The sequence below is a fragment of the Streptomyces graminilatus genome (genome assembly GCF_001418565.1).
GTDB lineage: Bacteria > Actinomycetota > Actinomycetes > Streptomycetales > Streptomycetaceae > Streptomyces > Streptomyces graminilatus.
The window spans coordinates 1-89,542 of the sequence record NZ_LIQQ01000027.1; the positions used below are offsets into that span (position 1 = coordinate 1).

Here is an 89,542-nt window from a genome sequence, read left to right on the forward strand (position 1 = left end):
CCCAGGACCTGGTCGTCCACGCGTCCGACGCCCAACTCAGCTATCTGCGGGGCCCGTTCACCCGTAAGGGCACCCCGAGCCAGGCCGGTGCGCCGATCGCCGCCCCCGGCAACGTCCCGACGGGCCCGGCGGCCGACGTCAACCATGACGGATACGACGACCTGGTGGTCCGTACGGCGGAGGGCACCGCGAAGTCGGCGGTCGTCCTGGGCGGCCCGGACGGCCCGACCCGCACGGGGGCGGTGCTGCCCGAGGGCATCGATGTCGCCCTGGGCCGCTTCGGCAGGGGGCGCGGCCTGGACGCGGCGGTGGGCGGGACAGGGGAAACGTCTCTGCGCTACGACCTTCCCGATGCCACCCCGGGTACCCTCGCCTCCGCCGGCTCGATGCTCGACACGGGCGACTTCGACGGCGACGGCNNCGGTACGTACGTACCGGGGCGAGACCTGGGACGAGGTGGCCGTCTACCCCGGGGTGAAGGGCGGCGGCCTCGTGGCGGCAAAGCCGTCCGTGAGATTCTCCAGCTCGGAGTTCCTGTGAGCCGTAGACGTACACATCACGCATGGCGCCCGACCTGACATCGGTGCCGCAAGGCCTGGTGAACGGAATTTTTCCGTAGCGCACAGCGCAAAACGGGAGACTTCCCTGATTCCGCTCCGGGAAGATGTGAAGGACCCCTTAAGGGATGTCACAGGTCGGCAGCAAAGGGGGCCCGGACAGCCCGGGCCTCGCCCGTCACTCTCCGGGACCAGGTACGTTCGATGACGTGGCTGGATTCAGGATCGGACGCGGCGACCGCAACAACCGTGCACCGCAGGCTCGCCCGCAACAACAACCGCGGCAGCAGCCGTACGGCCAGCAGCCCCCACAGGGCGCCCCGTCGTACGGCTACCCGTCCGCGCCCCCGCAGCAGCAGCCGTACGGTGGCGGACAGCCGTCGTACGGCGGCCCGGGCGGCGGCGCCGGACGGCAGTGGCCCCCGCAGGGGAACGCGGGCGGCGGTTACGGCGCCCCGGGCGGCGGACACGGCGAGCCGGAGTACTTCGGCGACGACGGCCACGGACACAGGCCGGGCCAGGGGCAGGGCCGTGGACAGGGGCACCCGAACGCCGGCGCCGTCCCCGTGGACCCGTACGCGGCCAACAACCCGGGTCACACTCAGGCGTTCACGACGGGCGACGACCCGTACAACCAGGGCGACACCTACCGCGCCGGTACCGCCCCGGCCGCGCCGACCGGTCCGCGCCTGCGCTGGAAGGAACTGCTGCGGGGCATCGTCACCGCCCCCGACCGCACGTTTCTCCAGATGCGCGACTACCAGGTGTGGGCGCCGGCCATCGTCATCACGTTCGTGTACGGCCTGCTCGCCGTCTTCGGGTTCGACAACACGCGCGAGGACACCATAAAGGCCACCCTCAACAACGCGATCCCGATCGTGCTGACGACGGCCGTGGCGATGGTCCTGAGCGCCTTCGTCCTGGGCGTGGTCACCCACACCCTCGCCCGCCAGCTCGGCGGCGACGGCGCCTGGCAGCCGACGGTCGGCCTCTCCATGCTGATCATGTCCATCACGGACGCCCCCCGCCTCCTCGTGGCGATGTTCGCGGGCGGCGACGCACCGGTCGTACAGATCCTGGGCTGGGCAACCTGGGTAGCGGCGGGCGTACTCCTCACGATCATGATCCGCCGCTCCCACGACCTCCTGTGGCCGAAGGCGCTGGGTGCGTCGGCGATCCAACTGATCGCATTGCTGTCGATCGTGAAGCTGGGCACGTTCTAGAACCAGAAACAGTCCGGACTTGGACTGTTCGGACTGATTCGACTGATCGGACTGAGGGGAGAGCCCCTGGCCTCGGCCAGGGGCTCTCCCGTTTCGACGACACCCGGGGGACGCCGGCCACGACAGGCAAGGTCGAGCGGTTCCATCAAACGCTGCGGCGTGAACTCCTCGACAGGGGGCATCCATGGACGGGGTGACAGGCTGCCCCGCCCTACGCACCGGAGGAAGCACACTCCGGGGCGGAGGGGGCGCCGTACCGGGCTGCGGGTCTTGTAGTGGCGCGCGTTGGGAGCTTCCATCCCGACCGCCATCGCCCCAGGCAAAGCCGAGCGGACGAGGCCCAGGGCGTCAAGGTCGTTCGTACCGTGGTGGGTGAAGGTGGGTGGCGAAGCTGCGGCGGAGACGGGGAACCGTCATGGGAGCTTCCTCATCGCCCTCAGTCCGACCGAGTAAGCAAGGACCGCCACCGCGAAGCTGACGAGCACCGCGACCGTGTGTGCGTGGCGTGGGATCAGCTGCGTCGTCATTTCAAGAGCCGGCGGGTTGGCGAAGAAGAAGCCGGTGGTGGCGGCCAGGATGGCTCCAGCCGTGTCCTTGGTCCACCGCACGTTCGGCTTGGAAGCACTTGTCACCAGATGGTTGTATCGGGCGCCGGTAGGCTGTGCAAGACCGGCCCGACGCATGGGAGCCGCACTCCTGGTCGCGAGGAACGTCAAGCAGGCCGCTGATGTCTGACATCACCGGCTGACACCAACAGCCACGAACAGCGGCGGTCAGCGCCGATCCCCCGACGACCGACCACCAGGATCGTATCGACGGTTGGCGCAGGTGATCAGCCACGCATGATCGACCTGAGGAGGATGAGGTCGCAGCTTCAAGCCCTGGGAACCGCAAACGAAGATCCCCGGTCTACCAAGGCCGGGGATCTATGCATAGCAGCAGGTCAGAGAGCTTCCTTAGACGGAGTGATCGGCTCGCCTGACTTACGTACTACAGGCAACACACTCCACGGGAAGTTGATCCATTCGTCGGTCCGCTTCCACACGTACTCGCACTTCACGAGGGACTGCGTCTTCTCGTAGATCACCGCGGAACGCACCTCGGCGACCGCGTCCAGACAGAAGTCGTGCACCAGCTTGAGCGTCTTGCCGGTGTCGGCGACGTCGTCGGTGATGAGGACCTTCTTGTCGGAGAAGTCGATGGCGTTGGGGACGGGCGCGAGCATGACGGGCATGGGAAGCGTGGTGCCGACCCCGGTGTAGAACTCGACGTTAAAAACCAAAGGGCCTCTCACCTGCGAAGATGCAGGCAAGAGGCCCTTGAACTCAGCGAAAACTCAGCATTGGGGGTCAGCAACCCTCATCAGGCTGCGTCATCGTCGACCAGCGTCAGGCGGTTCCGGAAGGCGTTCGCAAGCGACGCTTCGAAGGCCCCTGTGATCCGTTCATCGGCCCCGTCTACGAGGTGCGCGTACACCTGTTCTGTGACCTTCGTGGAGCTGTGCCCCATCCACCGCGCCACCTCGTACAGGGGTACACCCGCCGCTATCGCCATGCTCGCGAAATAGTGACGGAGAGCCTTCGGCGTGTACCCCGAGTCCTCCAGCTCGGCGCGCTTGAGAGCGTCGTTCCAGCGGTGCGTGTACGTCGTCCGTGAGGGATGACGGTGCTGGTAGGTCTCGGACTCGTAGTACCAACCTTCTTCACCCCACGGCTCCCAGAAGGCCCTGTGCTTCTCCAGCTCGTCAGACACCGAGGGAGGCACCGGCACCCAACGCCCCTTCCGGCTCCACTTCGGCTCGTTCTTGACGTTGGTCCCCCGGTTCGCCCCGCCGTTCTCTCCGAAGTTGGTGAGCTGGTTCTGAACGAAGTACCAGCCCCCTCGGCGGGTGAGATGCGACTGCGAGAAAGCCAGTGCTTCACCTACCCTGAGCCCGCAGCCCGCCTGAATCCAGATCGATGACTTGTAGACCGGGCGCATGGCCTCGTAGATGGCCATGACCTCAGCCGTGGTGGGGATCTCGTGGTCTTCGACCGGGCGATAGGCCGACTCGTTCCGGCCGTTCACAGCGATGGTCTTCCCCGCGTACTTCGGAACGATCTCCGCCTCGTAGCAGTACTTGAGGAACGACTTCAGAACGACCTTGCGGCCCTCGATGCCGTACGGCTTGTAACCGCGCTCCTTCTGGCCGTTCTCCCACGTCGTGATGTCCGAGGGAGTGATGGAGCCGATTCGGCGGCTGCCGAACATCGCCTCGAAGTGGTTCTTGTAGATGCTCCGGTACTGCGCAAGAGAGGAGTCCTCGCGCTGACCGAAGCCCAACCACTCCTTCCAGCAGTCCTCAAAGGTCCGCTTAGAGTGCTTTCGATCGACGTACACACCGAGGCGCTTGTCGTTCTCGACCTTCGTCGCAAGGTCTTTCGCCTCGGTCTTCTTGTTGTGCGGAAAGCTCTCTTCCGTCTGGTGACCGCCGGCATCCCGGAACCGGACCACCCACGAGTGCTTGCAGCGCGGCCACGCGCCGACCTTGCACTCACAGCGCTTGATGATCGAAGCCATGAGGCTTCAACTCCCTTACTGGACTGGGATCGGAGCCCAATCTCCGACCTCAGCACGATGTTTTACAGGTCAACTTGGCCTAGTTACAAGCCTGTTGGGCGATCCAGTGATCAAGGTCACGTTCGCGAAATCTGAGATGCTTTCCGACTTTAAAAGCGGGTATCCCCCACTCACGCCATTTCGCATATAATGTACGCTTCGATACGGCCAACCTTTCGGCTGTGTCTTCAGGGGTTAGGAGCCGGTTCGACCCGCCAGCAACCAATGCGTTTCCGTCTTTCTGGTAATCTCGCGGCGCCCGCGAGGGCGGAAGCCCCTTCGGTGCCCAATCACCGAAGGGGCTTCTCAGGTAGCTAGTTCAGGGTCCGAGACACAGCGCCGGCCGCCGTGCGCCAGACGACTCGATGCACTCCAGCAGCCTCAAGACGAGGCATGCAGCGGTAGCAGGGAGCGCGGGTGACATAGACCGTCCCGCCCTCCAGATCCTCGCGCCGCGCATGAATCAGAAGGTTCTCTTCGGCATGCAGGGCAACGCAGTTGGAGTAGTCGCCCCCGGCCGGAAACTCGGCATACGAGAGCTGTCCGCGAGGGCAGGCATTGTCTTCAAGGCATCCGGGCTTGTCGGGCACGCTGCCGTTGTGGCCGCTCATCACAAGACGGCCTCTGCGGTCGTACAGGACCGCCCCCACCTGGGACCGGATACAGTCCCCGCCAAGGGAGACTGCATCGGCCACACGAAGACGCCTCTCCTCCTTGGGGAGGCGCTTACTCACTCCTCGTCCTCCACCGCATGGTGAACGACCTCGACGGCCGGCGCCATCTCGGACACCCAGTAGTCCTGTGCCATCTCCTTCGCCATCTCGTACGGGATGCCGCCGTTCAGCGCGGCTCGGAGCACGGTGCCGGCCACGTCGGCTACGGCGACCGCTATGAGGGCGCGCTTCTCCAGCTCGGCCACTGCGAAGTCACTTTCGATGGACTTCATGACGGACTCAAGATCCTCGGGGTTGTCGTTCACTCGCACCTCTCCACGGCGTTGTTCTCAGCGCATTCGGCACACAGGCCGGTTTCTACGTCGTCCAGGCTGAACAGCCCCACGGAATCCTGGAGCTGGCAGTATTCACAGTCCTCAGTTACTTCGATGTCGTCGTACAAGGACTCAGCGCACAACGTAGGCGAAAGGCACCTCGATGATTTCCTGCATCTCAACGTCCCACGCCTTCTGACCCTTCTCGACCTCGGTTTCGGCAGGATCGAAGACGTAGCCACGGCAGCAGCCGCATCCGGTATCGGGGACTACGACAGGGATGTCTCCGTGCTCCTTGAGCGCCTTCTCTGCATCTGCGATCAGTTCCGTGAGCTGCAATCTGTCTCCTAGTGCTTGCTGTCTTCGAGGTCGAGAATGGAGCCCCATGAGCGCTCTCCGATCTCTCCCTCGGCAGGGACCAGTACGCCCTTGACTGTGAACTCCATGATCTTGGCGGCCTGCTTTGTCAGTTCCTCCGCTCGCTCCTTCGGGAACGAGAAAACGATCTCGTCGTGAATCACGAGCCGCACCCAGGGAGTGAACCCAGCTCGGTCGAGATTCAGCACAGCTCGGGCAGTGATGTCCCGAGACCCGCTCTGGATGTAGTAGTTCAGAGCGGAGTAAGAACGACTGCGGTCTACCGGAAGCCGACGGCCGGTGACGGTATAGATGTAGCCGTATCGCCTGGCTTCGGCCATCAGCTTTTTCGAGAGCTTGTCCACCCAGGTGTAGGTGGAGTTGAACGCCGATATGGTCCGCCGGGCAACCTCTTCCGAGACCTTCGCCTGTTCCACGAGAGCTTTCCAGCCTCCGCCGAACACGATCAGGAAGTTACCCATCTTCCCGACCTTGCGAGGTACCCCGGCCGCATCTGCGGTGATCTGGTGCAGATCCTTTCCGTTCAGGAACGCATCCACCATGACCGGGTCTCTCGACTCGGCCGCGAGGAATCGAAGCTCCATGTTGCCGAAGTCGATAGAGACCGAGACATGGTCTTCCTCTGCCAGGAACGCAGAGCGCACATACCCGTCCCCAGCCGGGAACGTCTGTGCTGCGATGGCTCCCGAAATGGACATCCGAGCCGTCCTAGCCCCCATTGAATTCACCGAGGCATGTACACGCCCCAGAGAGTCCATTCCGTTGATGGCGGCCTCGAACCACGTCTTCCGCCACTTAGCGGCCTTCGTCGCCTTCTTGACTGCCTCGGCCAACGGGTGATCGATAGAGTCCAACACTTCGGCATCCATGCTGAAGTTCCCCTTGGGGGTCTTCTTCGTCAGCTTGAATCCGAAACCCTGGAAAGCCTCAATCAGTTGCTTGTCGGAGTTGACGTTCTCAACCCACTGGCTTGCAACCTCGACCCACTTCTCTTCCTCGGCCTTCAACTCGGCAATACGCATTTCTGCATACGCCTCGTCGACGAGGTAGCCCGTCCGTTCCGTCTTCGCCATGACGTGGGCGAGCCTGTGTTCCCAGCCGATCAGGCCCTTTACCTTCGAGCGGGCCGGCACCTTCGGCAGAAGGATGTGCAGCAGTCGGTAGGCCCATATCGGGTCGGCTCCGGCGTACAGCAAATAGTCGTGGTCGAACGTCCTGACCACCGGCCAGATGTCCGCCTTCTTGACCTTGTACCGCTTGGCTATCTGAGTCATCGAGCCCTTGACCTCTTCGGCCGCAACGGGATCGATGTAGAACTTGATCAACTCTTCGAGTTTGAGGCCGGGCCCCTGTTCTTTGACCTGTCTCGGGTCAACCAGGTGAGCGAGGATCTTCGTATCGAACATCTTCGGGGCCAGCTCTTCGAGCGGGACACCGAGGCAGTGTTCGCTGACGTGCTGGTCGAAGGTGCCGTTGTGGGCGATGAGACAGCGGGCCTTGCGCAAGGCCCAGATGGCAGCGGCCTTGAATTCGGGGTTGGTCTCGACCGGCAGGACCCAGCTCTCACGGGCGTTGCCGAACTGGGCGAGGCGGATGCGGAAGCCGCGGCCGACGTTCCACCAGTCAAGCCCTGTTGTCTCCGTGTCGTAGCCCAGGATCGGGTTGGCGACGACGAAGTCAATGAATTTATCGAGGTCCCACGTGGTCTCAGCTACGTTGATCCGTACCGGCTGGTGCTTGATCTTGTAGGTTATGACCTGCATTAAGACCTTTCAGTTGTCTCCTTGCACACGTGTTCTCGGGCTGCGTCCACGAGGTCGAGCAAAAGCACTTCGTTTTCGTCGCAGCAGTCACAGCCGCCCTGGCCGAATGACTCATCACAGAGGAAGCAGAAGAGTTCGACTCCGCCGTTGTCCCACCCGATGACTTGGACCAGGCGCAGGTTCATCACCGATGCATCACGCACCGCGCCGGCGCTTCCCCTGCCTTCGCGTATGTCCAGAGGCCACAGGGGGCCTGAAACCATGCGTACTGGACAAGAGCCAGGACTATGACAGTCACGGCTGCTGCGAGGATCTTCACTCGCCCTCCCCGAGCAGGAATCGGGGCGTGACGTCGCTCAGACCGTCGAGTGCGTAGACCTTGATTTCCGCGTCCGGGTACCAGCCGAGCAGCCCATTCAGGATGTTGCGCACGTTCCGCTCGTCCGTGGCGAATCGGAACCGACCGCCGTGGTTCCAGCCGTATTTCGTTGACTCGATGATGAACTGGGGTATCAGGGGGCAACCCTTCCGTGTGTGTCGAATGCGGCTGCCGTGAACGGCATCTGCGCCTCGAAGGCAGCTTCCATCTGGTCGGCAACCATCTGGATTTCGAGCTGAGGGAAGCTCGGCACCTTTGCGTTATCCCGTTTGGTACGCAGGCTCAGGAAGTGCATGAGACTCCTGGCGTTACACGTGGCGTAGAACGACGTGTAGATACCAACAGGGAGAACCATTCGGGCAACTTCACGGGCGATGTCAGCAGCAAGCATGGCCCGGTAGTGCTCGTACGCCTCCCCATACGCCGTCTTAAGAGACTCATTGACTCGCATGTACTGTCGGTAAGTGCCCGTCTGATACTCATACGCGCCAGGCTTACCGACCTGCACTAGCGGTCTTTCTGAGTGAGGCATATAGAAGACTGGTTGCAGTTCCTTATACCTGCCGCTTTCCTCGTTATAACTCCACCCAGCCCTGTGGCGGAAGAATTCCCGAGCCACGAAGATGGGTGCCTCAATGTAGAAGGTGAAGCGGGTGTGCTCGAACGGGCTGCCGTGCCGGTCCCGCATGAGGTAGTTGATCAGGGGTTCCACGGGGAGGTTGAGGTCCAGGCCGTCAGCGCCGATGGTGGAGACTCGGGCTGCTGCGGTCACATCGAAGTCGGTTGCATCGGACTTCATGAGGTCGACGTACATGTCAGAGCGGAACTGCATGAATCTCCAGGGGAAGGGGGGCCGGATTTTTCCGGCCCCCGTCGCGGCATCTGGTTAGCGGGCCTTGAAGGACCCGTCCTTCTGCCGCCACAGCGGCTCGCACTTGTCGCTGTCGTCCTGCGAGTTGCAGAAGAGGGCGGCCCAGTTCGCCTTCTCGACGAGGTTGCGGCCGTGCGGGCAGTCGTCATCCGCGACGGCCGGCTTCTTCGGCTGGACCTTGCCGCCCTGGAACTTCTTGGGTGCCGATCCACCGCCGGGGTTACCTGCGCCGCCTCTGAACTGACCTCGGGTGTACTCCGCAGCCTTGGCGTTGAGGTCGATCAGGCCCTCGGACTTCAGCGCGCCCAGCAGTTCGGCGCCCCGCTTCGCGGTCTCTTCGGCGGTGTGGCCCCACACGGAAGGCGTCAACCATTCCGCGTCGTAGCCACTCGCGGCCTTGAGGGTGAATCCAATCTTGAAAGGGGCAGGTCCGGGGGTGGCATCGGTCATAGGCGTGTTCTCCTTCGTCGAGGTCTGGTTTTCCGAGGGCTCATCCCAGGGGGACTTCTCCTCGAATGGGTCGGGGTAGCTCAAATGCTTTCCTCTCCTCAATTCTGATATTGACCGAGTTGCCTCACCGACTCAACTTTTTAGTCAGTGAGGAATCCCACTAGATAGGGCAAGCCCCGTTGGCACAGATTTCGTCGTACGACGTATCGGTGGACTCCTGGCCCAGCTCGGCCACCAGGCGCTCGTACTCCTCGCGTGTGATCCGCTCGTAGGGCGCCTGTGCACGGCTCAGCTCGGGGAAGATCGTGCTGCCCTTCAGCCGGGGCATGAACTCCCGCAGGATGGCGGCCACATCCTTGGCGGTGTACTTCGCCGGGTCCACGGAGGCCGTGTAACTCACCGCTTGGTCTGCCCAGTACCGCTGATACATGGCCTGCACCCTGAGCATCTGCTCAAGCGTGAGCTGGCCCACGTGCTCGATGACGGATGGGTCCTCCACCTGGTCGACAAGCGGGTCCTTCGTCGGGATGCTCACCACCGCCGTGTTGGCCGCGTAGATGCAGTCCTCGACCGTGTAGCCCAGGTGCCGGTACTCCTCCACCTTTCTCTTCTCCTCCGGCTCCACGAGAGAGAAGCGGATACGACGAACGAAGTGATCAGCGAAAGGAGCATGGATACCCTCACCCGATACGCCGGCCACCTTGGACGTTGAGCCGGTCGGCGCTACGACCTTGTTCTTGATCGGGACCGGTACGCGCAGCTCCCTGGCGTACTCCGCTGCGGCGTTGTCGACGACCCTCGCCCAGAGTGCGAGGTCGGTTTCCACCTCCCAGTCGTCGGGAGCCTCCGAGTAGCGGATGCCGCGCTTGGCGAGGTAGTCAGCGAAGCCCAGATGACCGACGCCGATTCTCCTGTAACGCGCGATGGCAGCAGCTGACTTGGGGTCGTGGACCGGCGCGAACGTCGCTCGCAACAGGTACCGAGTCATGAGCCGGTGGGCCTCGTCCAGCGCATCGAAGTCGGGCTGGCCGTCCTCAAGGACGAACGCCCCGAGGTTGACCGACCCGAGACAGCACGGCTCTCCTGGAAGCAACAGCGCTTCACCACACGGGTTGGTAGTGAACACGCCGTCGACCTCGCCAACGGCGCTCAGCGAGGAGTTCCAGAAACCCGGCTCACCGTTGCTCACCGCTCCCTGGGCAAGGGTGTCCAGTACTAGTTGTGCCCCCTGGTGCCCGGAGTCGAGCGCCTTGAGGAAGCCGTCGTCCACCTCGACAGAGATGTTCGTCGTCCAGTGCCGCGTCATGTCTGCCTTGCAGGCCATGAACTCGTCGATGTGCAGATCCGACCAGTGCATGATGCTCATCCGCGCCGAACGCCGGACGCCGCCGCTGACTATGCACCGGGCGATCTCGTGATCGATCGCCATGGCGTCCATGCCTGTGAGCGGGCTCCCGATCAGCCGGACCAGGCCGACGGGGTCAGCATCGTCGATCTCCACCCGACTGGCGAGGATCTTGCCGACCTCGATCAACATCTCGGCGAAGGGCGCCGGCCCGCTGGCCGAACCGCCGAACTTCCGCAGAGGAGCACCCTTCGGCCGGACTCGGGACACGTCGAAGACCCTGTCCACGTGTCGGGTCGTCGGGGTGTGCGCGGTACGGATCAGGTCAGCCAAGGCGTCGGCCCAGCCCTGCCGACTGTCCTCTACTGGGTAGGCGCCAGCCCAGCCAGCGGCGTACTGCTGGGAGAGCAGGCCCGCGGCCTTCATCTCCTCGTAGTCCTTGTGCCAGGTGTCGCACACGATGTGAACCTTCACCGGGATGGCCACGGCCGGAAACTCCGCCAGGTACCGGGCCGAGTAGTTCGAGCCCACTCCTCCGCCCTCGGCGAGCCTGAGCAGAGTGAAGGTGAAGTGTTCGGCCGGGTCGTCCGGATTCCATCCGGCTGCCCAGCAGTTGTTGAGGGCGAAGTCGGTGACTCCGCTGGCCTTGAGGTGTCGACCGGCCGGGAGGATCTTCCAGGATTCGATCAGCTCGACCAGGCGGTCACGTTCGCCCGGCTCGATGTAGCGGGGATCGACGAGGTTGAGGTTCCCGTCGACAACCCGGCGGACCGTCTCAGGCCAGGTCTCCAGTTCCCCGTTCGGCTTTTCACGGCGGTAGGTGCGCTCATAGACGGTCTGCGCGGTCTCGGTCTTCCAAGCGGTCATGCAGCTCCCTTTGCGGTGCGGATCTGTCGGTTCATGGCGAGGGCCAGGGCGTCAACGGCGCGGTAGGCGCGTCGTTTCTCGGCGTCGTCGGCCGGGGGCAGGCCGTAGACGAACTGGCGCATGAGCAGTTCCCGGTAGTCCGGGTTCAGCTTGTTCAGGGACTTCGAGGCGTCCAGGCGGGCGCTCATGATGTTGTCCGTGATGGTGCAGCGGGTGAGGTCGTCCTTCTTGCCGATCTGGGTACTGATCTCGTCATCGGTGTAGATGAACGACCGCAGGACTCCCCGGACTTCTTCGGGCGTGTAGTAGTACTGGTCGTCCATGAGATCCCGGTAGGCCCGTTCTTTGGCGGCGTAGCGCCTGCCTGCCGTCCAGAAAATCTTCCGGATCAGGTCTTCGTCGTGCTGGTACCGCGCGAGGATGTGTCGCTCTTCCAGGGCGTGAACCAAGATCTCCTGCTTCACATCGTCGGCCTCGACGACTGCCCACTTCCCTGCGATCTCCCGTGCGACCCTGCCCGCCAGTTCGCCGAGTCGTTCCCAGTCCAGCTCTTGTGTCACGCCGCCCCCTTCGCCGCGAACTTGCCGCGCGCCCCGCGCTTGATCTCTCCGAACCGCTGTCCCTCGACCACGAACGAGCCGTCGTCCTCGACCGGGATCGCGTGGGGGACTGCGTTGTACTTGCCGACGTAGAACAGGCCAAAGCCTCTCTGCCAGTTGGCCGGGCCGTTCTTGAGGTAGCCGGCCTTCTTCACGTCCATGAGGTGACCGACCTCGAAGCCGTAGATGGTCTTCAACTTGCCGTTGTGGCCCGTGGTGTGGGGCGAGACGGCCAGCCGGTGAGTGTGGCCCATGACCACGCTCGTGCCTGCCTTCACGGCCTTCAGTCGAGCCGTAGCGCCGGGTACCTGGTTCATGCCGGGGCTCTCGTGCCCGTGGATGGCGACCCATCCGGGCGCGAAGTTGTAGTAGGGCTCTACCAGGTCCCAGCCGTGTGCATCGAGCTGAAGCAGGGTCTCCATCCTGTAGGCCACGTCCTCATGCCCGAGGGCTGGCGCCTTGCTGATGAGGTACTTCTCGGGGCGCTCGTCGTGATTGCCCTTGAGGATCTTCTTCGGGCCGGCGAACACCTCGCTGACGGGCTGGACGAAGTTGTCCACGCTGTACTGCGAGTCCCGGATCACTCCGCCTGCGAACTCGGCCCTGGTCCCCGCGGACCAGCGTGAGGGGGCCGGGTAGTCGACACAGTCACCGATCTGGATCACTTCGTCGGGCTGGTACTCGCCGATGAACTGGATGAGGTTCTTCACAGCCCGCTTGTCCTCGAAAGGCATTTGCAGGTCACTGACGACGACTATTCGCTTCAGTTGGACTCCAGGCGGGTGAGTTCGAATTCGAGGTAGCGGGCGGCCTTCCGCAAGTCCTCTGCGGTGTCGCCCTTGCGGCCGGCGCGCATGATGTACTTCAGTGCGTTGCCGAGGTTGAAGTTGAAGTGCTGTGTGACGTCGATGACTTCGAGGCCGTTGGGGAGCCAGGTGTAGTGAGCCGGGCTGTTGACCGGGTCACTGGTGGTTCCTTCGGTAGGCACTGGAGACAGCTCCTCTTCAGCGAATCCGAGAGTTTGACCGTTGCTGAACGTGACCTCGTAAGGGAAAGCCTCCATTGCGGCGACGTTCGTGACGACAGCCCTCGCGTCTTGGAATTGCTGGGTGTAGAGAGTGGCGGGGTTGGAGACGGTGACGATTTGGCCGACCTCGAAAGTCACAGAGCCTCCAATTCGTTGTCGTAGAAGAAGGCGCCAGCGGCCTGGAAGTCTCCGTCCTCTGCGTCCAAAAGGACAGAGGTTGCTTCCTCTGCTCGGGCGTTGTTCACGGCTTGGATGGCTCCCGTCAGGCCAGCCGTCCCGTCCTTTACGGAGTCCTTCACCCGGACTCTCGTGCCAGGCTTCCACTTGCTCTTCAAAGGCCGACCCTTTCTCGCATGGCCTCCGGGCCGTAGACGTGCATGAATGAATTGGAGTCGTGGCCGTCACCGAGGATGATGACCTTCGAGTTGTGGGCCAGCTCCGTGGCGCGCTTCTCTGCGGCTTCACGGCCGGGCTCGTCGTCGTCGGCGACCTGGTAAACGGTCTTGAAGCCGAGGTAGGCGGGAGTGAAGTAAGGGCGCCAGGCGGAGGTTCCTTGGTATGCGGTGGCCGGGACGTCTGCTACGGCCCACGCCATGGCGTCGAATTCGCCCTCGGTGTTCACCACGTATGGGCTCGGCGTGATGAGTGCTGGGGTGTTGAACAGACGCGGGAAGTCGCCCGCGATCGTCAGGTACTTTCCGTGCTTGTGGTGGGTTTCCTTGCGGAGCGGGGCCAAGTAGTTTCCGGCCTCGTCCTTCACGCACTCGTCTCGGATACAGCGGAACCGCAGGGTGGCGACGCCATGAGGGCCACCCGCCGGCCTGAGGTAGGGGATGACCAGCGATCCTGTGTACTGCTCATGGCCAGTACGAGCCGAACCGACGAAGCCGATTCGGAACTTCTCCGCGACGCTGCCCAGGCCGCGGGCCTCCATGTACGCCTCTGCGGGACTCCCCTCGTACTGGCGGAAGTAGGTCTTCGCCGCCTCCACCGAACCGGGTATGTGCAAACTCTTGCGCTTCTCTGAAGCCAATGCCTTCCTCGCGCTGGATTACGTCGTAAGAGTCCTCGGAGACATCACACACGAAACAGGACCAGCGCTGCTTCTCTGTGCTGACCGAGGCGCTTGGATTCTCTTCGGCGTGGAGCGGGCAGAGCATCTTTTGCCACCCTGCCCGCTCCTTCGCCTCGATGCCGTAGAAGTGCTTCAGCACTTCGGCAATCGACGGCTTAGTTTTCACGTGCCTGAGCCGTGGCCGGTTCGCCGACCTTGCGGGTAGTCACCGGGAAGTCGTACTTCCGATAGGCGGCGACCGTGAGTTCCTTCTCACCACGCCACTTGCGGTAGTCGAACTTGGCGGAGTCAGCCATGGATCATCCGGCCTTTCGCATTCTGCGCTCCTCTTGAAGGAGGCGCTTCAGGTCATAGTTCTCGCGGACCAGCTTGAGAAGCTGGTCGAACGGCATTACCGAATACGCTTCCCCTACGCTCTTGAAGCGGGCCTTGATGATGACCGCCCCGTTCGATGCGTGGGGATTGTGCTCTAGCTCTCGCTTCAGCTCACGCATGAATTGGGCGAGGTCGAACTTCTGGACGTTCTTCATTTCGAAGAAGAACGCCATCGGGATGAGGGTGATGTCTCCGCGATCATTCACCCCGTACAAGGTCCCGTGCCTCTGGATCTCTTCCGGGTCGATGTCCGGGAATGTCTCCCGGAGGTGGTCAAGGCCCTGCTTCTCCCAGCGGTAGCCTTTGTCCTTATTGGCCCTGGCGGTCGAACTCATCGCCCCCCTTCCCTTACTTTCAACATAGATCAGCACCGTCACCGACTCAACTTTTTTGGTGGTGGAAATGTGTGACCTAGAACTCAGAGGAGATGTCCGTCAGGCGCATGTTCGCGTTGTTGAAGTCGTAGCTGCTGAACGTCTGGCCGCTGCTGTCCTCGAACCCTTCCCGGTTCTTCACGTCGGAGATGTGCAAGATGCGCCCGTCCATGCCGTCGATTTCCTTGTGGATGGTCAGGATGACGCTCGGCACACGGCCGATCTTGCCCTTCACCCCCGACAGGGGGATTGGCTGGAGACCGTCAGAGAACTCGCCGACGACGTGATGGAGCCCGAGCACATGGGCGTTGGTGTCCCGAGCCATCTCCGACAGGTACTCGCACATCTGCTCCAACCCGAAGGTGAACGCCTCCGCATCACCCACCGCACCGCCATCCACGTTCGTGATGTTGTCCACCACGATGAGGTGAGGGTTCATGCCGAACACCTCGAAGTAGCAAGCGAGGTTGCGTTCGATGTCCCCAGGCGTCGGCCTGGCCTCGAAGTTCCACCGAATCCACCAGCGCTTCCCGAGATCGGCGTAGTACTCCCCGAACTCGTCCTGCACCAGCTTCCGCTTGATGTCCCTCACGTTCTGCCCGGTGATGATCGCCGTGGCCCGAGTCAGCTGCGTAGCCGCGTTGGAGTCGGCACTGAAGTACAGCACCGGCATATTGCCGTACAGCGCCAGGTTCACGGCAAAGATGCTCTTGCCCGTCCCCGGCCCTGCCGCGACGAGTGACAGTTCGCCCCGCCGGAACTCCACTTCGAGCTTTCGGAGGCCCAAAAACGGTGACGGGATCGGCTCACCGGCCTCGCCTCTGGCCTGTTCACTCTGAATCAACGAGTACATGTGCACCCCTCCTCGTGGTCACCCACTCAACTTTTGGCAGAAAAAAACGAGCACGCGTGCGCCACATCGCAGAAACGGCAGTCGTAGCCAGGCCGGGCGGGGAAGGAGCCGGCCTTCACGCCCGCGTCCATCGCCGCGTACCGCTCGCCTAGCTCGTCAGCGCTCACCTGGTCCAGCTTCACCGGCCGGGAAAGTCGTCCGTCCTTGGCGAGGTACCAGTCAGCATCGTTCACCTCGACGCCGTACAACTCCCGCACGGCGATGCCGTACGTCTGCAACTGGAACTTCGACTTCATGGAGCCGGTCTTGAGGTCCCGAGGCCGCACGGCATCCTTCACCGTGACGAGCTGGTCTATGTACCCGCGGACCTGCACGCCGCCCAGCTCCACCATGAAGTACAGCTCAAGCGCTGGCACTCCATCAGGCGTCTTCCAGATGACCGGGCCCTTCTCCTTCGCCCACTCGACGTAGTAAGCCGTCTGCTTCTGCCCCAGGGCGTAACGGCGCTCGATGTCCTCGCCGCCGCTGTAGCGGCCAGCGGACAGCCAGCGGTCGGTGTTGCTCTCCTCGTCAAGAGCCTTGTTCGTCTCGGCCTCGTACTCGTCCGAGAAGATCACCACGGCTTCCTCTGCGCTCATAGTCCGATCGGACTTCTCGTACGCTTCGGCAGCCGAGTGGAAAGCCCTGCCATGGATGGACCAAGCCGCCGGGCTCGGCGTCACACGCTCTACGCGCTGAAGGTAGAACCTCCATCCACACTTCTCGTACTGCTCGGTCTGACTGACCGACCGGGGCTGAGTCTCAATACTCAAGCAGATACCACCTTCGCGTAGCGAACGATCTTGAATGAATTGCTGCCTTCGATCCAGGCGTGCGGATGACCGAAGCTCTCACGCTCCAGCTCCATGAACGACCTCGCTCTCAGGTCCGCCTCAAGGGCGAGCGCTCGGACGTGACCCTCGCTGTCCACCTGGTCGGAGGCGATCAGGTCTACGTACTCGACACCCTCCTGCGGCTGCTTGGGGGGGTGGGCACGGGTGCTGATGATCAAGAGCCCCCAGGTTTCGTCATCCTCCGTGCACTGCATCCGAGTGCTTCGATTGATCAAGTCATGCAGTTCGGCACGCAGTTGAAGCTCCCTCTCAACAGATGCAAGGAGTTCACTGAGAGTGCTGCCCCGCCTGAGTCCGTACAGGTCTGGAAGCCAGTGCTCGTGTGGCACATCTTCCTTGTCTCGCAGGTGATGAGCATGGCCTCCCAGGACCACCTTCGGAACCGCTCCCGAGTCCTCAATCCCCAGCTCAACAGCCATAGCACTCCCCCGAGTCCCCACCCCGAAGGGCCAATGCACGTTCACAAACGAGGAGCAGGTGTGTTGCTCCTGTGAATCAACGTAGCAAGGTTAGAGATCGGTTAACACCCCCATTTTCGCAGGTGAGGGGCCCTCAGGTTCGACCCACCGACCAGTAACGGGTTGTTGTGGTCACTATTTGAAACCAAAACGATATGGATGGGACCAATCGGACAGAGCGCCATCGAGCAGAATAGTTAAGCCGGTTGACGAATACTTAGAGTAATGATCACGGGTAAGTAAAGTCGCAGCCCTACCGGCAGGCAGCCCGACGCGTGAGACGCAAAAAACCTCCCCGCGCCACATTGGCGGGGAGGTGTATACCAATCTAGCCGCGTAGCGCGAAGCGCCTAGCTCTCCCCCCAGGGCTTCAGAGGGAGATCCAGTGCGGCGCGGTGCTTCTCGTCCGCTAGAGGCGGGCGTCCCTCGGGCCAGCGGATGACCATGCGCCCGTCCGAGTCGAGCCGGGGTTCCAGCACCCACGGACCCTCGGGCGCGTTCGGCATCAAGGCAAGGACCACGTCACCTTCACGGATCAGGGCCTCAAAGCGCTCAGACCCTCTCATCTCCAATTCCGTAAGCGCCTTATCGCCAAGCCGACGGCGCAGAAAATAGAAAAGGTCCCGCGCACGATTAAGGCGCATGAATTTGGTTCGCTGAGTCTCAGCTTTAGGCCACACATGTTCAAGTATGTCCTGCGCCTGAGCCTTGAACGGAGCCCGCCAAATACCCATTTCCCTGAGCCGCTTATTCACGGCCTGGAAAGAAACGTCAAACATTGCGGCAATTTCCTTATCGGACTTGCCGTTTCTGTAGAGCTTCAGCAGCGCGGGGTTATCCGGCAGCTTGGTCATGAAGGGCGGTCCTCATCACGCTGGAGGTCATCGCATGGCGCAGCGATCAAGTCTGAAGATACTTCCAACTCGTCACCGTTTCAAGTGTCTTGCTGGGCCTGACCAGGGGTGATCGGGTTGCAGAAGTTGAGTGTGTGACGTCCGTCTCAAGCCGGCCTCCGAGTGTCAGCAGTTCCACCCTTTGTCACCGACGTCTTTAGTGAGAGAGCGAGTGGAGCGAGCGAATGAACAGCTCAGAGATATTTTTCGAAAGACTGTTCGAATCCAGTCAAGGCGTCATGAGGGTTTGCCTCTTTGGGGGCAAACCGTAATCGCAACCCCTTTCAAAAGGTGGGTGGCTCGTACCCGTAACCGCTTCCTCTCAAACGTGAACATCCGATGACTGAACCGTCACCACGTCTCCTGTTGACCCCCTCGTTGAGATCCGTCTCCGCGGAGTGCGCCCAGGAGCGGCCCCGGCCGCCAGACCAGCAACCGGCCGGGGCCCAAAGCCATTGAAGGAGGGACATGCCCAGAGCAAAGAGCATCTGCCTTCGTACTGGGTGTCTCTCTACCACGGTCCGCGATGGCCGCTGCGCAGATCACCAGGTGCGGAGGAGCTGGGACCGGGTTTCAGCCCGCAACGCCAGCAGGCCGGCCGACTGGTCCAAGCGTAGGGCGCGGGTCCTGACGCGCGACCGCTTCCGCTGCCAGCTCTGTGGAGCCAGAGAGCAGCTCGAAGTCGACCACATAGTCCCGGTGGCCCGAGGGGGCTCATGGGAGCCAGACAACCTCTGGGTGCTGTGCAAGCCGTGCCACAAGCGCAAGACCTACAGCGAGAAGTAGTGACAGGTCCCTCCCTGGAACCTTCAAGATCATCCCTTCCTAGGAGGCCCTATGGCGCGAGGCGTAATCCCCGTAACCGGCGTGAACCGGTCCGGCGTTCTGCTTCCCAATCCCACGACCGGTGACGCCATCAACAAGCACACCGTCGAGAACAACGGCCGGGTAGTGCTACTGGTCGAGAACACCGGCTCGACGGTGGCCCGCACCGTGTCCTTCCACCTTGCTCGCACGGTCGACGGCTTCAGCGTCACCCCCCGGACCGTGAGTGTCTCGGCCGGAGACACCAAGGCATGCGGCCCCTTCAACCCCAACGACTACGGCGATGACCTCCTGGTCGACGTAGACAACGCCGAGCTGAAGATCACGGCTATCCGGGTCTGACACCGGACGCGATCGAGCCCGCCCCCACGACTCCGGGGGCGGGCTCGATTCATTCATTCATTCACGAACGGAGAACGCATGAGCGCCTGCAACGGCCACTGCGATGACTGCCCCTACACCTTCTGCACGCCGCCGGCGCCCAAGGCACCGAGGCCGAGCAAGGCACAGGAGCGACGCGGCTGGCGTCAGGACGCGCTCTTCGAGCTGGAAGACCTCGCGGACATCTGGGGTGTCGAACTGAGTCAGGTGAGGCTGTGACTCGCGGACCACGACCGAAGGACAACGCGGTCCGGCGCAACAAGCACGAACACGCTCAGCAGCTCAGCAGCACCGCCACCGAGGGCCGAGCACTTCCCGCCGGCCTCGGGATCAAGAGTGCGGGAGCCCGCCGTTTCTGGAAGACCTGGGCGACGTCACCGCAGGCCGGAAAGTGGGCAGAGACCGACTGGGCCGAGCTGGAGATCACGACCAAGCTCGTGGACGCCCTGTTCCAAGGCGATCTGAAGTTGGCCGGTGAGATCCGCCAACGCGTCGCCAAGTGGGGCGCCACCACCGAGGACAGAGCGCGTCTCCGCATGTCCTTCGACGACAACCAGGGCCAGGACGAGACCGCAGGCGAGGATGCCACAGCCGTCGCATCGACCACAGACATGGATGAGGAGCTGTACCGACTCCTAAGCGAATAGAGGTGACCGCCCTTGCAGACAGGAAATCTGCCCGCAGGGGTTCCGGCACCGAACGAAACGCTCGGGTACGAAATCATCCGCTGGGCACAGAAATACATCGTCCAGCCTGATGGCGAACGAGCAGGTGAATCTTGGCGATTCACCAGAGAACAGCTTCGCTTCGTTTTGTGGTTCTACGCCATCAACCCGGATGGCAGTTGGCGCTACAGCGCCGGCACTCTGCGGAGAGCCAAGGGCTGGGGCAAGACACCCTTGTTGGCTGCTCTCGCCATCGTCGAATTCATCGGCCCTTGCCGATTCTCACACTTCAACGCTTATGGCCTCCCCGTAGCCAAACGGGTCCCGCTGCCCACGGTGCAGATCGGCGCCACGGCACTGGACCAGACCGACCAGACGCTAGAGATGATCCGAGGAATGCTCTCGGAGTCTCCAGCCGAGAAGGAATTCGGTCTGGACATCGGCAAGTCCGTGATCCAGTTCAAAAGCGGTAAGCCCGGCACGATCAAGCCGAAGGCGACTGCGGGAAGAACGAACGAAGGCAACCGTCCGACCTTTGCCCTGATGGACGAGGTTCATCACTGGGTCGGTTCGAATGGTGGCCCTGACTTCTACCAGGTCATCAAGCGAAACATCGAGAAGACCGCCTCTGCCGGTTCTCGATGGGTCACTACGACCAACGCGTACAACCCGAATGAGGATTCGGTCGCTCAGCAAATCCACGAGTCGGACATGGTCCGCCGGGGATTCTGGCTGTACGACTGCCTTGAGGGCGACATCGAGCATGACGAGCTGCGGGTCGAAGCCAAGGTCCGAGCCGCGCTCAAGCAGGCGTACGGGGATGCGACCTGGGCCGACATCGACGGTCTGACACGCACGATCCTCCACGACCGCACCACGCCTGACAGCACCTACCTGCGGTTCTTCTGCAACAGGATCGCCGAGTCCTCCGACGGCTGGATGAGCCGTACCGAGTGGCTGGCCTGCCAGGACGACCAGGACCCCATCAAGCCCGGCGATCAGATAGCCATCGGATTCGACGGCTCGATCCGCGGTGACGCGACGGGCCTCGTCGGGTGCCGACTCAGGGACGGAAAGTTCTTCGTCCTCGGACTGTGGGAAAACCCGAGAGACCCGAAGCAACCTGATTGGGAAGTCGATGTCCTGGCGGTCGAGGCCGCCGTGCATACGGCTTTCAAGACGTACCGAGTCGAGTGGTTCTACGGCGACCCTCCCTATTGGCAGGAGAATCTAGGACGTTGGGCGCTGGAATACGGCGATGACTATGTATTCGAATTCTGGACCAACAAACCTACGCGCATGGTCCAAGCCGTTGAGAGGTTCCGCACCGCGTCTATGGTCCAAGACCTGAAGCACGACGGAAATGAAGGCCTCACCCGGCACATTCTCAATGCGGTGACGCGTGAAGTCCCTCAGGGAATCCTGATCACCAAAGACTCTCCCCGTTCGAAAAAGAAGATCGACTTGGCGGTTTGTGCGGTGCTGGCATTCGAGGCTCGTGCGGACGCGATTGCTGACGGACGACTCAAGCAGAGGAGGCGGCGCGTCGTCGGATTCTAAGTGAGGTAATGCATGATCGTACCGCCCAATGGCTATACCGCCATGTCTCCGCCTTCCACTCCGAAGGAGTGGTTGCAGTACCTGTACGGGAAGCTGCCAGCCCCCAACTCGCCCGCCCGGATCTATTCGCGGTACTACGAGGGAGAGCAACAGAAGCTAGCTTTCTCCCAGGCGCGATTCAAGTCCGCCTTTGCCGATGTCTTCGAGCAGTGGCGAGACAACTTTTGCGGGATGATCGTCGATTCGACGAATGAGCGTCTGCATGTCGACTGCTTCCGTCTCCCTGACTTCCCCGGCACGGACAAGGACTCTCGCGAGTTCTGGCAGCGCTCCAGCATGGATGCCTTCTCCAACAGCGTCCATCTGGACGCGCTGATCCAAGGCGTCTCGTACGTGCTCGTGTGGGCAGACCGCAACGGCGATCCGACCATCACTCCCGTCTCGGGCGAGCAGATGGCCGTGCAGTACAAGGCCGGCTCACTGACGGAGCTGGAAGCCGCGGCCCGCTTCTACCTGGACTCATGGGGCCGGCAGATAGCCACGCTGTGGACGGAGCGGTACGTCTACGAGATCCCTGTCGGTGAGACCGACTGGGAGAAGGGCACAGCAGCCCCCAACCCGCTCGGTGTGGTGCCGGTGGTCCCGTTCGCCAACAGGGTTCGGCTCGTTGGTGACCCGTACTCCGAACTCAAGAACGTCATCCCGATCCAGGACGCGATCAACAAGACGCTCATGGACGCGCTCACCGCGTCCGAGTTCGCGGCCTTCCCCCAGCGCTGGGTCACGGGCCTGGAAATCCAGGAGGACGAGCACGGCAACCCCATAGAGCCGTTCCAGGTCGCGGTGGACAAGTTGCTCCAGGCCGAGGACCCCGGAGCCAAGTTCGGGTCCTTCTCCCCCGCTGACCTCAGCAACTACGCCTCGCTGGTCTCCCTCCTCCTTCAGCACATGGGCGCGGTCAGCCGAACGCCCCATCACTACTTCCTCGTCAACAGCGGCTCCGCCCCCTCGGGCGAGTCCCTGATCTCTGCTGAGGCCGGTCTCGTGGCCAAGGTTAAAGAGAGAATGCTTCATTTCGGTGAAGCATGGGAGCGGGTTATCCGACTGTGTTTCGCGGTCAAGCGCGATAAGCGCCGACTCGCATACGGCATGGAGACCGTATGGAAGGACCCCGAGTACAGAACGGAAGCCCAGCACATTGACGCCCTGCTCAAGCTGAAGCTGCTCAACGTTCCGGAGGAGCAGCTTTGGTCTGACGCGGGTTACTCCGCTGCCCAGATCGAAACTTTCCGCGAAATGCGTAAGGAAGACGCGAAGGCAGCGGCAGAGGTTCAGAATCTCGGACCTCAACAGCCAGAAGCTACGCCGAGCGGCGCTAAGCCGCCTCAGGGCAATGCGGGCAACGTGAACCGCAAGCTCCACGAAACCAAGTAACGACCCGCCGAAATGGCGTGTCCATCCGAAATGGAATCACCATGACCGACGAGCAGAACCCCAAGGGCCCCGACGACCAGAAGCCGGACAACGCCCCGGCGCCCACCGTCGAGTCCCTTCAGGCAGAAGTGGACAAGTGGAAGGCCCTTTCCCGCACGAACGAGAAGCGGTGGAACGAGGCGTCCACAGAGCTGGACACGTTCCGACAGGCGCAGATGACCGAGCAGGAGAAGGCCATCGAGGCCGCAAAGGCCGAGGCCCGTACGGCTGCGCTCTCCGAGGTCGGTACCTCGCTGGTTGCGGCAGAGATCCGTGCTCAGGCCGCGACTGCCGGCGTCACCGTGTCCACCGAGTTCCTCGACCTGAACCGATTCCTTGGGGAGAACGGCCGTGCTGACGGAGACAAGGTCAAGTCGTTCATCTCGTCTCTCCCGAAGCCCACTGCCAATCCGGAGTTCCCTCAGCTCATGGGGGCCGGACATCACCAGGCAGGCGGCAACGACATTTCCACTATGGACCCGAACGAACTCGCGGACATCATCGCGAACGGGTCGTTTATCTAAGTCTCTCTTTCGCTTGGCCCTCTGCTAGAGGGGTTTTTTAGCACAGCCTCACAGTGCGCATAAAGACCCCCTCGCGGGGGGCTTCTTTATGCCCTCTGGAGGCCCCTTTGGCGCTTACCACGCACCACTTTAATCTCGACCCCAAGCAGGTCACGATCGCAGCTCTCGGTCTACTCGACCGACAGCTCACTCTCGGCGGCATTCCGGCCCGATACTCGGAACTCAACTTCACTGGCGGACTCGGTGACGTAATCAACGTCAATCGCCAGTCGCGTGGTATCCCTGTCGTTTCTCAGGGCATCTCTTCGCCGATCACCAACCCCATCACCGGCGACAAGAACGTCTTCGCCGCGGCCTCCGACCGGCCGCTTCCGAGCGCCGACCGTAAGGCGCCGAACGGCTTCATCAACGAGTCGCGGTTTCCGGTTCAGTTGACCACCCTGGCGCAGAACGCTTCGACCCTCAGCATGGAGCAGGTTGCGTTCGACCTCAGGCAGTTCGGCTCTCAGGTCCTCTCGAAGTTGACCCGAGGCTTCGCCGAGTACTTCGACGACACCACTGCGGCGTTCATCAAGGCGAACGTCACTCGGTCCGGTCTGACCACCGGCCAGAAGAACGCCATCGGTGGCGATGTTGCAGTAACGATTCCCCAGGCGGACGGCACCGCAGCGAACATGACTCAGCGCGCTCTCGGCATCCGTTCCGCGCTGGTCGACGCCCGCATGGCGCTGAACATCGCCGACGTCCCCCAGAGCGAGCGGTTCCTGATCGCCGGCCCCGAGGTCGAGGCGATCCTTCTCAAAGACCCCGAATTCTTGGCCGTCGACTATTCCGGCGACACGAACGCCCTGCGCCGGGCCGTCGTGGGCCGCATCTACGGCTTCGACATCGTGATCCACAACAGCTTCAGCCTGGAGATGTACCTCTTCCACCGGAGCGCTCTCCTGCTGGTCTCCGCGTGCCCCGCGATCCCGATGGGTGCCGTCAACGGTTCCACGCAGGACATCAGCGGCATCGCCACCCGCATGCTCATCGACTACGACTTCGGGAAGAAGGCCGACACCATCGGTCTGGACACCATGTACGGTCTCGCGACCGTCAAGGAGGACCCCGACTTCAGCGTCCGAGGCACGGCCATCGGCGAGAAGTTCGTCCGTGGTTTGAAGATCAGCATCACCGAGGTTGCGCCGACCCCGTGATCCTCGCTACCGCAGGTGACGTAACTGCCCGCCTGGGCCGTCCTCTTGCGGACGCGGCTGAGACTGCGAGGGTCGCGGCGTTCATCGAAGACGCCACCGCCCTGGTACTCGACTGGTGCCAGAACGACTTCGCGCAGCACCAGGACGAGACGTTCACGCTCCCCATCTCGGGCAGCGACATCGAGATCCCACGACGCTACCTCCCCGGCCTGATTATCTCGGCCGTCGAACTCGACGGCTACGAGCTGGCGGCCGAGGACTGGAAGCTCGTGGGACGCGTCCTCTTCCTGCGCTACGGCAGCACGGTCGGCACGGTCACCCTCACTGGTTCGTGGGGGTGGCCGGCGCCTCCGTCTGTGATCAAGCAAGTCATCTGCTCCGAAGTCATTCGGTGGCTCGCTGTCTCGCCCGGAACGGTTCTGGAGAAGACGGGCGAACTCGAAGTCCAGTACGCCCAGACGGCAAACCATCCAGGTCTCTCCCAGTCCGCTAAGGACAGCCTCAAGCGCTTCAGGAAGCAGGCTCGAAGCCTCGACCTGTGGCGCCCCGTGACCCCCTTCTAACCCCGGAGGTCACATGGCCCTGTTCAACGACCCCATCGAGATCCACCGGGCTCCGCTGGTGAAAGACCCCTACGGCCAACACCGCGACTGGGACCAGGCCATGAAGGTCTGGCAAGGCGTAGGGGCTGCTCTCCCTTACCGGCGCTCATACAAACCGGAGCCTGCTGTCCGGGAGACGAGCCGCACACGCATCACGGTCTACCTCCCCGGAGCCGTCGCCTTCGACTCAGCCGATCGGCTCTTGATCCGCGATGAGTGGTGGGAGTCGGACGGCGAGCCGTGGCCCTGGCGGCTCGGCTCACGACAGTACACGCAGCTCTACGCGAAGCGGGTGACGAAGTGACCAAGCGCCCCATCTCCGAGCCGAAGCGCGGTAGACGCTGGACGAAGTCAATCCGGGATGGCGTCCTTTTCGAAACGGACGTCGGCTTCATGCTGCAAGAGATCCAACACGGCGGTAAATACCGGGAGTTGGCCGCATATCACGCAGCGAAGATTGCCGCTGAAATCATCAAGGCAGCTCCCCGAGGCCCTCACAAGTTCACCGACGAATACTCGATCAAGAAAAATATCCACGCCAACGTGGAGAAGAACGTATCCGGCTGGATCGGTTACGTGACGATTGAGGAAAATCCCAAGGCTCGACACGCCATGCTGCAAGAGCGCGGATATCGCACTCGTGACGGCAAACGCCATGCAGGCCGCTTTTACATAAAGGGCGTACTGGAGAGGCAGCGTATTGAATGAAGGTTGACCCGATACCCGTGGTCGTCGACTACCTGAGGAATTGCCCAGGTATTCCGGCCGACGCACCTACAGGCACGATGGTCGGCCGAGAGCCCGGCGACACCACCCTCTACATCTTGCACAGCGGCGGATATCGCGTGGTCCGCGACGCGATGGACAAGGCCGAAATCTGGTACGACGCCTACCACAAGGACCGCGCCTCAGCCGCCGGCCTGGCATACCTGACCCGTGAATTTCTCCTTGAGGATCTACCCGGCAAGGTGATCAACGGTGTCCAGATTCTCGACGTAATGGAAGTCTCCTCACCTCGATACATCCCCGACGAAACCTCTCTTGAGGACGTGTACGGGGGCGAGGTCTGCATTTTCTACGTCGAATCCTGACAACCCCACCGAGCTTAATTGCTCGGCCTGACGGCCCCTACGGGGGCCGTTTTTGTTTTCCCCTCTTCAAGGAGCATGCATGGCCAATGACGCATCCAAAATTCGGTTCGCGCCAAATGGCGCCCTGTTCGTCGCGCCGGCCCCGACTGGTGGCGGCGGTACTACCCTCCCGACCACCGTCGGCGACGGGGGCACGACCGCCCCGTCCGGCTATAAGAGCTTCGGCTACGTCAACGAGAGCGGCGTCACCATCACGCCGCAGATCAACACGGACCCCGTGAACGTCTGGCAGGCCGCGGTACCGGTCCTCTACAACGTCAAGGACGCCTCGTTCAGCATCAAGGCAACCTTCTCCGAGGTCTCGAAGATCACCACAGAGGCGTTCTTCGGCGCCACCTGGGTCCAGCAGGGCACGGCCGAACTCTGGAAGCTGGACCTCTCCAGCTCCCCCGAGCTGACCGAACTGTCGGTCGTCGTCGACTGGCAGGACAAGGGCAGGAACTACCGCTGCGTGATCCCGCGCGCCATGGTCTCGGATCGAGGCGCGATCACCCTCCAGCGGACCGCGAACCAGGAGTTCGAGCTGACCTTTGAGGCGCTGGATCACCAGGGCGCCTTGGGCTACATGCTCACCGACGACTCCAACGTGGACGACGGTTCCTGATCCTCACCCCTGCCGGTGAGGGCCCAGCTCTAGCGACTGAGTCCTCACCGCGTGTCGAATTCAGAGCCCCACCTTTTAGCCTGATTGTTCATGGAACTTTGGTTTTCGTGTGTCGCGGAAGGGCCGTAGCGCATTCTCTGCGCTACCTCTTCGTCACTCGCCGCTTGCTCCCGAAGTCGCCTGATATCCCTTTCTTCCCACTCAGATGGCTTTTCCCCTCGCCGCCGTTTGGCATCTAGCGCTTCCTGCCGACGATCGGCCAATTCGCGATTCTTCTGGGCCATCTCCTCTATCGACCTTGGGTCGTTGTAGTTCGTCATGCCGTCTCCCTTCCGATTCGGGGCGGCACGCCTTAGTCGCTCAGGCGCTCTACATCCAGTATCTGCCTCCGTTGGCGTAGATGCAAATGATCACCCCTCTGCCGGAGAGGGCTAAATATCCGGCCTCTCTCACCCTCAACCCCCTTTATTTTCATTGGAGTTACCTATGTCTGCTGAGAACGTGGCCGCTGCCGAGTCCGAGGCCACCGAGGAGCCTCGCGTGATCGAGCACAAGGGCGCTGAGTACACCATTCCCGCTCCGCTCGACTTCCCCCTCGAAGTCGTCTACGCGGAGAACGAAGTGGAAATCGTGCGCCTGATCCTGGGCGAGGTCCAGTGGCCCAAGTACCTGGCCACCAAGCCGTCCATCCGTGACTTCCAGGAGTTCTCTGAGAAGGTCAACGGTACGCCGGGAAACTGATGTTGGCCGTCCGAACTGTGCGGGAGCATCCCGAAGAACTTGAAGCCGATCTACTTGAGTTCTTCGGGATCGATCTCCTCGACCTGTGGCGTGGACGGCTCTCTCTCCGGCGTATCGCGGTACTCGTGAAGTCACTCGGGCGCCGGCATGGCCGGTCCAGCCTTGCGGCCGTTCTAGACGAGTCCGCCGAATGGGCCGCCTCTGACTATCTGCTCGCGCGTATCTCTGACGCGCTGGAGATGAGCAACTTCCTGTTCTTGAAGGCAAATTCCGAGGACAGTAGCTCGCTCACTCCGCCTGACCCAATTCACCGGCCCGGTGTCGAGTACGAAGACACCGAAGAGCCGGAATTCGACTACTCCTCCGGTGAGGAGGTTGCGGGCTTCTTCGCCCAAATGAGCAAGCTCTAGGGGGCGAGATGACCACGACACCGCAGGGCATCAAGGTCGGCAACGCGTACATCGAGATCAACCCTCAGATGGACCAGGACCAACTTGCCCGGCAACTCGCCAAGTTCGAGGAAGCCGTAAGGGTCACCTACAAGCGGCAGTCGGACGTCACGAAGGCGTACGCCCGCCTTCAGGTCCAGCTCGAAGAGTGGGTCACGAAGAAGTACGGGGCCCAGGCAAAGGCGCGCCTGGCCATCATCGCCGACGGCATCAAGGCACGAAAGAAGCTCTCGCAGACCGAGTCCGCCGTTCTCCTCCAGGCCCTCGCCGAGGTCGAGAAGGCCGAGCTTGCGAGTGAGAAGCGCAAGACGGCCGCCAAGGAAGCTGCGGCACGGCGCAAGGAGCGGATAGCCCTGGCCGCCCGTGATCTTGAGATCAAGTACGGGCAGGACGTTGCCAACGCCTTCACGGCCCAGATCGCCACCATGCAGGCCGGAAAGAAGAAGCTCACCCTCACCCAGATCGCCGAGACGAAGCGCTGGGCTGAGCTGGAACAGGCCGAGATCCGCAAGGTTGCTGCTGCCCAGCGTCAGGCCCAGCAGGCGGCCATTCGAGGTGCTCAGGTCGAGGCGACCGAGAAGACGGCCGCGGCCAAGAAGGCTCAGCTCGCCTCCACTCGGACATTCGAGCAGGTGAAGAGTCAGCTCCTTCAGCAGATGCAGTTGGAGAAGATGCGGGAACGCGCCCGTCTCGAAGGCGAGTTGGCGATTCAGTCCGCCTCCGGTCGGACCGCCGCATTGCAACTGGCCAGTGCTCGTTCGGGCCTTGCTCAGCTCTCCACCCTCACGAGGCGAAGCACCGCCACCGTGGCGTCTGACTTCAAGAAGGTCGGCACTCGAATAGAGAACGTCGGAACGAACGCCTCTGAGCTGGGGCGAACGCTCATGACGGGTGTCGTCACGCCGATGGCCGCCGCTGGCACTGCGCTGACCGTCTGGGGCCTCAAGGCGGCCGACAACTTCCAGAACACCCAGACGTCGCTGAAGAACATGGGACTGGCGTTGAAGGACGCCAACGACCTCATGAACAACCTGACGACGTACGGCCTTCACACGCCGTACTCGATCGGCGACATGCTCACGTACGGCACGCGGATCGCCCGTGCGGCCGGCGCCCACAACAAGGACTTCACCAGCGCCGATCCGACCCGTCAGGCCAGGGGCTCCGCCGAGGTCTCTCACGAAGCGCAGAGCATTGTTCAGATGATCGGTGACCTCGCAGCGCGAGGTGGTATCACCGACTCGTCCATGGTCCAGCGCGGCTACTACGCGATGGAAAAGCTGATGGATGCCGACCGCGTCTCGCTGCGCGACATGAAGCAGCTTGAGTACGCGATCAACATGCCGGTGCAGGAACTTGCTCAGCTCCTGGGCTTCAAGGACGGGCAGTACACCCAAAAGGAAGTAGACAAGTTCAGGGGCGTCAACCCTGGGTTCCAGGCGAAGGCCGGCGACGTCTTCCCGGCCTCCGGTCAGATGCTGCGCGTCATGGCCAACGCCAAGACCACGGGCGGTGTGCGCGGTCAGGACATGGTCAAGAACCTGCTGGCCTACTGGAACGGCGACAAGGCGGTACCCGGCGGCAAGCCGGACAAGAGCATTAAGGGCTCCGCCGAGCTGCTCGGTACAGCGACGTTCGGTAGCCGCATCTCGAACATGAAGGAAGCCAGCCAGCAGGGCCTTCGCAAGATGTTCCAGTCCTTCAACCCGAAGACGGGTGAGCTGGAGTACACGGGCCTCGGCCAGGCGATCATGGGCAAGCGCGTCCAGGTCAAGGGCAAGGACGGCACAGTCCGGAACGAGTGGCGTGGGGGTCTGCTCAACAAGGTCGCCGGCATCGGCTCCGACCTCATGGGCGAGAACGGCAACGGCGCTGTCCCTCAGATCATGAAGGGCACCGTCGAGGGCCTGTCCACAGCCGTTGACTGGATCAAGGAGTTCGCTGACGAGCTGGAGAAGCACCCCGAAGTCGTCGAGGCAGTCAAGGAGTTCGGCAAGCTCGCTGCTGTCGTAGCTCCGCTGGCTCTCGCCTTCGGTGCCACGGCGAAGATTTTCGGCAAGCTGATCAAGCTCTTCTCTCCGCTGGTCTCCCTGGGCAAGGGCGTCGTCTCAGGTCTGGTCGGTGGCGGCAAGATCGTGGGCCAGGTGGCGCGAGGCGTCCAGTCGGCATCTCAGGGAAACGGCTTCCTCAACGGCTACCGTGCCCAGCGCGGTGTCTACAACAACGGTGACACCCGGAGCCTCGGCCAGCGGACCGTAGATCGCGTTCGAGGCAGGAACAGCCAAGAGGAAACGCTTCGCCTCAACATCTCTCAGTACGACGAGCAGATGAAGAAGGCCAAGCAGGCGGCCGACCAGCTGAAGCGCAAGATCGCTGAACTCAACCGACAGGACCTGTCGAAGCTCGCGAAGGAAGCGGCTGGCAAGGACACCAGCGTCCAGGCCGCCGCGGCGAAGGCCGAGAAGGCAACTGGCAAGGCTGCAAGGGCAGTTCGCAACCTGAACAACGAGAAGCTGAAGGCCCTGAAGGACCAGGTCACCGGCAGCGTCTCCAGGGCCAACGCCCTCACCTCTGCTACAGGCAAGGCGACTTCAGCGGCCAAGACGCTGAACGGCAAGAGCCTGAAGAGCCTGAAGGGCCAGTTCAAGGACGTCGAGGACGCAGCAGACAAGGCGTACAAGAAGGCGTCGACCCTCACGGGTGAGGTCAAGACGCTCAACGGCAAGACGCTGGGGAGTGTCACGAAGGAGGTCAACCACCTCAAGGATGCTCTGTCGAAGACCAACGACAAGGCGGTTGCCCTCAACCTCGCGCTCGACAACGTCGACAACCACAAGGGCGGCAGTAGCAAGAAGCCCAAGAACCCCAAGAAGCACGCCAAGGGTGGCGTCATGCCGGGCTACGCGCCCGGCGTCGACAACATCCCGGCCGTCCTGTCTCCGGGTGAGGCGGTTCTTCGTCCCGAGGTCACTCATGCTCTCGGCCCTGAACGAATCAATTTCTGGAACAGCATGGCCGTCAGAGGCAAGCTGACCAGGAAGTTCGCCAAGGGTGGTGTCGTCGGGAAGCTCGGCCTGGACAAGCTGATCGACCTCATGAAGTTCCGGGATCTCAGCCCGGACATCCTCTCGTCGTTCGCGACGATGCGGATGGACAGCACCTCGAAGTCAATCGGCGGGACCGCGCAAGAGGGCGTCGTCGGATCTGGTACCAACGCCTCGAAGTTCGTCGGCACGGACCTGTCAGAGAAGTTCACCGGAATCTTCGACTTCGTCACGAAGGATTCGTGGAAATTCCTGAAGAAGATGCCCAGCGGCATCGGTCAGATCGTCGGAATTCTCGGTGGTGCCCTCGCCCCGATCAGCGGCCAGTATTTCTGGGATGACGTGTGGAAGGGGCGTGGAAACGTCCTCGAAAGAGGAACAGACTTCCTCGACGACATGTTCTCGATGAAGACACTGAAGGGATTCGTCGAAAATCTTTTCGGGGGCGTCTGGGACTCAGTAAAGAGCATTTGGGACGTCGGCTCTGATCTGGTCACTGATCCGGTCGGGACTGTCTCAGGAGCCGTGGGGGGTGTCTGGGATCTTGTCTCCGCCGAGTACGGCGGCATGGTCGACATGGTCAAGGGCCTCAGAGAGATCGTAAACAGCCCACTCGACTACGCCAGTCAAGTCCTATCAGATACCTACTCGACCGCCAAGGAAGCCCTTCCCAACACGGAAGGGCTTTTTGATTTCTCGGGCTCCGGACTGTCCTCGAAGAAGCCGGACATCTCTGCCTTGGTCGACGGACAGATGAGTACACCCGCCCCTACCGGGGACGCTGTGACTCGCTGGACGCCTCAGGTCAAGAGAGCCCTTGCCCAGCTCGGGCTTCCCCAGTCGTACGCGAACCTGGTACTTCACCGCATTCAGGTGGAGTCGGGCGGCAACCCCAAGGCCATCAACAATTGGGACAGCAACGCCAAGGCCGGTTACCCGAGCCAGGGCCTGATGCAGACGATTCCTCAGACGTTCGCGGCCTATGCCGGCCCCTACGCGTCGCGGGGCATCACCGACCCCATGGCCAGCATCTATGCCGGCCTCAACTACGCCATGCACCGCTACGGCGCCAACTGGTCCAAGGCCCTGTCAGGGACGAAGGGTTACGCCTCGGGCACCAGCGGCGCCGAACGTGGTTGGGCGTGGGTCGGCGAGGAGGGTCCGGAACTCGTACGGTTCAGCGGCGGTGAGACCGTCCTGAACAACCGGGACAGCATGCTCGCCACGGTCAAGGTGCTCAAGGGCTACGCCTCCGGTACCGGGGCCAAGCGCACCACGGGTGTTGCTGCTGACGCCGAGAAGGGCGTGTCCTCGCTCAACTCTGCGGTGAAGAAGCTCTACGAGATCATCACGCAGGCGTTCACCTCGGGCCGTATCGGCTCGGGCACTGCGAACCCCCTGAACAAGTGGCTGGACAAGGAGAACAAGCAGCTCCAGACGCTCGTGCAGCAGCGCGCGGACCTGGCGCCGAAGCTGAAGGACGCGAACACCAAGCTGGCCGCGGTCAAGAGGGACGAAGCCGAAATGGCATCGTCGATCTCGGGCCAGGCCAAGGAACAACGCTCGCTGGTCGGCGTCTTCAACTCGGATGGTGTCTCCGTCTCTTCGGCTCTCAGCGGGCTCAAGTCCCGTCTGGCGAACATCAAGACGTTCCAGGCCAACGTCAGTGCGCTGGTGAAGCGAGGCTTCTCGAAGTTCATCATTTCCGATATCGCCCAGGCTGGCCCCGAAGAGGGCGGCGCCATGGCGAAGGAACTGCTGAACGCGACGTCCGTTCAGGTCGGTGACCTGAACAAGACGTACGCGGCCATCGGTACTGCCTCGGATTCCCTCGGGAAGTCCGTTGCGGGCTCGTACTACTCCGCTGGGAAGAAGGCCGCTCACAGCCTTGTCGATGGCCTGACCGCCAAGGACAACAAGCTGAAGAAGCAGATCGAGGGCCTGGCGGACGAGATCACGAAGACCCTCAAGAAGAAGCTGCACTTCAACTCGAAGACTCCAGTTTCCTCGGGTCTGGCATCTCTGCTCACCTGGCTCACTGGGGAATCGCAGGCTGTCAAGGGCGGCGGGTCCACCAGCAAGAAGAAGACGACCAGGGTTACTACGACCTATTCGACAGATTCCAAGGGCCGAAAGGTGACGACTGTTACCACCACAGTCACTGATCCGACAAAGGGAACCACGACCACCACGACCGAAAGGACTGTGGGCGGTAAGACCACGAAGACTAAAAAGGTGAGCAAGGTGAAGGGCTACTACACCGGTACCCTCTCAGCTTCTCCCGGAATGGCTCTCGTGGGCGAAAGAGGTCCTGAGTTGGTCAATTTCAATGGCGGTGAACGAGTCCATAACGCCCGGCAGACGGCAGAAATGATGGGCCCTCGCTACGAGATCCACATTCACGAAGCCAAGTCTGAGAACACTACTCAGGCGGTCCTTCGGGCGATGAAGTACGCAGAGGTGATGGCCGCCATGTAATCGACAGGAGTACTAAATGCCGATTCCCGCAAGGCCACTAGTTCCGGTAAACGGGGCATTCGCACGAAATCCGAGTGTCCCAGTTCCGGAGGACTGGCAGAACACCTATGTGTCGATCAAGGGAGCCAACGGTCAGGGGGAGGAAATCCCCCTGACCGGCTTCCTGTCCGCCTCGTGGCCGGCCATCATGCTCCAGCCCGGGGCCACCGGCCTCGATATGCCTCCCTTTGAGCTGCACACCGACGACTCCCCGAACCTCGATGGCTCGATGTTTCGAGGAGCCAGGGCGGCAACCAGGCAGATCCTCTTGCCGCTCTTCGTCTACGGCATCGACCGCAAGACACTGCGCTCGTTCAAGCGCAAGCTGGCAAATGCACTGAATCCCAAGCTCGGGTACTGCGTGCTGACCTTCGTCGAGTCTGACGGAGTTTCTCGACACCTTCAGTGCTACTACGCAGGCGGCATGGAGGGTAACGAGTCCGTAGACTCCGCTGGTTTCCGATGGATCTCGTACGGAATCCAGTTGAATGCCGTCGACCCGTGGTTCTACGGGGACAAGGAATTCTCTGACCGTTGGGCCTTCGGGGCTCCTCAGGCATTCCTCGGCAACCCTTTCTTCCCACTCACGCTCGGACATTCAACCGTCACGGCAGGGACCATACAGCTAACCAATCCCGGCGACATCGAAGCCTGGCCGATTTGGACTCTCACCGGCCCTCTGAAGAGTTTCGAGTTCACCGGACCCGACGGTACAAGTTGGGGAATTCCCGCCCGGCTGAGCGGGGTGGATGCCCTTTTGAGTCATCGGACGCTCACCGTGGACTGCCGCCCCGGATACAAGACCGTAAAGGACGACGAGGGAACGAATTATTTCTCCCTACTGTCACCCAACCCGTCTCTCTGGTCGGTGCCCCCTGGCAAATCGACCGTTCAAGCCGATCTCGTCGCAGGCAGCGGAACGCCGTCCGTATCAGTTTCCCTTATTCCTCGCTACACGAGCTACTGACATGAGGTATTCATGGGTTATCGAGTGGAGGTGCGCGACGCTGCACTCAACCGAATAGGCATCATTGACACCTGGATCTCGATGGACCTGGTGGTCCGCTACTGCCAACAAGGCTCCTGGCAAATCCTGGTCGGGGCGGGAACTCCTCAGGCCAACCTTCTCCAGAAGGGCGGCGGAGTCGCAATCTATCAGGATGGCGTCGACCTTCCGATTCTCACGGGACAGATCGAGTCATTTCAGCATTACTGGACCAACAGCCAACACACCTCTCTGGGGTCGCTGTATTTCGGAGGGAAGTGTGACAACAAGCTGGCTTACAACAAGCTGGCCTTCCCGGACCCGACGAAGGCCGCCACACAACAGTGGCAGGCAGACGACAGCGGCCGGAAAGTCTCCGGGCCGGCGGGCCACCTGATCTGGTCCGAGCTGGACCAGGCGATGGGCTCTGGCGCCCTCCCCAACCGCCAGGTGGCCGGCGTAGTGATCGGCGACGACGCAGCGTTCGGACAGTCCGTCTCGGACAACCTCCAGTGGGACGTCATCGGCACGAAGATCGAGAGCTGGATCGACACCTCGACGACCGGTTACCGGTTCCTGTACGACCCCGACGCACAGGCCATCAACCTCCACATCTTCACTCCGCGGAACCTCTCCAAGGGCGTCCGCTTCAGCCGCGACCTGGGCAACCTCCGTGAATTCACATGGTCCTTGACCGCTCCGACCGTCACACGAGTCGTCGTCGCGTGTCAGGGCGCCGGTAAGAACCGCTACCTGTACCAGCAGATCGACACCGACTCTGAGGCCGAGTGGGGCCTTCAGATCGAACAGTTCCTCGACCGGCGGGACCTGCCCATCAAGGCGGACCCGACGACGGGCCTGCCCGTGAAGGCCGACCTCTCGGTGACGGACGAGGACTTCGCGACGGCCAAGCAAGCCGTTCTCGATGCCGCCACGGAGGCCCTGAACACCGGCGCCAAGAACGGGAACTTCCAGCTCTATCCGATCGACACCCCCCTTATCCAATTCGGCCGGGACTATTTCGTCGGCGACATCGTCACCGTCTCCATTGACGGAGTCGAGTACACGGACATCGTGCGCGAGGTCTCCATCACCGTGGATCAGGGCGGACAAACAGAGACTGTGTCTCCATCCATCGGCGAGCAAGGATCGGGTAACCCACTAAACCTTTACAAGACGGTTTTTGAAATGCGCGAAAAGCTGCGCAAGCTAGAGGCGAGGATGTAATGAGCAACGAAATCAGTTACCCATTTACCGCCGATAGCGCTGGTGGCGGATCTCAGATGGTGACTCAGGCACAGTGGCAATACATGTCACGACAGTTCGCCAAGGACCGGGTTGACTACCGGCTTTCCGCTGCGAGCCTCGTCGCGTCAGATCTTCCTTTCTATGCCCAGGTAGTCAACGGCACCACGGTTTCCATTGCCCCCGGTAGGGCCTTGGTAGGCGGATTCTATTATCAGCTCACTGCCACGAACACGGTTACTATCGCGGGGAATACAGGCGCCCTCCCACGAATCGACCTGATCGTCCTCCGTGCCAACCTGACCGCCGGCGCTGTCAACCTGGCCGTCGTCCAGGGCCAGGCCGCGGCTTCACCAAAGGTTCCGGTGCTCACCAAGACCTATGGCGCCACGTGGGAGATGCCTCTACACCAGGTGAGCGTTCCCGCTAACAGCGGTGCCATGGGCGTCATCAACGTCATGCCCTTCGACACGGCCGAGCATGTAGCAGTTCCATGGAACGTCACCGCAGCATCAGCCCTGCAATCAGTCGGCACGTTCGTGTACGACATGGACAACAATACGTCCGACACCCAGACCGAGTATTTCGTTGGGCGTGACGCCCTCGCAGTCACACGGGACCTGGGCCAGGGGCGCACCTATACCCCGTCTCTGGTCAACGTCAATGACGGCCTACCGTCCGCGAACAGGACAGGGCGTTGGCGTTGGATTGCCCCTGGCGTCGTCTATTTCTCCCTCTCCATAGTCAACGACTACGAGGACCGGGGGATCGTACGCATAGGCTCGGGGGCTATTGGCATATCACTGCCACAGCCAGCCGCTAGCGCTACCGGGCAGTTTCTCGGTGGATGGATTTCGAATCCGCAAAGAGGCGGAAACATGCCCAACACCATCGATATCAGCGCGCACATCAACAAGAGCAGCACTGCTCAGACGGTTGCGTGGCTCTACTACCCCAGCACTTCAAATCTCGCTGAGGGCCAGGACTGGCTACCCGCAATCCCGCTCAGATCGACCGTGACGATTTCCGGAGTGTACGAGACGAACACCTTCGGCAACTAAATAGGAGGGTGCCTCATGGCACGACAACTGTTCGGCGGAACAGCGGACAGCGTGGCCGAAGACGCAACCGGCGCCCGAGTAGCCAACGCCATAGGAACCGTCTGGAACGGACCCAGCGCAGGGGCCACCCGACTCGCTGACCTCACCGACGAGAGCGGCGCCCCGATCGACCACCTCACGGCAGATAGCAACGGCTACGTCGCAGCCTTCTACGGCCCGGACGGGTACGCGCGAGTGTGGGTGGACTTCGGGGCCGGGAAGGTGGCCCTGGTCTCCGTCACGGTCGGAGAGCGGTTCGACTCCCATCTCACCGCTGTTGACCCCCATGGGGACCGCAGCTATGTGGACTCCAACTTCGTCAAGACCAGCGATGCCGGGTGGGTGACCGAAGCGAACGCAGTGGTATCGCGTCAGAAGGGCATCCATGTCCCGCCTTCCTGGGGCGAGTTCTGGCGTCCGAAGCGCGCCGCCGCAAAGCTCGCAAGCGGCAAGGCAACCGTCGCCGTTGTTGGAGGCTCCGCGGCTGCTGGCTTCAACGCGTCCAACCTGCGCACGAAGAGCTGGCCGGGGGCCCTTGCCACCAACCTTCAGACCGTCTTCGGCGACGGCGGATCAGGCTTCTACAGCGCACTCGTCAGCTCTCAGGGCATCGGCGGCTCAGACTCCGCCGCAATCACACAGTGGACCACTTCGGGCGGCCTCGTCACCCAGACCGGTACATGGACCATCGGCGGGTACCCGGCCGGACCCGGCTGGGGCTACCTCTACAGCTCGACCAACGGCAGCACGTTGACCTTCACCGTGCGAGGCTCCTCGGTCACGATCTACACCCTCGGAGCTGACGGGGCGCACTCCCCCTGGACCTACAGCATCGACGGGGCTACGGCTGTCGCCGTCACCGACACCGCGACCACCGGTCTGGCCGTACTCACAAAGACCATCACCGGCCTGTCCACTGGCACCCACACGGTCAAGCTCACTCACACCGGTACGTCGTCTCAGTACCTCTCAGTCTGCGGAGTCACTGCCGAGAACGCGACCGGTGTCGTGGTCAACAACTTCGGCAAGCGCAATGCCAGCGCAGCCCAGTACGTCACGCCGATGAAGCTCGGCTGGAGCGGTGGCCCCAACTACCCGGCCGACGTAGTCATTTACCAGGTCAGTACGGACGACATCGTGAATGGCACCTCAGCTGACGCATGGGCGACCAGCGTGCGCCAGCACCTCTCATACATCCGTGACGGGGGTTCCGCCGTAGGCAACACGGACCTCGTCATCGTCCTGCCGCACATCGGCCAGGCCGACTTCTCGAACCAGCGCTACCAGGACTACGTGGATCGCGCTCACGGTCTGGCGACCACCTTCGAAGCCGCCCTCATCGACCTGTGGGGCATAGGCCGAAATTCCTGGAACTACTGGAACTCACTGGGATATTGGTCAAACCCGGCGTCTCCCGGCGCCGCTGGCACTGACGCCGTCTTCATGTCGGACGCCGGCCACTCCTATGTCGCGGGAGTAATCAATTCGCTCCTCGCGAGCTGACTAAGGAGGATCAATGGGAAACCCCCAGATGCCGCAGGTAATCGCTGTGGCCAAGTCACAGGTTGGGTACCGCGAGGGCTACGCCGAAGGCGGCTGGACCAACATCACGAAGTACGCGGCTGAAGTGCCCGGCCTCAGCTGGGCTCAAGGTCAGAGCTGGTGCGCCGTGTTCACGAGCTGGGTAGCGATGCGAGCCGGCGTTCCGTCCCTCTTCCCTCGTACCGCTGACTGCTCGGCCGCAGTCACCTGGTTCTCCAGCGCAAGCCGCTGGAGCTGGTACCCCGCCGTAGGCGCTCAGGTCATGTACGGAACTTCCGGACAGGACCACACGGGAATCGTCTATGCCTACGACGCCACTTACATTTGGACGATCGAGGCAAATACGAATGACAACGGGTCGAGCGAGGGTGACGGAGTCTATTTCCGCAAGCGCAAGCGCTCCGATGCGAATGTCTACGGGTACGGACTCCCTTCCTACTCGGAAGGCGTCACCACGGCAGACCCGGCCAAGAACGGCGTCAGCGGCTACACCTACGCCGTGAGCAGCCTCGGCCCTGGCCCGGCCTCGCTCCAGCCGGGCGGCCTGATGACGAACAACCTCGTCGCCGACACACTCTCGGTCGACGGCACGGCCAACGCCGGCCGCGTGTTCATCCAGCAGAACGACACGTCGACCGTGGGCCTGGAGGTCGTCTCCGCATCCTCCTCTGCCACCAGTCTGGCCCTGTTCAAGGACGCCAACGGCAATGTGGTCTTCGAGATCACGGGAGCCGGAAACCCTGTCTCCCGCGCGACCCACTACTTCCCCGCCGCGCTCCAGCTCGGTGCGACCGCCGCGGACCTCGGGGGCTCCGCTGGCGCGGTCCTTTCGATGAAGAACGCGACCACCGCCCCCACCACCAACCCGACCGGCGGAGGAATCCTCTTCGCCTCTGGCGGCGCCCTCAAGTGGCGAGGCAGCAGCGGGACGGTAACCACCATCGCACCTGCGTAAGGAGGACCCATGGATGTTCAGGCCCTCATGGCTTACGCGGGGATGGCCGCTACTGCCATAGCCGCCGTTGTGATGACGAAGGCCGCATGGCGGATCAATACCGCGAAGGTCTGGAAAGAGGAAGCCGAAGCCCAGAAGGCTCGCGCTGACCGCCTTTCGGAAGACCTGACTGAGATCAAGGAACGGCTGACTCGGATTGAGGACGAGAACAAGCGGCTTGTGGAGCTGCTGACTGCACTCGATCCCGAGAGAGTTGCCGCACTCCGTATCTGACAAACACTTCCTCGGAGGCCGGGTTTCTCCCCGGCCTCCTTTTTCATGCCCTGAAGGGGGTCATCATGAGTGGTGCCGCAGAACTGATTCGCATAGCAAAGGCAGAAGTTGGCTACAAGGAAGGCTTCGCCAACGGCCACTGGGACAACACGGAGAAGTACGCCGGGCAGGTGCCCGGCATGGCATGGGTGAGCGCCGGCCACTACCCATGGTGCGCACTCTTCGTCTCCTGGGCGGCCCTGAAGTCTGGGAACAACGACCTCTTCCCGCGTACCGCGTCCTGCGCCTACGCGCTCGACTGGTTCCGAAAGAAGGGCCGGTTCAGCGAGTACCCGGCGATCGGCGCCCAGGTGCTCTTCGGCCCGAACGGCGGGACCCACACCGGCATCGTCTATGCCTATGACTCGACCTACGTCTACACCGTCGAGGGGAACACCAACACCAGCGGTTCCCCGGAGGGCAACGGGGTCTACCTCCGCAAGCGTGCTCGCCGAGACGCGAGCACCTACGGCTACGGCCTGCCGAAGTTCCCCGAGGGCGTGACCACTGCGGACCCTGCTCTCAAGGGCAAGTCCGGCTTCACGTACGCCGCAAAGGCTGACGGCCCTGCGGCCAAGCACGCGGCCCCGAAGGCGGGCCTGAAGAAGGTCATCGTGAAGTCCGGCATGACGCTTTCCTCGATCGCCCTGGCTGCGGGCGTCACCCTCGCGTCCCTGCTGACGGCCAACCCGAGCCTCAAGAACCCGGACAAGATCCAGCCCGGCCAGACCATCACTGTGCCGGCGAAGCCGTCGCCGACCGCGACGAAGAAGCCTGCGAGCAAGCCCAGCGCGAAGCCGACCAAGTCGGCGACCGCCAAGGCGACTCCGAAGGCAACCAGCACCAAGCCCTCTTGCAAGTGACCCCCGCTTAGGAGCCTCTATGAAGGAATTCATTGCCCGGCACGCTGTCCGCCTGATCGGTCTGCTCGGCTCGATCACGCCCGTCCTGGTCGCTCGATACCCCGGCGTTCCGTGGGAAGCCCTGGTGGGTGTCGGAGCCGCGTTCCTCGGCCTCGGTGAGGTCGCTCAGCGCAAGCACGACACCAAGACTGCCGCCGCGTGGGCCCTGGCCGAGGCCGGTCAGTACGCGCTTCGCGAGATCGAGCGTCTCCAGAACAAGGCCGCTGCGGAGGACGAGTTCGCTGCGACTTCGCACGAGCCCGCTGCCCATCCGCCCTACACGGCCTGACGGCCCAAGAGCTGAGGTAGAGGGGTCTACCTCGGGTGAGAGATGAACTGCCCCCCAGCCTTCGGGCTGGGGGGCTTTTCTGCGTTCCGGCTATGATGTAGCTGCACGGCCCTGGATACTTTGGCGTTCCAGGGCCGTGCGGCCGTTCGTGATCAGAACCGGGTCAGCACCCCATCGACGTACCCGAGGGGCACCACATCAGTGTGAGGCTCTCGCGTGTCAGGGTCATCAATCCGGTAGTGATGTCTGCCATGCTGGTCCTCAATCAGGACCAGGGGATCAGCTCCGCACCGACGGCACCGGAAAAAAGCGAACTCAGCCTGACTCGCCGACGGGCTTATATCGCTCGGGCTTTTGAGAACTGCTGCCACAGGGCTCCTCCCAACCTTGGGTTTTACTGAGATTCTGCCACTTGTAGGCCAGATAAGAAAAGCGCCCTTGCACGGGGCGCACTCTTCTCTGCTGAGGCATATCGGATGGATTCACTTTCCCGTCCTCCGGTACTCCTCGCAACGGCGCTTCCAGTACGCCTTGGCCTGGTCCGTGTTACCTTCCTCAGCCAGTTCGAGGAAGTTGGCTGGCACCTCGTAGCCGCCAGGCGGCATCGTCTCCTCAACTGCCGCGGGCTCCTCCTTCCGCATGGGGGTCTGTGCGGGGGACCAGTGGATCTGAGAGACCAGGCTGCACGTCATAACCTTCTGATCCGTCTTCACGTCGATCAGGTCGTACCGGCCCTCTCCGATGTAGATGACATTGACCTTCACCCACTGACCCGGCTGAGGGTTTCTCTTGCCTGCCTTGCCACCGAACCAGACGACCAGGCCATGTGAGTGGTACCGCCCTGGCAGGCCCATGACGTTCCGGAACTGGCCGGACTTCCACTCGTCCGGTCCTTCGTGCTCCTGGTCCTGGTGCTCGTCCTCGTCCAACGGGTCACCGCTGTACATCTCAGCGAGCTGCTTGAGCTGCTGCCCTATACCGCCCTTCAGCGGCGCCTCTGCGTCCGGCCAGATTTGCCGAGCCGCCTTCACGTACCTCTCTCCGCCGAGGACGGTGACCGTCGCGTTCTTCAGGCCCAGCTCCTCGACCTGTCGCTTCACGAATCCGAGACGGACACTGTCCTTGTCGCCCATCGTCACGTCGTAGTTCTCGATCTCCTCGGTGAGAGGGATCAGCCCGTACTTCGCGCTGAGGACCATCGTCACGCCGTCCATGACCTCTGAGGCCATCAGGCAGGCGGTGAAGTAGTTCCCGATGTAGCGCTCGCCGGCGGGGATCTTCCCCTGCCTCTGGGACTTCTTTCCGCCGCAGGCCACCAAGACCAGGCGCTTCGTCGCCTCCTTGGGGGCGTCATCCTCTTCGCCCGTCCCGAGGTAGCCGTTGATGAGTCGCCCGGTCTGCTCGTACGCCCCGGTGTGGGTGCCGATGAACTTCAGAGCCGCCCGCTTCACGGCACTGCTGTCGTAGTCCTTGAACCGGTCCATCTTCCCCAGGAGCCACCCCAGGGTTTCGGTGCGGACGCGGCCCGAGGCTCCAGTCTTCGCCCACGTCATGGCCAAGAGGTCTTCCTTCACGGCCTCCGGGATGCTCGTGTCCTTCGCGAAGTCCGAGACGTACGGACTGACCAGGCTGCCTGACAGGCTTGCGGGAAGTTTGATCTCGTGCCGGGTCTCGCGCGGGTCATCCGGCGCGTAGTCCATCTCATGACGGGCCAAGATGCTCTTCCCCGCCATCCACTCATTGTTGTTGTCGTTCTTGATCACCCACTTTCGGGCCTGCCTGATCAGCACGCCGAGGGCGCTGTTCGTCAGGGGGACCGTGGTCGACCTCTGGGAGTTACCGAGTCCGAGCGCCTTGCAGGCGTCCATCAGATCCCGCTCGGCCTGGGTATCCGCGTCCATAGTCCGTGTCGCCCACTTACGGGCCGTCGCCGGAAGGTGGACCTCGATCTTGTTCGTCATGCTGATCTCCACTTCGGTTTCATGACTGTCGTTGAGGATGTTGAGTACGGGCACGTCAATGCGCCCCGTGCATACGTCGCAGTCGCATTCGTGATGCATGCAGAAGCAGCCGAGTTCATCGCACAGCCGGTCAGGGCCCCTGCCATTTCCCTGGTCGTACCAAGTGGGGTAGACCACGTGCTGACGGCTATACGGATGTCCGTGAGGGAGGGGCCGGCCCTCACAGTCGGCCCGTGCTCTCTCTGCGTTCTCGGGCGCAAGAAAGGCCGCCCTGCACGTGGTGCACTGAAGGCGGCCTTCTGGTCGTTTCCTAAGGGTGTGTCTACTCAACCCACACTTCCGTCTCGCTGACGATGCGAATGCGGCTCGCGTCGCCCCCAGCGGCTCGAAGGGCCACCTTCATCACCACTGGGTGAACGCGGACCACAGAGACCGGCCCGTTCCGAGCACGGGCACGGCTCTGAGTGACAGCCCTACGCCTCTTGATCAGTTTGCGGCGCGTATCCCGCTCTTCGCGGTCCAGCCTTAGCCACTCGTCTGCCGCACGTTGAGCGGGCGTCGACGACATATCGCTAAGGCTGGTGGGCTGTTCCTGGTGCATAGTGCGGCTCTCTACAGAAGGGCCAAGATCGGATTAGTGGGTGCAGCAGGTGGGGCAACAGCCGCGACCTCACGGACCTTACGAGGCTTCTTTGGGGGCTTTGAATCCTGTCCGACGACCACCCTAAGCACAGGTTTGCCAGAATGTGGAGCCTTGGATTCCGTTTCAGTGGATTCCGGAACCTCCGTTTCGACTCCCTCGGTCAGCCGATACATGATCGGCTTTGCCCCTCGTCCGGGCTGTTGCAGCTTGTAGACCTCGACGTCATCCATGTCCGCAACAGCCTCCTTCAGGGCCGCCGCGTTGGCACGGGTGCCCAGGGCACGGAGAAGCGTGGTGCTGGACGCCTCGCCTCCGTAGCGAGTGAGGATTTCCCGAACCAGCTCTTCCGTGGTCTTCATCGGCCTCGCGCCCTGGTCGGCCGCATCGCGAACCAGCTGCTCGACAGATGCCATGGACTTCTGAACGAAGGCCCAGGCCGCCTCAACGGCACGCCTGCTGATCTTCGTCTTCTTCTCGGAGGCCGCGAGCACCGCGGCGATTCGCTGAACCTGCTCAGCGGCCCGTTCCATGTAGCTCGACAGCAGCTCGGGCATCTCTGCCATGCGCTGTTCGATGTAGGCCCTCAGCTCGTCGAACCGGCGGCCGGCAGGCTTGTCGAAGCTCATAACCCGCTCTTCCTCGGCCGCCCACTTAAAGGCCGCCGCCAGCGGCGCCACATCCGGGAACGTCGGCTTGTGGTCGTACGGCAACATCTTCGAGCCCTGCACCAGGACCGGAAGGAGACGGTTGTACGAGCCGCCCAGGGCCTCGCTCGAAGACACGTACTTGGCCCACTCACCAGGCGTGATGTGGCTGTGAAAGCCCAGCAGTGGCCGTTGGACCGACTGTAGGCCCTCCTTCTTCGTGCGATTCGAAATCGGCTTGCCGTCCCAAGCCGTACGGAAGAGGGTGCTGAACTTGCTGCACCGCTTCTGTGTCTTGAGGACGCTCGCCCACTCCTCTTCCACCAGCATGGCCCGGCCGTCGATCCCCAGCTCGGAGCCCATCGTTTCCAGCTCCAGCTTGGCCAGCATGTCCACCAGCGACGGGCCAGACGAGACGCCGTCACGTATACGAGCCTCCATGTACCCGCCGATGACCGGACGGAGGATTCCCCTCGCGGTATTGAGTGCGTAGCCCTTCCGGCCGATGGCCGATCGGCCCGCAAGGACGGTCCAGACCACGACGGGCCGGCCGTTGTCCAGCCGGACCTTCCGACTGATCGCGGACGAGTACAGGGAAAGGCACGCTGCCCACACCCCGATCGGATCGGCCTCACTCGACGGCATGACCGCCTCAACGGCCTCGCCCAGAGGGCCGTACTTCATCGCTTCGAACGTGGTCACTTCCTGCCTCCTCTTCTTACGCGGTCTGCGCGGCGAGCTGACTGCTGCCGAGCGCTTCCGCGAACCAGGTCCGGAACTTCCCGCCGTGCTCCTCGCACACGTCGTACTCGTCGCCGAAGATTTCGAGCTTCCCGACCGCTTCGCGCTCCTCGCCCTTCTTTTCGCACGGGTCGCACGTCACAGACTTGATAACCTTGGTCGCCATTCCAATAGGCTCCTTTGCGAATAGATCCGAACACTCGTACTTTGGCTACGAGCACCCATGACGAAGGGCCGGGAATTCTATTCCCGGCCCTTCGTTAAAGATGTTCGACCAAGTCAGCCCGCAGTACGCGCTGCCGCTATCGCTGCTGCGGACTCCTCTCCCTCACGGCGCACTTTCTCAACCCATTCCGGGTGAAGGAACGTGTTGTCATCTGGCCATCGGGGCTCTACTTCGTCCACCCAGGCAGACCAGACCTCCGCTGTCTGCTCAGCGTCAGACGGATGGTCGATTTCCCAGAGCAGGCAACGAAGGACGTGGGCTCTGTCTCCCTCAGGCTCGAACCCTGACCATGTTTCGTACTCCTTCGCCACGAGTGCACGAATACGCTTTGCCTCGTCACTCATGACACACCTGCCAGTACTCGGCGGCCGGCCTGCCACTCCTCGACCACGTGAGCCACCAGAGCGCGGACAACCACGTCCGGGTCTGCGTAGGCGCCCGCTACGTGTCCGCAGTCTTGGAACACGCTCCGCAGGGCCACAAAGCTCTCGTTGAAGTCCGGCTTCGCAGCGGCAGCTTTGGCTCTGTCGCCCACCGAGGCGGAGTCAAGGAGGAAGTCCTTCATCGCGCTCACTCGGCCGCCCCGAACTTCGCACGCTGCTTGTTGGACATGTCCACGGGCGCCCACCACTTGAAGTAGGCGAAGCCCGCAAGGCTCCGGACGAACCGCGCCGGGAGAGGGACGATGCTGACCAGGCCCCGGTACACGAGCATGTCCAGCTCGGAGTCATCCGGGGTGTAGCCGATCGGCCCCTTCCCGGTGGCGTAGTAGTCGTGGCCTTCGAGGACTTGCCCCTCTGCGGTGATCAGGGTCATGGCGTACTTCTCACTGCCAGGCGTCCACTCGACGACCACTCCGAGGTTGGTGAGGCCGTCGGGGACCAGGCCCACGGCCACATGTGTGTGCTTCACGCATGTCCTTTCGCTTCGTTGTATGCCTCGATCACGCGCCGCGGAATGCGGCCCCGCGTGCCCACGAAATAGCCGTTCTCACGGCCCCATTCGCGCATGTCCTTCATGAGCCAGATCTGATGCTCAGCCCGTTTACGATCTTCGGCGGCTTCTGCCCACATCCGCGTTTCCTTCTCGCGCTGCTCCGCCTCACGCTTCAAGCGCGCCAGATGGCGGGGGTAGTACTCGCGGAAGTAGCGGATCTCTGGATCGGTGGGCGACCCTCCGTCGTCGGCGCTCCGGAGCCTCTCGTGGACCATGAATTCCCGGACAAGGTCCGGGTCCGGCTCGGTCACCTGACGATCAGAGGACGAGTGGTCACGTTTTCGTCCTCCTCCCACCGTTCGGCGTGCTCGTCACAGTGCGGCCAGGAGACGAACCGCTTGTCTCCGTATCGCTCGATGTCGACCCATCGAGTCGCGGGCCGGCCGCAGTTGGTCATGCAATTTCCGCTGTAGTCCTTGGGGTACGGCACAGGTCACCAGCCTCGATCAATTCCGTGGTCTTGCCGAAGGTGATTGCCCTCCCAAAGGGTGGCCTGCCTGTTCATCCACGGGTGTTCCTTCTCCATGAGTGAGGAGGAAAGCGCCTTGAACACCTCACCGTGCTCGGAGCACGAGACCACGACGTTGCCGTACGCCACCCAGTGGAGTCGGCCCCCATCGGAGGTCCAGCGCCTCGGCTTGGGGAACTCCACGAAAGTGAGCGTCATTTCCGGATGTTCCATCAGGCACGCACCTCCAACACGGCGTTGCTCGGGGAGATACAGCGGCCCATCCGGTAATCGCTGACCGTGATAAATCCGCCCTCCATACGGTCCATGCGGATGTGCGGGCCGTCCTCCTCAGACCACTCGGACGCGTCCTCCAGACGCTCAGCCGTCGTCGTCTCCGCCCACACCGTAAATTCGGCCCCGTACAACTCACTCCACTGGTTCATGATGTTGAACAGGTGCTCGAACTTCTCCACGAGAGCAACCGCCCTCGCGTCCTTAGGGGCGGGCATCTCCGCATATCTCGGATTGTTGGAGTCGGTACGCTCGCCAAGGGCCATAATCCAGCGCGCCATTTTCTTTCCTTTCAGTTCTGGGCGAAGGGCACGTGGCCCTGAAGAACAGCGACGGCGTGCAGGTAAGAAGCCGATTCCCCGAACCGCTTGACCGCTTCCGACTCGGCCTCGTCCGAGGCGTTCGAGCCGCTGGTGGCCCACACGTGGAAGAGCTGGGGCTCATCCGTCATGTGAAATTGCTCCCACCCTTCAATGAATATTTCCGGGTCCCAGTCGCGGACGACAGTGAACGGCTTCAGGTTTCCCCGCTGACTGATTCGTCCCATGACCGCCGGAATCACGCTTCTCCAGCTCAATTTGCACTCTCCATTTCCAGAAACTTGCGCGCCTCTTCGGCGAAGGCGGTCCAGGTGTCTTGGGCATCGAACGCGAAGTTGGTGTCCCTCTCGTCGTAGACACCCATTTCCTCGTCAATACAGGGCTGGTCCCCGTCGACGGGGGCATACGAGGGGATCTCTCGAAAGGACTCCTCTCGGTCCTTCTCCCACTGGCCGTGTGCCTTGACGAGCTTTTCCAGCAACTCCCGTTGCACAGCACTCTGGAACTTCATTCGCTTGGTGTACTTGCGAGACATCTGCTCTCCTCTCAATCGGTTACCCGTGGCGAACGGCCGGGAATTCCCGGCCGCCACCAAACAGGAACCGCGTCAGACGGAAGCGGCGGCGTTGTCCTGGTCGTCCTCGGGTTCGCTGTCGTCGCCGGCGACCTGGTAGCGCTCCCAGAATTCAGCCGCATCGTGACGGCCGGCCGCGTGCATCAATCCCGTGAGCGGTGCCAACTCCAGCTCGGACAGATGCGGTGCAACACCGTGCGCCAGGTTGGGGTCATCGAACTTGTCCACCAGCTCCATGGCGGCGATCAGCAGAACCTCACGCTTCGGGTCCCTGGCTCCCATCTGGAGACGAAGTTTCTCCAGGTCCTCGTGGAGCTGGACGTTCGACTGCACGAGCATGGTCAGAGCGGTGTCCCGCATGTCGCGGTGGATAAGCCAGTGGGTGATGAACGGGATACGCATGCTGAGTCCTTTCGGGCATGAAAAAAGACCAGGGGGATTCCTGGCCTCGGTTGGGGGTTGGGGAGGTGCGGCTACTCCGGCGAGGGCTCACGCTCTTTGAGCGCCTCAAACACCGCGAGGGCGGTCATGCCGATGAGTCCCGCCTCATGGCTCTTGTCGGTCATCCATCCGCCACCGGCCATGAACTCGGAGAATGCGCGATTGCTGTTCCAACTGCCGTGCTTCCGCTGGACGTCGAACGCGACCCCGGCGGCTCGGTCCATGACGTTGCTCGCGAACTCGATACGGTCCAGGCCGCTCCACGTCGCCGTGCCAGCGTGGTCCGTCACGTACTGCTGGGCCGCCTTACGCGCAGCCTCCACGTCGAAGAGGACGTAGGCCCCGCAGACGGAGCAACTCACGTCCTTCAACTCCGACGAGTAGATGGGCTCAGCCATGATGACCGGGAGTCCGCCGTTACACGGCGTTCGGTCTCCCGAGAACGAGACGTGCGATTCGCCCGGTGTCTTCCGGCTCCAGCTCACCTGAAAATCGACCTTGCTCACTTGCTCTCCTCCAGGACTTCCAGGATCGAGGTGTCCTCGATCTCCCACTGACGGGGGTTACATGTCTTGCAGTAGCGGACGTGGGTGTTGCACATGCGGACCGTTCCGGCCGAGGTCGTGAACAGCGTCAGGAGCTGGGGACAGTTGGCCGCCTTGAGCGCCATTCCGTTGTGCCAGGCGTTCATCACCACCCCCTCTCGCTCTTGAACTCGTCCAGGTCCTGGCCGTAGTTCTCGGTGACGACGTCTTCCAAGTCGGCCTGCATGTCGGATGTGAGGACGGTTATGGTCGCGTTCACCAAGAGCGACAGCAGGTCTTCCATCTCCTGGTCGCACTCGATGTCCTGGATGACCAGGTCCATGGCCGCATTCGCGGCCTCGCTCACCCGATCCTCGGTGTAGGTCTTCTCGTTGCTCACGAGTTCGCCCATGCCTTTGCGTCGTCCGAGTTGATCCAGCCCTTCCGTCCGGCCTGGTCCTTGATCTCGATAAGGTCGTGAGCGGTGTACCGCACTACGGTCACCCGCTCCCGCCCGAGAGCGCTGCTGTCGTAGACCGCCTGGCCTCGCTTGAACTTCTTCTCGATCATTTCTCCCCTTCCTTGATGCGGGTGGTGCTCACGCTGTAATCCGGCTGGCGACGCTCCACGTCGATGGGTGCGGGGCCGTCGAGGAAACCGCGCAGCAGATCGGCGGTGTTGCCGTGGTAGCCGATTCCCTCGTACGAGTAGGCGGCATTGCCCATGTAGATGTTGGCTTCGGGGTAGTACGGGCCGCACTCAGCCGCCCAAGTACCGTTCGCCCGGATCACCACACGGTCGTACTCGTGCGAGATTTCCAGGCCCTTGCGGTACTGCTCTTCCGCACGTCCGGGAACCCTGCCGTCGAACTCCGTAGCGAAGTCCTCAGGTTTCAGAAAAGCCTCAGGCGGAAGAGCAGTGAGTTCGGAGTAGGGGCGCATAAATCCTCCTCAGAGGGGACGAACGTCGACTACGCCGAACTTCTTGGCGGCATAGGCTTCCATCACGGTGAACATGAATCGCAACTCCGTGTCCCCGAGGTCGATTACGTCGATCTCCTCCCACGTGGACGGTGTACCACCCTGCGAGTTGTCCCAGTTGTTGAACCAGTAGGTTCCCTCGTCGATCATCCGAGAGACGCGGATGATCGAACGCTCATGCTCTCGCCACTGGAGTTGGTACTGCTCGCCACCTTCCTGGCTCTCCCAGACGTGAAGCGAGTTGTAGCCGTAATTCCCGCCGCGGATGGCGAGCGGGTAGGCGTAGGGCTTGCTTTCCGGCTTGTTCTTACGAGGCATCACGTTGCCCCTTTCACTGGGTAGGTGTTCTGGATGATCAGCTCCCATGCCTCATTCAGCTCGGACGTGGTGTCGTACTTGCGCAGCCAGACGTTCCCCTGAGAGTCCTCGGTGAGGATCACGGCTTCGAGCTGGTAGAGCCCGAACCAGGCCGGCCCCTCAACGCTGTCGCCTACCTCCTGCTCGGGCTGGAGGTAATAAAGTTCTTCGGCCTCGGGCGTTTCGAACTTGGACATCAGCGCCCCTTCGCGGCGGGCTGGCAGGTACGGGTGAAGGTCGCGAGCTGGGCATCGGTGATCAGCCCCGTTTCTCGCCACTCGGCGAGGAAATCGGTTTGCCCCTTGATCACAGGGACAGCGGAATTTCCTCGGTTTCCCTTTTCGAGTTCGGCCTTACGCATGAAACCGCCTTTCTCTCAGAGGCCAGCCGCGCTCTATCAACTCCGCGGGGAATCCAAGGTGTCCGGCCCGCTTGCGGTTGACTAGCCGAATGGCTTCCCAGTCCGTTGGCACCTTCGTCACGAGGCGCAAGATCTCGTCCTTGAAGACGGCCATCTCTGCGCACTCACCGTGATTCGGTCCGTCGAAGCTGCACACAATGCGCCAATTCGGATTGACGATGAACTGGCAGCCACACGGCCAGGAATTCCACCCGAGCCGCAGTTCTTTGGGCTCCATCTCAAGCCGTCCATTCCGCACGGCAGGTCACGCACTCAAAGCCGCCAGCGACCAGACGCTTTGCGCAGGACAGGCACGGGCCGACATAGGCAAGCGCCTTGCGCTCGTACTCGGCCTTGCTGATGGCGTCTATGTGCGCCGCCCAAATCGGCTTCGTGGCCTGGCACTCCCAGCACATGTATCCGCCGCAGGTCTTGCGCGTCTCGCGCTTGCAGAGCCAACAGGGCTCGTCACGTCTCTGCATCAGGTAGGCCGCCAACTCGTCTTCTTCGCGAGTCGACGGCAGGAAGAAAACAGGCATGGATGTCCTCTCAACTCGACAGGCTCGCAGGTACTTTGGCCTACCTACGAGCCGATCACCGACTCAACTTTTACGGCATGAAGAAGCGTGCCGGGTCTGCCGGACCGAACAGGCCCGACCCGTCGAGCTGCCATTCGAACCATGACATCTGGTCACGCTCGAACAGGACGTCGCTGATCATTCGAGCAGCGATCTTGTGCCACTCCACATCACCCTGCGACATGGCCGTGTAGTCCTCGCAGAGCTGAAGAGTGGTCCTCTTGCGCAAGTGCTCAACAAGGAGTTGCGCGTTCACGTGCTGTGCCATATCGACCTTTCACACACACCGGTATCGCTCGGACGCTTACCGGATTCCACCGCGCCCCGAAGGGCGCGATAGGACCCGCCAAGTGTCAGACCGGGTTGAGGACACACGTGGCAGGGTTCTCGATCTGCTGCTGATACGTGCTGAGATAGACGGCCGGCGGGGAGGGTGCGACCCGCGAACGGACCTCGAAGCCTCTCGCCATCCAGTCCTGTGCGAGCGTCCCGGCCTCGTCGCCGCGGACAGTGTCAACCTCGCGCCAGACCGAAAACTCTTCGTCGAGCACGGACACGCGAATCCAGATGTTGAGCATGGGGAGTCCTCCGTAGCGGTAGCGAGTCAGCGGGTCTCGACGAGCCAGGAACATGCGGGCGTGAACCCCTGGTCGCAGTCGTCTTGCTTGCTGTCCCTGAAGCCGTCGTTGAAGGTGTCCACGTAGGCCACATTTCCGGCCTGGTCGACGACGAAGGACATCCCGCGCCCGTTGCCCTGCTTGCCCGCGTCCCAGTAACAGTTCACCGACTCCTCGGACTTGCACGGCTGGAGCTGGGGAGCTGTGGCGTCCCCGTAGATCGCACCGCCCGTGAACGCGGCAGCGGCCAGCACCAGAGCCGACAGGGTCATTCCACGCTTGCGCATGTTGGGTCTCACTTTCCAAAACTCCTCACCGACTCAACTTTTAGGACAGGGCTATGCACAGGGCTTGACCACGATGCGGGCCCGCAGCCCGCGAGTGATCGGACGCGCAGCCATCGTGCCGCGCTTCTTGGACTTGCGCTTATTGGGCAGTCGCTCACCCGGTCGACCCCACACGTCCGCCCCGTGAGCGCGCGTGGTATTGATCGAAGCCATCGAATCCCCTCCGGACATGAACCAAGCGCACTGAGCGAATTCTCAGTGCGCATGGAGCCACTTCCGACTTGGGGCCGCCCGTCCAGCTTTCCGAGCGGCATCACGTACGGCGCATCATCGTTGTGCGCCTGATTGGGTTACCCGTCCCTGCTCGCGCTCCCGCTACGTACCTCCGACGTAGCCTCACTGCGCATTGGTCATTGCGTCACGCCCCACAAGGGCGGCTCAAAGGTTCCTTAGGTAACCCGCTGGTTTTCCGGCCACGGGCAGAGTTGCTAGTCCTGCCCGTGCCTTCGTGTGGTGTGTGTCTTCCCCTACGCTTTCCGCTTAGCGTGCCACTTTGGCCAGCACGCTTCCGGCCGCCCTAGATGCGCCGTCATTGCACACACCTAAAAACGGGTTCTCGCCCTCAGGATCGTTCGCCGAAGCGCACTTCTCCCCACACGGTCGTCTCGATTACGGGCGGTTGCTAGTCGCCCGACGCGAGATCCCTCTATTCAGTTCACAAGTAGCCAGGGGTCCCTTTGCGCGGCCTATCGGCCAGCACCCTCCACACGTTCCTGTGTGGAGGAGCCGCGCACCCTCACCCGCCGGTGTGGGTGCGGCCCGCATGTAAGCGGGGTCGCTCCGGTCCCCTGCCCGAACACTTGGGATGCGAGCCCATGTGATCGAGCGGGTGTCGCGCCCTGCGCCCCGTGTGTCCGGGCCGCGTTCGGCGACAGGCAGAACACTCCACGAATTCCGTCACCGACTCAACTTTTGCCGCACAGAGAGGGTGGGTGGACACAATTAATTAATTCAGACATCAAGGCATGGATCGCCCAGGATCAATTCGGGCAATGCAGGCTAGATAGGGGCGAATGTCTGTGATGGGCGTCACATATAGGGGTGCTCACAAATACCCGCAACATGGACACGTCTAGACCAATTCTAGATAGTGGTCTAGCCCAATATGGAGTGGTGGTTTAGACCAGTGCGTTATGAGCCTGTTACTGAAAACGGCTGTTTGTAATCATCTTGCGCACCCAAGCGTTATTAATTCGTGTCCGAATGCAGAGCGACCGCGCGCATTGGATTCCCCACAATGCGGGTCAATTCAGACACTTACCCAATCTAACAATTCGCTATTCGCATTAGCAGGTCTAAACCATTTACTATTTGCGATTCACGAATGCGTGGGTGCGAATTAGTTTGCTATTCACTGATGCATGCTTTGCATTACACGCTGAATATCTGAGTGCCAGTCAGGGATGCCCCCGCATGACTGTATTCATGAATTAATTCCCCCTCGAATTCATTCATTCACTCGGCCGTTTAGGCTGAATGGGGGGTAATCCATATATACATTCAGAAAGGACCCACCGGGGGTGCTGTCCTTCCAGCGTGTACGGGTATTAATTTTTCGAAGCTCTGTGCGTCCCGTAGACGGCCGCGTAGCGAACCCTACCACACCAGGCCCCAACTGACCCCTCCCAAGCCCGTACAGCAGCTCTCAGAGGCTGGGAGGTCGGTCAACCGGCTCTGTTGCCCCCTCACTCGCCCGTCTTGAATGAATGAATTAGGTCAACAGGCGTGAGCTGAGCCTCAGTTGAGGGCTCGGGTGTCCAGACATGGCCAGATTGACACCGACATCTTTTTTGGTGGGGGTTATATGCCCTCTATGGTGCCTAACCGAGTTGCCTAGCCCCCTCCACCGGAGAGGGGGCCCGCAATTCATTCACGAATAGCTCGTATCAGGGCCTCAGCCATTGGCCTTTTCGTAGGCTTCCTTCACTGAAGCCGGAACTCGACCCCGGTCATTCACGTCGTGGCCATTTTCTTTGGCCCAGGCCCGAATCTTGGCCGTGTCCGAGGCGCCGGCCGTTCCCCCAGCTCGGCGCTTTGCCTTCGCGCCAGCAGCCGAGATGCCTCCTCGCACCCGCCGAGCGCCCTCAGCGCTCAAGTAGGGCTTCAGAAGCTCCAGCAGGGCGTCATGACTCTCCGTGGAGAGGTCAATTTCGACCCCAGCCCCGTCGATGAGGATGGTGTGAGTACCGATCTCCTCAGACTCTTCGCCTGTGAGATCGTCCGAGTAAGTGATAACAGTCTTCTGGGCCATGCCCAGATTGTAGGGCCAACCGGGACCCTCTTTAGCACCCAAAGAGGCCCTGGCTTGACGGCCAGGGCCTCTCAGTGACAGCTCACACGCTAATCAGCCAGGCCAGCCCTCTTGGCCATCTTCATCAGCTGGGGACGCGCCCTCTGGTGTAGCACGAAGAGCACTCGGATTACCTCTCTGGACATGGGATGGACCTCGGCCATCTGAGGTGCGATCAGGAAGGCTTTCTCAAGCGCCTCTTCCGCGCCGGCATAGTCCTTCGTGTCGAGCCGGGCCCGAGCGATGTCGATGAACATGCGGCCCAGTCGGCTCGGCGTCAGTGTCGAGGGCGGAGTGGCTAGGAGAGGCTCCCCCATCTCGGCAGCGCGGTCCGGGTTCCCCATCTCGATGTGTGCTGCCAGCTCGTACAGAGCCGTGTTCTCCTGTCCAAAGGTCAAGTTGTGCCTGAGAACATCGTTCGGGATTCCGAGGGCGTACTTTTTGGCCCTCGCAAGGTGGTCCGCGGTGGCCTGCTTGTCCTTGTGTCGAGAGGCGAGGACGATCCCTCGAAGGTGCAGGGAGCCAAGGGAGAGCGCTCGGGCAGGCGTATCGCTCGAAGACGCGCTCTCGTACTTGCTGATGGCCCTCTCCACGATGGCAAGACCATCGTCGTACTGTCCGGCTGACTGGTAGGTGCCGGCCTCATTCCAGGCCGCTGCGACTTCGGCCTCCGGGTTCCAGGTCTGCTGGGCCGCCCATGCCTGCCGAGACACGATCATGTCGGCAAGGTCCGGTTGCGCAAGCCGATGAGCCGCTGCGTAGGCGCAGCCGTAGACATCAGCCACCTGAGTCCAGGCGCCAGCCTCTCCAGACGCGGCGGTGAGGGCAGTCGAAGTGACTTGGTCCAGGAGCTTCGGGAGCATCCCGAGCAGTTCCAGGTACTTGGCCCCCGCCCGCAGGTTCATGGCCTTCTCCACGTCGGCCGCCAACTGCGCCGGGTCGGGTACGTCTTCCTTCGGCAGCGTGTACCGCCGCACCGAGCCACGGAGGTCGTTGAGAAGGTCAGCTTGTTCGGATGGCCCCAGGAACGGCTGACCGTAGATGCGCTGGGTGGGGACCTTCATGGCCTTTGCCAAGGCCGCAACCAGCGGCGGCGTAACTGGCCGCGTGCCTACCTCGATCTTGCTGAGGTAGGACACAGAGATACCAGCCATGCGGGCGAGCTTGCTCTGCCCGAGTCCTCGTGCCTTGCGCAGTACGGCGATGTTCGAGCCGGGTGCGGGGGTGCTCTCCATGCGCCCACTGTCGCACGCGGGCCGATATACGCACCGTCAGATTCATTGCCTGCGTGGCCCGTTGTGCAAGGTTTGTGTTAACTGATCTTGGTCTCCGGCGGTTGTCTAGTAATCAGGCAACCAAGGGAGAAGCGCGGTGGCGAGCGTGACCAAGGAACCTCAGGCGAGCGTCGACAGCATGCCCATCGACACGGTGACCATCCTTGCCATTGCTGACCAGGCGTTAGCCATGAGCCTGAGCACGTCGACCCGAGAGGATATCGACCTCAGGACGACTCGCCTCATCGGCTGCTTGGGACTGCTGCTCGCCGAAGACCTGGGGGCGGAGCAGGACGAGGACGTCCTCAAGCTGTTCCAGATGGTGTACAAGCACCTGGACCTGCCGGGCCGGCCGAGTAGATCGACGCCAACGTTCGCGGCATTCGAGTATATGACCGACACCGCGACCTTCACCAAGGCAGTACTGAAAGCGTACGCGAAGAAGAACGAGATCAGCCTCCCATGAGTCCCACTAGAGTCTTCCGCTTCGTGAACTACACAACCAGGCGCGACCCTGGCGGGGCTCTGACATGGGCTGCTGTCTGCGTCACCGGAGAGTCCGCCGACTGTGGCGCGGCGTCCCCGGAGAACGCCGACGAAGAAACGGCGAACCGGTGGATGGTCGAGCACACAGCCCAGACCCGGCACCAACGGTTCCAGCGCACCTTCAACGACTTCGCGATCGTGGAGCCGAAAGCGTGACGGCCCAGACCTGGGCTGTAGGTCTCTGCTGGCTCTGCCGGCGCGCAGAGTCCGTGACCTTCATCGGCCCCATAACCGTTAACGGCGTCACCGCACCCGGCTACGCATGCCAAGGATGCTGCGACTGGTCTCGTGAGTACGTCGCGACCTGGGCCCAGCAGCACGACATACGAGCCGCTTCATGACACCGTCCAGCGATCGAGAGGCTCCAAGATGACATTCCGATGTCCGGCCACGATCCAGGTCGATGACAGTGTCCGAGCTAACGCAGCGAAGATCCCTACGCCCCATGGCTCGGTCGATTGGACGTTGTCCACGGACCTTCAGTGTCTGGTCGAAGACGTGCCCCACGATTTCCACGCCGCCTTCCTCCGTACCGGCTCTCGCACCGAACCGGATTCAGATGTGTTCTTGTGCTGGAAGGAAGGCTCCTCGGCGCAGAGCTTGGCAGATCTTGAATGCTGCTTTAACCGGCGTTTCGAGTTGGGCACGGGGTGCACGATCTTCAAGAACCATCCCGGACGGTGCGATTGGGCATACATCGACCCTGAAGTCGTAGCCGTTCAGGCGCAGGCTGATCAGCTCGTCGAGGAGCTGGATTTGTCGCCGATCTGGCGTGACGCATTGAGACCCGAAACCCCCTGAAATCCCGCCCTGCTGGTCGACTTCCGATGGTCTCCCACGTCTATCGAGGACCCCAGCAGGGCGGGGCTGAACCTCGCCTCACGAGGAACACCCGCACTAGATCCCCATCCCCTTGTAGCTCAAGCGGTAGAGCGCTGTTGACTTGTCGCTTTAGTCGAACGGCCACGTCCAACAGAGGTTCCGGGTTCGATCCCCGGCAAGGGGACTGCTCGCCCTGGGCGAGCGGCAAGGCACCACAACTCTGACCAGAGGAGTGAGTATGTCTGCACCTGTCATCGAGCGAGTGTCGGCAAGGACACTCGTCGAACCGGCGTTCTTCACACGGCTCAGCCGCCGTGTGGCCACGGTCAACGGCCTGGGTCAAGAGGAGGCGGAGCGGGTCACGGATCAGGCTCTCGCCTATCTCGCGGCCAGCGCGCTGAAGGGGCCCGACGTCGGGGCCTTCGGCCCGAGTCCGGCCGTGGACAAGGGCGTGCACGCCTTCCTGGAGTACACCCGTCAGTATGACCACTTCTTCGCGTCACGTGGTTGGAAGAAAGTGCACCACAACCCCACGGACGTGCCCGGCCGGGAATACGAGCCCGCTGCGGTACTCATCCCGCGCACGCTGCGAGGGATCGAGTCGGCCGGGTTCGTGATCGACCCCGAGCTGTGGGCGGCTGACAAGGCCGAGTGCAACGAGCTTCCGTGCGGGGATCACGGCTGAGCCGAGATCACTGTCTGACGTCGGTCCCCGCCCTACTGTGGGCGGGGACCGGCTGCGTTAGGAGAGAAGATGGCCCAGACCCTCACTGGAACCGGACGAGTGACGATCTTCCCGTTCTTACATGACTGGAGCACCGGTTCCCGGTGCGTTCTCGCATACTCAACAACGGACGGGGGCCTAACTGCTGTCATGGGGGTCATCCCCATCGAAGGCAACGTGTTCGAACCGGGGGACCTCTTCGCCCTGGCCGGAAGGCACGGCTTCGTCGGCGAGTGGAAGGGCGACCACAAGCAGCGGTGCGGCTGCTGGCTCGCCTGCACCGGCTACAGCTCGCGGACCGTGAGAAAGCCAGGCACCATCGATGTGCCTAACGCCCCGTGGGCAGTCGATATGGCGTCAACGGTCGTGATGGACAGCTCGTACTACGGCCACAAGTCGGTGTTCGCCGGCCGCTTCAGCTCCGTCGACCAAGATCTGATGACACAGGCCCGTGCACTCGTCCCGGTACCTGTACCTGCTGCATGAATGAATTACCCTCGGCCTGGCCGAGGGGACCATCCGAGTCCCGGAGGTCAGAGAACCCCCCCACTGACCCTGTGGGGGGGTTCTCTGCTTTCCGGCCTGTTATGCGCTCAGAGGCAGCATGCCGGCCGTCAACTGAGGTTCGGCAGGCCTATGGCGGTAGTAGGTGGCTTGAGAGATGCCAACGCTCTTGCAGACGTTCTCAACAGTCGCCTTCTCTCCCTTCGCAGCGAGAGCCTTTCGGGCCTGGTCGATCCGCTGAGTGAGAGCCAGCGTCCGAGGCTGGGCCTCCTCCTCCCTGAGAGAGTCGTCCAGGACCCCAGTGACTTTCGCGGCTGCCGCAGACAACTCCTCTGCGGTGTCGGCAGCTCTCACCACCTCGACAAGGACCGCACCAGCACGAGAGACCAGAGCCGCGCTCTCTGAGGCAACGAGAGCCGTCGTGAGGCTCTTGATCGTCTCTCGGGCCTCAGTCAGTTCCTCAGAGGCAGAACGGACCTCGGATGGAGTCTCAGCCATGTGAATGAGGTGGGCGATCACGAGAGGCGGAATGCAGGAGACAGCCACCACCAGGGCCGCGGAAGTCCCCATGTAGCTCTGCTCGATCAGGTGAGAGATCGACTGGGCAGACATCGCGAGAACGAGAGCCAGCACACCGCCAATGAGAGCTGTCCTCTCGCCGGACAGCCGCATCTTGCGGCGGTACCACGAGATGGCACCAGCCGCGAGGGCGTACACCGAGAGGCAGACCGGCATGGCGGGGGCATACCTCTCACTCCACCCAGCGGTGCGAGCTAGGGCCACTTCTCCGGGGATGGAGAGGTATAGCGCTGCGAGTACAGCGGCGGGGATGGCGACGTACAGGACTGCCTTGATGTACCAGGGCACAGCTCTAGACATGAGTGTCCTCTCAAATGTGCTTGGGGGGGAGTTAGACGCCGAGGAACGAGGCGGCGCGGCCCATCTCGTCCTTGCAGTTGCGGCAGACGCCGCCGTGGTGGCCGAGAGGGAAGATCACCGCACAGACCTCGCAGGCAACCCGCTCAACGGGCTTGGAGGTCTGCTGATGACGGACAGACCTCTCCGGGGTGAAGTGCTTCAGCCGGTGAGAGATCAGACCTGCAACCGAGTCGATCGGACCAGGGAGGGCAGCGGTGAGGCACTTAAGGATCTCGTCGCTTCGGTAGTCCTCGCGCAGCCACGGCACGACCTTGGGGGCCAGGCGGGCAATCTCCTGGTCCGTGAGAGGCAGGCTCTTGTGCAGGCTCAGCCGCTCAAGGATGCGGCGCCCTTCACGGGCCATCTCGCGATCGATCTTGTGCAGGAAGGCGGCTTCTCCCTCCCCGCCCTTCTCGGGGCTTTGGGGTGTGAGCGGAGCCAGGTCCTGAGCATCGCTCGGGGGTGGGGTGATGTCTTTCTTGCTCTTCGTCTTTCTCCCTATGGGAGAGGCGCCGACGGCCCGACCACTCGCCACACCGGCCGCCGGGAACCGGTCAGTCGGAGCTTCAGGGGTATCCGTGACAGTCGTGATGGTGACCCACCGGCCAGTCTCCGGGTCCTGCACCTTGGCGCGCTTGACGTAGCCAGCCTCGATCAGCTCGTTCATGGCTTTCGAGACAGAACGCCGGCCGTTGGAGACCTGCGCGGCGATCCTGTCGACCGTCGCCCCGGCGCCATCAGGCAAGGAGAGCAAACGCGTCAGCAGGCCCACGGCCTCAAGAGAGAGGATGCCGTGACGTGCGATTGTGTTGGGTATCTGGACATAGCCAGATGAGCGATTGGTACGCTTGACCTGCATCGAAGACCTAGACCTCTTCGGTTGCACTGACCCCCGCGAGGTACCAGCCTCAAGGGGGTCGCTTATGGGTGATGTAGTTGAGTGGGTGACGGTTGAGTGGGTGAGGACCGTAGCATGATCGACCGGCCTCCGGTCAACCCCCTACCGCGCCTCCTGTCCCCTGATGTGCCGCACTGGACCGTCGCGGGCTCCCTCCGCAGACTCAGCAGAATCTCAGCAGAGCAACCATCACGCACTACATCCAAGAGGCACGAACGAGCACAACAAAAAGGCCCTGACCAGGGCGTTTGACCAGGTCAGAGCCTCGTGCTATTAACGGCCCGATTAAACCTCGACGTTCACCAGGTGGATGTTCTTGCACTCAAGCGCGTACGCGAGACCGCCCGCGACGAACACACCACCGCGCGCGATGCTGAGGACGACATCGGGCTCGTACCCGTCGTCGGCGATGGTCTGTGCGAGCTCACGGACGGCGAGACCGAACTGCTCGTAGGAGAGGTTCTCCCGTATGACTGCCGGGTCTGCCGGGTCTGCCATGTCCGTCATACCTGCGTCCGGTGGAAGTTGAGGAAGGACCGGGAGGCGGTGGGGCCGCGCTGCCCCTGGTACCGGGAGCCGTACCGCTCGCTGCCGTACGGGAACTCGGCCGACGAGCTGAGCTGGAACAGACACAACTGCCCGATCTTCATACCGGGCCAGAGCTTGATGGGCAGCGTCGCGAGGTTGGAGAGTTCGAGCGTCACGTGCCCGGAGAACCCGGGGTCGATGAACCCTGCGGTGGAGTGGGTGACGAGCCCGAGCCGCCCGAGCGAGCTCTTGCCCTCAAGCCGGGAGGCAAGGTTGTCGGGAAGAGTGATGACTTCATACGTGGAGGCGAGCACGAACTCCCCGGGGTGGAGGATGAACGGCTCGTCGCCCTCGGGCTCGACGAGCCGCGTGAGGTCGGACTGCTCGATCGACGGGTCGATGTGGGGGTAGCGGTGGTTCTCGAACACCCGGAAGAAGCGGTCGAGGCGCACGTCGACGCTCGACGGCTGCACCATGGATTCGTCGTAGGGATCGATCCGTACTCGCCCGGAGTCGATCTCGGCCCGGATGTCCTTGTCTGAGAGAAGCACGCCCCGAGGATACGCAAGACGCGCGAACCCGACACCACCGGCCGGTTCCGCGCGCCTGCCACTCCCTCTACCTACTCCACTTGGTGCTTCTACTTCACTTGGTGCTGGTGCTCCGCTGCTGTTCCAACTGCTGCTCCAACGTCACTGGCACCACACTGCGGAGCCGCGCGCAGCGCGGACACCGGACCAGCCGGCCGGGGCCGAGCCGCTCGGCCTGCTGCATCGGGAACGAAGCGGTGCTGAACACGTGCCCTTCGGCACAACGGACGACGGTGCGCTCGATCAAGTCCTCAGAGTCCCTTCCCCAAGAGCCGTCGCCGGTCACTGTCGAGACCGACGAGGAAAGCCACATTACGGGACGAAAAGGGCCACCCCTCAGGCGGCACTCCGATCCCGCCCAGCCCCTCTTCCGCGCCCCCACCGTACGCCCCAACTCCGGCCACCCGCAGCCGGGTCGCGCCGCGAAAACGCGTCCGATCCGGGTTCGGCCGGGGCATGGTTCGCGCCCGTTTTCCACCTGGAACACCCTCGGAATCCCCCGGAAACGGGAGCAGGCCCCACGGCTTCGAGACCGGGGGCCTGGCGTACGGTAGAGTGACTGAGCGTTCGGACATCGGTTCAGACCGGCGTCTTACGCGGGTGTAGTTTAGTGGTAGAACATCAGCTTCCCAAGCTGAGAGTGCGAGTTCGATTCTCGTCACCCGCTCCATATTGAAACCCCAGGTCAGTGGCCTGGGGTTTATTTATTGTCTAGTCCAATCCTGGGCAGCGCGCCCTCCGCGCGGTCAGCTTCCTCACCCCTGGCAAGTTTCGGCAAGTTCCTCGCTCCCCGGCTCCGTCGCGGGCAAGCTCTGGCACAGCGATCGTTACCGGCATTCGAGGAGGACATCATGGCCCTGCGTAAGCTCGGTAAGGACCCGGAGAGTCCCAGCGGCGGCTCCCCCACCATCTACCTCGACGAGGAGAAGGACAGCTACCTCGTTCAGGGGCTGAAGGTGGAGAACATCGAGCGCCTCGGGCAGATGGACATCCCCGGTCATGAATCGGTGGTGGAGATCCCCCGGCGCATGGTGCAGTTCTTCCTGGAGGTGAAGAAGGTTGACGAGGACCCCGACGTTTGAGGAGTTGTTCCGCGACTGCCAGCGGACGGCCGTCCATCTGGAGATGCGAGACGCCTACATGAAGTCGGACCCGGCGTTCGTCGACTGGAAGGCCGGCGCAACGCTCGACCCGGCCGAGCGCTGGGGCGACTGGCTCAGCCTCGCCACGGAGGCGACTTCGCGAGGCGTCGAAGTGCGCCGGGCGCGTGTCGTCTCGACGCCCGTCAGTGAGTACATCCGCTTCGAGTACGACGTGACGGACGGCCTCAACATCGCCGCCGGCGAGGACGTGCACTGGCTCTCCCGACGAAACGCAACGGGCCTCGCTCTCCCGGGCAACGACTTCTGGCTCTTCGACTCCAGCCTCGTTCTCGTCAACCACTTCGATGGCGAGGGCGAGAACATGGAGATGGAACTCACGGAGGACCCCGAGGTCGCGAAGCTGTGCGAGTCGGCCTTCGAGGCCGTGTGGGCGCGAGCAACACCCCACGCAGAGTTCCAGCCGGACTGACAACTCGAACAGCATCAACCCAACGACATGACGTCGCCCTCTTCGAGCGTTCAAGAAGCCCGCAGGGCCCTGGGGAAACGCCTGAGCGAAATCCGGCTCGAAGCCGGGCTCACCAAGCGGGCGTTGGCCACCAGTCTCGGCTGGCACGAGTCGAAGTGTTCGCGGTTCGAGAGCGGCACCCGCCCGCCCTCGGAGCGCGACCTTCGTGCGTGGGCCGCTGCTTGCGGCGCACAGAGCGTGGCCGAGGATCTCGTCTCGACGGCCCGTGGCATCGAAGGCATGTACGTCGAGTGGCGCCGGATGGAGCGCACCGGCCTGAAGCAGGCCCAGGAGTCCGTACTCCCCCTCTGGGAACGCACCCAGCGCTTCCGTATCTACTCGCCGTGGCTGATTCCCGGCCCCGTGCAGACGGGCTCGTACATCACCGCGCTCCTCACCTCTATTCGCGACCGTCGCGGCCTCATCGATGACGTGCCGGCGGCTGTCAGGGTGCGCGTGGAGAAGCAGCAGATCGTGTACGGCAACCACACGTTCGCGATCCTCCTGGAAGAGGGAGCGCTCCGAAAGCGCATAGGCGGCACTGAGGTGATGGCCGGTCAACTCGGCTACCTGCTCAGCGTTATGGCGCTGCCCTCGGTGAGCATCGGCATCATTCCCGAGGACGCCGACCGTTCAAGCCTCTGGCCTGTCGAGGGGTTCTTCCTGTACGACGACCACACGGTCCACGTCGAACTCGTCTCAGCCCACTTGGCTGTGACGCAGAAGCACGAACTTGCCATGTATGCCCAGACGTTCACGGATCTGGCCGAACTTGCCGTCTACGGCCCGGCAGCTCGCGAACTCATCACAGCAGCCATCGACTCCCTGGGGTGAATGCCGGGCAAGTTCCGGCACACTCGTAGAGCCTCGACCACCGCCCTTTCTAGCGTTATCGGCACGGCTGGAACACGTGCGCTGAAGGGGCGAAGTGGTGATCACTGTGGCAAGTAGTGTCAAGGCGTCGAGAGCAACCGACAGCGCGGGAGCCGAAGTTCTCCCGGTCGACGTCGAGACGATTCCGGAGAGCACCGAGGCTGCCCTAGCAATGCAGATGGCCACCTCGACCCGCAAGGACATGGACGTGTCCACGCCGGAGATCATCGGGCACCTCAACCTTCTCCTCGGCGAGGATCTGGGAGCGGACGAGGACAACGACGTTCGGGAGCTGTTCCGCAAGGCGTACCGGCTCCTCGACCTGAAGAATCGTCCGACCGCAGAGACTCCGGCATTCGGCACCTTCATCTACCTCCGGGATGCCGCCGACCTCACGCGAAGGCTCCTGTGGGTCTACACCCAGCGCCACGGGCTCGGTGCCCCGTGAGTGTCACGGAACTGCTGAAACTCGCGGTCAAGCACGAGGTTCTGACCCCGCGTGGAGCGCTCCACACGGGGATCGCGAGCCTGGCCACCGACCTCGGCGTCCCTGCGAGCGCCAAGCCCGTGCCGGTCGAAGACCTGCTCGCCCGCCTCAATGACGCGCCCGTCATCGTGTCCGTCACCGAGCAGTTCCCGGACGACGGCCGTTCCGGAGGACACCTCGTCATCCTTCGCGGCTACGAGGACGGTCCCGACCCCACCATCTTCATCCGGGACCCATCGGCCTGGGGCCAGACGCACGATCGAATCCCCCTGACCCGCCTGTCCCCTTCCTACACCGGCCGCGCGATCACCTTCGCGCCCCTGAACAACGGAGAGTCCTGATGCCCGAGGCAGACGGCGACACGACCGAGGCCGCAGGCGGCCGGAGGATCGCCGTACTCGGAGAGATGCTGGAACTGGGCGACGAAGCCGTCGAAGCGCACCGGGAGGTCGGCCGCATGGCGGCCGAGAACGGCGTCGATCTCGTCGTCGCGGTCGGCGACGCTCTCGCCAAGCAACTCGCCCTCGCGGCGGGAGCTGCAGGCGTACCGGACGTCGCGGTGGTCGGCGACAACAACACCGCCGCCGCCTATCTGACCTCCATCCTCCGCCCCGGCGACGTCGTTCTCGTGAAGGCATCCCGCGGTGGCCAGCTCTGGCAGATCGCCCAAGCACTCACCGGGCAGCCCGTCACGGGCCTGTGAGCGGGTCGTCGGCTTCGCTGGGCGCACCAGGACAGGGCCGGGTCGAGAAACTCGATTCGATCCCAGACCCGAAAGGCCGTCCGAGCACTCGTAGATACTGGCCGACATGGCAGAAACCTCCGATCCGCAGCTGGACGTCACATACCGAGCGCCGGTCGGCTCCGTCGACCTCAAGGCGTTCGACGACAACGGCAACTCGTACGAGATCCATGCCTGCCACGACTGTCTGCCGTGGCACGCGGAAGTCGTGGTCGTTGCCGGGAAAGTCCTCGTCAGGGAGTGGCATGCCGTCGGGTGTCCACAGTTCCAGGAACTCATCCGAGACTGAGACGGGAATTCATGACTCAGGGCCGGGACACATCCCCGATGGGTGATGATGTTGCGGTGAGTCTGGACCTGAGTAACTACGAACTCCTCTGGCCCGCACCGCTGTTCGTGTCCGAGGGGGAGCGCGTGCTCCGGTCCACGGGCTCCTGGCAGGCCCGGGCGACATGGCTCATGACGGAGGCCCTGGCCGGTACAACCGCAGTGGCCGACTTCGAGGACCTGCCCGACCACACCGCGCCAACAGCCGATCCATGGGCAACCACCGCCACCGGCTGGGGCGCCAAACGGACAGTGATGGATCAGCACGACTGGTTCACGGAGCTCATCAACCGGGGGACCGAGCTCAGGCACGCGGCCACGCCCCGGCCGTACTGGCCGCAGCGCCGCGGCACCGGGCTCGCCCACGACGGGAGTACGGCGCGAGACACTCGGCGTGACTTCGCGCGGCTCATCGGCGAGTTCTCCGACAACGGCTACCTGGTTGAGGTGTTCGGCGAGGAATGCGTCGATGATCACAGCGAGTTGCCCGACGCTTCCGAGGTGATCGGAAGGCGCCTGGGCATCCCGGATCTATGGCCTCTGGCGCCGGAGACGTGGGACGAACTTGCCTTCTACGGGCTGATAGAGGTGTTCCACGACCTCGTAAGCCGGCCCCGCATTCGGCACTACCACTCCTACAGCGGTTGCGGATGGCACCACTCGGAGTTCCACAACGGCCCAGCACGCGTCCTGTACCAGTGGAAGGTCAACCAGCTGCTGCGCGAGGCCGACATCGAGTACGAACTCGCCGCGGAAGGCGAGGATCTCGGGCGTCTGGTCGCCGTCACTGACGATGCTCGCAGCCAACTGGTACACCGCGCTCTCAACGACAGCCCGCCCGACACAACCGCCAGCGTTCGCCACGCCATCGCGCTCTTCCGAGGGCGTGATACGTCGGCTGAGAGCAAGAGATCGGCGATCTTCAACCTCGCCCGCATCCTTGAGGAACGTCGTGCCCTGATCAAAGAGCACCTCCATAAAAAGGACGAAGGCGCCCTGTTCCAGATCGCCAACAGCTTCGATCTGCGACACAGCAATGCCAGTCAGCAACGCGAGTACGACGAAGCGTTCCTCGACTGGATCTTCTGGTGGTACCTGGCCACGGTGGAGCTGACCAACCGACTCATCGCCTCCCGCGGCCTGGAGGTAGAAACTGACCGCCCCTTCTAAGTGACTGTCCGAGTTACTCAGCCCGCGCAGCAACCCTTGGGACAACTCGGCCTAAGCGACCGGGCGTTCCTCCCCGAGCTGTACCTTGCCACCCTCGCCGTTAGCAGCACCGAAATGACTTCGGCCGCCGCGCCGGCCTGACACACCCAGGATGCCGGGGTGTGAGTGCGAGGCCCAGTAGCCGGTCGGCGCGGTCGCCTTCGGCGAGTCGGTCACGGAAGGCGGACAGGACGCTGTGGTGGAAGCCGGGATCGTCCAGGTCCAGTCCGAGTGCGTACGTGAAGTCGATTCGGCAGCGCACCGCCTCGGCGGCCTGGTGGTCGGAGAGGTTCATCGCGTACTGCAGCACGCAGAAGGTGGCGAGCTGGGCGGGTGAGAGCCCAGGGCGGCCGTCACGCGGGGACCAGGCGGTGAAGTCCTCGTCACTCCAGAGGCCGTCGAGGCGGTCACGGATCCACATCGCGGTGGTGCCCTTGGGGTTGGCATTACACCAGTCAATCCGGGCAGTAGTCGCACCCACACTCGTTGAGATACGGGAACGCCCACATGCGCCTCATCACCTCCCGGTAGTCCACGGAGGCCACCGAGTCGGGTAGGAGGATCGGCAGGGGGACCTGGTCCTCGTAGATCTTCTCGGCGTCTGCCGAGTACCGGATGTAGGGCAGCAGCACCGAGCTGTACATCGCCTCCACTGTGGGCGTGGCGCGACGGGCTGCCACCTGCTCGGGCCAGGTCGGCGGCTCCGTGCCGGTGAGGATCAAGCGCTTGAGTGTCGGCCGGCCGGGGACGGACCGGCAGCCGCGGTTCTTGTCGCGGACTCGCTCCAGTTCGTCCGTGAGCCGCTTGACCAGCTTGACGGCCTTGGGGTCGGGCTTGATCGACGCAATGACGGAGTCCTCTTCGTCCAGCATGCGCAGCACGGAGTAGGGCATCTTGCCGTAGCCCGCCGGGAAGTCCAGGTAGAAGACCATGTCGTCGCCCTCGTAGGAGCGCAGGACCTCGGCGAACCAGTCGTTGCGGTCCGCGTCCTGTGCGATGGCGAGGTCCGCGCCGGCCATGGCGGGGCTGCCGGGCACGACGCGCAGGTTCTCGATGGGCTCGAAGTCCTCTTCGGGGTCGTCGCCGTCGCCGATGCGGTAGCGGGCGGGCAGCGCGACCTCGTCCAGGGTGGCCCTGCCGTAGAGCAGGTCGATCGCGGTCTTCCTGCCCTTGAGGGCGGTCTCGTCGTAGCCGAGGACGGTGGTCGACGACATGTTGCTGTCGAGGTCGAAGACGACGCCTGGGTAGCCGTCCAGGGCGGCGGTGACGGCCATGGACGTGGCGCTGGTGGTCTTGGTGGACCCGCCGCCTTCGATGATGTACGCCCAGATGAGGGGCCAGTTCCGGCCCTTGGGGCGGAACTGGGAGTCGACTGTGCCGTACCACCACAGAGACGACAGATCCGGGTCCAGGGTGTCCCCGCTGCCGTCCGTGTCGGTGTACAGGACCTCTTCGGGAGCCTCTTCGGGCTTGGACTTGGCGCCTTCACGCTTGAGCCGCGGGAGCTCGCCTGCCATCAGACCTCCAGGACTGCGGTGGGCACGGGGGGGCGAGACTAGCGTTTCCGGACCCTTCCCCGCCCAGAATTTGCGCTGGATACGGCGGGAGGCGGCTCGCTCCTGGATGGCGGGGTGGATCGACAACGCCGCGTTGACGCTTGGGTGTTGGCCCGGGTGTCGCGTGTTTTCCACTGGAAACGGATGCCAGCGACCAGTAGCCCCGTGTTCACAGAAGCCTTCATCCAGCACCTGCGGGCGGCAAAGCGTGTCAGGCGACGTCGTGGATGTTGTGCTCGGTGAGGTCGGACGCGTGCCGGGCGATCGTGCCGTAGTCCGCATCGTCGTGGAGGACGGCCAGACCGTGGTGAGCGGCGGTCGCGGCGATGACGAGGTCCACCGCCGAGGCGCTGCGATGCTCCCCGGCCTGCGCCATCCGGTGTTGCACCGCGCTGATCCAACGCCCTGCGTTCTTCGGCACCGCGGCGTCGGGATAAAGGTCGGAGAACATTTCCGCGATCTCGTCGTACTCGCGACGGTCCCGGGCGCTGTACAGGAACTCGGCGCGCTGCACATAGCAGGACGCGACGGCCCCGGCGTCGATCGCGTCGTACCAGGCCGATTGCAGTTTCGGCTCGCGGAGCAGCCGGACCAGGCCAGATGTGTCGAGCAGATAGATCACCGGCCGTGCTTCTCCGCCCTGTGCTGACGCTCGGCGTCCTCGACGGCACCCCACTCGCGCGCCCGCTCGAAGTGACGGCTTATGCGCGCCGCGCGCTCCTGCTGATCGGCGTAGAAGTTCAGGGCGATGTTCACCGCTTCCTTCTTGGTCCGGACATGAGCCAGCGCCATCGCGCGTTCCAGGGCGTCGTCATCGATGTCGATCTGGGTCACGGACATGCCACGCCTCCCGCGCGATCTGCGTAATGTTGGTGATGTACATAGAAGAATACGTCACCAACATTTACGGGTCCACCTGCCGGCTCCGGTGTATGCAGTCGCGACGGACCCTCCAGTTCAGGCCCAGAGACGATGCGGTCCCGTTGGTGCAGGCGCCGCGCACTGTACGATCCGACTGCCGGTCACTCCCGTGCCCACAGCGTGCCCGTAAGAGCGGACAACCACGGTCAACAACGGTGCCACCAAGAACTCGCGCCTGCTGCGGCAGAACGAACCCGCGCAGGTCAAATACCATGTACCAGCCCAAGCGCCGTCGCTTCCCGAGCTGAGAGTGCGAGTTCGATTCTCGTCACCCGCTCCAGAGAAGGGCCCAAGTCATCGACCGGGGCCTTTTGTTGCGCGCTTCGCCGCTGACGGCCTCGTCGACGATCTCGCCCGCCTACCGGTCGCGGAATGGGCTCACGTCGCCGGGAGCTGGTACGACAGCACGTTCGCGTCCGCCGACATCACGGTGTCGCAGACCTCCACGGCCCGCCCTTCGGTGTCGTACGCGGTACGGATCAGGTGGATCACGGGCACGCCGGAGGCCAGCCGCAGCGTCTTGACCTCAGCCGGCGCGGGCATCCGGGCCCGGATCTCCTCCTCGAAGTGGTCGAGCCGGTGGCCGAGTTCTTCGAGGCGGGCGTAGATGCCGCCGGGGCCAGGGTTGGGGCTCGGCGATCGCCGTTCCGCGGGCGATGTCGAGCGGGAGGTAGGAGGCGGCGAACTCGACCGGCTTCCCGTCGAGGAGATACCGGCGCCGCCGGGCGAGCACCCGACGTACCGAGCCGAGCCGGGCGGAGACGTCCTGGCTGGCCTTCTCCTCCTTGACCTCAAGGCTGTCGACCTGGGGGTGACTGCCGGCGGCGTCGGCCTCGACGATGAACGCGGAATTCCCCTGCTCTCTGTGCCGCCGTGGCTGCCGTGGCCCGGGTTGTCGTGCACCCGCAGGTCTGCGGTGAACAGGGCGACGGAGACGCGCCCGGTTCCTCGATCCCCCTCAGCGGGTGCGGGCCGGTTCAGGGGCGGCCGATTCGGCCGCGGTGGCGATGTTGCGGGCCATGCCGCCGAAGACCGCGGCGTGGAAGGGGGCCACGCCCCACCAGTAGGCGTGTCCGGCCAGACCGTGCGGATGGAACAGGGCCCGCTGCCGGTACACCGTGCGCCCCTGGGGATCCCGGTCGACGGTCATCTCCAGCCAGGCCAGGCCCGGCAGGCGCATCTCCGCGCGCAGCCGGAGCAGCCGGCCCGGCTCGATCTCCTCCACCCGCCAGAAGTCCAGGCTGTCGCCGACCCGCAGCCGGGTCGCGTCCCGGCGGCCCCGGCGCAGACCGACCCCGCCCACCAGGGTGTCCAGCCAGCCCCGCAGGAACCAGGCCGACGGCGAGGAGTACCAGCCGTTCGTACCGCCGATCCCCTCCACCACGCGCCACAGCGCCTGTGGCGACGCCGCGACCGTACGCTCGCGGTGGTCCGTGTAGAGGCTCCCGCCCGCCCAGTCGGGGTCGGTCGGCAGCGGGTCGCTGGGGGCGCGGGGAGTCGCGGCCGAGGACCATCTGGTGGCCACGTCCGCGTCCTGCACGCGCCGCAGAGCCAGCCCGATCGCCCGGTCGAGGGTGAGCGGCCCCTCCGGCGGGTCCGGCACGTATCGGACGATGTCCCGCTCGGCGCAGACCACCTCGTGTTTCAGCGACTCGACCAGCGGGCGCGCCAGAGCACCCGGCACCGGGGTGACCAGACCGACCCAGAGGCTGGACAACCGGGGGGTGAGCAGCGGAACGGGGACGATGACACGCTTGCGCAGGCCGGCGACGGCGGCGTACCGCCGCATCATCTCCTGGTACGTGACGATGTCCGGTCCGCCGATGTCGAAGGTGCGGTTCACGTCGTGAGGCAGCCGCGCGGACCCCACGAGGAGGCGGAGCACGTCGCGGACGGCGATCGGCTGGATGCGGGTGCGCACCCAACTCGGGGTCACCATCGCGGGGAGCCGCTCGGTCAGATGGCGCAGCATCTCGAACGAGGCCGAACCCGACCCGATGATCACAGCTGCCCGCAGCACGGCGGTCGGTACGCCCGAGGCCAGGAGGATGCGGCCCACTTCGGCGCGGGACCGCAGATGGGGTGAGAGTGCGTACTCGGGTACGCCGGAGGGGGTCAGCCCGCCGAGGTAGACGATCCGGCGGATTCCGGCGGCACGCGCCTGCTCACCGAAGATCCTGGCCGCGCGCCGGTCGGTCTCCTCGAAACCCCGCCCGGTGCCCAGCGCGTGCACCAGGTAGTACGCGACATCCATTCCCTCCATGGCCGCGCGCACGGACTCCTCGTCCGTCACGTCACCGCGCACGGCCTCCGCCTGCCCTGCCCACGGATGGTCCCGCAGCTTGCCGGGCGAGCGGGCCAGGCAGCGCACCGAGTACCCGGCCGCCAGCAACTCCGGCACCAGCCTGCCGCCCAGGTAACCGGTGGCGCCGGTTACCAGACAGCGCAGCGGCCGGTCGTTGTCGGTCATGCCGATCGCACGCATGCCGGTCGAGTGCACCTTGTCAGGCGACGCCCGGCGGACCTGACCGCAAGAAACGTCATGGCTCTCATTTCTTCCCGGGACGTGCCCCTCCGAGGGGCTCTGCCGCTGTTCCCCTGAGGTCATGCTTGGGGCCGAGGGCGAGCACCGCAACCTCGTCGTCGCGACGGACGCTCCGGACCAGCCCGAGAGACAATGCGGTCCGGCCGGCGCAGGCGTCGCGCGCGCGTATGGCCCGGCTGCCAGTGGCGCCCGTGCCCACAGCGTGCCCGTAAGACCCACAGCGTGCCCGTAAGAGCAGACAGCCACGGTCGACAGCGGTGTTGTCCGACCTCACGACCATCTCAGAGGGAAGGTATCTACGCAGGTCAAAGCCATAGAGTCCGCCCAAGTCAGCTTTCGGCGGCCTCCTCGCCGTGGTGCGGGGACGCGTCCTTGTGGTGTTTCGCACGCTCGGCCCGGACCAGGGCGTCGAGGCCGGCGGCCATCTCCCGCTGCCGCTCCTCGTCGGAGTGCTGGTAGATCAGCGCGGCTTTCTCGTAGGACTGCCCGGCGCGGACCGTCGCGTCTTTGAGTGTGGCGCCGGAGCGGGTCGAAAGGGTGTCTCCGGTGTGACGAAGGTCGTAGAAGCGAAAGCCGTCAGGGAGCCGACGGCGGCGTGGGCGCGACACCGATGAGTTGCCGGGCCGGGCTGCTGTCGTTGTGACGGCGATGGGCGTGGCCGGGCCCGGCCCGGGAGGAGGGCCGGAGCCGGACGTCGGCCGGGAGTCGGTGTCAGTAGCCGATGCGGAAGGTGGCGTCCTGTCGTTCGGTGGCGGTCGAGATGGGGTCGATGCGCAGGGCGTAGTCGTGGTGCCGGATGTAGCGGGTCGGGTAGTTGTACGAGCGGAAGGACGACCAGCTGGAGTCCGCCAGGCCGGCCGTGTGGTGGAAGGTCGCGTCCGCGGCGAATGCCGGTGTGCCGTCGTTGGCGTCGAGGCGCAGGTCGTAGAAGTAGTGGCGCAGGTAGCGGGTGGGGTAGTTGACCGACTGGAAGGACACGGCGGAGCTGTCGGCGAGGCCGGGCACGAGCTTCCACTGGGAGTCGGTGTACGGGGCGATCGGGTAGGTGTCGATGCGGCCGAGGTAGTCGGCGTGGCGGATGTAACGGCCCGGGTAGTTGTAGGACTTGAGCCGGTTCCAGGTCGGCGTGCCCCACTTGGCGAGCAGGTTGCCGTACTCGGTGCCGGTGATGGGCGCGATGCCGCAGTGCTTGGAGTTGAGCGGCTGGGTGTAGGTCTTCTGGTCGAGGGGGGTCCAGGTTCCGGACGCGAGGTCGGAGGTCTGCCACGCGTAGAAGACTCCGTTGGGGGTGTAGCTGTCTCCCCACAGGTACCAGGTGTTCGACGTGAGGGACTTGACCACCTCGGGGGCCTCGGTGCCGCCGTGTGCGACACCGGGGCTGAACTCGGTGAAGCTGCCGGGGTTGAGCGAGGTGGAGCGTGCGCCGACCAGGGTCTGGTTCTTCTTGAAGTAGAGGTGGTTGACGCCGCCCGGACCCATGGTCAGGTTGCCGTCGATGACGTCGTAGCCGGGGTCGAAGAAGACCTGCGGGGCGGAGGCCGTGACGAAGTCGCTGGTGTAGTTCACCATGATCACGTTGTGGCCGCTGGAGTTCACCGCCGAGTAGATGACCGCGTACTGGCCCCGGCCCACGTCCCAGAACGCCTCGGGTGCCCAGCTGTGGGTGGTCATGTCATGCAGTTTGAGGCGGCGGTAGCCGGTGAAGGTGCGCAGGTCGGCCGAGTCCCAGATGTGGATGTACTGGCTGTTGTAGTTCCAGTTGGTGCCGTTGAGGTCGGTGGCGATCACGACGAAGGTGCCGTTCTGCTTGCGCAGGATGAACGGGTCGCGCAGGCCGAGTGCGCCCTCGGTGGGGGTGACGACGGGGTTGTTCTGGTTCAGCGGCGTCCAGTTCAGTCCGTCGGGGCTGACCGCGAGGTGGAGACCGTAGTCGGTGCCCGCGCCGAGGTTGTTCGCCTCGGTGAAGTAAGCCATCACGTAGGCCGAGTCGGCGGCGTGGGCGGTGCCCGCGCCGAGACTCATCACCCCGGCCATGGCCATGGGCGCGGCAGCGGCCAGGCCGAGGACGGTGCGCCGTGACGGCTGGGGTCCGGGGTGCGGTCTTGCGCTCATCTGGTCTCCATGTGAGGTGTGGGCATGGGAGAAAAGGAACGACTCTATGACCGAAATACCGAACGAGGTTCGGTAAATCGATCAGAAGGTAGGGGTCCGCCGTGTGCACGTCAATCATTCTGTCGTTATTGGGTGATTCTCAGGAAGCTCTGGTCCGCACAGCGGCTCATTCATCGGATGCCTCTCCGGCCCGAGCGCAAGATGTGCCGTGCGGAGCCTGGACGTCATCCACCTGGCAACGCTCTCCGTATCCGTTCCCGGCTCACCTTCTTCGTCACGTACGAGAAACGACCGGCCGACGCCGCTCAAGCAGCCGGACCGGCCGTCGAAACGCCCGCCTGGGACATCTCTTCCCGGCTGCCATGGGGAGAGACAGGTGGGTGTCGTCCACGCCGGCACGCATACCTGGGGGGGTGGGGGGATGGTCCGCTACTGGCCACAAGTGAGGCTGCCGGGACAGGGGTTGTTGAAATAGGCCACACTCCGCCACCCGTTTACCTCCGCATCCGCACCGACTCCGCGGGCGGCACCCACGACTTCGTCGCCTGGCTCGCACGGCGGGGACGATGGCTGTCCTGCTCGGTCGGCATGGTGATCGCCGAGGCTATCCACCAGCATGCGCTGAAGGTTCCGGTATCGGCCTGGACGGCGGCCGTCGAGGCGGACGGCGAGATCCGACACCGCGACCGGACAGCTCGTGGCCACCGGCCGTCGGCGCATCCTCCGCCTGGCCCGGAACTGGCCCTGGTCCTGGCCCTGGCCCTGGCCCTGGACCGGTCACATCACCGCGGCCCTCGACCGGCTCGCCCAACTACCCGACCCTCGCTGACCAGCGGATTCCCCGTCCCTTCGACAGCACATCCACACCCGGAGCAGTGGAATCCGGCGCCATCCCGAGGCGACACTCGGGTCTTCGGCCTGCACGGCCTCAGCCCACGGCACAAAAACGGCCCACCGACCCCGTCGGCGGACCGTCACGAAACTTCGAGGTCAGAGCCCTGATTCGAGGACATCCTGAAGACGCTTGGTGCGCTCCTCGCCATGATGGGTGTTGGACTCCGACATGTGGTCGAAGGTCAGCACGCCGTCGGCGAAGGAGATCCCCGACGGGCTGAAGAACGTACCGCTGTTCTTGATGACGACCTTCGACACCCCCTCGCGGAGCGCGTCCTTACCCATGTCATCAACCCCGACCGCGCTCAACGCGTCCACCAGCGGCTGGAAGTACACCTGGGGGAAGTATTCGGCGTAACTGTCGGCGTAATCGGCGACGGCCAGTTCCTGCCACTCCACCTCGATCGGCACCTCGAACCCTGCCGCCTCGTCGATCCGTGATTTCCACCCGGGGTAGTCGTCGTTCTTGAACCGCTCAACGCTGCGACGTTCCGCAAGCCCCATCCGATCCTCCAGTTTATCGATCACGATCATGGTCATGCTCGTGGTGATCATTCCGGCCGCCGAGCCAGGAGGCATCAGTAGGTCTACGTAAATTCAGTACGGCCCAGGCCTCGCGTGATGGCGTGGCCGCGGTACGGTGCCCCACCGGTGCCCCCACCGGTGCCCCCGACGGTGCCCCCGACGGAGACCGGCGCCGAAGATAGGTAACCAATTTAGGTAGACCCACGGTTGTCCCGTACGGACGCGGCTCGGAAGCTCGTCCTCATGACTCCACTCACCCCCGCGTCGCCCGAGGTCGCCGGCCTGGCCGCCCGCCATCGGCTGGGGGCGCTCCAATTCGTCTTCGCGCCGAAGCGCCTGCGCCGGACGGCGTTCGCCGCGCATGTCTTCAACTGCCTCATGCTCTTGATGTTCTTCCTGGTCCCCGGGCTGCTGTACTACTGGTTCGCCATGCGCCGCTTCCCCGACTTCAACCCCGGGCGAGCGGCCCTGCGGCTGCACCTGTTCGAAGAGGGACTGGTCGTGCACCCTCAGTCGGGTGGCGAGCCGGTCGCCCTGCGCTGGGACTCCCTGCGCCTCCAGCAGGAGATCACCCAGCTGGTCGTCAACGGCGTCTCCGCGCCGGCCAAATACGTCTACTCGGCGAGCGCCTCCGGCTACGGGACGGTGCGGATCACGGACTTCTACGAGAATCCCGAGGTCTGGGGTCCCCGCATGCAGGACGCGGTGACGCGCGCGCAGGAACCGGCTGTGTCGGAGGCGCTTCGCGAGGGCGGCACGGTCCCGTTCGGAGTTCTCTCGCTCTCCCGTACGGCCGTCTCCGCCCGCGGCCAGGGCAGCCTGCCCTGGGCGAAGGTCCGGGAGGTCTGGACCGGAGGCGGCCTGGTCCGCGTCATGACCACCGACTCCTCGGGCAGCCCCGCCCGGTGGTCCAACCACCTTGCCAAGGACATCACGAACCTGAGTCTGTTCCTGGCGGTCGCCCGCAGCCTGCACGAGCGGTCCGCCGCCTGACGCACCGGCCACTGGCGGCGGCCCGCGCGCGGGACAGCGATGACGAGAGAGAACAGCGATGACAGGAGATGACGTGAGGTTGCCTCGAAGGCGGCGAACTGCCCAGGGTGTACTGGGACTTACGGGCAAGGGCAGGCGCGCGGCCGGGTGGGGTACGGGCGCGCTGCTCGTCCTCGGCTCACTGGCCGGGTGCGGCGGTGGGGACGGGAAGGCATCGGCCCATGCCGCGGCGACGTCGGCGGCTGTTGCCGGGCCGACGAACGGGCCGGGCGACTACCGTCCGCCCACGGACCTCTGCCCGAAGGTCGACTTCGGCCCGCTGACCGCCGCCGTCGCGCCGAAGGCCGGTCCGGCGAAGGGGCAGCGGACCGGCTCCGATCCGGCGGTCTCCAGCGGCGCCGCCTGTCTCCAGGGCTTCAGGACGGCCGGCCCGAAGGCGGACGGCCGTTCGACCGTCTACTGCTCCGCGTGGAAGGACGTCGCCACCGCGGTCAAGGTGTACAAGTACCGGCTGTCTTCGGCACCGAAGGAGGCCCGAGGTCCGGTGGTGCGGGAACCCGGCCTCGGGCAGGGGGCGTTCCGCTACGAGAACGTCAAGGAGGCCGCCCCGTTCGTCAACGACCTCCGGCTACTGGTCCGGGACAGCAACCTCGAGTGCGAGGTCCAGGTGCAGAGCCTGAAACCCCTGACCGATCAACATGTCGACGCGGCCTTGCCCGCGATGGCCGAGACCGTCAGGACGCTGCTGCCCAAGCTCCGTTCCTGACCTACGGCACCGCTGCTGGCCGACCGCCGGACCGACCGTCGGGCCGACCGTCGGGCCGGGGTCAGACCGTCGGCCCCTGGACCGTTCGCCCCAGGGCGCGAGGCAGTGCCACCCGAGAGGAGATGTCGAGCTTGCGGTAGATACGGCCGAGGTGGGCTTCGACCGTCCTGGTACTGACGAAGAGCTGCTCCGCGATCTCCTTGGCGCGGTTTCCCCCCGCCGCCAGCTCCGCGATCTCCAGCTCCCTCTTGGTGAGAAGGGCCACCGTCGCCGGGGCGCCGGCGTCCCGCGCCGTCACGGCCGCCGCGCTCAGGGCCCGGCGGGACGCCGGCAGCAGGGTCCTGGCCCTTGCCGCCTCCTCACGGATCCGCTGTGCGCCACAGGCCCGGGCGGCCTTTCCCGCCGCATCGAGCCACTCCAGCGCCTGCGGGGTGCCATGGGCCGCGTGCGCCGAAGGTGCCCCGGCCAGCAGGGTCCGGGCGTGTTCCAGCGGCAGACCCGCGCGGCGGAACGACTCCGCGGTCTCATGGAACAACTCTGCCGCGAGGCGGTGTTCGCCTTCGGCTGCGTGGATCGCGGCCCGGACCCTGCGCACATGGTGCTCTTGCAGCGGCAGCCCCAGCTGTTCGGCGGCGGCCTCCCCCGTTCCGGCCCAGCCGCGTGCGGCGTCGACGTCACCGCACCGCAGTGCCGCAGTGGAGGCGAGGGCCAGCAGCGAGGGCTGCCAGGCCCGCGGCAGCAGCCGCAGCTGTGGGCCACCCTCCTCGACGAGGGTGCGCAGACAGCCTGCCGGGTCTCCGCCGATGAACTGGGCGTGGGCGTGCAGGCCGACCGCTACGGCCGCGCGCCAGCCACGCTTGCGCAGGGCGAGGGAGAGGCCTTGCCCGGCGAGTTCGAGCAGTCTGTCGGTGTCCCGCCGTGGCCGGGTCCACAGCAGCCCCGTCGCCCGCAGGATCATGGCGACCCCGGCGGCCTCGTCGGCCCCGGTCGTCCGGGCGAGCAGCTCGGCCTCGCCGGCCCGGCGGCAGAGCGACTCCAGACGTCCCGTCATCTCGTCCAGATGGCACAGGGCCACGAGTTGGTTGATCCGGCTGAGCCTGCGGGTGGCACCCGTGGTGGCCTGCAGTCCTCGTTCCAGATGTCGGTAGGCGTCGTGCAGCCGCTCCTGGAACAGCTCCGCGCAGCCGAGCATCGCCAGGACGTCGGGCATGGTGACGGCCGCGGTGTCCGGCAGCGCGTCCACGATCCGCGCGCACTCGGTGACCTCGGCGACGGCCTCGGGCAGCAGCCCGAGCTGGGTGTCGCCGAGGGCGCCCAGGGCACGCAGGTACGGCACCGCCGGGCCGGGGGCGGCTTCGGCAGCCCGCGCCGCCTCGCGGACCACGTCACGTGCCTCGCCGTAGGTGCCCCGGAACAGCTGCACCCTCCCGTACGCGGTGATGACTTCGGCCGCCGACGCCGGCAGCGGAACGGGCAGAGGGCGGGGTACGAGGTCGAGTGCCGTCCGGACCACCGCCTCGGCCTCCTGGTGACGGCCCAGCAACCGCTCCAGCTCGCCGCAGACGGCGTAGGCGCTCAGCCTCAGGTCCTCGGAGAGATCCCGCTGATGCCGCAGGAGATCGTGCACCAGCGAGCGGGCCTCCCGCAGGCGGCCCACGGCGCTGAGAGCCCGGCAGCAGTCGAGCACCAGAGCTACGCGGGGAGCGCCGATCGCGTCCCCCGCGGGCAGGTGGTCCAGCGCCAGGCGCAGCCAACGGGCGGCGACGGCCGGTGACTTGACCATCGCCTCCGCCGCACCCTCGACGAGCACCTGCCGGGCCTCCGCACTGCCGGCGCCCACCAGGTGCTCGGCCTGGCGGGCGCGTCGGTGCGCCGATGCTCCTCGCGCGGTGAGCAGATCCAGGGCCCGTCTGTGGGCGTTGACGCGCAGCGTCGGCGAAGCGTGTTCCAGGGCGACGTGGCCGAGCACCGGGTACCGGAAGACGTAGCCGCCGCCCGAGGGCAGCGGTCGTATCAGGTCCGCTTCGACGAGTTCGGTGAAGGCTCCGAGGGTCTGTTGCAGGCCGAGATCGGACAGCTCGGCGACGTCGTCCGGCAGGAAGGGATCGCCGAGAACCGCGGCGATCTCGGCCGAGATCGCCGCGTCGGCGGTGAGGGAGTCCAGATCGCTGACGACGGGGACGGCCTCCCGGAGCATGCCGTCCCCGTCCGGACCGGCACACAGCGGCCACTCGTCCGGGTCCCACCGCGCCGCGACCAGGATGCGCAGTATCCGCGGGTTGCCGCCGCAGGCGCCGTGCAACTGCTCGGCGTAGGTGTCGTCGATCAGGGGTGCCGGGGAGGCGCGCCACTCGGTGTACGCGTGGTCGGGCGCCGGGTGGGAGCAGGCGCGTCGGGAGGGGACGTCCGTGGGAGATCCCTCGTGGCCGAGGAAGGCGGATATCGCCCGGAGGTCCAGGGAGGGCGGGGCCAGACGGATGACCGAGCCGGTCTCGACTCCGCGTTCGAGGGCTTCTCTCAATGCCGGGTCGGACTGCCGCGGGCGGTGTGCCAGCGCCAGGATGAACGGGCCGGGCGGGGGCGTCCGCACCAGCTGCGCGATCAGTGTCGCGGACTGCTCGTCGCACAGATGTACGTTGTCGAGAACAAGCACGCCGCCGCGCCCCGCCGCCCAGCGCCCCAGCATGCTCCGCGCCTCGGCGTCCGTCCCGGCGCCGAGCCCCCGGACGATCGGGGAGTCCCGCGGCTCCAGGGCGTCCAGCACCTCTGCGACGAGCCCGCCGGGTTGTGCCGTACCGCGCGCGGCGTGGGCCCGCGCCACCAGTGCTCCCGCGCCGGCGGCCCGCTCGGCGAGCAGGCCGAGCAGGGCGGTCTTGCCGATACCCGGCTCACCGGTGATCTCCAGGACCGCTCCCCGGCCCTCGGTCAGATCCCGTACAGCCGCGGAAAGAGACTCGATCTGCGGGTGTCTGCCGACGAGAACGGCACCGTTCTCGTCGGCCGGTTCCTTGGGGGGCAAGTGATCCTCTCCCTTCCCTTGGATGTGCGCACGAGCCAGGACGCCCTTTGTCGTCGATTCGGATATTAGGCCATGACGTAGGACGACTTGTGGCTTGAACGGTGACCCGAGGCCGAGGGAGAGCGGAGGGGCTGAACCGGCCTTGGGGCTTGATCCGCTTTGGCGGACATTCGGGATCAGGGGTCGTCTGTGGGCTTCGTCCTCACGCGCCGTCCACTCGACCGGTTCGACTCCAGGGTGGCTCCGAGGGTCTACGGCGTCCCGGCAGGCCGCTCGCCCGTGACGTCGCCAGTCGGCCCGACGGCGATCAGGAGCCCCGTGTTCGCAGAAGCCCTCATCCACCACCTGCGGGCGGCAAAGCGCGTCGGACGACGTCGCGGATGTTGTGCTCGGTCAGGTCGGACACGTGCCGGGCGATGGTGCCGTAGTCCGCGTCGTCGATGTCGATCTGGGTCACGGACATGCCATACCTCCCGTGCAATGTTGGTGATGTACATGGAGGAATACGTCACCAACATTCACAGGTTCGTCTGCCGGCTCGGAATCGCCTCAAGCAGGCCGGGGATCCCTGAGGTGATACTGGCTGGTCGTTACGCCGGGTCGATGCGGGAGACGCTGCCGCGCAGGTCGAGCACGTACAGCTCGCCATTGCCTCCCTGTACGAACGAGACGACCTGGCCGCCGTTGACTCCGAGGTTGCTCACGCCGGTCACCTTGCCGTTCTCCATCCGGAGAGCGCGGACGGTGCCGTCGCAGTAGTCGCTGAAGACGTACTGGCCCTTGAGGTCCGGGATCGCCTTGCCTCGGTAGACGTATCCGCCGGTCACCGAGCAGCCGGGCCCACTGCGGTCGTACTCGTGGATCGGTGGTACGTGGTTCGCGGGCGCCGTGCCGCCCCGGAAGGGATGGTTGCCCTCCATCTGGGACCAGCCGTAGTTCTCGCCACCCTTGCTGGTTGCCGGCGCCCAGTCGATCTCCTCCCAGGCGCTCTGGCCGACGTCTCCGATCAGCAGGTCGCCCGTGCCCGCGTCGAAGGAGAACCGCCACGGATTGCGCAACCCGTACGCCCAGATCTCGTCCTTCGCGTTCGGGTCGCCCACAAACGGGTTGCCCGGCGGGATCGCGTACGGCTTGCCGCCGCTCGGGTCGATCCGCAGCAGCTTGCCGAGCAGTGTGCCGAGGTTCTGCCCGTTGGCGTGAGGGTCGCCGGCCGAGCCGCCGTCGCCGAGCGCGATGTAGAGGTAGCCGTCGGGGCCGAACGCGATGTCGCCGCCGTTGTGGTTCGCGTAGGGCTGTGTCTGGGTGAGGACGGTACGCCGGGTCTGCGGCTGGATCTTGCCGTCCCGCACCGCGAACTCGTCCACGGTGCTGGTGCCTTGGAGGTTCGTGAACGAGATGTAGAAGTGCGCGAACTCGTTGTCGAACGTGATGCCCAGCAGGCCGCGTTCGCCGTTGGTGGTGGTCTCGCCGGATATGTCGATGACGGGGTCGCCGAGCCCCTCATCGTCCAAGACCCTTACCTTGCCCGCGCGTTCGGCTATCCAGACCGTGCCACCGGGACCGGCGGCGCCGGCGGTTGGATTCCGGGCCGTTGCCACTTTCTTGAGCACGACCTTCGCTGCCTGACGTGGGGTGCCGGGCTCGTCGGCGGACGCCGTGGTCAGAGTGAGGGAAGCAGTGAGGGAAACGACGAGGCAGAGGGTGCCGATGACCGCCGAGCTTCTGGTGCGAACTTTCACCGTGATCCTCCTAGAGGCGGCGAACGGGGGAGAGCACCCGGCTGCCATGGGCAGAGACAGGCGGGTGTCGTCCACGCCGGCACGCATACCTGGGGGGTGGGGGGATGGTGTGCTACAGGCCACAAGTGAGGCTACCGGGACAGGGGTTGTTGAAATAGACCACACTCCGCCACCCAATTACCTCCGCTCCGCTTCCCGTCGGGGCCTGAGCCTCCCCGTTCCCCGGCGCACGGATGCTCAACGGTGACGGTGACGGTGCCAGGGCCGGGCGGGCAGTTCCGAGGGAGGCGCGAAAGTCGCCAGGTGTCGGAACCCGAGGTCAGCGGCCCAACTCCCCCGCCTCTCTCCTGAGCGGTGGTTGGCGGCAGCAAGCGTCGGCACTCCGTGCCCATGCTTGCCGGAGATGACTACTTGATCCGCTGGACAGCGCGCGAGGTCTTGGCCCGGCCGAGTCCCGTGCCGGCCACAGCAGGGCTCTACGGGTGGCTGTTCTTGACCTTGCACGTATGGATGCGCTGGACTCGCCTCGACCTTTCGTTGGGTGCAGCATGATCGCAACGCGCCACCGGGCCCGAATCAGGCGAAACCGTGGTCGCCAAAGGCGATACACGCCAAGGACCTCATCCGCGCACACAAGGGAGAGTCAAGTGTCATTGCCAGTGGGCAGCCGTTGGACCATCAAACGAAGCTCCGTAGGGACCGAGACCATCGAGATCATCGATAGTCAAGGCGAGACCTTCACCGCGAAATATGTCAGCACCACAGACCCGAGCAAGTTCTCGGGTGAAGTAGGCAGTCGGCAACATGAGGTCATCACCCTCAAGCAGCACAACGCGGGGCCCAAGTATGTCGCTTTCCACAGCGGACTGCGAGAGGCGTCGAATGGTACCTACACGGGAAGTTGGTACGACGTAGCGGGCAACAAGGGAGACTTCAGCCTGGTCAAGCAGTAGGCCTACTGCTTGACCAGGCTGTTACCTCAACCCGTCGTCGAGGACGACACGGTGGAGCCGGGCCCAGACCCGCTCTCGGCGACTCGCCCCGCCTGATCTGCTGTGAGGCTTTGAGCGGCCGAAGGCGGGCCGAGGGGACCGCCGGGCCGCATCGATCTTGGTGAGTGGTTTGAGGGCCCTCGGCGGGAGATCGGCGAACGGGTTCTCGGAATGGGGTCAGCAGGTGCCATCTCACAAAGGCAGGAGCCCCAACTGACCACGGCTTCCCAAGCTCAGAGCCCGGGGTCAGCCGGGCAAATCCGGTCCCGCCCGAGTGCCCTGTCCACCATGCGCTGCTGATCCGGGGCCAGCGGCGCAGGCTGAAGGGGAGAAGCCTCATGGCGCGCAAGCCAAGATCAAGATCTACGGCTGGTGGTACTGGGTTCACCATGAGACCGGGTACTGGTTTCATGGCAACGTCCTCCTGCGGTGTCCTAGCGTCGTGCCATGACGATTCCAGCTGGACTGACACGCACGGTCCTCCGGGCGCAGCGGGACACCGGCTTTCTTGCCGCTGGTGTGCTGCCGCACCTGGCGCTGGTGCCCGTGTGGGCCTGGGCGGCGGCGACTACCGCCAGGACGGGGAACCGACTTCTTACGGTTTCCGTGTCGGCCGCCCTGGTCCTGCTCGGCACCCCGGTGCTGACGGCCGTTCAGCGGGCTCGCTACCGGGTACTCATCGGTGTGGACGTCCCCCGGCTCACCCCCACCGCGCCGGAACAATGGACGTGGGCCTCGACCGCCCGGTGGCTCGCGGCGACGCGGCCTTGGCGCAAGATCGGCTACCACCTCCTGCTGGGGCCGCTGCTCGCGCTGCTGGAGCTGCTGGTGCTCGCGGTGGCAGCGGCGTCCCTGGCGGGCGTCATCGCCTACGCCTGGTCATGGGCACTGCCAACCGGAATCCGCCAGGACTGGTTCGGCCACCTGACCCAGCTGCCGGCTTACACAGCGGCTGGACTCCTCCTCCTGTGCGCCCTGCCCTGGACCGCGCGGGCAGTAGCCCGGGCCGAGGCGCGGCTGGCGTTGGGCCTGCTCGGGCCCAGCCGGGCGCAGCGGCTCCAGGAACGGGTCGATCAACTGGCCGTGAGCCGGACCGACTTGATCGAGGCCGTCGACGCGGAGCGTCGCCGGATCGAGCGCGACCTGCACGACGGCACCCAGCAACGGTTGGTGTCTCTCGCGGTCAACCTGGGTCTGGCCATTGCCACCCGCCCGGACCTGCCGAGTGATGCCCGCGAGGTGATCGCGAGAGCGCACCTGGAGGCGAAAGAGGCGATCGCCGAACTCAATGACCTGGTGCGGGGACTGCACCCGGCCGTGCTCGAAGACCGAGGTCTGGACGCGGCGTTGTCCGGGCTGGCTGCCCGCACGCCCCTGCCGGTGCGGCTGCGGGTCGATCTGGAGGAGCGGGTGGCGCCCGACGTGGAGTCAGTCGCGTACTTCGTGATCTCTGAGGCGCTGACCAATGCGACGAAGCACGCCAACGCGATGCGCACAGAGGTGATGGTCAGTCAGGTCGGCGAGGTGCTGCGAGTGCGCGTTACCGACGACGGGCTGGGCGGTGCCGACGCCGCCGGCACGGGGCTGACCGGGCTGGCCAAGCGGGTCGGCTCCCTCGACGGGGCCTTCCACGTCAGCAGCCCCGTTGGCGGGCCCACCACCATCACCGCGGAGCTGCCGTGCGCGCGGTGATCGCCGAGGATTCGGTGTTGTTGCGGGTCGGCCTGATCAAGGTGCTGGAGATGGGCGGGTTCCAGGTCGCCGCGGAAGCCGGCGACGCGGAGGGGCTGTTGGCGGCAGTGGCGGAGCATCGGCCCGATCTCGCCTTGATCGACGTCCGGATGCCGCCCGGCTTCACCGACGAGGGGGTGCGGGCGGCGATGGAGATCCGTCGGCGATGGCCGGGGACGCCAGTGGTGCTGCTTTCGCAGTATGTGGAGGAGCGGTACGCGGCTGACCTGCTGTCCGCGAACACCAGCGGTGTGGGCTACCTGCTCAAGCAGCGGGTTGCCGATGTCGCCGACTTCGTGGCGGCGGTCCGGCGAGTGGCGGACGGGGGCACGGCCCTGGACCCGCAGGTCGTCGCCCAGCTGCTGCTGCGGCGCGACAGCGACCCGCTCGCGCGGCTGACCCCCCGCGAACGGGAGGTGCTCGGCCTGATGGCCGAGGGGCGCTCCAATGCCGGCATCGCGCAGGCGCTGGTGGTCAGCGAGAGCGCCGTGGCGAAGCACATCAACAACATCTTCGCCAAGCTTGACCTGCCCGTGGTCGACGCGGACCACCGCCGCGTCCTGGCCGTGCTGCGGTTCCTCGGAGCGTCCCGGGCCTGACCTTCCCGTCCGTGATCACGATCTACGGCTGAATACTGGTACTCCAGTGCGACTTCGTGATCCAGCTAGGCGTCGAGGTAGTGGTAGTCCCCATCCGGGCGGCCGATCACCAAGCCGCCGCTGTGGACCCTCCACTCGCTCATGCCGTCGGCGTCGTGGCTGACCAGAAACAGCCCCCGGGGCCTCTCGTCGTACTCGTCATCCGGGTAGGAGGCTGGGATCCGGGCGATCTGACGCAGCCTCTCCTCGAACCAGCCGAGGGACACCGCGCGGATGTTGCCCCCGTAGAAGGCCCACCTGACGTAGTTGTACTGCCGAGCGGGGAAAGCCCAACCCCCGCTGTAGGTGTGCTCCGGATCGTCTGCTTCCACGATCTCCTTGATCTGGGCCAGCTGTCCGTCGTCACACTCCAGCCAGCCCCTGACCGAGACCATGGTTCCCACGGCGGTTGCTCCTCATTCGTATGGCGCGCTGCCCTGGCGCACGGTTCCTACGCGCTTGCACGCTAGGGGCGACCTGCTCGGTCGCGCAAAGGGATTGGCAGGTGGATCAGCCTCCTCGGGCGAGGGCGCGCCATCCCCGTCCGGTCGGCCCTCGCGATCACCCACTACCGACGACGGCTCACCAGCCACTGATGGAGGCGGCCACGGCGGACGTGGCCCACTTCAGAAGGACGAAGACCGCTGCGAGGGCCAGGAGCGGCCCGAACAGCAGTTGGTGACCGAGCTGCCGTCGGCCCGCCGGCGAACGCAGCCACTCGGGCAGCGGGGGACGCGGTCCCGTAGGGCGAGGGGATGTCCACACCGAGACGGGTACGGAAGCGGGCGTGCTGGGCCTCGGTCGGCAACGGCCCGGCCAGCATGACGGCGGCGAGCGGGACGAGAACCGCGAGGAGGGTCGCCGCCAACGTTTCCGGGACGAAGGAGATCCATGGCAGAGCCATGACGACCGGGACAGCGAGCTGGATCAGAACCCCGGTGACGATGAACGCGGCCGGGCGTCCTGCGCCCCGGAACGGCCACTGGGTCACGCGCCGCAGGCGGGCGGTTATGTGCATGACGGAACGGTAAGTGCCGAGGTCAGGGGTGGTCCATGACGTAGGGGTCCGTCTTGGGGGTGTAGTTGGTGCCACCCCCAAGACGGACATCTGCGTTACTGACTGTCATCGCCCCGCAGTCGAGGCTGAAGGCCATGAAGGAGAACCGCGAACGCGAGAAGCCCGAACCGATGAGTGCGCTGATCACCCGTCAACCACATGGTGTCGAGGGCGGGTCGACCCCGCGGCGGGTGCGCCGCTGGTACCGAATGGAGCACGTCCTCGTCGCCTGCGGGCTCGCCCTGCTCCCCTGGCTGGTCGTGTTGGCCAACAGCCTGCCCGCGGCGGCCGTTGCCCCGAATTGGCGCACGGTCTGGATCGGCCTGGACGCCGCGGAGGCGGTGGCCCTGATCGCCACGGGGCTGCTGGCCGTACGAGGTCACCGCCTGCACCCGCTGACGGCCACCACCGCCGCCACGCTGCTGACGGTCGACGCCTGGTTCGACACCATGACAGCGGCACCGGGCGTGGACCAGGTCTCGGCGGCGGCGATGGCACTCGGCGCGGAGCTGCCGCTGGCGGTGGTGTGCGTCGTACTGGCGACAAGGGCGCACGCCCGATTCACGGTCTGATCGTCTTCTGGGCCTTCTCCGCGTGGCAGCGTGTGCGACGGGAACGGCACTTCGTAGGCCGGCGGGCGCACCGGGCCGGACGGACGAATCAGAGCCGCGCGACCGGGCCGGACCTGCTCCGCGCGGCCACCGTGCCTTCCGCGTGCCATGTGAAACCCCAGGTCGGAGACCCTTGGGTTCTTTGTTGTCCAGGCCAATGGGTGGAGCCCGTCCGGGAGACCGACGACCGCGCGAGTCCGACGCCGCTTCCGGTGCTCAGCGGGATCCTCACCGCTTTCGGCGTATGGCGGATCCGGCACCGGGTGAGTCGACCCCCGCGTCATCCGGCGACGGACACGGAAGTTATCGAGGTCGACGTCTCCGCGGCGGAGGCCGGCCTGCTCTTCCGGCCGTCTCGGACCGTACGCGCCGGGGCAGACCATGAGCCGCCAGCGCGTTCCCGCCGCTTCGGCGAGAGTGTCGACCTGGGCGGCACCGCGCCTGACGCCGCTATGTCGGCCCGGAGCAGACACGCCGCCGCCCGGATCCCGAGGGGCTGGGCGGCGGCGTGCAGACATGCGTCACGTGTTGGCGGATCAGGGGGTCATAGGGTCACGGGGTCACGGGGTCACGGGGTCAGCTGCCAGCGTGCGATGTATCCGACGTCGATGGGCGCCCGGTCCTGCACGCGCAGTTTCCAGGTGCCGTTGAGCGGTTGGGCGGAGGCGTCGACCGTGAAGGTCTGGTCAACGTTGTGCTCGGAGCCGCCGCTGCGGTTGAGCAGGGGGTAGACGGTGCCGTCCGGGCCGATGAGCTCGACGATGAGGTCGCCGCGCCAGGTGTGGACGATGTTGACGTAGACCGAGGTCGTCGCGGAGGCGTTGCCCTCGCGGCCGGTGATCGTCACCGGCGACTCCACGGCGCCCCCGTTGTCGGGGATGTCCACACGAGTGGCGTTGGTGTAGATGTAGGCGATCTGCCAGCTGAAGGTGTCCGAGACGGTCGACCCGGTGCTGTCGGTCACCGTGATCGTGACGTCGCTGGTGCCGAGGGTGGTCGGGGTGCCGCTGATCAGACCTGTGGGGCTGAGGGTAAGGCCGTCGGGCAGGCCGGTGGCCTCGTAGGTCAGGGCGGCGCCCGTGTTGGTGGTGTAGGCGTCCAGTTGGAGGCTGACGTCCTGGTTTAGGCCGCTCATCTGGTCGGCGGTCGGGGCGAGGTTGACGCCGATGGCGACACGGTGGCCGACGTTGATCGCGGCCCAGGCGTCGGCGACGGCGAGGTAGGTCGGGCTGTAGGCGCCGAACAGGTCGGCGGCGGCCGACAGGGTGGCGGTGCGGGCACCGGCGTAGTCGGTCGTCGAGACCATGTACGTCGTCAGCGCGCGGTACCAGATCGCGGCGGCGTTCTCGACTCCGATGCCGGTGACCGGACGGCCGTCGGACGTCGGGCTGTCGTAGTTGACGCCGTTGACTGTCTTCGCGCCGCTGCCCTCGGAGAGCAGGTAGAAGAGGTGGTTCGCGGGGCCGGAGGAGTAGTGGACGTCCAGCCCGCCCAGGCTGGGGCTCCAACTGTCGCGCGAGGCACCGTCCTTGGACGGCTTGTCCATGTAACGCAGCGGAGTGCCGTTGCCGTTGATGTCGATCTTCTCGCCGACGAGGTAGTCACCGGGGTCGGCCGCGAGGCCCTCGTGGAACTCGACCGCGGCGGCGAAGATGTCGGAGGTCGCCTCGTTCAGGCCGCCCGACTCGCCGCTGTAGTTCAGGCCGGCGGTGGCGGCGGTGACACCGTGGGTCATCTCATGGGCGGCCACGTCGAGCGCCGTCAGCGGATGGGTGTTGCCTGAACCGTCGCCGTACGTCATGCAGAAGCATTCGTCCTGCCAGAAGGCGTTGACGTAGTTGTTGCCGTAGTGGGCACGGCTGTAGGCGGCGACACCGTCGTTGCGGATGCCGTTGCGGCCGTACATCTCCTTGTAGTAGTCCCAGGTGGCCGCGGCGCCGAAGGCCACGTCGACACCGGCGGTCTGGCGGTTGGACGGCAGACCGTTGCCCCAGACATCGTTGTCGTCCGTGAACAGGGTGCCGGTGCCCGAAGAGCCCTGGTTGAGGTCGTACGTCTTCTGCCCGGCGCGGTCCGGGTCGACGAGCTGGTACGACGATCCGGACAGGGTGGTACCGAGCGGGACCTCGCCGACGTACTGACCGGTGCCGGTACCGGAGCTGGTGCCGGTTCTGGTGCCTGTGCCGTCGGTGTGCACCTGTTCGGCGGCCTGGAGCTGCTTGCCGGAGGCGGCGTCGGTGACGACCTGGAGTTCGCTGGGGGTGCCGTCCCGCTGAACGCCCTTTACGAGGGTCTCCCAGGCCAGCACCGGCTTCCCGCTGCCGGCCCAGATCACCAGACGGGGCGCCCGCTCCGTCGCGGAACCCTTGACTTCGGCCTTCTTCGAGGCGCCCAGGGCCTTGGCGGCGGCACCGGCAGCCGTGACCTTCGGCGTGAGCGAGGGCACCGCGAGACGGAACGGGTTCGCCTTCGTGACGGTCGTACCGCCGCCCTTGCCGCCCTTCCCGCTCTTGTCATGGACGACCAGGTCACCACCGAGGACCGGCAATCCCGCGTACGTGCGCTCGTAGCGCGTGTGCAGGGTGCCGTCGGCGTCCTTGATCACGTCCTTGACGACGAGCCTCTCCTTGGCACCGAGGCCGATCCGCCGCGCCGTACCGGCCGCCATGGACCGGGCACTCTCGATCAGCGCGGCCCGCCGGGCAGGCGTCAGGGACGACTGGGCCGCGCCCGCCCGGGGGGTGGCGGTGATCTTCGCGGGACCGCCCGGGTTCACCGGGGCCGCTACGGCCAAGTCAGGGGCGGCCAGCGCGAGCAGGGACCCTACAGCCGTGAGGGCGAGGGCGGCGGCACGTCTGCGCCCTACAAAAGCGCGGTGTCGCAGGGGCAACGGATTCTCCTTCAGGACGACGGCCGGCCCGTAACGGGGGCCGTGGGAGAGACGGAACGGCAAGGGATGCCGGTCCGGAGCGCTGCAC

At 64.2% G+C, this 89,542-nt stretch carries 108 protein-coding genes, 2 tRNA genes and 6 pseudogenes; 49 read left to right on the top strand and 67 right to left on the bottom strand.

The features are described 5' to 3' along the window. Together AOK08_RS03100 and AOK08_RS03105 are read left to right on the top strand one after the other, a co-directional pair. A pseudogene (locus AOK08_RS03100) lies at positions 1 to 419 on the top strand (FG-GAP repeat domain-containing protein); the annotation flags it as partial. 266 nt (positions 420 to 685) lie between these two features. Then, positions 686 to 1,780 (top strand): Yip1 family protein, encoded by a 1,095-nt coding sequence (locus AOK08_RS03105; protein WP_055523404.1) that lies wholly within the window; start codon positions 686 to 688, stop codon positions 1,778 to 1,780. A gap of 413 nt (positions 1,781 to 2,193) precedes the next feature. On the opposite strand, the gene AOK08_RS03110 is transcribed toward AOK08_RS03105, so the two are convergent. The 22 genes and pseudogenes from AOK08_RS03110 to AOK08_RS03200 all read right to left on the bottom strand — a co-directional run bounded on the left by AOK08_RS03110 (position 2,194) and on the right by AOK08_RS03200 (position 17,927). Then, on the bottom strand, positions 2,194 to 2,412 hold the full coding sequence (locus tag AOK08_RS03110) for a hypothetical protein (protein ID WP_157876536.1): 219 nt from the start codon (positions 2,410 to 2,412) through the stop codon (positions 2,194 to 2,196). A gap of 311 nt (positions 2,413 to 2,723) precedes the next feature. Then, positions 2,724 to 3,053 (bottom strand): annotated as a pseudogene (locus AOK08_RS03115) (phosphoribosyltransferase); the annotation flags it as partial. Positions 3,054 to 3,142: 89 nt separating this feature from the next. Beyond that, complete coding sequence (locus tag AOK08_RS03120; RefSeq protein ID WP_055523408.1) at positions 3,143 to 4,339, bottom strand: tyrosine-type recombinase/integrase; 1,197 nt, start codon at positions 4,337 to 4,339, stop codon at positions 3,143 to 3,145. Between the two features lie 79 nt (positions 4,340 to 4,418). Then, on the bottom strand, positions 4,419 to 4,604 hold the full coding sequence (locus tag AOK08_RS42625; RefSeq protein ID WP_079053786.1) for a helix-turn-helix domain-containing protein: 186 nt from the start codon (positions 4,602 to 4,604) through the stop codon (positions 4,419 to 4,421). An 88-nt stretch (positions 4,605 to 4,692) separates the two neighbouring features. After that, positions 4,693 to 5,112 (bottom strand): cytidine/deoxycytidylate deaminase family protein, encoded by a 420-nt coding sequence (locus AOK08_RS42630; RefSeq protein ID WP_079053787.1) that lies wholly within the window; start codon positions 5,110 to 5,112, stop codon positions 4,693 to 4,695. Beyond that, positions 5,109 to 5,357 carry a hypothetical protein gene (locus AOK08_RS03125; protein WP_055523410.1) on the bottom strand — a complete coding sequence of 83 codons (249 nt, stop codon included), beginning with the start codon at positions 5,355 to 5,357 and terminating at the stop codon, positions 5,109 to 5,111. Before AOK08_RS03125 ends, AOK08_RS42630 begins: the two co-directional genes overlap by 4 nt. A 141-nt stretch (positions 5,358 to 5,498) precedes the next feature. Further along, positions 5,499 to 5,705 (bottom strand): hypothetical protein, encoded by a 207-nt coding sequence (locus tag AOK08_RS03130; RefSeq protein WP_055523411.1) that lies wholly within the window; start codon positions 5,703 to 5,705, stop codon positions 5,499 to 5,501. Positions 5,706 to 5,713: 8 nt separating this feature from the next. Further along, on the bottom strand, positions 5,714 to 7,507 hold the full coding sequence (locus AOK08_RS03135) for a DNA polymerase (RefSeq protein ID WP_055523413.1): 1,794 nt from the start codon (positions 7,505 to 7,507) through the stop codon (positions 5,714 to 5,716). Positions 7,508 to 8,019: 512 nt separating this feature from the next. Beyond that, positions 8,020 to 8,718: an FAD-dependent thymidylate synthase gene (gene thyX, locus AOK08_RS03145; protein WP_055523416.1), complete on the bottom strand. Its 699-nt coding sequence runs from the start codon at positions 8,716 to 8,718 to the stop codon at positions 8,020 to 8,022. 54 nt (positions 8,719 to 8,772) lie between these two features. Further along, positions 8,773 to 9,207: a hypothetical protein gene (locus AOK08_RS03150; protein ID WP_241826797.1), complete on the bottom strand. Its 435-nt coding sequence runs from the start codon at positions 9,205 to 9,207 to the stop codon at positions 8,773 to 8,775. Between the two features lie 160 nt (positions 9,208 to 9,367). Continuing rightward, positions 9,368 to 11,419 (bottom strand): ribonucleoside-triphosphate reductase, adenosylcobalamin-dependent, encoded by a 2,052-nt coding sequence (gene nrdJ / locus AOK08_RS03155; RefSeq protein WP_055523419.1) that lies wholly within the window; start codon positions 11,417 to 11,419, stop codon positions 9,368 to 9,370. Beyond that, complete coding sequence (locus AOK08_RS03160; protein WP_055523423.1) at positions 11,416 to 11,979, bottom strand: hypothetical protein; 564 nt, start codon at positions 11,977 to 11,979, stop codon at positions 11,416 to 11,418. The genes nrdJ and AOK08_RS03160 overlap by 4 nt, the downstream gene beginning before the upstream one ends. Then, entirely contained in the window at positions 11,976 to 12,812 is an 837-nt protein-coding gene (locus AOK08_RS03165; RefSeq protein ID WP_338400115.1) for a metallophosphoesterase, read from the bottom strand. The genes AOK08_RS03160 and AOK08_RS03165 overlap by 4 nt, the downstream gene beginning before the upstream one ends. Next, the gene (locus tag AOK08_RS03170; protein WP_198539092.1) at positions 12,782 to 13,183 is read right to left on the bottom strand and encodes a DUF3310 domain-containing protein; all 402 of its coding nucleotides are present in this window, start codon (positions 13,181 to 13,183) and stop codon (positions 12,782 to 12,784) included. Before AOK08_RS03170 ends, AOK08_RS03165 begins: the two co-directional genes overlap by 31 nt. A 193-nt stretch (positions 13,184 to 13,376) precedes the next feature. Next, positions 13,377 to 13,979: a toprim domain-containing protein gene (locus AOK08_RS03175; RefSeq protein WP_422125718.1), complete on the bottom strand. Its 603-nt coding sequence runs from the start codon at positions 13,977 to 13,979 to the stop codon at positions 13,377 to 13,379. Further along, positions 13,903 to 14,286 (bottom strand): CHC2 zinc finger domain-containing protein, encoded by a 384-nt coding sequence (locus AOK08_RS48800; protein ID WP_079053789.1) that lies wholly within the window; start codon positions 14,284 to 14,286, stop codon positions 13,903 to 13,905. Before AOK08_RS48800 ends, AOK08_RS03175 begins: the two co-directional genes overlap by 77 nt. Continuing rightward, positions 14,276 to 14,416, bottom strand: a complete 141-nt coding sequence (locus AOK08_RS45455; protein ID WP_157876537.1) for a hypothetical protein — start codon at positions 14,414 to 14,416, stop codon at positions 14,276 to 14,278. Before AOK08_RS45455 ends, AOK08_RS48800 begins: the two co-directional genes overlap by 11 nt. 3 nt (positions 14,417 to 14,419) lie before the next feature. Next, positions 14,420 to 14,872 carry a hypothetical protein gene (locus tag AOK08_RS03180; RefSeq protein WP_241826800.1) on the bottom strand — a complete coding sequence of 151 codons (453 nt, stop codon included), beginning with the start codon at positions 14,870 to 14,872 and terminating at the stop codon, positions 14,420 to 14,422. A 34-nt stretch (positions 14,873 to 14,906) separates the two neighbouring features. After that, positions 14,907 to 15,722: an AAA family ATPase gene (locus tag AOK08_RS03185; RefSeq protein WP_055523427.1), complete on the bottom strand. Its 816-nt coding sequence runs from the start codon at positions 15,720 to 15,722 to the stop codon at positions 14,907 to 14,909. Between the two features lie 26 nt (positions 15,723 to 15,748). Next, entirely contained in the window at positions 15,749 to 16,534 is a 786-nt protein-coding gene (locus AOK08_RS03190; protein ID WP_063793996.1) for a RecB family exonuclease, read from the bottom strand. Further along, a complete protein-coding gene (locus AOK08_RS45460; RefSeq protein ID WP_157876538.1) occupies positions 16,531 to 17,034 on the bottom strand; it encodes a hypothetical protein in 504 nt (167 codons plus the stop codon). The genes AOK08_RS03190 and AOK08_RS45460 overlap by 4 nt, the downstream gene beginning before the upstream one ends. A 389-nt stretch (positions 17,035 to 17,423) precedes the next feature. Then, a complete protein-coding gene (locus AOK08_RS03200; RefSeq protein ID WP_055523430.1) occupies positions 17,424 to 17,927 on the bottom strand; it encodes a hypothetical protein in 504 nt (167 codons plus the stop codon). 507 nt (positions 17,928 to 18,434) lie between these two features. Here AOK08_RS03200 and AOK08_RS48805 point away from each other — a divergent pair. The 13 genes from AOK08_RS48805 to AOK08_RS03255 all read left to right on the top strand — a co-directional run bounded on the left by AOK08_RS48805 (position 18,435) and on the right by AOK08_RS03255 (position 26,950). Continuing rightward, on the top strand, positions 18,435 to 18,752 hold the full coding sequence (locus AOK08_RS48805) for an HNH endonuclease (RefSeq protein WP_079053790.1): 318 nt from the start codon (positions 18,435 to 18,437) through the stop codon (positions 18,750 to 18,752). Positions 18,753 to 18,803: 51 nt separating this feature from the next. Then, positions 18,804 to 19,133: a hypothetical protein gene (locus AOK08_RS03205; RefSeq protein ID WP_055523431.1), complete on the top strand. Its 330-nt coding sequence runs from the start codon at positions 18,804 to 18,806 to the stop codon at positions 19,131 to 19,133. A 78-nt stretch (positions 19,134 to 19,211) separates the two neighbouring features. Next, a complete protein-coding gene (locus tag AOK08_RS03210) occupies positions 19,212 to 19,391 on the top strand; it encodes a hypothetical protein (protein WP_055523433.1) in 180 nt (59 codons plus the stop codon). After that, positions 19,388 to 19,819: a phage terminase small subunit gene (locus tag AOK08_RS03215; protein ID WP_055523434.1), complete on the top strand. Its 432-nt coding sequence runs from the start codon at positions 19,388 to 19,390 to the stop codon at positions 19,817 to 19,819. Before AOK08_RS03210 ends, AOK08_RS03215 begins: the two co-directional genes overlap by 4 nt. 12 nt (positions 19,820 to 19,831) lie before the next feature. Next, positions 19,832 to 21,397: a terminase large subunit gene (locus AOK08_RS44395; RefSeq protein WP_241826801.1), complete on the top strand. Its 1,566-nt coding sequence runs from the start codon at positions 19,832 to 19,834 to the stop codon at positions 21,395 to 21,397. Between the two features lie 12 nt (positions 21,398 to 21,409). Beyond that, positions 21,410 to 22,831 carry a phage portal protein gene (locus tag AOK08_RS42650; protein ID WP_079053791.1) on the top strand — a complete coding sequence of 474 codons (1,422 nt, stop codon included), beginning with the start codon at positions 21,410 to 21,412 and terminating at the stop codon, positions 22,829 to 22,831. Between the two features lie 41 nt (positions 22,832 to 22,872). Continuing rightward, positions 22,873 to 23,394, top strand: coding sequence for a hypothetical protein (locus tag AOK08_RS03230; protein WP_055523436.1), 522 nt, complete (start codon positions 22,873 to 22,875; stop codon positions 23,392 to 23,394). A gap of 107 nt (positions 23,395 to 23,501) precedes the next feature. Continuing rightward, a complete protein-coding gene (locus tag AOK08_RS03235) occupies positions 23,502 to 24,593 on the top strand; it encodes a hypothetical protein (RefSeq protein ID WP_055523438.1) in 1,092 nt (363 codons plus the stop codon). After that, positions 24,590 to 25,156 (top strand): hypothetical protein, encoded by a 567-nt coding sequence (locus tag AOK08_RS03240; RefSeq protein WP_241826802.1) that lies wholly within the window; start codon positions 24,590 to 24,592, stop codon positions 25,154 to 25,156. Before AOK08_RS03235 ends, AOK08_RS03240 begins: the two co-directional genes overlap by 4 nt. Before the next feature lie 13 nt (positions 25,157 to 25,169). Next, entirely contained in the window at positions 25,170 to 25,499 is a 330-nt protein-coding gene (locus AOK08_RS03245; protein WP_055523439.1) for a hypothetical protein, read from the top strand. Next, on the top strand, positions 25,496 to 25,903 hold the full coding sequence (locus AOK08_RS42655) for a hypothetical protein (protein WP_241826803.1): 408 nt from the start codon (positions 25,496 to 25,498) through the stop codon (positions 25,901 to 25,903). The genes AOK08_RS03245 and AOK08_RS42655 overlap by 4 nt, the downstream gene beginning before the upstream one ends. Next, entirely contained in the window at positions 25,900 to 26,286 is a 387-nt protein-coding gene (locus AOK08_RS03250; RefSeq protein WP_157876539.1) for a hypothetical protein, read from the top strand. The genes AOK08_RS42655 and AOK08_RS03250 overlap by 4 nt, the downstream gene beginning before the upstream one ends. Before the next feature lie 79 nt (positions 26,287 to 26,365). After that, positions 26,366 to 26,950: a phage tail tube protein gene (locus AOK08_RS03255; protein WP_241826804.1), complete on the top strand. Its 585-nt coding sequence runs from the start codon at positions 26,366 to 26,368 to the stop codon at positions 26,948 to 26,950. 44 nt (positions 26,951 to 26,994) lie between these two features. On the opposite strand, the gene AOK08_RS45465 is transcribed toward AOK08_RS03255, so the two are convergent. Beyond that, entirely contained in the window at positions 26,995 to 27,270 is a 276-nt protein-coding gene (locus tag AOK08_RS45465; protein WP_157876540.1) for a hypothetical protein, read from the bottom strand. Between the two features lie 166 nt (positions 27,271 to 27,436). Here AOK08_RS45465 and AOK08_RS03260 point away from each other — a divergent pair, with 166 nt between their 5' ends. The 11 genes from AOK08_RS03260 to AOK08_RS03325 all read left to right on the top strand — a co-directional run bounded on the left by AOK08_RS03260 (position 27,437) and on the right by AOK08_RS03325 (position 41,031). Then, on the top strand, positions 27,437 to 27,691 hold the full coding sequence (locus AOK08_RS03260; protein ID WP_055523443.1) for a hypothetical protein: 255 nt from the start codon (positions 27,437 to 27,439) through the stop codon (positions 27,689 to 27,691). A 17-nt stretch (positions 27,692 to 27,708) separates the two neighbouring features. Next, the gene (locus AOK08_RS03265; protein ID WP_241826805.1) at positions 27,709 to 28,101 is read left to right on the top strand and encodes a hypothetical protein; all 393 of its coding nucleotides are present in this window, start codon (positions 27,709 to 27,711) and stop codon (positions 28,099 to 28,101) included. 8 nt (positions 28,102 to 28,109) lie between these two features. Then, positions 28,110 to 33,662, top strand: a complete 5,553-nt coding sequence (locus AOK08_RS46335) for a transglycosylase SLT domain-containing protein (RefSeq protein WP_198539095.1) — start codon at positions 28,110 to 28,112, stop codon at positions 33,660 to 33,662. A 16-nt stretch (positions 33,663 to 33,678) separates the two neighbouring features. Further along, positions 33,679 to 34,668 carry a phage tail domain-containing protein gene (locus AOK08_RS03290; protein ID WP_055523445.1) on the top strand — a complete coding sequence of 330 codons (990 nt, stop codon included), beginning with the start codon at positions 33,679 to 33,681 and terminating at the stop codon, positions 34,666 to 34,668. A 30-nt stretch (positions 34,669 to 34,698) separates the two neighbouring features. Then, on the top strand, positions 34,699 to 35,913 hold the full coding sequence (locus AOK08_RS03295) for a siphovirus ReqiPepy6 Gp37-like family protein (RefSeq protein WP_241826806.1): 1,215 nt from the start codon (positions 34,699 to 34,701) through the stop codon (positions 35,911 to 35,913). After that, positions 35,913 to 36,992, top strand: coding sequence for a hypothetical protein (locus tag AOK08_RS03300; protein WP_055523448.1), 1,080 nt, complete (start codon positions 35,913 to 35,915; stop codon positions 36,990 to 36,992). The genes AOK08_RS03295 and AOK08_RS03300 overlap by 1 nt, the downstream gene beginning before the upstream one ends. Positions 36,993 to 37,007: 15 nt before the next feature. Beyond that, positions 37,008 to 38,534, top strand: coding sequence for a hypothetical protein (locus tag AOK08_RS03305; protein ID WP_055523450.1), 1,527 nt, complete (start codon positions 37,008 to 37,010; stop codon positions 38,532 to 38,534). Between the two features lie 13 nt (positions 38,535 to 38,547). Beyond that, positions 38,548 to 39,528 carry a CHAP domain-containing protein gene (locus AOK08_RS03310; RefSeq protein WP_055523454.1) on the top strand — a complete coding sequence of 327 codons (981 nt, stop codon included), beginning with the start codon at positions 38,548 to 38,550 and terminating at the stop codon, positions 39,526 to 39,528. A 9-nt stretch (positions 39,529 to 39,537) separates the two neighbouring features. Then, on the top strand, positions 39,538 to 39,801 hold the full coding sequence (locus AOK08_RS03315; protein WP_241826807.1) for a hypothetical protein: 264 nt from the start codon (positions 39,538 to 39,540) through the stop codon (positions 39,799 to 39,801). A gap of 65 nt (positions 39,802 to 39,866) precedes the next feature. Continuing rightward, entirely contained in the window at positions 39,867 to 40,703 is an 837-nt protein-coding gene (locus tag AOK08_RS03320; RefSeq protein WP_055523456.1) for a LysM peptidoglycan-binding domain-containing protein, read from the top strand. A 19-nt stretch (positions 40,704 to 40,722) separates the two neighbouring features. Continuing rightward, entirely contained in the window at positions 40,723 to 41,031 is a 309-nt protein-coding gene (locus AOK08_RS03325; RefSeq protein WP_055523458.1) for a hypothetical protein, read from the top strand. A 482-nt stretch (positions 41,032 to 41,513) separates the two neighbouring features. On the opposite strand, the gene AOK08_RS03330 is transcribed toward AOK08_RS03325, so the two are convergent. The 24 genes from AOK08_RS03330 to AOK08_RS03435 form a co-directional block, all read right to left on the bottom strand. Next, positions 41,514 to 42,992, bottom strand: a complete 1,479-nt coding sequence (locus AOK08_RS03330; protein WP_157876541.1) for a DUF6884 domain-containing protein — start codon at positions 42,990 to 42,992, stop codon at positions 41,514 to 41,516. Between the two features lie 612 nt (positions 42,993 to 43,604). Further along, complete coding sequence (locus AOK08_RS03335) at positions 43,605 to 44,981, bottom strand: DUF3987 domain-containing protein (protein WP_241826808.1); 1,377 nt, start codon at positions 44,979 to 44,981, stop codon at positions 43,605 to 43,607. 16 nt (positions 44,982 to 44,997) lie between these two features. Continuing rightward, positions 44,998 to 45,186 (bottom strand): hypothetical protein, encoded by a 189-nt coding sequence (locus tag AOK08_RS03340; protein WP_055523461.1) that lies wholly within the window; start codon positions 45,184 to 45,186, stop codon positions 44,998 to 45,000. Positions 45,187 to 45,816: 630 nt separating this feature from the next. Further along, a complete protein-coding gene (locus AOK08_RS03350) occupies positions 45,817 to 46,158 on the bottom strand; it encodes a hypothetical protein (RefSeq protein ID WP_055523465.1) in 342 nt (113 codons plus the stop codon). Then, a complete protein-coding gene (locus tag AOK08_RS03355) occupies positions 46,155 to 46,493 on the bottom strand; it encodes an Lsr2 family DNA-binding protein (protein WP_055523467.1) in 339 nt (112 codons plus the stop codon). The genes AOK08_RS03350 and AOK08_RS03355 overlap by 4 nt, the downstream gene beginning before the upstream one ends. Before the next feature lie 182 nt (positions 46,494 to 46,675). After that, on the bottom strand, positions 46,676 to 46,909 hold the full coding sequence (locus AOK08_RS03360; protein WP_055523469.1) for a hypothetical protein: 234 nt from the start codon (positions 46,907 to 46,909) through the stop codon (positions 46,676 to 46,678). Between the two features lie 14 nt (positions 46,910 to 46,923). Next, entirely contained in the window at positions 46,924 to 47,265 is a 342-nt protein-coding gene (locus tag AOK08_RS03365; RefSeq protein WP_055523470.1) for a hypothetical protein, read from the bottom strand. An 11-nt stretch (positions 47,266 to 47,276) separates the two neighbouring features. Beyond that, on the bottom strand, positions 47,277 to 47,435 hold the full coding sequence (locus AOK08_RS45470) for a hypothetical protein (protein WP_157876542.1): 159 nt from the start codon (positions 47,433 to 47,435) through the stop codon (positions 47,277 to 47,279). 122 nt (positions 47,436 to 47,557) lie between these two features. Next, entirely contained in the window at positions 47,558 to 47,839 is a 282-nt protein-coding gene (locus tag AOK08_RS03375; RefSeq protein ID WP_055523474.1) for a hypothetical protein, read from the bottom strand. A gap of 72 nt (positions 47,840 to 47,911) precedes the next feature. Beyond that, on the bottom strand, positions 47,912 to 48,280 hold the full coding sequence (locus AOK08_RS03380; protein ID WP_055523476.1) for a hypothetical protein: 369 nt from the start codon (positions 48,278 to 48,280) through the stop codon (positions 47,912 to 47,914). A 71-nt stretch (positions 48,281 to 48,351) separates the two neighbouring features. Further along, positions 48,352 to 48,717 carry a hypothetical protein gene (locus tag AOK08_RS03385; RefSeq protein ID WP_157876543.1) on the bottom strand — a complete coding sequence of 122 codons (366 nt, stop codon included), beginning with the start codon at positions 48,715 to 48,717 and terminating at the stop codon, positions 48,352 to 48,354. Positions 48,718 to 48,821: 104 nt separating this feature from the next. After that, positions 48,822 to 49,010 (bottom strand): hypothetical protein, encoded by a 189-nt coding sequence (locus AOK08_RS03390; protein ID WP_055523479.1) that lies wholly within the window; start codon positions 49,008 to 49,010, stop codon positions 48,822 to 48,824. Further along, entirely contained in the window at positions 49,010 to 49,243 is a 234-nt protein-coding gene (locus AOK08_RS03395) for a hypothetical protein (protein WP_063793998.1), read from the bottom strand. Before AOK08_RS03395 ends, AOK08_RS03390 begins: the two co-directional genes overlap by 1 nt. Beyond that, the gene (locus tag AOK08_RS45475) at positions 49,240 to 49,413 is read right to left on the bottom strand and encodes a hypothetical protein (RefSeq protein ID WP_157876544.1); all 174 of its coding nucleotides are present in this window, start codon (positions 49,411 to 49,413) and stop codon (positions 49,240 to 49,242) included. The genes AOK08_RS03395 and AOK08_RS45475 overlap by 4 nt, the downstream gene beginning before the upstream one ends. Continuing rightward, positions 49,410 to 49,784, bottom strand: coding sequence for a hypothetical protein (locus tag AOK08_RS03400; protein WP_055523483.1), 375 nt, complete (start codon positions 49,782 to 49,784; stop codon positions 49,410 to 49,412). Before AOK08_RS03400 ends, AOK08_RS45475 begins: the two co-directional genes overlap by 4 nt. 9 nt (positions 49,785 to 49,793) lie before the next feature. Continuing rightward, a complete protein-coding gene (locus AOK08_RS03405) occupies positions 49,794 to 50,141 on the bottom strand; it encodes a hypothetical protein (protein WP_055523484.1) in 348 nt (115 codons plus the stop codon). Then, complete coding sequence (locus AOK08_RS03410) at positions 50,141 to 50,377, bottom strand: hypothetical protein (protein WP_055523486.1); 237 nt, start codon at positions 50,375 to 50,377, stop codon at positions 50,141 to 50,143. Before AOK08_RS03410 ends, AOK08_RS03405 begins: the two co-directional genes overlap by 1 nt. Further along, complete coding sequence (locus tag AOK08_RS45480) at positions 50,377 to 50,541, bottom strand: hypothetical protein (RefSeq protein ID WP_157876545.1); 165 nt, start codon at positions 50,539 to 50,541, stop codon at positions 50,377 to 50,379. Before AOK08_RS45480 ends, AOK08_RS03410 begins: the two co-directional genes overlap by 1 nt. Positions 50,542 to 50,819: 278 nt before the next feature. Next, a complete protein-coding gene (locus AOK08_RS03415) occupies positions 50,820 to 51,119 on the bottom strand; it encodes a hypothetical protein (protein ID WP_055523488.1) in 300 nt (99 codons plus the stop codon). A 70-nt stretch (positions 51,120 to 51,189) separates the two neighbouring features. Next, positions 51,190 to 51,414 carry a hypothetical protein gene (locus AOK08_RS03420; protein ID WP_157876546.1) on the bottom strand — a complete coding sequence of 75 codons (225 nt, stop codon included), beginning with the start codon at positions 51,412 to 51,414 and terminating at the stop codon, positions 51,190 to 51,192. Between the two features lie 97 nt (positions 51,415 to 51,511). Then, positions 51,512 to 51,736 carry a hypothetical protein gene (locus tag AOK08_RS03425; protein ID WP_055523491.1) on the bottom strand — a complete coding sequence of 75 codons (225 nt, stop codon included), beginning with the start codon at positions 51,734 to 51,736 and terminating at the stop codon, positions 51,512 to 51,514. Positions 51,737 to 51,762: 26 nt separating this feature from the next. After that, positions 51,763 to 52,074, bottom strand: coding sequence for a hypothetical protein (locus AOK08_RS03430; protein WP_157876547.1), 312 nt, complete (start codon positions 52,072 to 52,074; stop codon positions 51,763 to 51,765). 1,942 nt (positions 52,075 to 54,016) lie between these two features. After that, positions 54,017 to 54,373, bottom strand: coding sequence for a histone-like nucleoid-structuring protein Lsr2 (locus AOK08_RS42670; protein ID WP_079053792.1), 357 nt, complete (start codon positions 54,371 to 54,373; stop codon positions 54,017 to 54,019). 89 nt (positions 54,374 to 54,462) lie between these two features. Further along, complete coding sequence (locus tag AOK08_RS03435) at positions 54,463 to 55,647, bottom strand: helix-turn-helix domain-containing protein (RefSeq protein ID WP_063793997.1); 1,185 nt, start codon at positions 55,645 to 55,647, stop codon at positions 54,463 to 54,465. A gap of 136 nt (positions 55,648 to 55,783) precedes the next feature. On the opposite strand from AOK08_RS03435, the gene AOK08_RS03440 reads away from it, so the two are divergent. From AOK08_RS03440 to AOK08_RS03450, 6 genes are all read left to right on the top strand, one after another. Further along, entirely contained in the window at positions 55,784 to 56,152 is a 369-nt protein-coding gene (locus tag AOK08_RS03440) for a hypothetical protein (RefSeq protein ID WP_055523496.1), read from the top strand. Next, positions 56,149 to 56,388 (top strand): DUF7848 domain-containing protein, encoded by a 240-nt coding sequence (locus AOK08_RS42675; protein ID WP_079053793.1) that lies wholly within the window; start codon positions 56,149 to 56,151, stop codon positions 56,386 to 56,388. Before AOK08_RS03440 ends, AOK08_RS42675 begins: the two co-directional genes overlap by 4 nt. Positions 56,389 to 56,730: 342 nt before the next feature. Next, on the top strand, positions 56,731 to 57,033 hold the full coding sequence (locus AOK08_RS45485; RefSeq protein ID WP_157876548.1) for a hypothetical protein: 303 nt from the start codon (positions 56,731 to 56,733) through the stop codon (positions 57,031 to 57,033). A gap of 108 nt (positions 57,034 to 57,141) precedes the next feature. Then, a tRNA-OTHER gene (locus AOK08_RS45490) sits at positions 57,142 to 57,238 on the top strand. Between the two features lie 54 nt (positions 57,239 to 57,292). After that, positions 57,293 to 57,739: a glycine-rich domain-containing protein gene (locus tag AOK08_RS03445; protein ID WP_157876549.1), complete on the top strand. Its 447-nt coding sequence runs from the start codon at positions 57,293 to 57,295 to the stop codon at positions 57,737 to 57,739. A gap of 69 nt (positions 57,740 to 57,808) precedes the next feature. Next, positions 57,809 to 58,264 carry a hypothetical protein gene (locus AOK08_RS03450; protein WP_157876550.1) on the top strand — a complete coding sequence of 152 codons (456 nt, stop codon included), beginning with the start codon at positions 57,809 to 57,811 and terminating at the stop codon, positions 58,262 to 58,264. Positions 58,265 to 58,363: 99 nt separating this feature from the next. Here the strand turns inward: AOK08_RS03450 and AOK08_RS03455 are convergent, their stop codons facing one another. The 5 genes and pseudogenes from AOK08_RS03455 to AOK08_RS03475 all read right to left on the bottom strand — a co-directional run bounded on the left by AOK08_RS03455 (position 58,364) and on the right by AOK08_RS03475 (position 61,460). Further along, positions 58,364 to 59,161 carry a hypothetical protein gene (locus AOK08_RS03455; protein ID WP_157876551.1) on the bottom strand — a complete coding sequence of 266 codons (798 nt, stop codon included), beginning with the start codon at positions 59,159 to 59,161 and terminating at the stop codon, positions 58,364 to 58,366. A 31-nt stretch (positions 59,162 to 59,192) separates the two neighbouring features. Then, the gene (locus AOK08_RS03460; protein ID WP_157876552.1) at positions 59,193 to 60,059 is read right to left on the bottom strand and encodes a helix-turn-helix domain-containing protein; all 867 of its coding nucleotides are present in this window, start codon (positions 60,057 to 60,059) and stop codon (positions 59,193 to 59,195) included. Between the two features lie 330 nt (positions 60,060 to 60,389). Continuing rightward, positions 60,390 to 60,596: pseudogene (locus AOK08_RS03465) on the bottom strand (phosphoribosyltransferase); the annotation flags it as partial. A 5-nt stretch (positions 60,597 to 60,601) separates the two neighbouring features. Beyond that, positions 60,602 to 61,177 (bottom strand): dCTP deaminase, encoded by a 576-nt coding sequence (gene dcd / locus AOK08_RS03470; protein WP_055523505.1) that lies wholly within the window; start codon positions 61,175 to 61,177, stop codon positions 60,602 to 60,604. 94 nt (positions 61,178 to 61,271) lie between these two features. Continuing rightward, a complete protein-coding gene (locus AOK08_RS03475; protein ID WP_055523558.1) occupies positions 61,272 to 61,460 on the bottom strand; it encodes a hypothetical protein in 189 nt (62 codons plus the stop codon). Between the two features lie 352 nt (positions 61,461 to 61,812). Between AOK08_RS03475 and AOK08_RS03480 the strand changes: the two genes are divergently transcribed. The 9 genes from AOK08_RS03480 to AOK08_RS03520 all read left to right on the top strand — a co-directional run bounded on the left by AOK08_RS03480 (position 61,813) and on the right by AOK08_RS03520 (position 66,426). Continuing rightward, a tRNA-Gly gene (locus AOK08_RS03480) sits at positions 61,813 to 61,886 on the top strand. Positions 61,887 to 62,067: 181 nt separating this feature from the next. Then, the gene (locus AOK08_RS03485) at positions 62,068 to 62,298 is read left to right on the top strand and encodes a hypothetical protein (protein WP_055523506.1); all 231 of its coding nucleotides are present in this window, start codon (positions 62,068 to 62,070) and stop codon (positions 62,296 to 62,298) included. Continuing rightward, complete coding sequence (locus tag AOK08_RS03490) at positions 62,276 to 62,788, top strand: DUF6879 family protein (RefSeq protein WP_198539096.1); 513 nt, start codon at positions 62,276 to 62,278, stop codon at positions 62,786 to 62,788. The genes AOK08_RS03485 and AOK08_RS03490 overlap by 23 nt, the downstream gene beginning before the upstream one ends. 27 nt (positions 62,789 to 62,815) lie before the next feature. Beyond that, positions 62,816 to 63,661 carry a helix-turn-helix domain-containing protein gene (locus tag AOK08_RS03495; RefSeq protein WP_055523507.1) on the top strand — a complete coding sequence of 282 codons (846 nt, stop codon included), beginning with the start codon at positions 62,816 to 62,818 and terminating at the stop codon, positions 63,659 to 63,661. Positions 63,662 to 63,767: 106 nt separating this feature from the next. Further along, the gene (locus AOK08_RS03500; RefSeq protein WP_107100853.1) at positions 63,768 to 64,148 is read left to right on the top strand and encodes a hypothetical protein; all 381 of its coding nucleotides are present in this window, start codon (positions 63,768 to 63,770) and stop codon (positions 64,146 to 64,148) included. Beyond that, positions 64,145 to 64,528, top strand: a complete 384-nt coding sequence (locus AOK08_RS03505) for a cysteine peptidase family C39 domain-containing protein (RefSeq protein WP_055523509.1) — start codon at positions 64,145 to 64,147, stop codon at positions 64,526 to 64,528. The genes AOK08_RS03500 and AOK08_RS03505 overlap by 4 nt, the downstream gene beginning before the upstream one ends. After that, positions 64,528 to 64,890 (top strand): glutamate ligase domain-containing protein, encoded by a 363-nt coding sequence (locus tag AOK08_RS03510; protein ID WP_107100851.1) that lies wholly within the window; start codon positions 64,528 to 64,530, stop codon positions 64,888 to 64,890. The genes AOK08_RS03505 and AOK08_RS03510 overlap by 1 nt, the downstream gene beginning before the upstream one ends. A 106-nt stretch (positions 64,891 to 64,996) precedes the next feature. Beyond that, positions 64,997 to 65,218 carry a hypothetical protein gene (locus AOK08_RS03515; RefSeq protein ID WP_055523511.1) on the top strand — a complete coding sequence of 74 codons (222 nt, stop codon included), beginning with the start codon at positions 64,997 to 64,999 and terminating at the stop codon, positions 65,216 to 65,218. A gap of 38 nt (positions 65,219 to 65,256) precedes the next feature. After that, entirely contained in the window at positions 65,257 to 66,426 is a 1,170-nt protein-coding gene (locus AOK08_RS03520; RefSeq protein ID WP_055523513.1) for a hypothetical protein, read from the top strand. A gap of 100 nt (positions 66,427 to 66,526) precedes the next feature. On the opposite strand, the gene AOK08_RS03525 is transcribed toward AOK08_RS03520, so the two are convergent. From AOK08_RS03525 to AOK08_RS03560, 8 genes and pseudogenes are all read right to left on the bottom strand, one after another. Further along, the gene (locus AOK08_RS03525) at positions 66,527 to 66,886 is read right to left on the bottom strand and encodes a transposase (protein ID WP_241826809.1); all 360 of its coding nucleotides are present in this window, start codon (positions 66,884 to 66,886) and stop codon (positions 66,527 to 66,529) included. 34 nt (positions 66,887 to 66,920) lie between these two features. After that, positions 66,921 to 67,982: a ParA family protein gene (locus AOK08_RS03530; protein WP_079053794.1), complete on the bottom strand. Its 1,062-nt coding sequence runs from the start codon at positions 67,980 to 67,982 to the stop codon at positions 66,921 to 66,923. A gap of 250 nt (positions 67,983 to 68,232) precedes the next feature. After that, on the bottom strand, positions 68,233 to 68,643 hold the full coding sequence (locus AOK08_RS03535) for a PIN domain-containing protein (RefSeq protein ID WP_055523517.1): 411 nt from the start codon (positions 68,641 to 68,643) through the stop codon (positions 68,233 to 68,235). Continuing rightward, positions 68,640 to 68,861 carry a type II toxin-antitoxin system VapB family antitoxin gene (locus tag AOK08_RS03540; RefSeq protein WP_198539097.1) on the bottom strand — a complete coding sequence of 74 codons (222 nt, stop codon included), beginning with the start codon at positions 68,859 to 68,861 and terminating at the stop codon, positions 68,640 to 68,642. The genes AOK08_RS03535 and AOK08_RS03540 overlap by 4 nt, the downstream gene beginning before the upstream one ends. Before the next feature lie 459 nt (positions 68,862 to 69,320). Next, a pseudogene (locus AOK08_RS03545) lies at positions 69,321 to 69,825 on the bottom strand (UTRA domain-containing protein); the annotation flags it as partial. A 75-nt stretch (positions 69,826 to 69,900) separates the two neighbouring features. Continuing rightward, complete coding sequence (locus tag AOK08_RS03550) at positions 69,901 to 71,427, bottom strand: SDR family oxidoreductase (RefSeq protein WP_422125719.1); 1,527 nt, start codon at positions 71,425 to 71,427, stop codon at positions 69,901 to 69,903. Positions 71,428 to 71,816: 389 nt separating this feature from the next. Beyond that, positions 71,817 to 72,071 (bottom strand): annotated as a pseudogene (locus AOK08_RS03555) (tyrosine-type recombinase/integrase); the annotation flags it as partial. Between the two features lie 127 nt (positions 72,072 to 72,198). Beyond that, positions 72,199 to 73,599: a glycoside hydrolase family 43 protein gene (locus AOK08_RS03560; protein WP_055523520.1), complete on the bottom strand. Its 1,401-nt coding sequence runs from the start codon at positions 73,597 to 73,599 to the stop codon at positions 72,199 to 72,201. A gap of 504 nt (positions 73,600 to 74,103) precedes the next feature. Between AOK08_RS03560 and AOK08_RS48810 the strand changes: the two are divergent. Beyond that, a pseudogene (locus AOK08_RS48810) lies at positions 74,104 to 74,277 on the top strand (IS1380 family transposase); the annotation flags it as partial. Between the two features lie 19 nt (positions 74,278 to 74,296). Next, positions 74,297 to 74,428 carry a hypothetical protein gene (locus AOK08_RS48815; protein WP_422125720.1) on the top strand — a complete coding sequence of 44 codons (132 nt, stop codon included), beginning with the start codon at positions 74,297 to 74,299 and terminating at the stop codon, positions 74,426 to 74,428. Positions 74,429 to 74,589: 161 nt separating this feature from the next. On the opposite strand, the gene AOK08_RS03565 is transcribed toward AOK08_RS48815, so the two are convergent. Then, on the bottom strand, positions 74,590 to 75,033 hold the full coding sequence (locus tag AOK08_RS03565; RefSeq protein WP_157876553.1) for a hypothetical protein: 444 nt from the start codon (positions 75,031 to 75,033) through the stop codon (positions 74,590 to 74,592). 228 nt (positions 75,034 to 75,261) lie between these two features. Here AOK08_RS03565 and AOK08_RS03570 point away from each other — a divergent pair, with 228 nt between their 5' ends. Continuing rightward, on the top strand, positions 75,262 to 76,011 hold the full coding sequence (locus AOK08_RS03570; protein ID WP_055523524.1) for a DUF6585 family protein: 750 nt from the start codon (positions 75,262 to 75,264) through the stop codon (positions 76,009 to 76,011). A 73-nt stretch (positions 76,012 to 76,084) separates the two neighbouring features. Beyond that, positions 76,085 to 76,777, top strand: a complete 693-nt coding sequence (locus AOK08_RS03575; protein ID WP_055523526.1) for a hypothetical protein — start codon at positions 76,085 to 76,087, stop codon at positions 76,775 to 76,777. Positions 76,778 to 76,838: 61 nt separating this feature from the next. Here the strand turns inward: AOK08_RS03575 and AOK08_RS03580 are convergent, their stop codons facing one another. The 3 genes from AOK08_RS03580 to AOK08_RS03585 form a co-directional block, all read right to left on the bottom strand. Continuing rightward, positions 76,839 to 79,796 (bottom strand): helix-turn-helix transcriptional regulator, encoded by a 2,958-nt coding sequence (locus AOK08_RS03580; protein ID WP_055523528.1) that lies wholly within the window; start codon positions 79,794 to 79,796, stop codon positions 76,839 to 76,841. Between the two features lie 334 nt (positions 79,797 to 80,130). Then, a complete protein-coding gene (locus AOK08_RS48345) occupies positions 80,131 to 80,259 on the bottom strand; it encodes a hypothetical protein (protein ID WP_277816005.1) in 129 nt (42 codons plus the stop codon). A 127-nt stretch (positions 80,260 to 80,386) separates the two neighbouring features. Beyond that, positions 80,387 to 81,535, bottom strand: coding sequence for a PQQ-dependent sugar dehydrogenase (locus AOK08_RS03585; RefSeq protein WP_055523530.1), 1,149 nt, complete (start codon positions 81,533 to 81,535; stop codon positions 80,387 to 80,389). Between the two features lie 647 nt (positions 81,536 to 82,182). Here AOK08_RS03585 and AOK08_RS03590 point away from each other — a divergent pair. The 3 genes from AOK08_RS03590 to AOK08_RS03600 all read left to right on the top strand — a co-directional run bounded on the left by AOK08_RS03590 (position 82,183) and on the right by AOK08_RS03600 (position 84,857). Beyond that, complete coding sequence (locus AOK08_RS03590) at positions 82,183 to 82,488, top strand: hypothetical protein (RefSeq protein WP_157876554.1); 306 nt, start codon at positions 82,183 to 82,185, stop codon at positions 82,486 to 82,488. Between the two features lie 486 nt (positions 82,489 to 82,974). Beyond that, positions 82,975 to 84,219 (top strand): sensor histidine kinase, encoded by a 1,245-nt coding sequence (locus AOK08_RS03595; RefSeq protein ID WP_055523536.1) that lies wholly within the window; start codon positions 82,975 to 82,977, stop codon positions 84,217 to 84,219. Next, positions 84,207 to 84,857 (top strand): response regulator, encoded by a 651-nt coding sequence (locus AOK08_RS03600; protein ID WP_055523538.1) that lies wholly within the window; start codon positions 84,207 to 84,209, stop codon positions 84,855 to 84,857. The genes AOK08_RS03595 and AOK08_RS03600 overlap by 13 nt, the downstream gene beginning before the upstream one ends. A gap of 65 nt (positions 84,858 to 84,922) precedes the next feature. Here the strand turns inward: AOK08_RS03600 and AOK08_RS03605 are convergent, their stop codons facing one another. Together AOK08_RS03605 and AOK08_RS45495 are read right to left on the bottom strand one after the other, a co-directional pair. Then, entirely contained in the window at positions 84,923 to 85,291 is a 369-nt protein-coding gene (locus AOK08_RS03605; protein ID WP_241826812.1) for a hypothetical protein, read from the bottom strand. 173 nt (positions 85,292 to 85,464) lie between these two features. Then, positions 85,465 to 85,914: a hypothetical protein gene (locus tag AOK08_RS45495; RefSeq protein WP_157876555.1), complete on the bottom strand. Its 450-nt coding sequence runs from the start codon at positions 85,912 to 85,914 to the stop codon at positions 85,465 to 85,467. A 134-nt stretch (positions 85,915 to 86,048) separates the two neighbouring features. On the opposite strand from AOK08_RS45495, the gene AOK08_RS03610 reads away from it, so the two are divergent. Continuing rightward, positions 86,049 to 86,525: a hypothetical protein gene (locus tag AOK08_RS03610; RefSeq protein WP_241826810.1), complete on the top strand. Its 477-nt coding sequence runs from the start codon at positions 86,049 to 86,051 to the stop codon at positions 86,523 to 86,525. 607 nt (positions 86,526 to 87,132) lie between these two features. Here the strand turns inward: AOK08_RS03610 and AOK08_RS03615 are convergent. Beyond that, complete coding sequence (locus AOK08_RS03615; protein ID WP_055523573.1) at positions 87,133 to 89,454, bottom strand: M4 family metallopeptidase; 2,322 nt, start codon at positions 89,452 to 89,454, stop codon at positions 87,133 to 87,135. Between the last annotated feature and the right edge of the window lie 88 nt (positions 89,455 to 89,542).

What these genes read in the sequence shown, in the direction of transcription:
- AOK08_RS03105 (WP_055523404.1), top strand. Translation starts at nt 686, where the DNA reads ATGTCACAGGTCGGCAGCAAAGGGGGCCCGGACAGCCCGGGCCTCGCC.
- AOK08_RS03120 (WP_055523408.1), bottom strand. Translation starts at nt 4,339, where the DNA reads ATGGCTTCGATCATCAAGCGCTGTGAGTGCAAGGTCGGCGCGTGGCCG.
- AOK08_RS03135 (WP_055523413.1), bottom strand. Translation starts at nt 7,507, where the DNA reads ATGCAGGTCATAACCTACAAGATCAAGCACCAGCCGGTACGGATCAAC.
- thyX (WP_055523416.1), bottom strand. Translation starts at nt 8,718, where the DNA reads ATGCAGTTCCGCTCTGACATGTACGTCGACCTCATGAAGTCCGATGCA.
- AOK08_RS03150 (WP_241826797.1), bottom strand. Translation starts at nt 9,207, where the DNA reads ATGACCGATGCCACCCCCGGACCTGCCCCTTTCAAGATTGGATTCACC.
- nrdJ (WP_055523419.1), bottom strand. Translation starts at nt 11,419, where the DNA reads ATGACCGCTTGGAAGACCGAGACCGCGCAGACCGTCTATGAGCGCACC.
- AOK08_RS03175 (WP_422125718.1), bottom strand. Translation starts at nt 13,979, where the DNA reads ATGGAGGCCCGCGGCCTGGGCAGCGTCGCGGAGAAGTTCCGAATCGGC.
- AOK08_RS45455 (WP_157876537.1), bottom strand. Translation starts at nt 14,416, where the DNA reads ATGGCTGACTCCGCCAAGTTCGACTACCGCAAGTGGCGTGGTGAGAAG.
- AOK08_RS03185 (WP_055523427.1), bottom strand. Translation starts at nt 15,722, where the DNA reads ATGTACTCGTTGATTCAGAGTGAACAGGCCAGAGGCGAGGCCGGTGAG.
- AOK08_RS45460 (WP_157876538.1), bottom strand. Translation starts at nt 17,034, where the DNA reads ATGGCTGTTGAGCTGGGGATTGAGGACTCGGGAGCGGTTCCGAAGGTG.
- AOK08_RS03200 (WP_055523430.1), bottom strand. Translation starts at nt 17,927, where the DNA reads ATGACCAAGCTGCCGGATAACCCCGCGCTGCTGAAGCTCTACAGAAAC.
- AOK08_RS48805 (WP_079053790.1), top strand. Translation starts at nt 18,435, where the DNA reads ATGCCCAGAGCAAAGAGCATCTGCCTTCGTACTGGGTGTCTCTCTACC.
- AOK08_RS03205 (WP_055523431.1), top strand. Translation starts at nt 18,804, where the DNA reads ATGGCGCGAGGCGTAATCCCCGTAACCGGCGTGAACCGGTCCGGCGTT.
- AOK08_RS03210 (WP_055523433.1), top strand. Translation starts at nt 19,212, where the DNA reads ATGAGCGCCTGCAACGGCCACTGCGATGACTGCCCCTACACCTTCTGC.
- AOK08_RS42650 (WP_079053791.1), top strand. Translation starts at nt 21,410, where the DNA reads ATGATCGTACCGCCCAATGGCTATACCGCCATGTCTCCGCCTTCCACT.
- AOK08_RS03230 (WP_055523436.1), top strand. Translation starts at nt 22,873, where the DNA reads ATGACCGACGAGCAGAACCCCAAGGGCCCCGACGACCAGAAGCCGGAC.
- AOK08_RS03245 (WP_055523439.1), top strand. Translation starts at nt 25,170, where the DNA reads ATGGCCCTGTTCAACGACCCCATCGAGATCCACCGGGCTCCGCTGGTG.
- AOK08_RS03250 (WP_157876539.1), top strand. Translation starts at nt 25,900, where the DNA reads ATGAAGGTTGACCCGATACCCGTGGTCGTCGACTACCTGAGGAATTGC.
- AOK08_RS03255 (WP_241826804.1), top strand. Translation starts at nt 26,366, where the DNA reads ATGGCCAATGACGCATCCAAAATTCGGTTCGCGCCAAATGGCGCCCTG.
- AOK08_RS45465 (WP_157876540.1), bottom strand. Translation starts at nt 27,270, where the DNA reads ATGACGAACTACAACGACCCAAGGTCGATAGAGGAGATGGCCCAGAAG.
- AOK08_RS03260 (WP_055523443.1), top strand. Translation starts at nt 27,437, where the DNA reads ATGTCTGCTGAGAACGTGGCCGCTGCCGAGTCCGAGGCCACCGAGGAG.
- AOK08_RS46335 (WP_198539095.1), top strand. Translation starts at nt 28,110, where the DNA reads ATGACCACGACACCGCAGGGCATCAAGGTCGGCAACGCGTACATCGAG.
- AOK08_RS03290 (WP_055523445.1), top strand. Translation starts at nt 33,679, where the DNA reads ATGCCGATTCCCGCAAGGCCACTAGTTCCGGTAAACGGGGCATTCGCA.
- AOK08_RS03300 (WP_055523448.1), top strand. Translation starts at nt 35,913, where the DNA reads ATGAGCAACGAAATCAGTTACCCATTTACCGCCGATAGCGCTGGTGGC.
- AOK08_RS03305 (WP_055523450.1), top strand. Translation starts at nt 37,008, where the DNA reads ATGGCACGACAACTGTTCGGCGGAACAGCGGACAGCGTGGCCGAAGAC.
- AOK08_RS03310 (WP_055523454.1), top strand. Translation starts at nt 38,548, where the DNA reads ATGGGAAACCCCCAGATGCCGCAGGTAATCGCTGTGGCCAAGTCACAG.
- AOK08_RS03315 (WP_241826807.1), top strand. Translation starts at nt 39,538, where the DNA reads ATGGATGTTCAGGCCCTCATGGCTTACGCGGGGATGGCCGCTACTGCC.
- AOK08_RS03320 (WP_055523456.1), top strand. Translation starts at nt 39,867, where the DNA reads ATGAGTGGTGCCGCAGAACTGATTCGCATAGCAAAGGCAGAAGTTGGC.
- AOK08_RS03325 (WP_055523458.1), top strand. Translation starts at nt 40,723, where the DNA reads ATGAAGGAATTCATTGCCCGGCACGCTGTCCGCCTGATCGGTCTGCTC.
- AOK08_RS03330 (WP_157876541.1), bottom strand. Translation starts at nt 42,992, where the DNA reads ATGACGAACAAGATCGAGGTCCACCTTCCGGCGACGGCCCGTAAGTGG.
- AOK08_RS03340 (WP_055523461.1), bottom strand. Translation starts at nt 45,186, where the DNA reads ATGGCGACCAAGGTTATCAAGTCTGTGACGTGCGACCCGTGCGAAAAG.
- AOK08_RS03360 (WP_055523469.1), bottom strand. Translation starts at nt 46,909, where the DNA reads ATGACGCTCACTTTCGTGGAGTTCCCCAAGCCGAGGCGCTGGACCTCC.
- AOK08_RS03365 (WP_055523470.1), bottom strand. Translation starts at nt 47,265, where the DNA reads ATGGCGCGCTGGATTATGGCCCTTGGCGAGCGTACCGACTCCAACAAT.
- AOK08_RS45470 (WP_157876542.1), bottom strand. Translation starts at nt 47,435, where the DNA reads ATGACGGATGAGCCCCAGCTCTTCCACGTGTGGGCCACCAGCGGCTCG.
- AOK08_RS03375 (WP_055523474.1), bottom strand. Translation starts at nt 47,839, where the DNA reads ATGTCTCGCAAGTACACCAAGCGAATGAAGTTCCAGAGTGCTGTGCAA.
- AOK08_RS03380 (WP_055523476.1), bottom strand. Translation starts at nt 48,280, where the DNA reads ATGCGTATCCCGTTCATCACCCACTGGCTTATCCACCGCGACATGCGG.
- AOK08_RS03385 (WP_157876543.1), bottom strand. Translation starts at nt 48,717, where the DNA reads ATGGCTGAGCCCATCTACTCGTCGGAGTTGAAGGACGTGAGTTGCTCC.
- AOK08_RS03390 (WP_055523479.1), bottom strand. Translation starts at nt 49,010, where the DNA reads ATGAACGCCTGGCACAACGGAATGGCGCTCAAGGCGGCCAACTGTCCC.
- AOK08_RS45475 (WP_157876544.1), bottom strand. Translation starts at nt 49,413, where the DNA reads ATGATCGAGAAGAAGTTCAAGCGAGGCCAGGCGGTCTACGACAGCAGC.
- AOK08_RS03400 (WP_055523483.1), bottom strand. Translation starts at nt 49,784, where the DNA reads ATGCGCCCCTACTCCGAACTCACTGCTCTTCCGCCTGAGGCTTTTCTG.
- AOK08_RS03405 (WP_055523484.1), bottom strand. Translation starts at nt 50,141, where the DNA reads ATGCCTCGTAAGAACAAGCCGGAAAGCAAGCCCTACGCCTACCCGCTC.
- AOK08_RS03410 (WP_055523486.1), bottom strand. Translation starts at nt 50,377, where the DNA reads ATGTCCAAGTTCGAAACGCCCGAGGCCGAAGAACTTTATTACCTCCAG.
- AOK08_RS45480 (WP_157876545.1), bottom strand. Translation starts at nt 50,541, where the DNA reads ATGCGTAAGGCCGAACTCGAAAAGGGAAACCGAGGAAATTCCGCTGTC.
- AOK08_RS03415 (WP_055523488.1), bottom strand. Translation starts at nt 51,119, where the DNA reads ATGCCTGTTTTCTTCCTGCCGTCGACTCGCGAAGAAGACGAGTTGGCG.
- AOK08_RS03425 (WP_055523491.1), bottom strand. Translation starts at nt 51,736, where the DNA reads ATGCTCAACATCTGGATTCGCGTGTCCGTGCTCGACGAAGAGTTTTCG.
- AOK08_RS42670 (WP_079053792.1), bottom strand. Translation starts at nt 54,373, where the DNA reads ATGGCCCAGAAGACTGTTATCACTTACTCGGACGATCTCACAGGCGAA.
- AOK08_RS03435 (WP_063793997.1), bottom strand. Translation starts at nt 55,647, where the DNA reads ATGGAGAGCACCCCCGCACCCGGCTCGAACATCGCCGTACTGCGCAAG.
- AOK08_RS42675 (WP_079053793.1), top strand. Translation starts at nt 56,149, where the DNA reads ATGAGTCCCACTAGAGTCTTCCGCTTCGTGAACTACACAACCAGGCGC.
- AOK08_RS03445 (WP_157876549.1), top strand. Translation starts at nt 57,293, where the DNA reads ATGTCTGCACCTGTCATCGAGCGAGTGTCGGCAAGGACACTCGTCGAA.
- AOK08_RS03450 (WP_157876550.1), top strand. Translation starts at nt 57,809, where the DNA reads ATGGCCCAGACCCTCACTGGAACCGGACGAGTGACGATCTTCCCGTTC.
- AOK08_RS03455 (WP_157876551.1), bottom strand. Translation starts at nt 59,161, where the DNA reads ATGTCTAGAGCTGTGCCCTGGTACATCAAGGCAGTCCTGTACGTCGCC.
- AOK08_RS03460 (WP_157876552.1), bottom strand. Translation starts at nt 60,059, where the DNA reads ATGCAGGTCAAGCGTACCAATCGCTCATCTGGCTATGTCCAGATACCC.
- AOK08_RS03485 (WP_055523506.1), top strand. Translation starts at nt 62,068, where the DNA reads ATGGCCCTGCGTAAGCTCGGTAAGGACCCGGAGAGTCCCAGCGGCGGC.
- AOK08_RS03495 (WP_055523507.1), top strand. Translation starts at nt 62,816, where the DNA reads ATGACGTCGCCCTCTTCGAGCGTTCAAGAAGCCCGCAGGGCCCTGGGG.
- AOK08_RS03510 (WP_107100851.1), top strand. Translation starts at nt 64,528, where the DNA reads ATGCCCGAGGCAGACGGCGACACGACCGAGGCCGCAGGCGGCCGGAGG.
- AOK08_RS03515 (WP_055523511.1), top strand. Translation starts at nt 64,997, where the DNA reads ATGGCAGAAACCTCCGATCCGCAGCTGGACGTCACATACCGAGCGCCG.
- AOK08_RS03520 (WP_055523513.1), top strand. Translation starts at nt 65,257, where the DNA reads ATGGGTGATGATGTTGCGGTGAGTCTGGACCTGAGTAACTACGAACTC.
- AOK08_RS03525 (WP_241826809.1), bottom strand. Translation starts at nt 66,886, where the DNA reads ATGTGGATCCGTGACCGCCTCGACGGCCTCTGGAGTGACGAGGACTTC.
- AOK08_RS03530 (WP_079053794.1), bottom strand. Translation starts at nt 67,982, where the DNA reads ATGGCAGGCGAGCTCCCGCGGCTCAAGCGTGAAGGCGCCAAGTCCAAG.
- AOK08_RS03540 (WP_198539097.1), bottom strand. Translation starts at nt 68,861, where the DNA reads ATGTCCGTGACCCAGATCGACATCGATGACGACGCCCTGGAACGCGCG.
- AOK08_RS03550 (WP_422125719.1), bottom strand. Translation starts at nt 71,427, where the DNA reads ATGCGTGCGATCGGCATGACCGACAACGACCGGCCGCTGCGCTGTCTG.
- AOK08_RS03560 (WP_055523520.1), bottom strand. Translation starts at nt 73,599, where the DNA reads ATGAGCGCAAGACCGCACCCCGGACCCCAGCCGTCACGGCGCACCGTC.
- AOK08_RS03565 (WP_157876553.1), bottom strand. Translation starts at nt 75,033, where the DNA reads ATGACCATGATCGTGATCGATAAACTGGAGGATCGGATGGGGCTTGCG.
- AOK08_RS03570 (WP_055523524.1), top strand. Translation starts at nt 75,262, where the DNA reads ATGACTCCACTCACCCCCGCGTCGCCCGAGGTCGCCGGCCTGGCCGCC.
- AOK08_RS48345 (WP_277816005.1), bottom strand. Translation starts at nt 80,259, where the DNA reads ATGTCCGTGACCCAGATCGACATCGACGACGCGGACTACGGCACCATC.
- AOK08_RS03595 (WP_055523536.1), top strand. Translation starts at nt 82,975, where the DNA reads ATGACGATTCCAGCTGGACTGACACGCACGGTCCTCCGGGCGCAGCGG.
- AOK08_RS03605 (WP_241826812.1), bottom strand. Translation starts at nt 85,291, where the DNA reads ATGGTCTCGGTCAGGGGCTGGCTGGAGTGTGACGACGGACAGCTGGCC.
- AOK08_RS45495 (WP_157876555.1), bottom strand. Translation starts at nt 85,914, where the DNA reads ATGCACATAACCGCCCGCCTGCGGCGCGTGACCCAGTGGCCGTTCCGG.
- AOK08_RS03610 (WP_241826810.1), top strand. Translation starts at nt 86,049, where the DNA reads ATGAAGGAGAACCGCGAACGCGAGAAGCCCGAACCGATGAGTGCGCTG.